Source organism: Acinetobacter sp. WC-743, from assembly GCF_000335555.1.
GTDB lineage: Bacteria > Pseudomonadota > Gammaproteobacteria > Pseudomonadales > Moraxellaceae > Acinetobacter > Acinetobacter bereziniae.
Map to the genome: position 1 here is coordinate 57,672 of NZ_AMFQ01000013.1, position 109,172 is coordinate 166,843.

The following is a 109,172-nucleotide window of genomic DNA, read 5'->3' on the forward strand; positions in this document are numbered from 1 at the left end:
GAATGACACGCTTCCCAAGTTTTCTTCGGTTGTCAGTGATTCAGTCGCAATACCAATATCTGCCAAACCTAAAAGTAACATTTCTGAAATTTCAACAGGACTGGCTTGTTGTAAAATCAAATGCACTTTCGGAAATGCTTTTTTAAATAAATTCACGATTGGGGGTAACACATAACGTGCTTGGGTATGTGTTGTTGCAATCGTCAATGTCCCTTCATCGACTTTATTAAAGTCATCTGCAAGACGTTTAATGTTGTCAGCATCAATCAACATACGTTCAACAATACTGAGCAAGGCTTGTCCTGGTTCTGTTAAGCCTAATAGGCGTTTGCCTTTACGAACAAACAGTTGCACACCTAATTCATCTTCTAAATCTTTGATGTGTTTACTGACACCTGATTGAGATGTGTAAAGTGCAGCTGAAGCTTCAGTTAAATTGTAGTTTTGACGAACCGTTTCTCGGATAATTCGTAATTGTTGAAAGTTCATGATGTTCCATACCTCAAATGTGGATGAGTAGGTGGGGAGTACTCATCCTGTCGACGATTACGCGACTTGATTTTCAAATAGGTGAAGTGTAGATGCACTTACCCAAACTGTTTGATTTGGTCTGTATTGATGTAATTTTGCTTCTTCTGGATTTAAAGCAATTTCAATCAGTTGTCCTTGGCGATCTTGTAACTCTGCCATGACTTTACCGGCAATCCATAATTCACGTAAGAAGGTTGCTTGAATTGCATTTTCAGTCGGTTGTGCGTGAATTCTCAATTCATTTGGTCGAGCAAAAGCAATCACTTTACCATCAGCCGTATTTTGCGTTGAAGGCAGTTGGATTCGATCATCACCAATTTGAATAATACCTTGATGGTTCTCACCTTCAAATCGATTCGCTTGACCTAAAAAGTCAAAGACAAATGGTGTTGCTGGTTTCTCATAAACTTCTCGTGGCGAGCCAATCTGTTCGATATCACCTTTATTCATCACCACGATTTGATCGGCGACTTCCAATGCTTCTTCTTGGTCATGGGTCACAAAAATAGAGGTGATATGCAATTCATCATGCAGGGTTCTGAGCCAACGACGCAATTCTTTACGGACCTTGGCATCAAGTGCACCGAATGGTTCATCCAGTAACAACACACGAGGTTCAACGGCTAAGGCACGTGCCAAAGCAATACGTTGACGTTGACCACCAGACAGTTGCGCAGGATAGCGATCTGCCAAGAAACCCAATTGAACCAGATCCAGCAAACGTGTAACACGTTTTTTAATTTCAGTTTCATTCGGGCGTGTTGATTTAGGACGAACACGTAAACCAAATGCGATATTGTCATACACAGTCATATGGCGAAATAAAGCATAGTGCTGAAATACAAAGCCCACCTGACGTTCACGTACGTGAATATTGGTTGCGTCTGTACCCTCAAGAATCACTTGACCTCGATCTGCTGATTCTAGACCGGCGATAATACGAAGTAGTGTGGTTTTACCACAACCTGAAGGTCCAAGTAAGGCAACCAGTTGACCTTCTGGAAAATCCAGAGAGATGTTTTTAAGTGCATGGAATGCACCAAAGTTTTTTTCAATATTTTTAACTTGAATACTCATGTGCAATTCCTTAAGAAACAGTAGATTCTTTACTTTCACGGTCTTGTTTTTCTTGGCGATATTCAACCCAGGTTTTTAAAATAAGGGTAATAATTGCCAAAAATGCTAACAAGGTCGAAACCGCAAAAGCAGCACTAATCGAATTTGGTTCGTTATATAAAATTTCAATATGTAAGGGTAAAGTATTGGTTTCACCACGGATATGCCCAGATACGACCGACACTGCACCAAACTCACCCATTGCACGGGCATTACACAAAATTACGCCGTAGATCAGCCCCCATTTAATGTTGGGAATGGTGATTTTCCAAAAGGTTTGCCAACCTGATGCGCCGAGTACAATTGCCGCTTCTTCTTCCTCTGTACCTTGAGCTTCCATGAGTGGAATTAATTCACGGGCAACAAATGGAACGGTAATAAATACGGTGGCAATGATGATTGCAGGTGTGGCATATAGAATTTTAATGTCATGTTCAATTAACCATGACCCAATCCAACCTTGCGAACCAAAGATCAATACCAGCATCATACCCGCAATCACTGGTGATACAGAAAATGGAGCATCAATAATCGTGGTGAGGATAGACTTGCCACGGAAATTAAATTTAGCGACACACCATGCGGCAGTAACACCAAAAATAACATTCAGTGGAACGGCAATTGCTGCGGTGAGTAAGGTGAGTTTCACGGCAGATAAAGTGTATGGATCGATCAATGATGCGAAATAAACCTGAACTCCTTGTTTCAATGCCTCAACAAAAATCAGCACTAAAGGAAGAACTAAGCAACTCAGGAAGAAGATTAACCCAATAATAAGTAGGGTATAACGCACCCATATTGGTTCACGGGTTGCATCACGAGATTGTAGCTTTTCAGCCAAGGCATTGCTGTTGGTATTTAAGCTCATCGAGCAGTTCTCCCTGTACGGCGACTTGCCCAAGCCTGAATCAAGTTAATCAGTAGTAAAATAAAGAAAGAAATAATAAGCATTACCACAGCAATGGTGGTTGCTCCAGCATAGTCATATTCTTCTAAACGGGTAATAATCATCAATGGTGCAATTTCAGTTTCGTAAGGAATATTCCCTGCGATGAAAATAACTGAACCATATTCACCAACGCCCCGTGCAAATGCTAAGGCAAAACCGGTTAACAATGCTGGGAAGAGAATAGGTAAAATGATTTTAGTCACGATTTGAAAACGATTAGCACCGAGTGCAGAAGCGGCTTCTTCCAGTTCTGTTTCAAGGTCGCTCAATACAGGTTGCACTGTGCGTACAACGAAAGGGATTCCGATAAAAATCAGGGCTAAGGTAATACCCAGAGATGTATAGGCGATTTTAATCCCTAATGGTTCAAGCAATTGTCCAATCCAGCCGGTTGAGGCATATAAAGAGGTCAGAGCAATACCTGCAACAGCGGTAGGTAGAGCAAAAGGTAAGTCGACTAGAGCATCGACTATACGTTTGCCTGGAAATGAATAACGGACTAAGCACCACGCCAATAAAAAACCAAAAATCACATTGATCAAGGCTGCAATGAGAGCGGTGGTAAAACTGAGCTGTAATGATTTTAAAATACGTTCAGAGCTCAAGATTTCCCATAAACCATCCCAACCTACGCCTAATGATTTTATGAATACGGCAGAAAGTGGTATCAGTACGATTAAAGATAGATACGCTAGGGTGAAGCCTAGTGAAAGACCAAAACCTGGCAGCACTCGGGATCGCTGCGACATGATGACTCCTCAAAAGAGAGAAAGCTTATTGAAATCAATAAGCAAATTTAAAACGATTTTTGCAAGCTTAAAAGGCAATGGTTAAATTGCAAATTTAAAAAACAACTTGGTATCATCAGTATTACTCATAAAGATTTTTTGTTGCTCTATGATTAAGTGATCATATATTTCTGGAAAATGTCCAAAACCTGAAGCAACATTGATATGACCGACTTGACCTAAATTTCTTGGCTTGATTTTCCAAGCACGCGCCAATTTTTGAGCATCTTCAAAGTCTAACCAAGGGTCATTTTCAGAAATAATCATTTCAGCTGGAACAGCAATATTTAAGGTTTGAAAATAATTTTCATAATTGCCAATACTGTTTCGAGCAAAACCAGCTTCACCAAAACGTGTAGGATTAGCTGGTGCAACTAAAATAACTTTTCTCACTTTAGTGGTAATTTCAGGATGTTGTGCCAAAGCTGCAACAGTCGTCAAGCAACCAAAACTATGTGCAACAATTTGAACAGGCTGAGGCGCATTCAATACAGTTCTGACAAATTCAGCAACCCAGTCTTTTAATATAGGTAAGTTCCAATCCTGTTGCTGTACACGAGAGCATGACATGAGTTCACGTTGTAATTTAGACTGCCAGTGATCGTAATCGCTTCCACCAACGCCCGGAACAATAATGGTGTGAATCATGTCGGTGCTCCTGTTTTTTAGTTTAAGTTGATTGAGATCAGTTATTTACTACTCGCATTGGCTTTAACAATTTGATCAAATACACCATTGTTGTCAAAGTGTTGTTTTTGAACTTTTGTCCAGCCACCAAACTCTTTATCAATTGTTACCAATTTCAATGGCTTGAATGTGGTTGAATATTTTTGCAATGTCGCAGCATTACGAGGACGATAGAAGTTTTTAGCGGCAATTTCCTGACCGGCAGGTGAATACAAATAGTTTAAATAAGCTTTCGCTAGATTTAAATTACCGTCTTTTTCAGCATTCTTTTCTACGATCGCCACTGGTGGTTCAGCCAAGATCGATAATGATGGGGTGATGATCTCAAACTTACCTGGCTGCTCACGGGTAGACAGATAAGCTTCGTTTTCCCAAGCCAATAACACATCACCGATGCCACGTTCGGCAAATGTGGTTGTTGCACCGCGCGCACCTGAGTCAAGCACTTTGGTTTGTTTATAAATTTGACGAACAAAATCTTGCGCTTTTGCATCTGAACCATATTTATGCTTTGCCCAAGCCCAAGCTGCTAAATAGTTCCAACGTGCACCACCCGATGTTTTCGGGTTTGGTGTAACGATTTCTACGCCCGGCTTAACCAAATCACCCCAGTCTTTGATTCCTTTTGGATTACCTTTACGCACCAAGAATACGATGGTAGATGTATATGGTGTTGAGTTCTGAGGAAATTTCTTTTGCCAGTCTTTTGGCAATAAATTGGTACTTTGTGCAATCGCATCAATATCTGCTGCTAAAGCAAGGGTAACCACATCAGCCTGTAAACCATCAATCACTGCTCGTGCTTGTTTGCCTGAACCACCATGAGATTGTTTAAACTGAATGTCTTGCCCTGTTTTAGACTTCCAGAATGTCGCGAATTGTTTGTTGAAGTTATCGTACAATTCTCGTGTTGGATCATAAGATACGTTTAAAAAATCTTTTGCTGCCACGCTGAAAGATGTGGTTGAAATCAGTGCTGCTGCTACAGCAAATTTAAGTTTAGAGAACTGCATTTTTTGCCCCATTTATTTCTGAAGTTCGGTAAGATGGTGTAAGCATAATGCGAGTCTTTATTCATAAAAAATAATAAAAAACGAATTTTATATGAATAAAAGAGAAATAGATGTTATGTATGTTTCAAAATGTAATTGGGTAAAGCCACAGGAAATTGTGTAATGATCTGTTTTAAAAATGCTCAACAAATTGATTCTATTCCACTTTTGGATCGAGCATTTCATTATGGTGATGGTTGCTTTACCACAGCCAGATTTCATCAAGGAAATTTTGAACTGGAGTCTTTGCATCGTGCACGAATAAAATTGGCGGCAGAACGACTTTATCTAAATTTTGATTTTGAGCTTTTGGATCAAAGCTTGGCGTTACTCAAGCAACAATTTAGTATTTTAAACGGGACGCTCAAACTTGTTTTGAGTCGAGGTGAGGGGGATCGTGGTTATGCGATGCCTGATCATGATGCTGATTTTTATTTGATGTTTTACCCAAAAGCGACCAGTCATTTTCAACCTGAATTTATTCAAAGTGGTGTTTTAAATCAGGCGATTGGTTTATTAATGCCCAATTTAGTGGGTTTGAAAACATTGAATCGTTTAGAACAGGTCATGCTAAAAAAAGAAGCACAACAAAATGGCTGGATAGAAGCACTGGTGACCGATGTGCAAGGTTCAATTGTCGAAGGGATCAGCAGTAATTGTTTTTTTCAAATAAACAATACATGGATTACCCCTGAACTTCGCTATAATGGTGTGCATGGGGTGATGCGTGCTGAAATATTGTCACGAATGCAACATGATGGTGTTTCCTGTGAACAACGTTTTATTGATATGGATGAAATTAAGTATATTCAGAGTTTATTTTTCTGTAATGCATTAAGTCCAATGAAAGCGGTGACAACATTGAATCATCTGAATTTAGACACTCAACCTTGTGTTGAGTTATTTAACACTTTAAATTTAAGTCAGTTTAATTCTCATGCCTAAAGCGAAATCTAAGCCCAAATCTAAAAAGAAGACTCAAGCCAAAGCAGGCACGAACATCTATAAAGGCATTGCAATTTTTGTGGTGGTTTTTTTAGTCATCATTGGCATTATTTTAAAAATGAGTCTTTTTAAAAGCTACCCAGTTTCTGGAGCGAAACAAAAGCTTTCCATTACAAACGGAGAAACCTATACAGGTTTTATTGATGATTTAGCCAAAGAAGATAAAGTCAATTTTCCAATTATTTTAAAGTTGTATCGTAAGATTTTCATTCACGATACCATGAAAGCTGGAGTCTATGAAGTCAGCAAAGGCATGAGTGTACGCCAAGTTTTAGAAATGGTGTCAAATATTGAAAATGCTCAAATGAGTCGACTTTTGGTCATTGAAGGTACAACGGCAAAGCAACTGATTCAATCTTTAAATAAAGATCCATTGATTGAAAAATCGGTGATTCAGCTTCCTCGTGGCGAGATGCTAAAAGTATTGGGTATTCCTTATGAGCATCCAGAAGGATTGTTTGCGCCAGACACCTATTTTTTTGATAAAGGGGCTACCGATAAGCAGATTTTGACAGATTTGTATCAGCGTCAAATGAAAATCTTAGATGATGCTTGGGAAAAACGCGCACCAAACTTACCTTATAAAACAAAATATGAAGCCTTGATTATGGCGTCGATCATAGAGAAAGAAACCAGTGTCGACAGTGAGCTTAGGCAAGTTTCTGGTGTATTTTGTCGCCGTTTGAAATTGGGAATGCGTTTACAAACGGATCCAACCGTAATTTATGGTATGGGGGATAAATATACAGGTAAGATTTCAAAACAAGATTTGCGTACGCCAACCGCCTATAATACCTACACGATAAATGGTTTACCGCCTACGCCGATTGCGCTACCAAGTAAAAAAGCGATTGAAGCGACAATGCATCCAGATGATTCTGAAAATATTTATTTTGTTGCAACTGGAAATGGTGGTCATAAATTTAGCTCAAATTTAAATGACCATAATCGTGCGGTACAACAATATATTGAAGTTATGCGATCTAAAGTTAAGGAATGAGTATGTTTATAAGTTTTGAAGGAACTGAAGGGGTAGGAAAAACCACACTCATCCAAAAATTGTATGAACATTTTCAACAGCAAGGTAAACAAGTTGTTTTAACGCGTGAACCTGGTGGCACACCTTTAGCTGAGCAAATCCGTTCATTGTTGCTGTCTGTAAATCATGAAGAGCAAATGAGCCATGATACTGAGTTATTGTTGATGTATGCAGCACGCGCGCAACATTTGGCAGCTGTGATATTACCTGCATTGGCACAAGGCAAAATTGTATTATGCGACCGTTTTGTCGATTCAAGTTTTGCCTATCAATGCGCTGGTCGTGGTTTAAGTCGGGAAAAGTTACAACTGTTAAATCAAAATTTTGTTTCTAAAATGCCAGATATTACTTTTTGGTTAGATGCACCGATTGAACTTGGGATGAATCGTGCACGAGCTCGAGGCGCTTTAGATCGTTTTGAACAAGAAAAAGTGGTGTTCTTTGAGTCTGTACGTAGTGGCTTTTCTGAAATTCACTTACGTGATGCGCAAAGAATGAAACGTTTAGATGCTACTCAAACACCAGAGCAAGTCTTTGCAGAAGCTTTGCGCTACCTAAAATAACTGTAATTGATTCATTTATTCTGATGTTTTCAATCTCAAAAGTCTTTATATTGTTTTAGGTCAAGGATATAAAGACGTGAATGATGAAAAGTACAAAAACTGAAATCGTTGAATTTTTACAGCAATTTTTTTCACCAAGCTTAGCGCGTTGTGAAATCGAAGAAGTGACTGAAAAAGGTGCTTCTTTGGTTTGGCATGTCAGTGATCAAGACATTCGCCCAGGTGGAACAGTATCAGGTCCAACCATGATGGCATTGGCTGATTTTGCCTTATATGTGGCGATTTTAGGAGAAATCGGATTAATTGGCTTGGCTGTAACGACCAATATGAATATCAATTTTCTACGTAAGCCTACTGGCGGTGTAGATATTCGTGGTGTTTGTAAATTAATGAAGGTCGGTAAAGCTCTAGTTGTCGGTGAGGTATGGATTTACTCTTTAGATTCAGATGATCCTGTTGCTCATGTCACTGGAACATATTCAATTCCTCCACAAAAATAAGCAACGTGTATAAAAAGCACAAATACTTCATTTATTAGGTGAAATATATCATTTAATCTAGCTGGAATTCGCTTTGAGATGCTATATTGAGTTATCTCGGGGATAATGCTAATTTATTCATAATAAATAGTTTATTTTTAAAAATTAAATCATTTTATAAAACGGAATAGAGAATATGTCATCAGATCATGAAGTCGTTCGTTTGTTTAAGGAAAATGTTTTTCCCTTATCAAATAAATTGACAGAGATGTTAAATGAACACTATTCGCATCAGACGGAACGCCGAGGTTGTGGATACACACAAGCAACTCGAGTCTTGGCTGAGTATATTAATTTTCCTCGTGACAACGTTGAAGCGACGGATTTAAAAATATTTCAAGACTATGACTTTAAAAGATTAAAGAAAATTATTGATCAAAAAAATATCTATGGTTTTGATATTGAGGATTGGCATAATCTAGATCAAAACCGCTCAATTGAAAACTTTCTCGCTGACCCGCAGCAACAAAAAAATGATGATTTTAGAGTCCTTGTTGAGCAAGAGGTTACGACCCAAGCAAGTTTAAGAAAATTATTTCAGCAGGCTGAACTTGAAGAAAGCCAAATCATTTGTTGTATGCTGGAAGATGTGATTTTACCGAAAACAGCCGAGAAAACAGGTTATGTTGAAATCCAAACATTAGCGGGAAAACCTAAAGTAGGTTCTTGTCCAATGGCTGAAAATTTTTTCCTGAAAATCGCGCACCGTTCAATGCTGAGACAAGGTTCAATCAATATTTTTATCGATGAACAAAACCGCCCATTATTGATTGAAAAAATGAATATGGGGGATGATCATTCCTGTATCAACTTACAACCTTTAATCATGAATGGTATTCGCATTCCAGTTGGTTCTTTATTTTCGGTAGAATATGATATTGAACAAATTGACAATAAAGTGCCTAATCAAGAATTCAAAGGTTATATCATTCCATATAAAGAAATTCAGGGTTTTTGGTTTTTACGATTGACTACTTTAGCGATCTCACCTGAGAATCGGAAAAGAGCATTCACCACCCATTTTGAACAACAAGTGAATAATGGGTTATTTAGTCCTGATACAACCTTAATTAAACAGCTGAATGACGTTGCATTGTCACAATTGAGAGTCGCTAGTCTCGGATAACTTTATGTTAAATGTTTGTTTTTCATCGCGCTATTTTGCTCAAACACATACCAATAGCATGGAAAAACTTGTTGCAGTTGCTGAGCAATTACAACAATTCAATCATTTTAAATTTCACGAACCCCAACCTATAGATCCAGAAATTTTAAAAGCCTTGCATTCCCCAAGATATGTTGAGGCATTTTTAACAGGACAACCGACTAAACTTGCAACTTTTGCTGGTTTTAAACCATGGAATGAACAATTACGAGATGCAGTTTTGTCCATCAATGGTGGGCAAATACTGGCGACGGAGCTGGCTTTTCAACATGGTATTGCAGCCAATATTGCACAAGGTTTTCATCACGCCAATTATGACTATGGCGGTTCATATTGTACCTTCAATGGCTTGGCACTGATTGCGCAGCATTTTGCGAATAAACGAATCTTTATTTTGGATTGTGATCAGCATGGTGGCGATGGAACTGCTGAATTTACCCGAAGATTAGAGAATTTATATAATTTTAGCATTTATGGTTTGGCATTTGGCTATCCAACGTATGAACGTGCCGAAAGTCGCCATGTACATACGAAGCATGGGAGTTTTGCGCAGTATACCATGGCGATACATGAGGCTTTTCAACGAGCCAATGAGTGGAAGGCTGATATAATTATTTACCAAGCAGGCATGGATTGCCATCAAGCAGATCCTTACGGTTCAGCGTGGTTGAGTACAGAGTTAATTCAAAAACGCGATGAAATGGTATTTAATCTTGCGAAGCGGGAAGGAATTCCACTGATGTTTGTGCTGGCAGGTGGATATCAGAAGCTTGAGGATTTGGTCAATTTACATGCTCAAACTTTTCATACAGCACATCAGATTTATTATAAAAAACCATAAAGATAAAATTCATAAAAATTTGGCTGGATTACCCTATTTTTTGGCTCAATTGGGTAATGTGTATTCATGTGAGCACAATAAAATGATAATTATTCTTATTTGAGGAGCCATGCCATGTTTATCCAAAATTTAGAAAATTTTCCAATCATCCCTGTGAGCTTCCGACCCGATGATGCCGTTTCAGTCAGTGAAACCATTGCCATATATGAATCATTACTTAGCCGAAAAGAAACATTTGTCTTTCTCAGTGAAGGCGCATTTCCTGCACAAAAGGCGGATCACGAGGCACGTAAACAGGTTGCTGCTTGGGTAAAGTCAAAACGTGAGATTTTGGCACAATACGTTAAAGCATTTATCCATATTGAGCCAGATGCAGATATTCGCTTGGAAACTCAAAAGTTTGCCAATAATTTTATTAAGTTCTCAGGTTATCCGATGTTTATTGTCGATAATCATCAACAAGCGAATAAAATAATTGATGCTGTGCTCAGGAGAAAAATGGGCGAATAATGATGCAAAATGAAACCTTCCATTCACAATTGGATCAGCATAATTTGCCCTTATTTGTATTAAAAATCGATCGGCAAGTTCCAGACTGGGAACTTGCTTCTCACCAACATGAGCAAAGTCAGTTATTGGCAACTACAAGCGGATTAATTACGGTTGAAACACCATCAGGAATTTGGGTAGTTCCAGCGCAGCATGCCTTATGGATTCCATCAAATACCTTACATAAAGTCAGTAGTTACGGTATTTCAACAGGTTATGTAGCATTTGTTAATACTGTGTTGCAGCATTTTTCAGCACACACATGTACCATGTTACAAATGACCCATTTAATGAATGCAATGTTAGAACGGGTTGAAACATTTTCTGAAACATCATTTGTAGAAAACAATCGACGTTTAATGGACTGTTTGCTAGATGAAATACAGTCTACTGCTCACCCAATATTTTATTTACCGATGCCAAAAGATTCGCGTATGTTACAGATCGCGCATGATTTATTAAAACAACCAGATCAAAATCTAAATTTGGCTGAATGGGCGAGTCGTTGCTGTATGAGCGAACGCAGTTTGACACGGATTTTTCATCACAATACTGGAATGAGTATTAATCAATGGCGGCGAAAATTACATGTGGTCATGGCACTGCAATGGTTGACTGATGGGGATTCAGTCCATCAAGTTGCAATGAAATTGGGCTATGACAGTGATAGTTCTTTTATCGTCATGTTTAAGAAAATTATGCATCTATCGCCAAAAAGCTATATGCGACAATCATGAGAAATAATCAATAAAACCCAAGTGCGTTATTATGCAAAAAATGAATAATAGCCAGAATTATCTGGCTATTTAACTGTCCTTTTTAAACTTCAGCATTCACTAAAGGGGTTTCGACCGTAAAGTTAGGAGGGGTCAAAACGGTTTTTCTTAACTCGTTAGAAAGCTCAGGATAGTCTAGTGTGTAATGTAGACCCCGTGACTCTTTACGTTGCATCGCACAGCGCACGATCATTTCTGAAACCATGACCAGATTCCGTAATTCAATCAAGTTCTTACTGACATGGTAGTCTTGATAATACTCAGTAATCTCTTTTTTAAGCATTTCAATACGGTGTAAGGCACGTTGCAAACGTTTCGTGGTACGAACAATACCAACATAGTTCCACATGGTTTGGCGTAGCTCATCCCAGTTTTGTAAGATGACCACATCCTCATCTGGATTTGTCGACTGTGATGCATCCCATTCAGGAACATTCGGGCTTTCAAATTGGTGGTCAAATTTGGCTTCAATATCTTTTGCCGCACTCATGCCATATACGAAACACTCCAGCAGAGAATTACTTGCCATACGGTTTGCACCATGTAAACCTGTATAGGATGTCTCGCCAATCGCATATAAACCTGCAATGTCTGTTTGGCTGTTTTCATCCACAACGACACCACCACAGGTATAGTGTGCAGCTGGTACGACTGGAATCATATCCTGAGTAATATCAATTCCCAACTCCAAGAGACGAGCATACAGGGTAGGGAAGTGCTCTTTGACAAATTCTTTAGGTTTATGACTAATGTCCAACCAGACATGCCGAATACCTAGACGTTTGATTTCATAGTCAATTGCACGGGCGACAATATCTCGTGGAGCAAGCTCAGCACGTTCGTCAAAGCGTAACATGAAACGTTCGCCATCAGGGAGACGTAAATACGCACCTTCGCCTCGCATCGCTTCAGTGATTAAGAAAGAGCGTGCTTGAGGGTGATATAAACAGGTTGGATGAAATTGATTAAATTCCATATTTGCAACACGACAACCTGCTCGATATGCCATGGCAATTCCATCACCAGTCGCAATATCAGGGTTCGAGGTGTACAAATAAGCTTTCATAGCGCCCCCACAAGCAAGTGCGGTAAATGGGGCTAAAAACGTATGTACTTTTTCGTTGCTTTCATCTAAGGCATAAAGACCCACTGCTCGGTTCTGTTGTTGTTTGTGCCCCAGCTTATGTGTAGTGATTAAATCAATCGCAATGTAGTTTTCAAAAATTTCGATATTTTTCTTTTCACGGGCTCTTTCAACTAAGGTGGTTGAAATCGCTTTTCCAGTGGCATCAGCTGAATGGATAATACGCCTTTGAGAATGCCCACCTTCACGGGTTAAGTGTAGTTGCTCATCTTCATCTAAGGTAAACTGAACACCGTGGTTTAACAGGAAATCGACTGAAGGTCGTCCACCTTCAACAGTATGCTTCACTGCATCAAGCTCACATAAATGCGCGCCTGCAATCATAGTGTCATCAATATGCTGTTGAATAGAATCAGTTTCATCAAGCACAGCAGCAACACCACCTTGAGCATAATAAGTGCTTGCATCTGTCAATGTAGATTTTGCTAAAACAGCAATATTGAAATGTTCAGGTAAGGATAAGGCTAAACTTAAGCCTGCACCGCCACTACCCACAATAATCACATCGAATTGATGAGTTGTGTTTAAATTAGGCATGTCCATCAGCTAATTTGAAAAATGTTTGCTAATAACACTCTTTTTTTTAACAAATTACAATAGTTAGATGCGTCAGATTTTAGTATAAATAGGCTATTCTCAGTCTCTTAATATGATTTTAAGTAAAGTATTGTTTTATAAAAAAATGTAAACATATTATTACGCAAAGACATCAAATAATATGTTACAAATATTTTTTAAGCACAATCATCAGATGTAGGTTCGTGATAAATGAGTAATGGTCTAATGCAAAAAGGAATGTATGCAGCAGTATTCACTGTCGCTGCGGCTACATCACAAGTACAAGCTTCAACACCTGTCGATTTCTCTAATTTGGTTGAACAGGTGAGTCCGGCAGTTGTTAGTGTAAACGTTGTGAAAAAACTGTCTCAGGAAGAATTGCTACAGCAGCAAGTGCCTGAAATTCTGAAACGTTTCTTTGGTAATCAGATCATTATTCCGCAACAGCGAGCGCCACAAGAAAAAACAGCTTATGGCAGTGCATTCTTTATCAGTAAAGATGGTTATCTACTCACCAACCATCACGTGGTTGAAGATGCTTCTAAAGTGACCATCATGCTCAATGACCGTCGCGAAATTGATGCTAAAGTGGTGGGGAGTGATGAACGTACAGATGTGGCTTTGCTTAAAGTTGAAGGAAATAATTTCCCATCATTGTCGGTAGGCAATGTCGATCAACTTAAAGTGGGGCAGCCTGTACTTGCGATTGGTTCACCATTTGGTTTTGACTATTCTGCATCAGCAGGTATTGTCAGTGCGAAATCGCGAAATATGATGGGCGAAACTTCTGTTCCATTTATTCAAACTGATGTTGCCTTAAACCCTGGTAACTCAGGTGGTCCATTGTTTAACCAACAAGGTCAAGTGGTTGGAGTAAATTCACGTATCTTTAGTGGTACGGGTGGATATATGGGCTTGTCATTCTCTATTCCAATCGATGTCGCGATGGATGTCGTGGACCAACTGAAGAAGAATGGTAAGGTGACACGCTCATATCTTGGTGTAATGTTACAAGATATCGATCGAAATCTTGCAGAAGCGTATAAGTTGGATAAACCCGAAGGTTCATTGATTACTCAAGTGGCACCAAATTCTCCAGCAGAAAAAGCGGGCTTTAAATCAGGCGATGTGATCCTAAAATATAATGGTTCACCAATTTCACGTACTTCAGAATTATTGAATTATTTGAATCGTACTCAACCAAATCAATCCGTGAAACTTGAAGTATTGCGTGATGATAAGCCGAGAGTGATTACAGCAACATTAACAGTTGCTCCTGATGATACTCCAGCAAAAGTTGATAATACGACAACGTCAGCTAAGCCTCACAAAGGTCCAGTGATTGGTGTTGCGATTCGTGCTTTGACTGAGCAAGAAAAGAATCGTTTAAATGTGAAAGGTGGTGTGTTAATTCAAGATGTAACACGAGGCGGTTTGGCTGCTCAATCTCGAATCTTGCCAGGTGATGTGATTACGCAAGTGAATAATAAGAAAATCAACACACCGAATGATTTCGTGGATGCTGTAGCAGAGTTGCAGAAAAATACCGTTGCACGTGTGGCAATTGTGCGTGAAGGGCAACATGCGATGATTGGATTACGTATTCAATAAATCGAATTGATGTGAATCAGCCACTCTAAGAGTGGCTTTTTTATGTCAAAATGCAGCAGATTTTTTAAATAGTGATCAAGAGAGAAGGAACGTTTACATGAGCTCAGTATTTGATTTGGTTCTTCAAGTTAAACCAGAACATATCGATGTTTTAGGTCATGTGAATAATGTTGTCTATGTGCAATGGATGCAGGATGTGGCTTCAGCACATATTGAAACTTTAGGTGTAGGCTTAGATCAATATTTGGAAATGAAGCATGCTATGGTGGCAGTAGAACATCATGTGCAGTACCGCAAAGCAGCGATGTTAGATGATAAGATCATTTTACGGACATGGCTCTATGATATTAACGCCTTGTATTCTTTCCGTCAGTATGCGTTTTTTAATGCCAAAGATCGGACTTTACTATTTACAGGCAATACCAAATGGGCGTGCATTGAAATTGCCACAGGTCGTCCAAAGCGTATGTCACCAACCTTTATACAGGCTTATCAACCGATAAATACAGACATAGATCCTTATGATTTAGACTCAATCGTAACAGTTTGAATCAAGACTCATGATTTGTTTTGAGTTTGATCATTAAAATAGTTTGGATTAATTCATCCAATAAAATATTACAGATTGAATATTGCTTTATAAGTTAAAGAAAAAGGTAAAATTCAAGTGCGAGTGAAAACTTTAAATTTAAGATTTATTTTTCTCAAAAGCAACAGTCTGTAGTTGAATTGACGTTGAACGTAATCGTGGGCGGTAGCTGTGATCAAAGACCAATTTAACCCGAAAATTTAGCTCGATTAGAATAAGGGTAATGTAGGTCAAAGCACAGACAGATAATAATTTTGCCAAACCTAAAGCAAGTGGATAACCACCATCAAAACGCCATAGAAAACCTGCACTGATTGCGGCTAAAGCATATAAAATATTGGCACTAAAACGAGTTCGACCAATTTGTTTGGTTTTTGAGGACAGTTTTAGGATGATTGTTGCGCTATACCATCCCCACAGCGCACCAATCACAATATCTAATGGCCAGTGAACACCAACCACCACACGGCTTAATGCGATCAACGTTGCCAATGAAATTACACAGAAAGTAAATGCTCTGTGATATCTAAAACTATTGAGCTTAATATATTTACTCAATACACCCGCCAGTACAAATGCTGTTGCGGCATGACCGGAAGGGAAGCTATGATATTTTAGTGTCTTTCCGATGATCTCAACATTGTCTATGCCTAGATAAGTAATCGGACGAACAATTTCAAGGAATTGTTTAACGACATGTACACCTAAGCCAGTAATGAGTACGGCAAGAAGACCTAACCAAAGTAGATGAGCGTTGTGACGACAGAAAAATATCAACAGGACATAAGCCGTTAAACCATCTCCCATAAAGGTTATATTTTGCCAAAACCAATCTGAGTGTGGTGGCATTCCATTGATCATTAAGAAAAGCGGCGTATTGATTGCATAATAGTGATGAATAAGTTCCCAAGCTAAAACGCAAAATATTGGAACAATAAAGAATAGAATCATCATGAACTTCCTTTCATTTTCGGAAGTTTGACTAAAATAACACCTCCTTTGTTGAATAGAACTTCTGCATTAGGAAAGGCTTGAAGATTTTCTAAACCTGTAAAAACCACCTCGCCAGATCTAGGTTCTCGTATAGGAACAACTTTTTGTAAGTAGATACTGAAACTGGGCATGTCATGACGCCACATCACAATGGGTTGCGTAATCTTCTGCGCAAATATTCCAGCTTGTTTGACAGGCTGCTGCTGAATAGATCCATAAGTAGGTATCACTACATGAATGATGGTTAAACTGAAAATGATGCTGGCTAAAACCTGACGTAGCCAAAGCACGTATTGACTACGGAATAAAATGATGAGTATGAGGAGGAGTGCGAAAAAAATAGAAAGCCGATATTGCAAATCCAGAAATGGTAATCCATCCCGGACCATTGCCACCACTTCAATTTTCTTTTCATGCGCAATAATGTACTGTCCAATTTCTGGAAGAAAAATCAGCAGCAGCATCAATAAAATGATGGGTAATGCGACTAAGTAGCGTGATCGCAGTTGATCGCGATATTTTGCCATCAGGATAAAAATTGGTGTTACACCATATAAAAGATAATGTGGAAGCTGGGTTTTAGAAAAGCTGAAGAATATCAGCACAAATAAAAACCAGCTCCAGCAAAAAATATCGAGTGAATCAAGACGCTTTAAAGCAAAAGAAGAAAAAAACAGCCGCAGATGACTTAATAACTGAAGAAAGAAACCTGTGACAGGCATAAAAACCAATAAACTTACAGGCAGGTAGTAAAGTAAATTCCCACCATGATTTTCCATCGTATTGGAAAATCGAGAAAGATTGTGCTTTAAGAAAAAGCCGTCAATAAATGCTTGCCCTTGTGCGAGATATTCAGCAATGTACCAAGGTAAGAAAACTGTAAGGCAAATTAACCATCCAAGTGGATTGATCAGCAAACCTTGCCAAGCTTTAAATTTTTTACTTAATAAGGCGTAAATTGTGATGCTGGCAATAGGGATTAAAATAGCAATCGGACCTTTGGTCAGCACACCTAAGCCGACCCACATATATGCACGTAAAGCATATTTGGATGAAGCCTGAGAGTGTGTATGCTGTTGGTTGAAATGACGATAAGCATCAAATAAAGCAAGACAGATCCATAAATTAAGCAAAGCATCAGCTGTGGCTGCGCGTGCGATAATTGAGATAATCAATGAACTCGCAAGCAGGATACAGGCTGTTGCTGCTTTTGAGGTATCTAAAAGCTGCCGACAAAACTCATAAATTGCCCAACACCACAGTGTGGCACATAATGCAGATGGAAGGCGTAATGAGAATTCATTTAATCCAAATAGAAAGACAGAAATGGCTTGCAACCAGTAGATCAAAATGGGCTTGTCAAAGCGCAATTCACCGCCCATATAGGTGGTGATATAATCGCCTCGAATTAACATTTCCATGGTCGCAGAACTAAAAGCACCTTCATCAAGATCAAATAAGGGTGAGCTTCCCAAACCTATTAAAAAATTCAAAGCGAGCAATAAAATTAACCAACGCGATTGAAAAAGTTTTTGGGTTGATTGAAAAAGCGGGGAGATTAATATTGATGTCTGACCTGTCATTGCCCCCTCCGATGCTGGTAAACACGACGGATCAGATAGCTTTTATGATTTTTACTGTCTAGATAAGTTCGAGTAATCAGTTCAGCGATAATACCAGTCATCAAAAATTGTAGTGACATCAACACGCACATCACGCCAATGAGCAGCATGGGACGTGTACCGATGGAGTGACCCAGAATATATTTATCAATTGCCAGATAGGTCAGCATCACACTACCGATACAGCCCAAGAGCAGTCCGATTGAACCAAATAAATGACCAGGACGCATGAGATAACGTTGAAAGAACATCACTGACATTAAATCTAATATCACGCGAATCGTTCGAGAAATACCATATTTGGATTGCCCGAATTGTCTGGAATGGTGACGTACTGGTACCTCTCCAATACGTGATACGGGAACGACACTGGCAACCCACAGAGGAATAAAACGATGCATTTCGCCGACTAAACGGATTTGTTTGATAATTTCGGCACGGTATATTTTTAGGCTGCATCCATAATCATGTAAGCGTAGACCTGATATTCGACCAATCAATCGATTGGCGAGTAAGGAAGGAATTTTTCTTAACAATAAGGCGTCTTGTCGGTTTTTACGCCACCCCACCAAGAGATCAAGATCCTGATCGATCAGTTGTTGCAACATGGCTGGAATATCATGTGGATCGTTCTGTAAGTCACCATCCATCGTCACAATATACTGCCCTTGAGACTCGTCAATTCCAGCCTGCATGGCTGCTGTTTGCCCATAGTTGCGGCTTAATTGAATCAGTCGTGCATTTAAAGGGCTTTGAAGTAATTTTTGCTGAATGGTGTTTACAGTAGCATCACAACTACCATCATCAACCACGATTAATTCCCAAGGTTGCTGTTGAGTGCCCAAAGCCCGTTGTATGGTGTCGATTAAAGCGACAACGGTTTCCTCTTCATTGTAAAGAGGAATAATCAGTGAGAAAAAAATAGATGAGTAAGAGGGCTTAAGTAGATATAGCTCTTCCTCAGGTTGTAATAAAAATGCGTTATGCATAGCTGATGTAATTGTTATTGATTCGTGTTTGAATTATATATTGTTAAATTTAACTGAAAGATTACGATTCCATGATTTTTTAATGACAATAACAAAAGGTAGCGCCTGTGTCTGAACAGAGAGATCCAAATATAAATAATCAAGTTGGCAGGCGACCCAAATATTTGCCACAACTGTTACTGATGATTGCCATCGTTTTGTATGGTACGGTGATTGAATGGTGGTTTGGTTGGTTACAAGTTTTTGAGGCTTGGGCACATGTGCCTATCCAATATTTGATTATGGCTTTGATCCTGATGCAGATGACTTATCTGATACGAGGTTGGCGAATTTATGATTTCTTTTTACCCATCACCCGTGGGCAGAGGATGACATGTTGCCGAATCATGCTGATTCATAATCTACTCAATAACTTATTGCCTTTTCGTTCTGGAGAAATCAGTTTTCCTATACTGATGCGACGTTATTTTACTGTAAGCCTTAGCTATGCGACTGCGGGATTATTACTGCTTAGAATACTTGATTTACAAGTGCTGCTTGGATTGGGTTTTTTTGCCCTTTTATTGTTAAAACACTCCAATAATGTAGGGTTGTGGGGGGGGATGGTTTTATGGTTCACGTCTCCATTAATAATATTACTTTTTACGCCGTGGCTAAAACGTTATTCAGAAAAGCTCAATACTCAGGGGCGATTGAAAAATTTACTTGAACAAGTTTTATTGGCAATGCCATTACATTTGAACAGTTTACTGCGGAGTTGGTTATTCACGCTCATCTGCTGGGGAAGCAAGATTATGGTTTTTGCAGCTGTTTTAGGCTGGTTCATTCCATTGCAATGGTGGGAAGCAGTGGGTGTGAGTATTGGAGGTGAGTTGAGTTCTGTATTACCTATTCATGCCCCAGCAGGACTTGGGACCTATGAAGCCGCAATTTTGGCAACTGGAAAACTGTTTAATCTCTCAGAAGCTAAAGCATTATTATTTGCCGCTGTACAATTGCATTTGCTGATAATCATCAGCACACTATTCGGCGGTTTAATCGCGTTATTTATCCCTGCTCATGTTCGGTTTACAACTAAAACTAAGGCAAATAAAAAGCAGGAAAAGATGAAATAGATTGAAAGGGAAACTTACATACACCCTATCGGAGAGATAGTTTTTCTCAAAGCCTTACTATATTTTTAACATTGATCTGCTTATACTGTGCAGCAATTGGGAAATTTCATTTTTTGCACGCCATAAGTACTTTTGATATTGAGTACATGATGGTGGACATATTTTTAGAGTAGTTTATGGCAGTAGCTAAGAAGTCTGTTAATATCAATAACATACGCAATTTTTCTATTATCGCTCACATCGACCACGGAAAGTCGACTCTTGCTGACCGATTTATCCAAATGTGTGGTGGATTACAAGATCGTGAAATGCAGGCTCAGGTTTTAGACTCTATGGAGCTTGAGCGTGAGCGTGGAATTACCATTAAAGCGGCTTCGGTAACATTGTATTACACACACCCAAATGGTCAAGAATACCAGTTAAACTTTATTGATACTCCGGGACACGTTGACTTCTCTTATGAAGTTTCTCGCTCATTGGCTGCCTGTGAGGGTGCTTTATTGGTGGTCGATGCTGCACAAGGTGTAGAAGCACAATCAGTTGCCAACTGTTATACCGCCATTGAACAAGGTTTAGAAGTACTGCCAATTTTGAATAAAATTGACTTGCCTCAAGCTGAACCTGAACGTGTAATCCATGAAATTGAAGAAATTATTGGAATTGAAGCAACACATGCACCGACTTGTTCAGCAAAAACAGGTTTAGGTGTTGAGTCAGTTTTAGAAACGTTGGTTGATATTATTCCTGCACCTCAAGGTGATCGTGATGCACCGCTCCAAGCACTGATTATTGACTCATGGTTTGATAACTATTTGGGCGTGGTTTCTTTGGTTCGAATCAAACAAGGTCGTGTGCGTAAAGGCGATAAGATGTTGATGAAATCAACAGGTCAGTCGCATATCATTACCTCAGTGGGTATTTTCAATCCAAAACATACAGAAACAGGCATTTTAGAGGCTGGTGAAGTTGGTTTTGTGATTGCGGGGATCAAAGATATTTTTGGTGCGCCAGTAGGTGATACGATTACACTTGCAACAACACCAGAAGTTGAAACTTTACCGGGCTTTAAAAAGGTCAAACCACAGGTCTATGCGGGCTTGTTCCCAATTGATGCCAGCGATTTCGAACCATTCCGTGAAGCCTTACACAAACTGCAAATCAATGACTCTGCATTATTCTTTGAACCTGAAAGTTCAGATGCGCTTGGTTTTGGTTTCCGCTGTGGCTTCTTAGGCATGTTGCACATGGAAATCGTACAGGAACGTTTAGAACGTGAGTATGATTTAGATCTGATCAGTTCTGCACCAACAGTGATCTATGAAGCATTGATGAAAAATGGTCAAACGATTTATATCGACAGCCCATCTAAAATGCCAGACGGTTCAACTGTAGAAGATTTACGTGAACCCATTGCAGAATGTCATATCCTTGTTCCTCAAGAATATTTGGGCAATGTAATGACGCTGTGCATTGAGCGTCGTGGTGTACAAAAAGATATGAAGTTCTTGGGTAATCAAGTATCGATTAGCTTTGAAATTCCGATGGCTGAAGTGGTCATGGATTTCTTTGATAAATTGAAATCATGCTCACGTGGGTTTGCCTCTTTAGATTATAACTTTGTCCGTTTTGAAAGTTCATCTCTGGTTAAGGTTGATGTATTAATTAATGGTGATAAGGTTGATGCTTTAGCAATGATTTGTCATCGTAATGATGCACGTCACCGCGGTATTGCTTTAGTTGAAAAAATGAAGGATTTGATTCCACGTCAAATGTTTGATGTTGCGATTCAAGCCGCAATTGGTGCGCAAATCATTGCGCGTTCAACGGTAAAAGCGATGCGTAAAAACGTATTGGCTAAATGTTATGGTGGTGACGTTTCTCGTAAGAAGAAATTGTTATCTAAACAAAAAGAAGGTAAGAAACGTATGAAGCAGGTGGGTAGTGTTGAAATCCCACAAGAAGCGTTCCTTGCTGTGTTAAAAGTAGAAAGATAAAAACTAGAGGTCTGATTGGTCATGGATTTTGATTTTAATTTAATTCTCGTTCCTGTAACGCTGGTATTTTTTGCGCTGTGGTTACTTGATAAGTTTGTACTGAAACAACGTGCAACAAAAGGAAAGGGGAATGAAAATGTCGTTATTTCATGGGCATATGATTTCTGGCCTGTTCTAGCGGTTGTTCTTGTTTTACGCTCTTTCTTCTTTGAGCCATTCAATATTCCTTCTGACTCTATGGTTCCGACCCTAGAGACAGGAGATTATATTTTGGTCAATAAGTTTCAGTATGGCGTACGTTTACCAATTACCAATACCAAGATTCTGGATATTGGTGAACCACAACGTGGTGATGTTGCTGTATTCCGTTATCCAGAAAATCCAAAAATTAGCTATATCAAGCGTATTATTGGATTACCGGGTGACCATATTGAATTTAATCAAGGTCAGTTGACGATTAATGGCAAAAATGTAGAGCAAGTTCCAGCTGAATTTAGTCGTGAAAAAGATATTTTAGATACCCCAAAATCGATTTACTACTATGAAACAATGGGTACCCATAAGCATTTAGTTCGTTTATTGGAAGGTCAAAACCCGCTTGTTGCTGCATTCAATTATGCACAGAACAAACAAGACTTACCTTATGTAGCGACTGCAAATGATCGCTTTGTGAAGTCAAATGGTCAAAGTTGGGAAGTGACTGTACCTAAAGGTCAATATTTTGCGATGGGCGATAACCGTGACCAAAGTGCCGACAGTCGTTTTTGGGGATTTGTACCTGAAGAGAATTTAACAGGACATGCAATTTATGTTTGGATGCATAAAGAGCCAGGTCTAAAAATTCCATCATTTAGCCGTAATGGAGCAATTCAATAAAACCGAGTTGCAGCAAGTGTTAGAAATAAAGAAAGGTCAATGTTTATTGACCTTTCTTTTTTATCTGTTAAAACTATGAAGTTATATTGATTTATAAGAAAAATAAAACAGAACAAATGATTTGAACTAGCAACTTGACGTCGTTTAAAGGATAATAGTGGCGATAAATTTTTTATCACAGTATTGTTTTCCAGTGTATAAGAAGTTTATAGCCAATTGAAAATGATGAATCTGCTTAAATCAAATGGTTTGATCTTGGCGTTTACTGATTTTTTAATTGTCATTAGGGATTATTTATTCTTACCTGTTGGATAAAAAAATGCGTAAAAATCAACAAGGCGCTTCATATATTGGAATTTTATTGGGGATAATTGCTTTAGCTTTTATGTTGAAAATCATAGTAGCTGTATGGCCATTATACTGGGATGATCGTGTGATTAACGGTCAAATTGTAGAGCAAATCAAAAATAGCTCTGCTGAAATCACACCATTGAAATTTGCAACAGAAGTTGACAAAAGGTTAGAAATGAACAATATCCGAGACACTAAATTCGAAGATATTGCGACTGTTTCAACTAAAGATGGTTTACAAGTGACTAAAAAATATGAAGTACGGAAAAATTTCATGCTGAATATTGATTTAGTCCTCACTTTCGAGAAGAGTTTTGATCAAAGGTCAGTTGAAAGTAAGTGATCTTCGCTTACAAAGTAGAATCGGTTACCAGTTTAAACAACCCGAGTTATTACAACTCGCGCTGACTCATCGTTCGGTGAGTCACAAACACAACTATGAGCGTCTAGAGTTTCTGGGTGACTCATTGTTGGGGATGATCATCGCAAATTACTTATATAATGCCTATCCGCATGAAAATGAAGGGCGTTTAACCCGTATGCGTGCAACTTTAGTGCGTCAAGAAGCGTTGGGTAAAATTGCCAATGACTTAAAATTAAGTCAAAGTTTAATTTTAAGTACAGGTGAATTGAAATCTGGCGGTCATCATCGTGAGTCAATATTGGCAGATACTGTTGAAGCGATCATTGGGGCGATTTATACAGAAAGTCAAGATTTACCTTTGTTGGAATCCATTGTTCTGAAATGGTATGAACCTTATTTGGATCATATCGAACCTACAGATCAGTTAAAAGACCCGAAGTCACGCTTACAAGAGTATTTACAAGCCCGTAAAAAACATCTCCCTGTTTATGAGGTGGTGGATATTCAAGGTGATGCACCCAATCAACATTTTAAAGTAGAATGTACTATAGATGGCTTACCTAAAATGATGGGTGAGGGATCGAGTCGCCGTTTTGCAGAACAGGCAGTCGCGGCGGATTTTTTAAAGCTATTGGAGCAGTAAACTGCATGAATACACATTCCGATCACAATGATGCTGATCACGAGTCGTCTGAAAACGGCAATGATTTAATTAATCAATTTTTTAGTTCACAAGGCACTGAAATTCCTTCGGATTATCGCAGTGGTTTTGTCGCAATCGTGGGACGTCCAAATGTGGGTAAATCCACTTTGATGAATCATTTATTGGGTCAAAAGTTATCGATTACTTCACGTAAACCGCAAACCACTCGCCATAAAATCATTGGTATTGATAGCCGTGAAAAGTCGCAGGCAGTTTTTGTGGATACTCCGGGTATGCATAAAAAAGAAGTGCGTGCCATCAATAAAATGATGAACAAAGCTGCACACTCTGCTTTACGTGATGTCAATCTGGTTTTATTTGTGCTTGATGCCCAAAAATGGACTCAGAACGATGAGTTGGTTTTAGAGAAACTTAAAAACGCAGAAATGCCAGTGGTTCTCATCATCAACAAGATTGATACCTTAGAAAATAAGCGCATGGTGTTGCCGTTGATTCAAGAACGTGCAAAGTTAATGAATTTTGCTGAAATTGTTCCAGTGTCTGCATTGCGCGGTGCAAACTTGGATCATTTGCGTGATGCGATTGAAAAATATCTACCTTTCCAACCGCCATTGTACTCATTGGATCAGTTGACTGACCGTTCTGAACGCTTTCTTGCGAGCGAAATTATTCGTGAGAAAATTATGCGTCAGTTAGGTGAAGAACTTCCTTATGATTTAACAGTTCAAATTGAATCCTTTAAAACAGAAGAAGCAACGATCAATGAAAAGACTGGTCGTCCTAAAGCTGCATGTACATACATTGATGCTACAATTTTTGTTGATCGCCCTGGTCAGAAAGCCATCGTGATTGGTGAAAAAGGTGCTAAGCTGAAAAAAATTGGTATGGATGCTCGTATCGACATGGAAAAAATGTTTGAGCAAAAAATCATGTTAACGCTTTGGGTCAAAGTTAAAGGTGGTTGGTCTGATGACGAACGTGCTTTAAAAAGTCTAGGCTATAGCGATATTTAAGTCATTTTGTTGGGAACTGTCATGATCCGAGTTATTTCCATTCTTGCATGCGTCATAATCCTACAAGGCTGTATTACTAAAATTGTGACGGTTCCAGTCAAAGTTGCTTATAAAACCACAAAAGGCGTAGTCAAAGGGACTGCGGCTGTTGTGGGGGCTGTTATTCCTGATGGGGATGACGATGAAGACAAGAAAAAAGAAAAGGATGATTAAGATAAAGCAAGATGCGCAATGAAATCTTGCATGGTTATTTAATCCATCATCGAAAATACCGCGAACGTAGTCATATTGTGCACTTGTTTACGCAAGAGCATGGTCGTGTCGATGGTATTCTTCGACAAACTCCACCTCCTCAATATCAACCGATTACCTTGCAAGCTTCAGGAAAATCTGAGCTTAAAAACTTTTCTAAACTGGAAATTTTAAATCAGCCGATTTTCTTTTATGGAGATGCCTTTTTTTCAGGTTTCTACCTCAATGAGATCATTCTTAGGCTTTGTCCACTTGAAGAAATGATGCCTGAAACTTTTCAGCAATATCATATGACATTGCAACATTTGCAGAAATTAGCTGAACATACACAGGCAGATTTATTTCTTCGACAAATTTTACGTCTGTTTGAACATGCGCTTCTGGAAGAGTTAGGTTTTCCATTGGATTATGAACATGATTCAAATCAGCAGATGATTATTCCCGCACAACGTTATCAGTTCCAATTATCAGAAGGCTTTACTCCTGTATCACATACTTCTTCAGCCACTTTGCTCGGACAACAAATTTTGAGTATGGCAAGCTATGAAAAAGGTAGGGATTTTAGTCCAGAACAGTTACAATTATTGTCCAAGCTCTACCGACAAATGATTACATCGCTTTTGGGTGATCGACCATTAAAAAGTCGTCAGCTTTGGGTTCAAAACGCTCAATCTAAATCTTTGAGCCGTTAATTTCACTTTATTGGTTAATTAGGAAAATGTTATGGCTGCATTGCTAGGTGTAAACATTGATCATGTTGCAACACTAAGACAAGCACGTGGAACAACTTATCCTGATCCTGTGAAAGCAGCATTGATCTGTGAACAAGCAGGGGCGGAAGGCATTACTTTACACTTGCGTGAAGATCGTCGTCATATTCAAGATGATGATGTACGCCGTATGCGACCAGTATTGAAAACCAGAATGAATTTAGAGATTGCTGTAACTGATGAAATGGTTGCATTTGCAACAGAGATCAAACCGCATCATGTTTGTTTTGTGCCTGAAAAGCGCCAAGAAGTGACCACTGAAGGTGGTTTGGATGTTGTTGGACATTTTGCAGATGTCAAAGCGGCAACACAAGCACTCACCGCAATTGGCTGTGATGTTTCATTATTTATTGATCCTGACTTTGCGCAAATTGATGCAGCTATTGCCTGTGGTGCGCCAACGATTGAGTTGCACACAGGTGCATATGCAGATGCTGAATCTGGTGCAGAACAACAAGCGGAGCTTGAGCGTATTGTGAAAGGTGCGGAATACGCAGCAGCTCAAGGTTTGGTGGTGAATGCGGGTCATGGTTTGAATTTGGACAATGTTGCTGCAATTGCTGCTATTCCACAGATTCATGAATTGAATATTGGGCATTCTATTATTGCCGAAAGTGTATTTGTCGGTTTGGCGCAAGCTGTAAAAGACATGAAAGCCGCTATTCAAGCTGCAGCTTAAGTTACCTTTTGATTTACCTTATTGAATTTTGATCATGTCGAATATGAATTATGATGAACTCATGCAACCTGTGATTGCTTTTTTGGGCTGTGAAACGCCAAAAGCTTGGTTGGATGAAGCATTAAACAATCTCCCATTGCTGATGCAAGATCATGCGAATTGTGAAAAGAAAGCAGCAGGAACAGCAATGAACTTGATGTTTCGCTACAGTTTTTTTACCGATTTACAAGTGAAACTGGCACAGCTTGTTCGTGAAGAAATGTTGCATTATGAGCAAGTCTTAGAATTTATGCAAAAACGTGGTCAAGCGTGGCAGGGATTAAGTGCCGGGCGTTATGCAGGTGGTTTACGTAAGGAAATCCGAACTTACGAGCCTGAAGCTTTAATTGATATTTTAGTCATCGGTGCTTTTGTTGAAGCTCGGTCGTGTGAGCGTTTTTACGCATTGGCACCGTTGGTGGATGATGAGCTTGGGCGTTATTACCGTTATTTGCTAAAATCAGAGTCACGCCACTATGAAGACTATTTGGCATTGGCTTTAGATGTTGCTCAAACTGCAAAATTAAAAGATCCTGAAGAAGATATTCAACAACGTATTGAATTGATTCGTGAAGTGGAAAAAGAGTTGATTTTAACTCCAGACAAAACTTTCCGCTTCCATAGTGGAGTACCCCTCAAGGGACGTGCTTAAGTCGAGATCTGTAGAAAAGACCAAAGTACTATTTTGGTCTTTTCGATTTTATAATCAAAAAAACGATAAAAACACTGATTTAAAATTTTTCTATTCCAGCCCAACCTGCTTGAGGATAGCGATCTCCTTGTATGTGCTCAGGGCTAAAGAGTTGATCTAGTTGCTGAATCTGTATATCACTCAACATGACCTGATTAGCTTTTAAGTCATCTTGTAAATAACGTGATTGTCGGGTTCCAAAAATAGGCGTGACATGAGTAAATTTACCCATTAACCATGCTAAAGCGACTTGGGCATTGCTATGTTTCCATGAAGCACATATTTGACTAAACTTTTCTAGCAAAAGCTGATTTTTATGGAATGAATCCCCTTGTAATCGAGGGAGGTTTTTTCTGAAATCTTGTGCATCCATTGTTGCTGGGTTTAATTCAGCCGTTAAAAATGCACGTCCTAATGGACTATAAGCAACAAACTCAATATTGAGTTCTAGGCAGGTTTGGAGTAATTCTTGCTCAGGCTCTCTTGACCAAAGTGAATATTCGCTCTGTACTGCTGTAACAGGTGCAACCGCATTTGCTCTTTTGAGCGATTGAGCAGAAATTTCGGAAAAACCAAAACTTTTGATTTTGCCTTGTCGAATTAAGTCTGATAGTGTCCCTGTCACATCCTCAATTGGGACTTCAGTTTGTCGACGATGACAATAATATAGATCAATCTGCTCAATGCCTAAACGTGTTAAAGATGCTTCACAAGCTTGGCGAATATAGTTTGGCGTGTTGTCGATACGTCGTTCATAGTGATTTTGATCACGTACAATTCCAAATTTAGTTGCAATCACTATCGCATCTCGTTGATTTCGATAATGTGCGATAAACTGTGCTAATAATTTTTCGTTGTGTCCATGTCCGTAAGTATCTGCGGTATCAAAAAAATTAATCCCAGAATCAAATGCTTCCTCTAAAATTCTAAGTGAATTTTGGTCATCTGTTTGACCATAAAATTCACTCATTCCCATACATCCTAAGCCCATTGCTGAAATTTCAAGTGATGTCTGATTTAAATTCTTCATTTTGCTTGACCTATATAAGAGGGTTCATCTTTCAACCATGAGTCGTGTAGCCATTTTTCTGTTTTGCGATGTCCAGGAAAGTTAATCCAAACAATATCTCTTTCAAAAATAATTGGATGTTGATTTTTTCCAACTATGACCCAAAACCAACGACCATCATTTAAATTGCGCATTTTGACTTTCATGCCTGAAATTTTTTGATTATTTCCATTGAGCTGTATAGTTTCATCATGCTGATCAACCCATTGAATTTTTCTATGTTGCAGTAAATCAGGTGCATAACGTTGTAAAAAATCATCAGCAATTTTTTGTGCCTGTACTTTGCTGGGTAAATTTCCATGAACCAGACTTGCATCTAAATAAGAAAATCCTTTCAAATTATGTGCCGCGTCTGATAAATAGCTAAAGTTTTCTTCACCTAATCTAAATGATGGTGATTTTTGAAAGCGTATCCATTGCACTTGTTGAGCATCAATCGGGACAGGTTGCTCATGTACTTTTTGATAATGTGTGGGCATAAATTCAGCCAAAAATTGAGATACTTTACTTTCCTGACTGGGGGTGTTTATCGGTGCTGTAACATTTGCAGAGCATGAAGCAGTAAATAAAGCACTGCCAAAAATTAAGGCGTATTTCATAGGGTGACTCCTAAATTGTTAAGTTAAGATTTGCGGGAATAACAGCAATAGCTTCTACTTCAACTAAAACATCAGGGTGAAATAATTGTGCAACTCCGATCAGACTACTTGCAGGTGGCAATTGCGGATCAATAAATTTGTCTCTAACTTTACGAATCATGAGCAACTGATCAGGCTTTAGATCACGGATATAAATAGTCAGTTTTACTAAGTGTTGAGTGCCGATACCTGCCTGATGTAGTGTTTTTTCAATATTTTGAAAGGCTAAATGAAGTTGTTCCTCAAGATCTGCCTGTAAAATTTCTCCTTGTTCAGTCATGGGTACATGACCTGACAAGTACATGAGTTGTCCTTGTTGCACGACGATTGCTTGTGAAACATTAGGAATATTCAAATGGATCGGATTGATTGCATGGAGGATTGAATTGCTTGAAGTCGTTGTTTGTTGGTACATATTTACCTCATGTGAATTGTTATTGTGTGCGTAACTTAAATTGCTGATAAAGAGCAAAACGAAGAAAAATGGAAAAGCAAAGTAGCGGTAACGCATATTAGTCAACCTATTTAAAAAGCTCATTTGATTGTGCTTCGATTTCATTTTTTATAGAATGATGATTATTAGTGGTTATAAATTCCAAAAATGAAATGTTAGATGATTTGAGTTTATTTATAGCGATAGTCAGAGCTGGAAGCTTGAATATGGCATCTGAACAACAAAATATTCCCGCTGCTACATTGACCCGTCGTTTAAAAAAATTAGAAGAAAGCTTGGGCTGTAAGTTATTACATCGAAACAGCCGAGGAATACAGTTAACTCAAGAAGGGCAACGTTATTACGAGCGTTGTCAGCCTTTACTGAGCGCGTTATTGCAAAATACACATGAAATAAAAGAAGAAACAACTCAAGTTAAGGGTCGTATTAAAATTTTGGCGCCGATGAATCTTGCGATTTTTCCTTTGCAAGAATTTTGGAATACTTTTCTAAAACGCTATCCAGAGATTGAACTTGAATTGCAATTAGACAATGTACTTGATGATTTAATGACTCAAGGCGCAGATTTAGCTTTGCGTGTCGGTAAAATGCCCAATAGTGTATATATTCAAAAACGATTAGCCAGTATTAAAACCTGTATCGTGGCTTCTCAAGACTATTTAAATCAGCATGATATTCAGACGCCAGAAGATTTAGCGCAACAAGACTGGTTATTGGCTTATCCTTTAGAACAAATTGAACTACGGTACCAACAACAAAATTATCAATTTAAAATTCAAACTAGTCGTTTAAAAGTGAATGAAATCAGTCTATGTGTCAGTCTTGCAGAACGTGGCTTGGGCTTATGCTATGTTCCATTTACCCAATGTGAAGATGCTTTGAAGACTGGAAGACTCAAACAGGTTTTACCTGAATGGCAATTGCCAATCAGAGATGTCTATGCTGTTTGGCATGCTCAAAAAGTCATGCCTGCAAGAGTCAAAGTTATCATTGAAGAGTTAGATATTTTTTTCCAGAAACAGACTTGGAATCATACATAATTCAAAATTTTATTCTTATAAAAACAATAAGCACTATTTTTGATGAAATTTACGTTATAGCACAAGTTTTATTGAACTTTAACATCATATAAAAATGATCTTTTTTAGCAGTTTATTGAGTTGCAAAGGAAGTATGTATTATCGTTTGCTAGATAAATTAAATTTTAAATATTTGATTGATAAATAAATTATTTTATATGAGGTATGTCGTATGATTCTAAGGAGTGAATCTATTAGAGTTTGTATTATATACTGCTATAACTTGTTGCTGATGAGGCAAAAGGGAACAATTTTGGGAAATATGCTTTTAATAGAATTACGATTATTCAAATATTTTAACCCAATATTTTTTTACTCTTTAACAACTGAATAAAATCAATAAGTTATATTGGTAAGTAAAAACTTGGGTCATTTGATGATTTTTAGGTTTAACTTACTGTTACCACTTTATTTTTTGATCTAAAATTATAGTTCACTACCGCATAGGTAGCTTAGAAAAGTACCGTGTGAATGCGAGTTTGAATTCTTTAGTTCACTACCGCATAGGTAGCTTAGAAATTTAGTTAAAAATAATTTAGATGAATTTTGAGGTTCACTACCGCATAGGTAGCTTAGAAATTTTTAAAAGGTTAAGATGTACGAAATTAACTTGTTCACTACCGCATAGGTAGCTTAGAAATTTATTCATTCCGTTCTCAGGTGTGAATTCGCGTTCACTACCGCATAGGTAGCTTAGAAAATCCAGCTCGATGTCGATTACAAATGTCGTGAGTTCACTACCGCATAGGTAGCTTAGAAAGAAACATGAAACGTGGGTATAACAATGAAACCGTTCACTACCGCATAGGTAGCTTAGAAATCTTAATTAATACGGCTTAATAAAATTTCCCAAGTTCACTACCGCATAGGTAGCTTAGAAAGCAGCGTGGACAGATGTCGGGGGTCAGTCTCCGTTCACTACCGCATAGGTAGCTTAGAAAAACCAATGAAAACCCCGAGACAAATAGCAACGGTTCACTACCGCATAGGTAGCTTAGAAAACAGTATGGTTGAACTCGTTGGCTACGGTGAAGTTCACTACCGCATAGGTAGCTTAGAAAGCTTGAAATCATCACCTCGCGAACGTTATCCGGTTCACTACCGCATAGGTAGCTTAGAAAAACCCCGATTAAACGCCCCCATTCGATTAACGGTTCACTACCGCATAGGTAGCTTAGAAAGTGACGGGTTAGAATCTTCGGTCTATCTGAGTGTTCACTACCGCATAGGTAGCTTAGAAAGCCCTGAGATCGTAAAGTTAAACTAATATCCTGTTCACTACCGCATAGGTAGCTTAGAAATTAGCTGTATTGGACCAGTTAATTCCTGTTTGGTTCACTACCGCATAGGTAGCTTAGAAATGAAGGGTTTGTTTTTGTGCCGAAAGAATTGAGTTCACTACCGCATAGGTAGCTTAGAAATCAACGCACCCATGCGGTGTGGTACGGTCGACGTTCACTACCGCATAGGTAGCTTAGAAATGTTTGTGTTCCAGTGTCAGGGTCAGTTTTATTGTTCACTACCGCATAGGTAGCTTAGAAAGACAGTCCAGTTAATAAGACGAATATCAGACAGTTCACTACCGCATAGGTAGCTTAGAAAATTGTGCGGGGGTGGACCTTGTACTTAATTGAGTTCACTACCGCATAGGTAGCTTAGAAATTGAACGGTATAGATCGCAATAAATCCAGATTGTTCACTACCGCATAGGTAGCTTAGAAATTGCCAGTCCCAACGAATTAGATAATTCCAATGTTCACTACCGCATAGGTAGCTTAGAAATCAACAGGTAGGCTAGAGATCGTTGCACTATCGTTCACTACCGCATAGGTAGCTTAGAAATACAACCAAGCATGTCGCTATCACATTGGCAAGTTCACTACCGCATAGGTAGCTTAGAAATGGAGCATGAGCCGAGAGAAATTGACACAGAAGTTCACTACCGCATAGGTAGCTTAGAAATATAGTATATAAAAAATTCTATTACCCCAAATGTTCACTACCGCATAGGTAGCCTAGAAAAATTGTTAAACCTCTCTGATGATTTTAAAAATTTATAGTGGTATAAATTGTTTATTTTATAGCAATAAAAAAGCCCACTTGAATCAAGTGGGCTTTTAGAATTTGGCTCTCCAACCTGGGCTCGAACCAGGGACCTGCGGATTAACAGTCCGTCGCTCTACCGACTGAGCTATTGGAGAATCTGCATGCGATTATAAGGATATATCACGAGTGGTCAAGCCTTTGATGTCATCTTTTCTTCATTTTTGACTTGTATGCTTTTTATTTAAACAAATAAGATCAAAATTAAAAAAATGGATTTGAGTGGTTGCAAAGCGAGAGCTGACTTGTTAGATTAAAAACATAAAGAGCGTTTAAGTTTGACTTAAACCGTGTGGATTTAACCAACTTGCCAGCACTAAAATGGCTAAATAGGAGACAGCGCGATGACGACGCTAACTATTTCTCAAATTTTTGAAAAATTTTCTTTTTATCAAGAAAACTACCTTTCTATCCTGCAAAATCCTGAACAATATCATATTGAAGTTGAGCAAGCATATTTAGATGTTTGGCCTTTTTCTGAGAAAAAACTGTACTTAGGCGATTTGTTACAACTGTGGTTTAGTGAAAAGTGGCTGATTAATTCAACATGCAGATTATTACTGAATTCATCGACATTAGATTCATCTGATTTAACTGCTGAACCCACTCAAAAACAGATCCAAAGAATACAGGATTTATATTTATTTCAATTAAGTGGCAGTACTTTATCAGGTTCAAACCATGCACAAGTCTGGTCTGTTTCTGAACAGAAAGTACTGTATGTCTCTTTAAACAGTATTTTTAAATATTACTGTTATTTTGAATCGATTGAACGTCCAAAAAATTATCCAAACCATCAATTTAAAACTTTTGGTCAAGCCATCTAATCCACAATTTGAGAAGCTTTTAAGTTGAGTATTTTAAATCTGCTTAAAAGCTTCAATTGCGCGGATGCGACTTTGTTTTAAATCAACAATAGGTTGAGGATAATTCAGTTGTATTTCTGAATTTTTGGCATAAGGTTCGTGAATGGTTTTTGCATCCAAATCAGCAAGTTCGGGTACCCATTTTCGGATATATTCACCTTCAGCATCAAACTTTTGTGATTGGCTGACTGGATTGAAAATACGGAAATAGGGAACTGAATCTGTGCCTGTTGAAGCGCACCATTGCCAACCACCATTATTTGCAGCCAAGTCGCCATCAATCAAATGTTGCATAAACCATTGTTCTCCTAATCGCCAATCAATCAAAAGATTTTTGCTCAGGAACATGGCAACAATCATTCGTACACGGTTATGCATCCAACCTGTTTGTAGTAATTGGCGCATCCCAGCATCAACAATCGGGATGCCTGTCTGCCCCATTTGCCAAGCGATTAGATCCTCAGGCGCATCACGCCATGCTAATTTTTCTGTTGTTTCTTTAAATGGTAAGTGCTTTGATACACGAGGAAAATCAAACAGTATATGTTGATAAAACTCTCGCCAAAGCAACTCGTCCATCCATGTTTGTTGACCTATATTTTCAATCGTAAATTGACCGTGTTGCGCTCTAAATAAAGCATTTAAACACTGTCGAATCGAAATGATGCCAATATTTAAATATGCGGAGAGTTGACTGGTGGCTTCAAGATTTGGAAAATCTCGATGTACTTGATAATTTTCAATATGATTGTCTAAAAATTCATCTAAAAGATGCCATGCATGTGCTTCGCCTACTTGCCATTGCGTTTTGGTATTTTTCTCTATGCATTCAAATCCGAGAGTTTTTATTGTTGGAAGCGGATTTAAATCATCTTTGTAAATACTCATATCCAAAGATTGAATTTCAGGGGCAGGATAACACTGAGGTACTGAAATACTCAGTTGTTCATAACAATATTTTTTAAATGCGCCAAAGACTTGATAGGGTTGATTTGATTTATTACGGATCGAGCCTACAGGAAACAATGTACGATCATGATATAAAATTAGATCATGTCCATTTTTATTTAAACGCCTTTGAACGTCAAAATCTCTATTTAACTCATTGACGCCACACTCAATATTGGCATGAATATTTTCAATATTTAATTTTTGACAGAGTTGAGTGACTTCTTTTGCTATATTTTCCCACAATGGAATGGTTTGAATGATCAGCGGAATATTTAGCTTCGTTAGGGCGTGTTGCAGTGCCTCAATTTGACGTAGATAGAAGTCGATTTTAATCGGTGCATCATTATGTTTTTGCCATTGTTGAGGTGAAAGTACAACCAGTGCGATCACCGTGCCTGACTGGCGAGCATGCCAAAGGGCGGCGTGGTCATGGATACGTAAATCTTGTCTAAACCAAATGAGTTGTTTTTGCATAAAATTTTCACAAATCGTTTTATTGATACATGATGCAAATCACTTTAACGCGATACATATAAAAAAGGCAAAGTAAAAACTTTGCCTTTTCAGATCAGATGAAACAGATCTTAGTGGTGATGACCACCTGCGCCATGTACATGACCGTGTTCTAATTCTTCAGGAGAAGCGTCACGTACTTCTACGATTTCTACTTCAAAAGTAAGATCTTGACCAGCCAATGGGAAGTTAGCATCAACGATTACGTTTTCGCCTTCAACTGCTTTAACTGTAACGATTTGAACGCCATCATCAGTTTGAGCTTGGAACTGCATACCCGCTTCAATGTTTTCAACGCCTTGGAACATTTGAGCAGGAACTTCTTGAACGAGGTCAGGATTGTATTCACCATAACCTTCAGCAGCAGGGATAGTTACTGTAAATTTGTCACCTACAGTTTTACCTTCTAAAGCTTTTTCTAAACCAGGAATGATGTTACCTGCGCCATGTAAATATGCAAGTGGTTCACCTTGAGATTTATCAAGAGTTTCACCCTCAGCGTTAGTTAACGTATAGTGGAAAGAAACCACGTTGTTATTTGCAATAGCAGTCATGTTATTGATCCATTCGGTAATCGATAATTTTAAGGCTACATCATAAAGTGAAAAGCAATTTTTGTAGACTAAATTTAATAAAAAATTGCATTTTCAGCTGTATTTTGACCATTTTTTCATAGATTGGGACTAAAAATTAGATTTCAATGCAATTTAATTTTAGGTGCAATTTTTCGTGTAACAAAATCTTTGGCTGTTAATAGACCTGCATGTGCATAACCATAAATGGTGGCTTGATGGATACGGTATAAAGAGACATACATTGATTTTGCAACAAAACCTTGCACATTGACTTGACCCAACAATTCACCCACAGCTTTATTTTCACTTAGAGAGACCAGTGAACCTTTGTCTGCAAATTGGAACATCGGCTGTTGGCGTCCTTTGATACGTGCATGCATAGCATCTACCAGAAAAGCGGCTTGTTGACTTGCTACTTGTGCACGTGGACCAAGCGGGGCTTCACGTGCATCTAAGATACAGTGTGCGCAATCTCCAAAAGCAAAGATATTTGGATCTGCTTGGGTTTGTAAGGTTGCATATACTTTCAAACGACCCATGCGGTCTTTTTCAAAACCTTCTAGGTTTGCAATTACTTTAGGTGTTTTGATACCCGCCGCCCAGACTTTTAATTGTGCTTCTACAGATGTACCATCATTGAAATAAACCGTTTCAGCATCGACTTTTTCAACACGCTTTCCAGTTAAGACATCAATTTTCATGCGTTTTAATTGCTGAGTTGCATGTTCAGCCATTTTTTCAGACAGTGCAGGCAAGATACGGTCAGCACCTTCAACCAAGGTGATTTTGACATTGTTAGGATTGATTTTATTCAAGCCGTATTTATAAAAGTTTTGTTTGGCTTGAACCAGCTCTGCGGAAAGTTCAACACCTGTTGCACCCGCACCAATGACAGCAATATGCAGTTCACGATCAATATTTTTATTTTGTGCGTCTAAGTACAAGTGGAGCAAGTCTTGTTGGAAAATTTCCGCTTGTTGTCGGCTATCCAAATAGTGACAAAACTCTTTAACGCCCGGTGTATTAAAATCATTGGAAACAGAACCAACAGCAAGAATCAAAGTATCATAACTGAGCACTATTTTTTCTTGGTTGGATTCATACTTGCTGATTTGCGTTTTACTTAGCTCAATGGTTTTATGCCCACGATCGAGCTGTTCAAACCGCCCTAAAACAAACTCATAATGATGTTTAGCGGCATGTGCATAGTAATTGGTTTCTTCATCGCTTGGATTCATGGTTCCTGCAGCGATTTCGTGGAGTAGCGGCTTCCAAATATGGGTAAGTTTTTGGTCGACAAGGGTGATTTTGGCTTTCTTACTTTTACCAAGCGTATCACCCAGTTGTGTCACCAGCTCTAAACCACCAGCACCACCACCAACAACCACAATATGATGTAGATTAGACATAAAAAACCTAAATAGTTGTTATAAAAAAGGATGGCTTAAATATGCCATCCTATTTAATTATTTAGGTTTTTTTTGTATTACAGGTTACATAATTACAATAAATCTAAGTAAATTAGTTGGTTTTATTAAATCCCAAAAATTGACTTGATCCACTCCATTAAACGTTCGAACCAAGAGGCTTGTTCAATATGAACCTCATCTTCAATGTCGAAGCTTTGGATAAGTTGATTGTCTTGATAAACATTCACTTTAGCCAAATGCATGATTTTTTCTAAAGGTGCGGTCAATGATGTTTCATTCAGTTGAACATTTAAACGCGTTTGTGTTGTTGTCAAAGGTTCCACAGCTGTTAATAATCCATTGCTATCAGTTTTCATGACACGGCTATTGACTACATCAAAGGTGTTTAGATCAATTGGATTTACATCGTTATAAAGTGAGGTGGTAACCAACTGAGGCTTTCTTGCCTCAACTTTAAACATTTTTAATGTGGACTTGACCACAGGGAGTTCAGCAATTAATTGTTTGTCTTTGATTGCTACTTCGTCTCGTGTATAGGCATAGCCCAAATTTAACAGCTTATGGGCAATTTCAGCACGTTTAACGGCACTTTTAGCACCCATGACCACAACAATTAAACGACGGTCAGGAGACTCAGCAATAGCAGAAGGGCGGTGTGCTGTTAAAGCCAAATTATAACCAGCAGCTTTGGTAAAACCTGTTTTTAAACCATCAACACTTGGGTCTGTTTTTAAAACAAGATTGGTTGCATGATGAAAATGTTGGTTATAACTGAAACTTGGCATGACTGAATAATGCATATATTCAGGAGTTTGTGAGGTTACAGCTTGACCCAAGATCGCCATGTCATGCGCAGAAGAAAAATGATCTGGCATGGTGATCCCTGGTGGATTGGCAAAATGAGTATCTTTCATTCCCAAAGCTTGTGCTTCTTGGTTCATACGCGCAACAAATGCGGGTACGCTACCAGAGATGCGCTCTGCCAAAGTCACTGCTGCATCATTGGCAGACATGACAATCAGTCCAGCAAGAAGTTGATCAATCGAGATCTGCTCACCTTGTTTCAGGTACATCTGAGATTCATCCCACTGTACGACTTGAACCACAGGTGTCGCGGTAATAATCTCTTCTTTTTTAAGATGACCTGCTTTTATTTCTTTTAAGGCAATATATGCCACCATCATCTTGGTCATGGATGCAGGTGCACGCTGAACATGACTATTATATTCCGCAATGGTCTGACCTGATTGCGTATCTAATATTGTCCAAGCTTCAGCTTCAACAGATTGCGGGTTAATATTTAAGAGAGTGGCATTAACAAACGTGGAACAAACCAAGCCCGTTATTGCAATAAAAGAAGCAAGAATTTTCAACAGATTTACCTTTAAGCCAATCCAATGGCAAGAGTAGACAAACTGTGCGAATGCTATGCCTTTTTTGCATTCTACGCTAGTAAGAATTGCAGACAATTTCGACTAAAATCGCCCGACTTTGTAAAAAAATGCTAATCTAATTGGTAATTTCTCACTGTCTATTTTCGAATATATATTTATGTTGCATTATCAGATTGAATTTGACGATTATCGTCAACACCTCATCCATGTCACATTGCGCTTTCTTGCGAATCCAACTCAAGTGTTGTCACTGCCGACATGGATTCCAGGAAGTTATTTAATTCGCGAATTTTCAAAGCATATCGAATCGGTTAAAGCTTATGATGAAGCTGGTCGTCAACTTAAAATAAATAAATTTGAAAAAAATAAATGGCGTTTATATAACACAGATCATGAACTGATTACGGTTGAGTACGATGTTTATGCCTATGATCTTTCAGTGCGAGGTGCATATGTTGATCAAAGCCGTTTGTATGTGAATCCAGCTTGTGTATGTTTAGGGCTTCAAGATCAACAAGATTCTGCGATTGAAGTTGAAGTGTTTTTACCCGAGGAGTTAAAGCATTTTCAACTTGCGACGGGTTTAGTATCGAAGAGTTTGGTGAAAGGTCGTTTTACCTTAAAAGCCGATCATTATGCTCAACTGATCGATGCACCATTTGAGTTGGCAGAACAAACAAGATTTAGCTTCGAGGCGAATGGAATTCCACATGAGTTTGTGGTTTCTGGTCAACATGCAATGAATGCTGAGCGTATGAAGCAAGATCTTGAAAAAATCTGTAGTACAGAAATTAGCATGTTTGGTTCAGCACCTTTCGAAGACTATACGTTCATGACCATGGCAACGGGCAATAGCTATGGCGGGTTAGAACACCCAAATAGCACGAGTCTGATTACTCCACGTAGTGACTTGCCAAAGTTGAACGAGCCTGAGGAACCATCGACAGATTATCAACGATTCTTGGGGCTTTGCAGTCATGAGTATTTTCACTCATGGTTAGTTAAATTTATTCGACCAGAAAACTTTGCCAATTATGATTTAGATCAGGAAGGTTACACCTCTTTATTGTGGATTTTCGAAGGTTTCACTTCATATTATGATGATTTGATTTTGTACCGCAGTGGCGTGATTTCTCAAGCGTCATATTTGAGTTTGCTGAAAGGACAAATTGATCGTTATTTGCAAAATCCGGGACGTTTTATTCAGTCTGTTTCTGAATCAAGTTTTGATGCTTGGATTAAATTTTATCGTCAAGATGAAAACTCAAACAATGCTGGAACCAGTTACTATAACAAAGGCTGTTTAGTAGCACTAAGTTTGGATTTGGGATTACGTTTACGTGGCTCTAGTCTAGATGCTTTGATGCGCCGTTTGTATGAAAATACTCAAAAAGGTATTCAAGTCAATGAGCGCACAATTGTTGAATTATGTAATGAATTGACAGGCAGCAATTGGATTGAACAAATTAATCATTTGATCAATACAACTGATGAATTGCCACTGGATCAATTGTTCCCTGAATTTGGTTTGAGTTATCTTTTAAAAAATGAAAAGGCATTGCCATTTGGACTGAAATTGGTGGATAAACCTGAAGGGGTGCTTATTCAACAGGCGAGACGTGAAGGTACCGGTGCGATTGCAGGACTTTCAGCCAATGATGTGATAGTTGCGATTGATGGGTTAAAAGCCTCAGAAAAACTTTTATCCCAATATTCCAAACAACAAGATAGATTTACCGTGTATGCCTTCCGCCGAGATGAATTTATGCAGTTCGAGCTTCAAGGTGGGGAAATTGATTTAACTACCGTTGAATTGACTGTTTTAGATCAAGACAAAGCAGAAAAATGGCTCAAGGTTTAAATTGGCTTGAACCGAAAACCGATGTTTGATACATCGGTTTTTTTAGGGCGGAATTTAAACTAGGGTTGATTATTTAAGTTTAATTACCACGATAAGTCGAATAACCATATGGGCTGATGAGTAACGGAATATGATAATGCTCAAGCGTACCATCGATTACAAAAACCACAGGGACTTCAGGAAAAAAGCTTCGTTGGTTCTTTTGTTTAAACCATTCACCTGTTTCAAAAGTAACTTTATAGACACCTTTGTCGAGCACTTTATTTTCAGGGTATAAGGCTAAAATTCTTCCATTGCTGTCAGTAGTGCCTTCATTAATTTTTATCCATTTATCTTTTTGCTGAGCTTCAAGAATGACTTTAACATTGCTTGATGGTAGACCACTTTCAAGATTTAGAACATGCACACTCAATGGATTTTGAGCAAAACAAAGCCCAGAAAAAAAAGTGGCGAACATTGATAAGGTGAGTTTTTTCATCATCATGTTTAGCTTAGATTAAAATCTCTATGTTAAAGTCAATGTACAATTGTGCCGCTAAAAAAATGTAAGATTATATTAACTGTTCAAATTTATTTTACTTAATTTCTTTTATATTATTTATTAAACAATGACTTAGTTTAAGTTTGTTCATTTATTTAAAACTGTTCTTTTATTCATTTGATCTGCTGATTCAAGGCAAAGTACGATATTTTCTCAATACAAAGCAAATTTTCTCCTGTGTCTAATCATTACTTGGTATCATTTAGATTTGATTTTGTATAGTAAAAAGAATGAGCAATTCGCTTTTTTGAATTTTCGATGATATATTTAAATTTTATTGTTTAGTTTTATAAAAATAATATATTAATTAAATTTTTAAATTTATATTGCGGCAACGAGTTGGACAATAAAAAGTTGTTTGCAATATTTGATTAAATCAGAAAACAAGGAAATACAAAATGGGACAATTTCAGATGTATATTTTACGTATCGTGCTGTGTTGCAGCCTTTTATTCACAGCATCAGTTACACGAGCAGATAATACCGGAAAACTACAGTTTTTATATACAGCATATTTGGATGTACCAGCACTCATTTCAAATGTACTCGAGTCTTGTGAGCAATTCGATCCCTCGACCAGAAAAGAGTTGCAGAATATGTATGATGAATGGAATCAAAAACATGGGCGCTATCAAAATGAGTTACAACAACTTTTATTTAAATTTCTCAGTCAGCAGATGGGAACGGAAAAAGCGCAGGAGTTGGTGACTTATCTCAAAGTACAAGTTCAAAAAGAGCTAGGAAGTTTGCATTTTCCTCAGAATCATACATGGAAAGACAATTGGTACTGTACTCAAGGATTACCTGATGACTTAAGAGGTAAAGGTTTAATGCTGGATTATGCAGACTACGTAAAAGAGCTTAAGCAAAATTTGGATCAACTTAAACAGGAAGTGGAATAAGTTATTTTATTGATTTCAAATTTTAACTGATTTTGTCTTGGTGGCAATTCAGTCTTATTCATAAAAATGTAAGCACAATTCAAATAAAAACAAATAAGTATTTTTGCTTACTTATGATTAATAAATGACAACATATTTGTCATTCAACCCCTAAATGACATATTTTAAGATCGATAAATAATAAATTTAATTTTTAAATTTAAAATGAATAATTCAAAGGGTTGTATCAATGAAAAAACTTTTCCTAAATACCATCATCATTTCATGTGGTTTAACGGCTGCGCAACTTGGATTTGCAGCAAATTGCACAGGTGCAATTAACAATAATGCGGTGTCGAATTTAACAGTACCCGCAGGTGCAACTTGTACCTTAAATAGTAGTTCTGTCGATGGTAATGTTAATGTACAAAATGGAGCCAGTTTGATTCTCAACAATTCTTCGGTGAGTGGTAGTGTCCAAGCCAATTCCGCCAAAGTGTTGAAGTTAGTCAACTCTTCAGTAGAGGGGGATGTGGATGCATCTCAAGTTTCAACGACATTGAGCTTAAATAAGTCGATGGTTTCGGGAAATTTACATTGTTCAACATTAACAAAATTACAAAGCAATATGAGCAGTATCGAAGGTAAAACAATTGGAAAATGCCGTTAACAACTGCTGATACTAAAAAAGCACGCTTTAGAGCGTGCTTTTTGGTATATGTTTGAATCAGTTTTAAGCTTCGATCGCTTGGACTGCAATTTTCTTGGCAGGATCTACTTTACGACGAACTTGTGGAACAGGCTCTCCATAATATTGACGATCAGCAAAATAACTTGAACGAACCATCGGTGCTGCCCAAATATTTCTAAAACCTAGTTTTTGCCCATGCGCAGTATAACGTTCAAACTCTTCTGGCGTTACAAAACGATCAATAGGAGCATGTTCTTTTGATGGCTGTAAATATTGTCCAATAGTGACATAGTCAACACCATGAGCATGCAAGTCATCTAATAATGCAATCACTTCGTCTTCAGTTTCTCCAATACCGACCATTAGACCGCATTTGGTAGGGATATCAGGACAGTATTCTTTAAACATTTTCAATAGATTTAAAGAGTGCTGATAATCTGAACCTGGACGCATCGCCTTATATAAACGAGGTACTGTTTCAATGTTGTGGTTAAAAACGTCAGGCGGACATTCAGTCATGATACGCAATGCAATGTCCATACGACCACGGAAGTCAGGCACTAAAATTTCCAGTAAAGTTTTTGGACTAAGCGCACGAGCTTCTTTAATACAGTCTACAAAATGCTGAGCTCCACCATCCAATAGATCATCACGGTCTACTGAAGTGATCACAGCATATTTCAAACCTAAGTTTGCAATCGTTTCAGCCATGTGACGTGGTTCATCTGGGTCAAGCGAATTTGGTCGACCATGTGCAACATCACAGAAAGGGCAACGACGAGTACAGATATCACCCATAATCATAAAGGTTGCAGTACCACCACCAAAACACTCAGGAAGGTTTGGACAAGCAGCTTCTTCACAGACCGTATGTAATTTTTGCGCACGTAATGTGGTTTTGATACGTTGAACTTCATCAGGTGCAGCCATTTTCACACGAATCCAATCCGGCTTTCGTGGTGCTTCAACCGTGGGAATAACTTTTACAGGTATACGAGCAACTTTTTCCGCGCCACGTAATTTGACACCCTGTTCTGGTTTACGGTTCTCTGACATATTCAACTTTTCCACTGTTTTCTACGGGGGAGATAAACCATTATAGCGGAAATGCAAAACGATAGGGCAAAAACACTATTCATATACTAAATGTCGTTATCACAGAATATATGCATGTGAAATACAGAAAATTGTTTCGGTTTAGTTCATAATATCGCATGAGAAAAGATATAGACTGAATTTACTATAAGGAGCTTTGAATGCCACGTAAGAAAGAAGTCGTTAGTGGGAATTTTGTGAAATACGATGCAGTCGTACTTGGCTCTGGTCCTGCTGGTGAAGGCGCGGCAATGAAGCTTGCTAAATCGGGTAAGCGTGTTGCAATTGTAGATATTCGTGAGCAACTGGGTGGTAACTGTACGCATGTCGGTACTATTCCAAGTAAAGCTTTGCGTCAAACAGTTTCAAGTATTATCCGTTACCAACGTGATCCAATGTTTAAAAAAGTGGGGGATTGGAAACAATTCACCATGAAACAAGTATTGCGTAATGCACATAAAGTGATTCAACAGCAAGTTGATACACATTCACGTTTTTATGACCGTAATAATATTGATGTTTTTCATGGTCGTGCATATATCCAAGATAAAAATACCGTCATTATTTTTAGTGAAGATGGCATCAAAGAAACTTTGGGCTTCAAGCAACTCGTTGTTGCGACTGGTAGCCGACCGTATCATCCACAAGGTTTAGACTTTAATCACCCACGTGTATTTGATTCGGATAAAATTTTAGATCTCGATTTCACTATTCATAAGATTATTATCTATGGTGCAGGTGTTATCGGTTGTGAATATGCGTCTATTTTCATTGGCTTGGACCATAAAGTTGATTTGATTAATACTCAACATCAACTCTTAAGCTATTTAGATGACGAAATTGCAGATGCATTGTCATATCACTTACGTGAACAAGGGGTGTTGATCCGCCATAATGAACAAATTGATCATTTAGAGACTTTTGATGATCATGTTGTGCTTTATTTACAAAGTGGTAAGAAGATTAAAGCAGATGCCATTCTTTGGTGTAATGGTCGTTCAGGAAATACGGATGGCATGGGACTTGAAAATGTCGGTCTTACGCCAAACAGTCGCGGTCAACTTGCAGTCAACGATCAATATCAAACAGAAGTTGAAAATGTGTATGCTGCGGGTGATGTGGTGGGTTGGCCATCGCTTGCTTCAGCTGCATATGACCAAGGTCGTTGCGCAGGATCGAACATGGCTGGTGAAAAAGATGTCAAGCCTGTAAAAGATATCCCAACAGGTATTTACACGATTCCAGAAATTTCTTTCTTTGGTAAAACTGAAAGTCAGTTGACTGAGGAAAAAATTCCATATGAAGTGGGTCAAGCATCTTTCCGTCATTTGGCTCGTGCGCAAATTACGGGTGACACAGTGGGTGAACTTAAAATTTTATTTCATCGTGATACCTTGGAATTGTTAGGTGTCCATTGTTTCGGTAACAATGCCGCTGAAATTATTCATATTGGGCAAGCTGTGATGCAAAGCGGTAACAACACCATTAAGTATTTTGTTGAAACCACCTTCAACTATCCGACCATGGCGGAAGCTTATCGTGTTGCGACCTTGAATGGTATGAACCGATTATTTTAGTCAAAGCGGTTCATGTAAGTAAGTACTAGCACGATCATCGAATAAAAACGAAAGCCTTTCTCTTGAATAAGGGAAAGGCTTGTTAGTTTCAATGACGCTGGTTTTTATTGCCAACCATAACGGCGGATGTACATTGTTTTAACCCACTGTGTCAGACACATATAGGCAATTAAAATAAATGGTAAGTAGAGGAAATAACTCAGCGGTAATGCTTCCAGTTTTAAATAACTCGCCAATGGCCCCATAGGTAAGAATATACCAATACACATAATGATTGCGGTCATGACCAATAAAGGCGTTGCGGCACGGCTTTGAAAGAATGGTACTTTGGCTGTGCGAATCATATGTACGATCAGTGTTTGAGTGAGTAGTCCCACCACGAACCAGCCTGATTGGAATAAGGTTTGTTGTGCTGGCGTATTTGCTGAAAAAACAAACCACATTAAGGCAAAGGTTAAAATATCAAAAATTGAGCTGATTGGTCCAAACACAATCATAAAACGACCAACTTCACCCGGCTGCCAACGTTGTGGTTGAGCAATTAATTCTTCATCCACATGGTCAAATGGAATAGCGATCTGAGAAATATCGTAAAGTAGATTTTGAATCAATAGGTGAATGGGCAACATTGGTAAGAAAGGAATAAAGGCACTGGCAACCAATACTGAAAATACATTACCAAAATTGGAGCTTGCGGTCATTTTGATATACTTCAGCATATTGGCAAAAGTTCTACGACCTTCAATCACGCCGTTTTCCAAGACCATTAAGCTTTTTTCAAGCAGAATTAAATCTGCGGATTCTTTGGCAATATCCACGGCTGTATCAACCGAAATCCCAATATCGGCAGCGCGAATTGCTGCCGCATCGTTGATTCCATCACCCAGGAAGCCAACCACATGCCCATTGGCTTTGAGTTGTTCAACAATACGTTCTTTATGAACGGGACTAAGTTTTGCGAAGATATCATAGTGCTCAACGGCTTCTTTCAATTGTTTATCCGACAGTGTTTCAATAATTCCACCAAGTAAGATACGTTCACACTGAATACCAATTTCACGACATACTTTCTGTGTGACAAATTCATTATCTCCAGTCAGTACTTTGACAGTGACGCCATGCGCATGCAGGCTTTTCACAGCAGCCGTGGCTGATTCTTTCGGCGGATCTAAAAAGGCAACATAACCAATTAAAATCAAATCACTTTCATCGGCAACAGAAAAAACTTCTTGGTCAATTGAAAATTCACGATAAGCCACAGCTACGACACGTAAACCATCTTGGTTATAACGTTGAGTCAGTGTTTCGATAGCCGTTTGCTTTTGTACGGTTAAGGCTTCTACTTTGCCATCAATTTCGACATAACGGCAAACTTTGAGCATTTCCTCAACTGCACCTTTGGTGATCATGCGGACTTTGTCTTGAGGGGTTTTGACTACCACTGACATGCGTCGACGATCAAAATCAAAAGGTACTTCATCTATTTTTTTATAACGTAACTTTTGTGTTTTGATCTCTGGGTCAACGGCGTCTAATACAGCAACATCAAGTAGATTTTTCAAACCAGTTTGATAATAACTGTTTAAAAATGCCTGCATTAAAACATAGTGTGAAGTTTGACCGTGTATATCGACATGTTGTGATAGAAAGATTTTGTCCTGAGTTAAGGTTCCTGTCTTATCCGTACATAACACATCCATTGCGCCAAAGTTCTGAATGGCGTCCAGACGTTTAACAATGACTTTCTTCTTAGATAAAAATACTGCACCTTTTGCTAAAGTTGAAGTGACAATCATCGGCAACATTTCAGGTGTTAAGCCAACTGCTACTGAAAGTGCGAATAAAAAAGCTTCTGTCCAATCGCCTTTAGTGAATCCATTGATAAATAGCACAACAGGTACCATGACTAGCATAAAGCGAATCAGTAACCAACTGACTTTGTTGACCCCCATTTGAAAAGCGGTTGTACCACGATCTGTTGCCGTTACACGATGAGCCAAAGCACCAAAATAAGTCTGTATTCCTGTGCTCACCACTATGGCATGTGCTGAACCTGAAACCACATTGGTTCCCATAAATACAATATTTTCTAGCTCCAAAGCATTGCTTTGCTCTAGATTTGACTGCACAGAGAATTTTTCTACAGGCATTGATTCGCCTGTCATGGCTGCTTGCGAGACAAATAGATCTTTAGCAGAGAGAATGCGGCAATCAGCAGGAATCATGTCTCCAGCGGAAAGTAGAATAATATCACCAGGAACCAGATATTGAATTGGCATTTCAAATTGGGAATTTTTTTGATGTTTAACATCAATTCCATAGCGTTGTTGCATCCGGACAAGATCATCATAACTCAGCTGATCTCTTAAAACTGTTGCGGTATTAGTCACCATCGCTTTTAAGGCATCGGCGGCTTGGTTGGATTTAGATTCCTGCCAGTAGCGAAGTAAGGTGGAAAGAATCACCATGACACTGATAATACATGTGCCTGTCAAATCATCGGTGAGAAATGCCACCAGCGCTAAAAGACTTAATAAAATATTGAAAGGATTGCGATAGCAATACCAAAGGTGTTGCCACCACATCAATGGCTTTTCATGGGAGACTTCATTTAAGCCAATAACCTTTTGTTGGGCATTTGCTTGTTGTTCGGTTAAGCCTGATTCTGAACTGTTAAATTTGTGGAGCAGTTGCGCAGAGTCAAGTTTCGCAGCCTTCACTAATCGGGTAGATAATGTTTTGCTGATTTCTTGTGCATAACTGGATTGATGCAATTCTTTAAAAGATTGGCTGCGCCCAAAGAAACGCATGAGATGAAATCTTTTGAGAAAAGTTGTAAATAGCTTGTGCCAGAGTTTCATATTGAAATCCTCTTTTTTTAGGCGTGCAAAGGCTCTGACCTTATTTCAAAAATAAAGCCGATTTTAAAAAAGTATTTATAAAAAGAAGTGGTGAATTAAGCTTGTAATTAAGGTGTGTAACTTAATCCGATTCCATACCATCGCTGTCGAAAGGCATTGAAACGATCACCGAAAGTAGCTTCGAGTGTTAAGGTATTTGGAATCAGGCGATAGTGCACAGCGGTCTGAAAGAAAGGCGCATCACGATCTTGATTATAGGTTTCTGCGCTTAATGCCCAACGATCGCTAAGCGAATAATGTGTAGCAATCCCCCAGCGAATTAAACGTAAATGATCAGGCGCATATTGATAACCCAAGTTTGTATCAAGCCCTAAGCGCGGAGTTAAATTAAAACTCATCGGTAGATTGAGAAACCAATCGAGATCAGAAGAATGCTGAGACTGTTCGTCTTGTGACAGCATCAGACTACTTGCAATTCCCCAGAACTGATTCATAGGTTTTAATACAGTTTTTGCTTGAGCTGAAAAACCATGGACATTATCAATATCTTTCGATGCATGATATCCTACTGAAATTTCTAGATTTTCAGAAAAGTTACATGCAGGAGTGACTTGGTATGACCATGTACCTGATGTACTATGTGAATAAGCACTTTCTAATTGGCAGCGGTGTGCTGCAGTAATGGATGCATCGTCAGTATTTAAAAGAGGATCAGCTTTACTCTTTTGAGCAAGCACAATAATCCCACAGAGTAAAAATACGCTGATTGCACAATACCATTGAATGAAAGCATGTAAAAACATCGGCTTCTCCCCATTTTTAGGTGAGAAACTAAACGGGTTGTAGTCAACACATTAAATTTTTGCTGATATGTAAAAATTTTATAGGGGGGATTAAAGTATAATTTTTTCAAGGCTATCTCATTGCAAGATAGCCGACCTAATAGGCTATATTGCTCAGTATTCGCTTTGATTTAAAAGATAATTAAACCCGAACCTCGAACAACTTCCCATTTAGGATCTCCATTGAATAAACTCAACGGCATTATAGTGCAAGTGCTTGGATTAACAAGTCCTATTTGATGAATTTTTTATTATAAATTTAAAATTAACAATCAACGCTTTGTAAATAAAGGACTTGGCTGAGTTTTTTATTTTATAAGTCCCTTAATAATTATGAGTCATCAGAATAATTCGATTTAATTATTTAGATAATATTTGCTTCTATCAAGACTTAAAAGTCTAAATAATGATATTGAATATGGCTGTTTGACTTAAGCGGCATACTTTTTAGAAAATTGATCTATGAACTACATAGTTTTAATAGGTTCAAAGGTTTATCATAGCGACAGCTTAATGTGTGGATAGTGTTATGAAAATTGTTGCAGATGAAAATCTAGCATTTACTGAATATTTCTTTTCAGAATTCGGGGAAATTCATCAAGCAGCAGGGCGCAATCTTAGCCATGACAATGTTAAAAATGCAGATGCTTTATTGATTCGATCGGTCACAAAGGTTAATCAACAGTTAATCGCAAATACTGCATTAAAATTTGTAGGAAGTGCGACGATTGGTACAGATCACTTAGATATTGAAGCTTTAGAAAATCATCAAATTACATGGTCGAATGCAGCAGGATGTAATGCACAAGCTGTTGCAGAATACGTCATCACCGCTTTATTACATCTTCATCCAGAATTCTTGGACGCAGGAAAACAGTTTACTTTAGGCATTGTGGGTTTAGGTAATGTGGGAACACGTTTAGCTTACATGGCGCAATTATTGGGCTGGAATGTGATCGGTCATGATCCTTTTGTGCAACATGGCAGCATTAGACAAGTTGAACTTGAAGAATTACTTAAAAATTCCAACGCAGTGACCCTACATGTACCTTTAACACACACAGGGCAACATCCAACACATCATTTAATCAACGCTGAAACATTAGCGATGATGCATCCAGAAACAATCCTCATTAATTCTGCACGTGGTGCAGTAAGTGAAGAAGCGGCATTGATTGCAGATATTTTAACAACACGACGTCAAGTGGTGCTCGATGTATTTGAACATGAGCCTGAAATTTCGCAACGCTTACTTGATTTAATTACTCTCGTAACACCCCATATCGCAGGCTATAGTTTAGAGGGCAAGGCGAGAGGGACACAGATGATCTACGAGGCATTTTGCAAACGATTTGATTACTCAGCACACAAGAAATTTGAATCACAATTGCCTGCTTGCGAACAATATTTCTATGGCAATAGTATTAAACAGACACTGAAAAACTATTTGACTGAAATCTATAATATTCAGCGTGATGATGATAATTTGCGCGATTGTCTAAAAGATGGAAAGGTGGATCAAAAAGCGTTTGATTATCTCCGTAAAAGCTATCCTTTACGCCGTGAATGGTCTGCTCATGGAGGTCCAAAAGCATGATGACTAACTTTAAACCGACTTGTGATCTTCGGGCACTGAAAGCACGTGCAAAATTGTATCAGCAAATTCGTCAGTTTTTTGAGCAACGGGATGTTTTGGAAGTTGAAACACCTATCTTGTCGCAAGCTGGTGTCACAGATGTTCATTTGGCTTCTATACAAGCTCAACGCCATCTACAAGGTAAAAAGCTGACGCATTATTTGCAGACTTCTCCTGAATTTGCGATGAAGCGTTTATTGGCAAGTGGCAGTGGGGCAATTTATCAAATTTGCAAAGTGTTTCGTGATGATGAGCATGGTCGCAAGCACAACAGTGAATTTACCATGTTGGAATGGTATCGTCCGCACTTTAGTTTAAAAGACTTGATGTTTGAAGTGACAGATCTATTAAATGTTGTTTTGGCTGAACGTTTTGGTGATGTTCGTCCAACAGTCTTGAGTTATAAACACGCATTTATTGATCGTTTAGATTTAAATCCGCTTAAGGCTACTTTGTCAGAACTTAAAGATGCAGCCCACCGAGTCGGGATAAATCTGGATTTGGGTGATGACCGTTTGGCATATATTGATTTGTTATTTTCACATATGGTTGAACCGAGTTTAGGCTTTGATACACCTGTATTTTTAACTGATTTCCCACCAGAATTGGCATCATTGGCGAAAACTAAAATTGATGAAGATGGTGAGTTAGTTGCTGCACGTTTTGAGCTTTATATCGAGGGACTTGAGCTTGCCAATGCCTATGATGAATTGATAGATGCAGCAGTTTTACGTAGTCGTTTTCAAGCGGATAATGCTGAGCGTGAAAAACTTGGTTTACATGTCATGCCTATCGATGAGTATTTATTGACGGCTTTGCCGAATATGTCGGAATGTGCAGGGATCGCCTTAGGAATCGATCGTTTATTGATGGTGGTCATGAACCAAATGAAGCTGGAAAAGGTGATTACATTTCCTGCGGATGTGTCTTAAAACATCATTTTCACCTATTATTCATATAGTCGGATAATAGGTGAATATATTAAATAAACATACTCGTTTTACGAGGAATAATAAGAATATGAATGATATAGAAATTTTATACAAATCCTTAAATGAGCGAAGACGACCAGAAGATATTGCTGAAATTATCAGAAAGTTGATTGGATCAGATTTAAATGCGCATGAACGTCAAATATTAGAAAGGGCGGCACGTTATGCACTCGTGCGTAAAAGTATTGCTTATACTTCAATGCCTGAACACTTTAGAGTTATCGTAGGCGCACAAAAGCAAGTCAATACGGCAAATACACTTTTTCATTTTCAGCCAATGGCTGAATTGGACTATTGTAAAACAGACGATATTAACCCTCTTTTACAGCAGATCGAAGCAACATTATTTAAAAAAGTCGGACACAATGATTTTGTTCAAGACAGGCTTAACAAAAATGAGCGCGATCATAGGCAGTTACAATTATCTAAGCGGCAATATAATAAAAAATGGCGTTTAGCTAAACGTATAGAAAAAAAGCAACAGACGATTCAAAAAGAACTGCAAAAGCTGGAATATGAGAAAATTGCTAAGCATGGTTTTGCACATCATTTAGGCTATAACGATTTTACTCAAGATCTCAATTCAGCATGTTTTATTGCATATTATACTGCTCGATGTAACTTACGTAGTGTTTTTACAAATACTTCACAAGAGCAACCATTTGATGAAATCTGTGAAATGCTTTTAACTCGCTGTAACGATTATCAAACTACCAATTGGTGGGCTATTGCTCAGGTATATATTACCCCTGAGGTGTTAGAAAAATTATCAGAAGTACAAAAAGGAAACTTGTTAGGGACGTGGACCAGTGCTTTAGAAAATATCGCTCACTTTTTACGAGTACTTTGGCAAAATAATGATATTGACCGGCAAACCATGATCGTAAAGCGAGGCAATGATTCTTCAACTTGGAATCACGCAGCAGGTGCTTGGAATAAAGCACGAGATCAATGGATGCAATTGATTTATGCACTTGGGTTGGACTCAATTTTGGATGAGATCTGTTTTGGTAAAGTATTACGCCTTATGGCAGCAGATGTTGCTGCATGGCATTTTCAATCAGGTGGAAAGCTTGACCCAAATACACTGGTTTGGTCTCAATTGCCCTTACCTTGGGAGGTTATACAAGGACAAGCAGTGTGTACCAAAACAAATGTGATCAAGCAATGTTTTGCAGTAAGTTTAGACCCCGAAAAATCGGGTTGGATTGCACCAAAGTTACATGGTATTGTAGCATTTAAGCCTACACCTGAATTGGTACATGGAGTAGCAATCAATCATCCTTTTTTAGCCAGTATTTTGAAAAGGTATAAATTTTTTTCTGGTAAATGGTAGGTTAGTTCAGTGGTAGAACGTTCGGCTCTAGGACCGAATGGACGCAGGTTCGAGCCCTGCACCTATCGTCCATTTTTAATGAATTGGTAATTAAATTACAGCATTTACTTATATAGATAGTAAATAATTTAAGTATATGAAAATTTAATAAATTTGATATTTTTCTAATATGCTCAATAAAAAATTATCTTCTTGTTTTAAAAAAAGCTGGTTTTCAAAGTTGAATGAATACGCGATTAAAATATGATTTAAAGCAGATAAAACATAGTTTAGGGTTAAGTATTTTGTTTGAGTTAATATTGAAAATGCATTTGAAATTTCATTTAAACTAAACGAGTATTCGTTTTGTCCCATTTCAATATGATCTTTGATTTTAGTTTCAATTAGATCAATGCTGAACAATGGATTTTGAATAAAGTATTCTAAATAATCTGCAACCTCCTCTAAGATATCAAAGGGATAATTACGTTGATAGCGAATTGCATATTGAATCAATGGTTTGCGTAAAACTTCAAAATTTTTTCGTTGTGATGATGTAAGCAATTGAGCAGTTTTTGTTTTAATAATTAAATTCTGCAAGATCAATCCTTTCTTCTTTCTATATTTAAATAACAATCAAAACCTCTCAAATTTCTGAGAGGTTTTTTGCTTAAACCGTATGATGATGACCTAATTGATCTTTTAAATGCGCAATCGCCTCGATGCGTTTTTGAATCAGCATCTCACCAATATCTGCACCTTGAACTTCTGATGGTAAGTCTGAGGCTTTGATGCTACGTACAGTTTTCATCACCTCTAAAAGGAAATGGGCTTGAGGGTATTCACGATCTTCTAAACCTAAACGACCTTTTGCATCACATTCACAGGCTTGAACAAACGCTTCAACACGCTCTGGACGGCGCAATACGTCTAAACGTTGTAGTAAGCGCCATAATGTGCCTGCTTTTAAAGTAAAGGCTTGGTGGCATTTTAAATGCTCTTTACATACAGCAAGGGCAAGTTGTTTGGTTTGAGTTGGTACACGCAAACGATCACACACCGCCGTAACAGGTTGAATACCACGTTCTTCATGCATGATATGCCGTGGCAACTCATCCTTCGGCGTAAGCGCTTTACCCAGATCATGTACCAGTACAGCAAAGCGCACATCCAAAGTATAATTGGCTTTACATGCTTGTTGCAGAGACATCAGGGTATGAATACCACAGTCAATTTCAGGATGATATTCAGGTCGTTGTGGTACACCAAACAGTGCATCAATTTCAGGGAATAAAACTTTTAAAGCACCACATTCACGTAATACTTCAAAATAAACATCAGCATGATCTTCCAATAATGCACGAGAAGTTTCTTTCCAAACTCGTTCTGGTGTTAAAGCTTGTAACTCACCAGACTCAGCCAATAGGCGCATTAAGCTGATGGTTTCATCAGCGATACTGAAACCATATTGAGCATATCGAGCAGCAAAACGTGCTACACGCAACACACGTAAAGGGTCTTCTGCAAAAGCACTAGAAACATGACGTAAAACTTTATGTTCAAGATCATGTTGTCCGTGATAAGGGTCATAAACTTGACCAGCATCATCCATTGCCATGGCATTGATGGTAAGATCACGTCGAATCAAATCTTCTTCTAAAGTGACATCTGGATCAGTAAAAAACTCAAAGCCATGATACCCATGTCCTGACTTACGTTCAGTACGTGCGAGCGCATATTCTTCTTTTGTTTCTGGATGTAAAAACACAGGGAAATCTTTTCCCACAGGTTGATAACCTTGGGCAAGAAGTTGTTCTGGTGTAGCACCAACCACAACATAATCTTTTTCGTGATAGGGATGACCGAGTAAATGATCTCTAACGGCACCGCCTACTAAATAAACTTGCATGAAAAAACCTCTATTCTTGATGCCATCATGCAACAGAATAGAGGTTTTCTCAAGTACAGAACTTGAGTTGCTTGACTAAAGTTCTGCAGTATTTATAGCTAAGCTGGGTTAGCCTTGAGCTTGTTGAATTTCAGCAACGGTTAAAGCAGTCATATTCACCAAACGACGTGTTGTTGCAGTTGGTGTTAAGATATGAACTGGCTTCGCAGCACCAAGCAAAATAGGACCAATCGTTACATTATTGCCTGATGTAGATTTTAACAAGTTGAATGAAATGTTTGCCGCATCAAGATTTGGCATGATCAACAAGTTTGCAGAACCTTTGAAGCGAGAATTTGGGAATGCAAAATGACGAATATTTTCGTCTAATGCCGCATCTGCATGCATTTCGCCTTCCACTTCCAACTCTGGTGCAATCTCAGTCAAGATTTCAAACACTTTACGCATTTTCTGTGCGCTTGGATCGTTTTGGTCTGAACCAAAGCTTGAATGCGACAATAAAGCAACACGTGGCGTCATACCGAAACGACGGACTTCTTCAGCAGCTAAAATTGTCATTTCAGCAAGCTGTTCAGCCGTTGGGTTAGTGTTTACATAAGTATCGGCAATGAAAATATTGCGATCTTCAAGCATCAATGCGTTTAGAGTAAAGAATGTGCTACGACCATCTTTCAGACCAATCACATTTTTAACAAAGTCTAAATGAATGTCATAACTTGCATAAGTACCACATAACATACCGTCTGCTAAACCATGACGAACCAACATTGCAGCAATCAGCGTAGAACGACGACGTGACTCACGTTGAGCATACTCAGGCGTTACGCCTTTGCGTTGCATCAAGTTGTAATAGTCATCTGCAAACTTATCGTAATCAGGGTTTTTCTCTTGATCAACGATCGTGATGTTTACACCATGTTCTAGACGTAAGCCCAATTTCTTAATGTTGGTTTCGATGACAGAAGTACGACCCACAAGAATAGGTTGTGCTAAACCTTCATCAACTGCAATTTGTACTGCACGTAATACACGAAGATCTTCACCTTCAGCATAAGCAATACGTTTAGGTGCAGTTTTTGCTTGCGCAAAAATAGGTTTCATCATCAATGCTGAGTTATAGACAAACTCAGATAAACGTTGACGATAAGCAGAGAAGTCAGCAATTGGGCGACTCGCTACACCTGAGTCCATCGCAGCTTGAGCGACAGCAGGTGCAATTTCCAAAATCAGACGTTGATCAAGTGGACGTGGAATTAAATAATCACGACCAAACGATGCAGATTTTTCACCATAAGATGCAGCATCTGCTTCAACATGTGCCATACGTGCGATTGCATGCACACAAGCAATTTTCATCTCTTCATTAATTGTTGTTGCACCCACGTCAAGCGCACCACGGAAGATATAAGGGAAGCACAGCGCATTGTTGACTTGGTTTGGATAGTCTGAACGACCTGTCGCCATAATCACATCTGGACGTACTTCATGTGCATGTTCAGGCAAAATTTCAGGATCTGGGTTGGCTAAGGCAAAGATGATAGGATCTGCTGCCATCACTTTAACCATTTCTTTGGTCAAGATACCTGCTGCTGAAAGACCTAAGAACATATCAGCATCTGCAATCACATCTGCGATTTGAGAGCCTTCAATATCTTGTACATAACGCTTTTTCGACTCATCTAAGCCTTCACGTTTTGTGGTTAATAGACCACGTGAGTCTGCCACAATGATGTTTTCTTTTTTCGCACCAATCGCGCAAAGTAAATCTAAACATGAAAGTGCCGCAGCACCAGCGCCAGAAGCGACAATTTTGATTTCATCAATTTTCTTACCGTTTAATTGCAAGGCATTGAGAAGTGCTGAACCAACAATGATAGAGGTACCGTGTTGATCATCATGGAACACAGGAATTTTCATGCGTTCACGAAGTTTTTGTTCAATATAGAAACATTCTGGTGCTTTGATGTCTTCGAGGTTGATTCCACCAAAAGTAGGTTCTAATGCTGCTACGATATCAACAATTTTATCAGGATCATTTTCAGCAATTTCGATATCGAAAACATCGACACCCGCGAATTTTTTAAATAATACGCCTTTACCTTCCATTACTGGCTTAGATGCCAATGGACCAATGTTACCCAGTCCTAAAACGGCTGTACCATTACTGACCACTGCGACCAAGTTACCACGCGCAGTATAAAGCGCAGCTTTAGAAGGGTCTTTTTCAATTTCTAAACAAGGTGCTGCGACGCCAGGAGAGTAGGCAAGTGCTAGATCATGTTGATTGACCAATTGCTTGCTTGGTGTAACGCTGATTTTTCCTGGTGTTGGAAATTCGTGATAGTAAAGGGCTTGCTGTTTTAAAGATTGATCATCCATCTGAATCTCGATTATTACATGTTCCAGCGAGGCTGGTGGTTTGACTAAATTTGATCGAATATAACATTTGTTGAACAATACCGACAGTCAAAAAGCAGTTATTTCCAACAAAGTTATAGATTTAAAGTCTAAAAAAATTAGCAAATCGTAATTAGCTTATGCTGTTCTAAATATTTTGTACTGTCTGCTGAAGAAAGTGCTTTAGAAAAATAGAATCCTTGTAAAATATAGCATCCATGTTTTTCTAAAAATAATGCCTGTTCTTTGGTTTCTACACCTTCAGCAACAAGCGTAATCCCTATGGCATTTCCCATGGCAATAATTGCATTCACAATCGCTTCGTCTTTTTCTTGACCAATTTTTGAAATAAAGGCTTTATCTATTTTTAAAATATCAAATGGATAACTGGTAAGATAGGCGAGGGAAGAATAACCTGTACCGAAATCATCTAAAGAAATTGAAATATGACGATCTTTCAGTTGTTTTAAAAGTAAATTGACTTGATCAGACTTTTCAAATAAAGAAGATTCGGTTAATTCAAGTTCAAGCATATCACCAGAAATATTATATTTTTTAAGTGCATAATCAATATCTTCAATCAACTGACCACGATAGATTTGTTGGGCAACAATATTGATGGATACTCTAAAGTGATCAAAGCCAAGAGATTGCCAATACTGAATCTGTTTGCAGGTTTCATGCAATACGATCAATCCAATATCAGAAATTAAACTGGTTTCTTCTGCGAGTGGAATAAAAATATCAGGCAAAATATAGCCCAGTGTAGGATGATGCCAACGCACTAAAGCTTCAAAACCATAAATACGTTGTGTTTTAACACAGATTTTAGGTTGATAGTGGACAGTCAACTCTTTATGTTTAATCGCTTTTCGAAGTTCGCTTTCTAAGTTTATACCTTGATTCAGTAAAGGTGTTTTCTTATCAGAATAAAAATAAACTGTATTGCCGCCTAAGCGTTTGGCTTCTCTCAAAGCAGATTCTGCGTGACCATTTAAACTATCCAGTTGCAGCCCATGTTCTGGGTACAGAGCAATCCCAATTGAAAGCGTAATGGTTTGTTCTTGTGCATTGATTTCAAATGGCTGTTTAAATGCATCTAAGATGTTTTGTGCATGCTGATGAATATTGATATTACTGTTTAAATTATATATCACAGCAAAATCATCATTGTTCAAATAGGCAATAAGCGAGGCATTGCTACAACATAATCTTAAACGATGTGCCACTCGTTTGAGTAATTCATCACCTTCTTTATGGCTCATGAACTCATTAAACAGTTTAAAACGATCAATGTTAATGCGTAAAACCGCAAAGTTTTTAAATGTACTCGAATAATGGGTTAAATAATGATGCAGGCGTTGCTTGAAATAAAAGCGATTAGGTAGATCGGTGAGGATATCGTAGTGTTCTAAATAAGAGAGTCGTTGTTCCTGCTTTTTGCGATCAGTTAAGTCCGTAATAATGCCCACATAGTTTGAAATTTTATTTTTTTCATCATAAATCGCATTAATATGTACCCAAAGCACCAACTTTTTCCCTGATGTGAAATCAATTTGTAATTCTGATTCAAATTCACCATGTTGGACTAAACTTTGGGTAATCACCGTATACATCTTTTGCGTACGTGCATTGTTGTTGAGTGTAATATCAAAGAGATGGCGACCAATCAAATCATTTTCGGTATATGCCAGAAGTTGTTCAAAATAGGGATTCACTTCTAAATAACACAAATTATAGTCTAAAATAAATACACCTTCAGCCACTTGTTCTAAAACATTCGCAGCCAGTTTTAATTTTTCTTGATCTGTTTTTTCTTTTTGAATATTGCGTTGAATACCCACCATTCTTAATGGTTTATTATTAAAGTTCTTTGAAACTACTTTACCAATATCCTGAATCCAGCACCATTGATCATCGCGCTTTACACGATAAATTGCTTCAAAACGTTCAGTCTTGCCTTTGAGATGTTGTTTAAGTAGCGTTTTATAATTTTCAATATCTTCAGGATGAATGAAATCATCTACACTGTTCTGTTTAAGATTTAATTGTCTAAATTCAGCATCACTCTTTGAGTCGGCTATTTCAAAGGTACGTTTCTCTATGTTCCAGACCCATGAATGGATTCCAGCGGTTTCATGTGCAAAGGTAAGATTGGCTTGATGATTCTCAAGACGATCATTCATTTGCTTAAAATCATATGTTCGCTCTTTAACTTTTTGTTCTAATAAATGATTATGCAGTTGCAACTCATTTTTCATGGTTTCAGTTTTGGAGATCTCATTTTTGAGTTGAAGCTGTAAACCTTTTGATTGTTCAAGTTGTTGCTGAGATTGTCTAATCAATACACGATTTTTCAGATTTAAAATTTCCGAATTCAAGTAAATTTTATGTGAGATATACGCACTGAAAAATAACAATGCGAACCAAACAATAAATACTGTGCTATACACTTCATTGGTATTTTGTGGAAATAGTAATGGAATGCTGAAAACAGGAATCGAAGACGGGACAAACAAAGCGGTGAAATAACTGAATCGTTGATTCAGAAAGTTCATCGCCATGACATAAGAAAAACTCAACAAAAAACTGGATAAAAGAAAAGAATAAAAAGGGTTAAGTGTATCGGGTAATCTGGTCAATTCTAAATTGATAATATAGATGCCAATACCAAAGAGACTGCCTAAAATTAGACTAAAAAATTGAAAAAATACATGCATATGCTTAAAAGATTTTTTTTTCTTTTGATACAGCATACAAGTTAGAAAAATACAGATCGACAGGATAAATAAAACAGTGGCAGCAAACCAAGATGTCAGTAAATCGGTATGTGTCTTAAACAAATAAAGATAAATAAAGGCATCACAAATGCACGTAAATAATACCCAAATAAAAAAAATTCGGATATTTTTAATAGTCTTTCTGATGTTCGATGAATTCACATCATATGAAAGAAGCTCTTCCTGAACATCATTCATTAGCTGTTGCACCTCTGCTATTTTTAGAATGCGTAGGTTTAAGGGGAGCAACTATTGAAAATTTGTTAATTAATAGTCTCTTTGCTACTAAAATACTGTGAAATCACCAAATTTGCAATTGCTTTGTGTGATAGAAGTCACTTTAATGGGAAATAATAATTCAAAATAGACAGGGCAACGATAGGTGCAGTCTCGGTTCTTAATACACGTTGACCAATACACCAATTTTTAAAGCCATATTGGTTCGCTGTCAAGATTTCTGCTTCACTGAGTCCACCTTCTGGACCAATCAACAGTGCAAGATTTGAGGATGCATTTGCTAGAACATCGGTTTGCTCTTTTTCAGGAGCAAGAACAAAACGAGTCTCTGGTAATTTACTTTCCAGCCAGCTTTGTAAGCTCAAAGGAGCAAGTATTTCAGGCACAATATTCATCCCACACTGTTCACAAGCAGCAATCGCAATACCTTGCCAATGATCAAGCTTTTTTTGGTCGCGGTCATATTTCAAACGCATTTCACAACGCTCAGAAGTCAGTAATTGAATTTTGGATACACCAAGTTCAACTGCTTTCTGTATGGCATAATCCATACGATCACCTTTACTCATGACTTGTCCTAGCAAAGCATTAAAAGCAGGCGTCCGATTATCGGGGTGAAATGATTGCACCGCAACAGAAGCTGACTTTTTAGCAACCTCTGTTAAGCGCACTTCATATTCTCCACCTTGTCCATTGAACAAAGTGGCTTGTTCACCGACTTGTGCACGTAATACCTTAACCCAATGATGAAATACGGTTTCAGTCAGTTCAACTGTCGTATCGACAGCCAAATCCGTTTCAATATAAAAGCGAGGCATTCAGTTTAACTCACAAGTAAGGAATTCAATTTTTTGATTTAAGCTAAGCCAAGATCAAGGATAAGTTGACGGTTCGGTTCAGTGTGGTTCATTGTATAGAAGTGCAAACTCGGTGCACCACCTGCAATGAGGCGTTCACACAGCTTAATCACAACCTCATGACCAAAGGCTTTAATGCTGGCAGAGTCATCACCATAAGTGGCAAGTTGCTTACGAATCCAGCGTGGGATTTCAGCGCCAGTACCATCAGCAAAGCGAATTAAATTACTGGCATTGGTAATTGGCATAATGCCTGGTGCAACAGGAATATCAATTCCTGCTTTTTGGATACGATCTACAAAATAGAAATAGGCATCTGGATTAAAGAAAAATTGAGTAATGGCTGCATTTGCTCCAGCATTTACTTTTTCAATAAAGTGTTGAATATCTGCATCATAGCTTTCCGCTTGAGGATGCATTTCTGGGTATGCTGCGACTTCAATTTTAAAGTGGTCACCCGTATGTTCACGAATAAAACGAACCAAATCGGTCGCATAAGGGAGTTCACCTAGCCCAACTTGACCTGATGGTAAATCACCACGTAATGCAACGATACGATCAATACCCTGTGCCTTATAAATATCTAATAATTCAGCAATGCGTGCCTTATCATCGCCAATACATGAAAGATGTGGGGCAACAGGTGTACCTTTACCATTAAAATCATTAATTGCGGCTAAAGTACGTTCACGGGTAGAACCACCAGCACCATAAGTAATCGAAAAAAACTCTGGATTGAATTGTTGCAATTCTTGATGAACGATTTTAAGTTTTTCCGCACCTGCATCGGTTTTGGTTGGGAAAAACTCAAACGAAATGGGAATACGTTTGCTCATGATTAAATCCTTTTTTATAAATGCTTTTTAATATCTTTCACTTTTACCCAATCCTCTCCCTAAAGAGAGGATATCCACTTTCAATATATAAACTTTGAAAGTGTAGGGTAGATAGGATGAAAACTTAGTATTTATAAGCTTCAGATTTAAACGGACCCTCAACTTGCACACCTAAGTAGTCTGCTTGTTCTTGAGTCAATTGTGTCAATACACCACCAAAACCAGCAACCATTGCAGCAGCAACTTCTTCATCCAGTTTTTTAGGAATTAATTCAACACGGATTTTTGCTGCTTTTTGATCTTCTGGAAGATCTGCAAATTTTTCAGCAAATAGATGCATTTGACCTAATACTTGGTTGGCAAAAGAACCATCCATTACACGAGAAGGGTGACCTGTTGCATTGCCTAAGTTAACCAAACGACCTTCAGATAAAAGGATCAAATAATCGTTTTCATTTTCTGTACGATAAACTTGGTGTACTTGTGGTTTAACTTCAACCCATTTGTAGCCACGTAAATAGTTGGTATCAATTTCAGTATCGAAGTGACCGATGTTACACACCACTGATCCTGCTTTTAACGTATCCAACATTGCTGAGTCACATACGTGGTAGTTACCCGTTGTGGTCACAATGAGATCAGTATTTTGAAGAAGATCTAAGTTAATATCTTCTTTCTTGCCTGTTTGAACACCATTTTTGTATGGAGAAACGACTTCATAACCGTCCATACATGCTTGCATTGCACAGATTGGGTCAATTTCAGTTACGCGAACAATCATGCCTTCTTGACGAAGAGATTGAGCAGAACCTTTACCCACATCACCATAACCAATTACGAGTGCACGACGTCCAGATAAAAGCATATCTGTACCACGTTTGATGGCATCATTCAGAGAATGGCGGCAACCGTATTTATTGTCATTTTTAGACTTTGTAATCGAGTCATTGACATTGATTGCTGGAACTTTCAATGTTCCATCACGGAACATTTCATGTAGACGTTGTACGCCTGTAGTTGTTTCTTCAGTGATACCATGAATTTTAGCGATGAGTTCAGGATATTTTTCATGAACAACAGCAGTTAAATCACCGCCATCATCTAAAATCATGTTGGCATCCCAAGGTTTGCCATTTACATTGATTTGCTGTTCAAGGCACCACATGTATTCTTCTTCAGTCTCACCTTTCCAAGCAAATACTGGAATACCAGAAGCAGCAATAGCCGCAGCAGCATGGTCTTGAGTCGAGAAGATGTTGCATGAAGTCCAACGTACTTCTGCCCCAAGTTCAACCAATGTTTCAATCAAAACAGCGGTTTGAATGGTCATATGGATACAACCAAGAATTTTTGCACCAGCAAGTGGTTTTGCTGCTGAGTAACGCTTACGTAAACCCATCAATGCTGGCATTTCTGCTTCAGCAAGTTTGATTTCTTTACGACCGTAATCGGCTAGGGAAATATCAGCAACTTTATAATCTGTAAATGAAGCATTAACCGCGTTCATCACGATCTCCTTTATAAATAACAAATATTGATCATTCAGTTCGCGGATGCCGTTGTTGACCAGCACGAATGTCTGACCGAATCGTCGAGCCTAGCGATTTCACATTTATGTGCCTGTGAAAAAGTCGCAGCATCCCTCGACTGGCGACTATTGTACCTAGATTTTAGTAGAGTTCAAATGTAGTTGGTTAATATTCAACTAAAAGATAGAATTAGTTTTTGGGCAAAATCTGTATGAAAAATAGTTCAGTATCAATAAAGCGATCAACATCATAATAAAGGCAAATAATGCATTCACATCAAATCAAACAATATTTAGGCGTTATATTTGTAGCTGTATTTGTGATTTTTGGCATATTTTTCTATTTTATTGCAGATGAAAATATTCACATTTTTCTCTATGTGTTCTTGTTCTATATCATTTTCTCTGTATTTCTAGGGCGCAAATTTTCTCTTTCCAAGCACAGCCATGTGCATGCTTTGGTGTTGATCTGTAGCTATTTTATTTTGCAGTGTGTTTATACCGCTTCACCACGTATACAATTTGAAGAATTTAAACTCTGGCATCCGACTTGGGAAAAAGTACAACACGTTCATATCATTGATTACTCTGCTGAACAGTATCGAATCGGGCGCAGTACCAGTTTTGCTTATATGAATGTGATCTATGAGTATCGTTATCAACAAAAGATGTATACAGTCGAACAACCTGATATTGCTCGGCAGTATTATCTGTGGGTTACAGATCAATCTGATACTTTAAAGCAATCCTCACAGCAAAAGTTTGAACATTCAATAAACAAGCATGAATTTGAGGTTTGGGTTAACCCAGCACAACCCCAAGACGCTTTTTTATTTTATTCTCAGAGGTGGTTTGATTTAAGAGGGTCGTGGCTCGCTAAAATCTTTTTTATTGCCCAGTATTTTTTTGTTTTTGCCGTGGCTATTGCCGGTTCGATGTATGTAGTGGGACGATTAAGAAAGCATTTGTCAGGTTTTAGCCAAGCACTGAATCGTCAACCCGCTTGGTTGAGATATGTGCTGATCAGTGTGATAGTTATTGTAAGTGTGATGACGTTACTTTTTCTTTGGATTGGTTTTATGGTTTTAAAAAGTCAGTATTGGGGCTGAAAAATGATAGATATCGTTAAAATTATTGATTTACATACTTTTGCACTCAAACAAGCGATTGAACAAGCCTCAATTGAACAACGTAAAAGTTTGGTCAAAGCCCTTTTTAGTTTTTATGAGAAATTACCTCATTTTTATGTTTCTATTGAAAAAAATTATCAAATTACCATCAATAAATCCCAACTATTTAATGATATTGATCATGAGCTTTTGATTCACTATCAACAAAAGATTCAGCGCTCTAATGCGGCAATTGATGAATATGTAGATGATTATGAGGAACTGGATGAAATTGAAGTGATTTGTTTAGATGCTTTTGCAATGATGGTTTCAAAACAAGATAAATCTCAAGCATTGGTGGCTTTATTAAGTGGGGTCATCGAGCTACTAGACTACTATCAAAACTTTTCAGATCAACCTAAGTATTGGAACGCCATATTAGAAAAAGAAGTCCTTTTTCAAGAACAGATCATGAATGATATTTCGACTTACATTACTTTTGATGTCGCTATTTACGCTCATCGTTATCAAAATATTGAATTTCCTGATTTGGATGGAATTTAATATTGTGATAAACAGAAATAGAATTATTCGTCAAAGTGGGTAGAACTGAGTGCTTAGATAGGGCAGATTATTTGTTTATAAACGATCCTTAATAGTTTTTTTTCATAAATAAAAAAATGATCATGTTGAACGAATCATATTAATATTGAAAGTTCGTTCTCCCAAAGGGATAAAACAAGGATGGGGAAGATTTTGAGTTAAATTATAATTTTTAAAATGCCTGATGCAAGAAACCTAATATCGATATGAGTAAAGATTAGTATTTTTAATGTAAATATGGGTTTAAAATTTATATATATTTTCTCCTATTTTATGAATATATTTTTTAACTTTTGATGTTTAAGTTTTTATAATTAATGACAAATATGCTGGTAATAAATGTATAAATTTATTTTATTGAGTGTGAGATGGTTTTATTTATAATAATTTTTTTATTTTAACTATATTGAGTGATTTTTTATAGTGGATGCTTTATTTGTCAATACAACCTAGGTCTAATATTATATTTTTTATATCCAATTAAATTGGAGCTGATTGTCTATTAAATGATCTTTATAGGTGAAATTCAATAATTATAATTTTATTGAGGCGCCAGCTTTATGGGAATCGAATGGTCAATCTGAAAATATAATTTTCCAAAAGGACGGTGATAATAATGGATATTAGTGCAACAAAAATATTGGGACAGTTGAATATACCTGTCAATCCGAAAACTCAAGCAGAATTAGAACAAAGATGGCAAGGAATAAAAGCGCTAAAAAAAACGGTTCAGACTCAAACTAAAAATGACCATGATATTTGTGTCACAAATACAGCTGGAGGCGATCATGTTAAATAAAGACCTCTTAAACCTTTCAGTTGTCGAGTTGGCTAAACGCATTCAAGATCGTAGTGTAAGTTCAGTAGATTTAACTCAACTCGTATTGCAACATGCTCAAGATTACAATGCAGAAATCAATGCATATATTTCATTTCGCGCAGATAAAGCCTTAGCAGAGGCTGCTCAAGCAGATGTAGAGATTGCGCAAGGAAACTATAAGGGCACATTCCACGGTATTCCAATGGGGATTAAGGACAATATTTATATTGGTGGTGAAGTGACCACTATGGCTTCTAAGATTCATGCCAATTTCATTTCTAGTGATGATGCAACTGTGATTTCCAAACTCAAGGCTGCGGGCGCAATCATTATCGGTAAGTTAAATATGCATGAGTATGCATGGGGCATTACCAATAACAGTCCACATTTCGGTCCGTGCCGTAATCCATGGAATCTTGATAAGATTCCTGGAGGGTCAAGCGGTGGTTCAGGTGCAGCTGTTGCTTCAGGAATGTCGACCATTACATTAGGAACTGACACAGCAGGTTCAATTCGTATCCCATCTTCAGCATGTGGTTTAGTTGGGTTAAAACCAACTCATGGTTTAGTTGCAAAGTATGGTTGTTTTCCATTGGCATGGACTTTAGATCATATTGGACCAATGGCTAAAACTGTTGCAGACGCTGCTGCTATGTTAAAAGTAATAGCAGGATTTGATGAGCGAGATCCGACCTCTAAACACGTTGAAATTCCAGATTATATTGCCTTGCTCAATAGTGATGTCAAAGGTAAAGTCATTGGTATTAACGAAGACTATTTCTTTCATCAAGTCGATGCGCCGATTGAAAAATTAGTTCGTGAACAAATTGCTCAGCTTGAGCAGCGTGGTGCTATCATTAAGAAGGTCACAATCCCAGCATTGAAAAATGCTGAATATGTAGAATTAGTGACGAGTCTGTCAGAAGCCGCTACGATTCACCATGATGATTTACAGCAGCGTCCAAATGATTTTGGCGATGATATTCGTCTATTATTTGAATTGGGTGAGTTGCCAACGGCAGTAGAATATTTACAAGCTCAACAATTAAGAAGGGAACTAAAACAACAGTTTGCCCAAGCCTTCAAAGAAATTGATGTTTTGATTGCACCAACATTACCTATTTTGCCACCTGATATAGGCAGTTCAGTTGCAAAACTTAATGGTGAGCGTGTCGATCTATTAAATCATATTATTCGTTTTACGGGTCCGAGTAATTTAACAGGTTTACCTGCCTTAACTATCCCATGTGGTTTAATTGATGGGCAACCAGTCGGATTGCAAATCATAGGTCCTGCTTTTCAAGAACCAAAGGTATTTAATATCGCCTTAGCTATTGAAGAACAGGTAAAGTTTAATTATCAACAGCCAGTTTTAGACCGCATTTAAATCTTTTAACGTTTAAGTGCTAAGACAGGATGATAGAAATATGAGTCAAGGCTTGTATTTCTATTGATTAAAATCATCATGTTGAGTTCAGTTTTTGCAATGACACCCGTATTTGCCAATGATTCAACTGGTTATGTGAGGACAGGTGGAATTGAATACCTTAAAAATAAAAATATTGCGGTGTACAGTGAAGATTTATGGATCAGTAAGAAGTTAATTAAAGAAACTCAGCATCAAGCCCATATTATTAGGCTTGATGCACTGCTTTATTTTTCAGTATCTTCAATCGTTTTGACTTTATCTGCCCAGAAGTCTGCTTTTTCATCATCAATATCAACACCTAAGCCATGCTCATAAATACAGACCAAATCACGCATGGCTTGAATTTCACCTAATTTCGCGGATTTTTCTAACAGTTCCACAGATTTGAGTAGATCTTTTTCAACCACATCACCACGACGATAAAAATTAGACAATTCTAATAATGCAGCAGGGTGTTGATGTTTTGCGGCTTGTTCTAACCAGCGATGTGCATGCTCGAAGTAGGTTTTGGATTCATCTGGATCTTCTTCTAAAATTTCTTTTGCATAATAAGTATAGCCTTCACCTAACCAGTACATGGCTTCTACATGCCCTAATTGTGCTGCTTTCAATGCCCATTCTTCGGCGAGTTGATTGTTATCTTCATCCTCACTTTGCATGTAAATTTCAGCAAGTTCAAATTGTGCAGCAGGATTTCCCATCGCAGCACGATTTAACAATTCTGAAGGGATTGAAAGTGGTTTAGACATAAAAATACCAATGTAAAGACAAAAGAGTTTTAACAAAAAAGCCAATCTAAGATTGGCTTAAGAGTATAACTGATTTTGACCAAACAATTTAGACCAGTAGGATGATACCTGTGATACAACTCACAATGAGGCAGATGATTGCTACAGTTTTTATTTTAGCGCTGTAATAGCTCAACAATGATCCTACGAATAATGCTGAAAAAGTGAGTATGCCTACCCATAGACTCAGCATACTACTCGGTTTTCCTGACATTAAGCAGATGATTAAAGAGATGAACAATAAGCCCCAACCTGATAGTGTCGCAAATAGGGTGGTTTTTTTTGCTAATTCATGACCATAAATTTGTTTTTGATGCTTTGACATAGCGCTGGCAAGTGCAATCATCGCTAAACTGGATATAGACCAAATCAATAAGAAGAAAATCATACAGCGATCTCCTTGGTTGCTGGTACATTTTTAGTTTTTTTGACTGGAAGCCCTTTATGTTTTTTGACTTTATAAAATGACAAGAAAAACAAAATTGCGATCGCCCATGTCATTAAATCAAAAGATGCAATCATCCATTGACCATTGGCAATACTGTTCCAAAGTGCTTGACCACCTGTCATAAAATTAATGAGTGGTAACAGGGCATAGGCAACTGTTGCTAGCATTAAAAGTTCTAACCAAGCCTGACGATGTGGTCGGATTGCTGCATAAATTAAAGTTGCGAGCCATGCGATAAAGAAGGCACGAATTTCCCAGTTTAGACGTGCTTCTACTTCAAAAGGAATAAAACGATTGGCATAGAAATAAGTCGCACAAGCAATCGGTAATCCAATCACTGCAGCAATATTCATGACCTCTACAAAGCGATAGCCAAAAGATTTATAACCTTGTTTTTGCTGTTGAGGTGCTCTTTTTACACACCACAAGATCAAGCCCGTAGCCACCATTAAAGTGCCAAGAACACCTGAAAAGAACAATAACCAGCGGAAAGTCAAATCTAGTCCACGTGCTTCATGTAAGACAGTCACAACGTTGTAGATACCCATTGGTACAGAAGTATTTCTGGCTTGTAGATCATCAGAGATGTTTTTCCCCGTAACACCATCAAACTTTAAAACAGGATATACACCACGTTGTATTACACTTTTTGCATAAAGTGCTCGAAGTTCAATACTTGCATTGGTGGTGTTTGGTGCAATGATCTGAATTGACGCAATTGGATTGTCTTTCCACTGGGTTTGTGCATTTGCAATAATTGGTGCTAAACCAGTGAGTGCTGCGGGCTGTCCATCTTCTTGTTGATGTTTAGCACGTCTTTCACCACGTGAACGTTGTTCATTGCCCGCAGTTTGTTGAGCTTGACCAGTTTGCCCCTGAGCTGTGTTTGCAGTTTCGTTACGATTTTCTGTTGTTCGATTACGTGTATTATTCTGTTGAACACCACCACGCATTTCCTGAAAAAACTCTTGTCGATCTTCATAAACTTGGTTGATCCCCCAAGGCATAAACATAAACATGAGCAATAACAGACCACTAAATGTGATCATGATATGAAATGGAAGTGCAAAAACCGCTGTAGCATTGTGTGCATCTAACCAAGAGCGTTGTCCTTTCCCAGAACGGAAAGTAAAGAAATCTTTAAAGATTTTTTTATGTGTAATGATGCCACTGATGATCGCAACAAACATTAACATGGTTGCTAGACCGACCAACCAGCGCGCCCAAATCCGATCTACGCCATAGAGTTCAAAGTGAAAGCGATAGAGAAAACCACCACCCCGAGTGTCTCGTGCTTCGATAACTTGACCTGTTGCACTGTCAATGGTGATGCGTTCACCACCACGGCGGGCTTGTAAATCTTCACCTTGTTTGCGGATGTTTAACTCAGTGGTGGTTTGTCTCGAATTTGGTAATTGGATGGTCCAACTGCCTGCATCGGGATAATTCTTCTGTAAATAATTTAAAGCAACTTGTGTTTGTTGTAATTGCGAAGAGCTTGGAACAGATTGGTGAGTTTCAGGTTTCATCCAAACAGAAATTTCTGACTGAAAAAAGCTCAATGTTCCTGTTAAAAAAATCGCATAGAGTAACCAACCCAAAATTAGACTTGCCCATGTATGTAGCCAAGACATCGATTGGCGTGGACCTTCAACTTTTGCATCTACACGCATGTTAGTTCCCCATCATTTTTAAAATGATCAATAAAATGATGCATGGAACAACGATCCCTAAACTGGCTTTGAAGGTTTTGTTGACCATAAATACCCAAATGAAAGCAGCACAATGAATACAGAAAGCAAGCAGGGTAGATGCCATCGCAGCTGAGGCTCGATAATCTGCAAAAGTTTTGGCGATCACCATAGCGGACAAAGAGGCAAGTAAATAGCCACCTAAAATTGCTAAAGCAAATCGATAAAAAATCATGAAGCGGTATTTTAACAGGGAGGGTGTGGATTTAGCTCGTGCAGAGACAGTCGGAGTTGAAATTGATGCACTCAGCGCATCGAGTTCAGTCTGGCTATTCATAGGCAATCAAATCAATAAAGGTTAAAAATTAAGTAAATAATAACAATTATCATTTACTTTTTAAACATAAAAGTTAAATTTCATTCAAATAAAGCAGTGGAATTATTTTAAATTTTATGAATTCATCGTATATAAACCGTTCAGACCTGTTGAAAAAAATGTGTAAATTAATCGATCTAGCGAGTTTAGCCTTGATTTGAATTTTAAAGATATCTTAGCTAACACAAACCACACAGCGTATTTTTACTTTTATTTATATCTTGTATTAATGTTAATAAAAATATGGAAATAAAAAATGTTCATACGTGCAGATGATGCAAAACAGCTGGCAGCAAACTCAAATCTCAATATTGAATTATACAAAATTCGCCTTGCTCAAATGATTGAGGAAAATGCAAAGCAGGGCAATACCGCAGTATTTACAGTTTTACCCAAGCATTTAGCTTTAGAAGATATACGAGCACTCTCCTCAGAGTTGACACAATTGGGTTATCACATTCGTTTTGAAGTCGATGAGTTTTTTTATACGTTCAATGTGTTTTGGAACTAATGATTCAATCGTAGATATATCTTGTAAATATCGACGATTGATCAAAAGCAAAGCTCTATAAAACTAAGACTGCTGGCTTTGATATTCGTTGATGACTTCAAGTGCAGCTCGAAAAGCTTCTTGAGTTGTCGGTGCGCCACAGTAAGGAAGGCTGTGTAAAAGAACTTCCTGTATTTCTTCTACGCTTGCACCATTGTTTAAAGCACCACGAATATGACCTTTAAGTTCAGTTGGACTTTTTTGTGCGACCAAAAATGCGATGGTGATCAATGAACGATATTTACGAGGCAATACACCTTCACGCTGCCAAGTTGAACCCCATGCGTGCTCATTAATCCAGTCTTGCAATGGTTCAGTAAATGACACGGTGTTGTCTTGAGCACGTTTGACAAAACTTTCACCCATCACTTCTGTACGGACTTTTAAGCCATTTTCATAATCTTGTTTTGACATCATCGTTTTTCCTGTGCTGTTGTATTTTTGACACTATACTGAAATAGTTTAATGCCCCCATTGGCAATAGGTCTAAGAAAAAGCAGTGAAAATGATTCACTGCTTTTGATAAAAGTTTATAGCATTGAGAATAGTGTATTCCCAAATATTTCTATGTTTGATGAAGATGGGGATTATCTAGTTCCAATACACGTTCCAGTTTTTCGTCAAAAATATCGGTGAGCATACTGTCATAGCGTAACGCATTGTATTCCGCCAACTTATTTGCAAGATCTTGCTGAATTGCCCCACGACTGACTGCATCAGCCAAACGTTCCTCAAATGTAAGACCTTGATATTCACCTTTAGATTCCGCCTTTTTAAAGTGATTCCACTCATTTTCTATTGTTGTCAGTAGATTAAAGGTTGCTTCCATTCGACCAAAGGCATCCTGAGGATTAACCGAATAATAGACTTGAGTTTTTAGATAATCACGGAATGGATTGTTCTGCATGATCAATTCAGCAGCTTCACTCTTTTGACGATCACTCGGTTTTTTGAGCGGTCTACCGAATGGGAAGCAAACAAACTTCACCAGACCTGAGGCGATTGGAATCGGGAAATTATCAAACAAGCCGAAAAATGCTTCTTGTGCCAGATAAAGCGTTTCATCTAAAGCAAGTTGGGCATGTAATTGTTCGGCTTCACTTCTTTGACCATGTTCATAAAATTTGAGAATCGCCGTTGCAATGAACATATGTGAATGAATATCGGCTAATCGCCCTGAAAGCATTTCTTTACGTTTAATATCTCCAGCTAAGAGCCCTAAGCACATATCTGCGGTCAGCGCAAAATCTGCACTGAAGCGATTGATGATTTTGTAATAAGGTTGAGTAAACTTGTCTGCGGAATTTGGTCGATGCTGGCTTGAACCAAACCAACCATATGTAAATGCTCGAGCAGCTCGGTTCAAGGTATAACCTAAATGCTGGTAGAGCATGGTATTAAAGGTTTCGAGAGCCACATTTTTATCCTCAGCTTGTAAAAGTTGTAGCTCTTCAAACAAATAGGGGTGACAGCGCATAGAACCTTGCCCAAAGATCATGAGGGAGCGACTTAAAATATTTGCACCCTCGACAGTAATTGAAATTGGAATAGCTTGGTACATGTTGGCAAGGAAGTTGCGTGGACCTTGTTGAATACCACGACCGCCTGTAATGTCCATACCATGATTGACCAGTTTACGCATGGTCTCAGTTGCATAGTATTTTGCCATTGCTGTCATCACAGCAGGTTTACCTCCTTGATTAAGCCCACAGGTGACTAAATAACGGAAAGCTTCAAGTTTATAAGTACCACTGACGATTTCACTGCTAACTTCTTGTACCCCTTCAAACTGACCTACCGAAAGCTTGAATTGTTGACGAATTTTTGCAAATGCACCGACAGATAAATAGGTCATTTCACTGGCTGCGGTAGATAGGGCAGGCAGTGAAATTCCACGTCCGACGGCAAGACATTCCATCAACATTCGCCAACCTTTACCTGCGTTTTCAGCACCACCAATGATCCAGTCGATTGGAATAAAAACATCTCGTCCCTCAACCGTACCATTCATAAAGGGTGAACCGCCCGGATGGTGGCGAGGTCCTACAACAACGCCTTCATGAGATGCAGGAATAAGCGCACAAGTGATGCCATATTCAGTTTTGCTTTTATCCCCCAATAGCCCTTCGGGATCATAAAGTTTAAAGGCTAAACCGACTACAGTGGCGACTGGTGCTAAGGTAATCCAGCGTTTGGAGAAATTCATCTTTAAACCGAGGGTTTGTTGTCCTTCAAAATCGCCATAACATACAACGCCTGTATCTGGAATTGCCCCAGCATCAGAACCAGCTTCTGGACTGGTCAAACCAAAGCATGGAATTTCTTCACCTTTGGCTAAGCCAGGAAGATAACGATTTTTTTGTTCGTCAGTTCCGTAGTTGAGCAATAACTCTCCAGGTCCCAATGAATTTGGCACCATACATGTCACTGCCGCAGTCAATGAGCGAGATGCAATTTTGCTCATAATTCGGCTTTGAGCAAATGAAGTGAATTCACGTCCACCATATTCTTTGGGGATGATCAGTCCAAAAAAGCCTTTTTCTTTAATGAATTGCCAAGTTTGTTCATTTAAGTCTTTATTTTGATGGATTTCCCACTCATTCAATAATTGACACAGTTGTTCAACTTCGTTATCTAAAAATGATTGCTCTTCTTTTGAAAGTGTTGGATAAGGGTAATCATTGAATTTTTCCCAATCGGGTGCACCCATAAACAATTCTTTTTCCCACCAACTGGTACCTGCATCAAGCGCTTCACGTTCAGTGGTGCTCATACTTGGCATCGCATTGGCAAGCGTATTGTAGGCAGGCTTGGTCAATACTTGCATCCGCAGAGGTTCTATGACTAACACCAGACTGATCAGAATCAGTGGAAGACCAATGATCAGAGACCATGGGCTGATCAATGCAGCTAAGATTGAAACCACTATGGTGATCACAGCCCCTATGTTTCGAGACAGCGCGAAAAAGAAAATAGCCCAAAGTGTGATAATTTGAATAAGTATCGTAATGAGTAACAGCATAAACATATTACCTCTAGAGTTTTAATATTAGTTTTGAGAAATACGAAGACCTGATGACATTAGATTTATTCTTTCATTAAAAAATAAGGTGAAAAAATAAACATATTATTTATTAATAACGATTTTTTATCTAAACATTAAGGTAAAAGTATTGTTGTTTTGTGAGTATAAGTTAATCAATCTTGGTCACGATCTTACTTAAAGTCCATATAAGTTTGATAAGCAGAGTTTATTGGGTATTTATTCTATGAATACTTTTCAATTTTTTAGCAGTCTCAGTTTTGAACTGATTGAGCGCAATCCAGCGTGGATCCTATATTTATTTTAAAAAATGAATCTGCTGATGTTATAAATTTGTGTTAATTTCCAGAATATTGATGATTTCTATTAAAAATGCTTATTTTTTGTGCAAATATTCGCTTTGATGGAATATTTGTGATGTACCATTTTTTTTCGAAATGTCGTTATCACAGATCTTGCGTTGACTCTCATAGCATGAAGGCTGATACTCTCAGGGTTAATTTTAAGCAAATCGGTTCGTAGGAGTCGGGTCACAAGCTCGGTTCTCAAAAACACAATCAACAGCAAGGGGCTATATATGGCTGGTGGAAAGTCAACAATCATTTACACACTGACTGACGAGGCGCCACTATTGGCGACTTATTCGCTACTGCCGATCATTGAGACCTTTACTAAGCCAGCTGGCGTAGAGATTGTCAAAACTGATATCTCTGTAGCTGCACGTGTCCTCGCTGAATTCGCGGACTATTTAAGCGATGAACAGAAGGTATCTGACAACCTTGCACAGTTAGGTCGTCTTACTCAAGATCCAGACACTAATATTATCAAACTCCCGAACATCAGTGCTTCTGTTGCTCAGTTAACAGCTTGCATTAAGGAACTTCAGTCTAAGGGTTATGCAATCCCTGATTATCCTGAAAATCCGACTACTGAAGAAGAAAAAGCAATCAAGACCCGTTATAGCAAATGTCTTGGTTCAGCAGTAAACCCAGTATTGCGTGAAGGTAACTCTGACCGCCGTGCGCCTGCTGCTGTTAAAAACTATGCGAAAAAACACCCGCACTCTATGGGTGAGTGGAAACAGTGGTCGCAAACTCATGTTTCTCACATGGATGAAGGTGATTTCTACCACGGTGAAAAGTCAATGACACTTGACCGTGCGCGCAATGTGAAAATGGAATTAATTACAACAACAGGCGAAACCATTGTACTTAAGCCAAAAGTTGCACTTCAAGATGGTGAAGTGATTGATTCAATGTTCATGAGCAAGAAAGCACTGTGTGATTTCTATGAAAAAGAACTTGAAGATTGCCGTGAAGCAGGGATTCTGTTCTCTTTACACGTAAAAGCAACCATGATGAAAGTTTCACATCCGATCGTATTCGGTCACTGTGTGAAAATTTATTACAAAGATGCTTTTGAAAAACACGGTAAATTGTTTGATGAGCTCGGCATCAACGTGAATAACGGTATGGCGGGTCTATACGAAAAAATCGCGACTTTACCAACATCTCTACGTGAAGAAATCATTGAAGATCTTCATGCTTGCCAAGAACACCGTCCTGCATTGGCAATGGTGGATTCTGCAAAGGGCATCACAAACTTCCATTCACCAAATGATGTCATTGTTGATGCGTCAATGCCTGCCATGATCCGTGGTGGTGGTAAAATGTGGGGTGCTGATGGCAAACCTTATGACTGTAAAGCAGTAATGCCTGAATCTACTTTTGCCCGTATTTACCAAGAAATGATTAATTTCTGCAAATGGAATGGTAATTTTGACCCACGTACGATGGGTACTGTGCCAAACGTTGGTTTGATGGCACAAAAAGCTGAAGAATATGGTTCTCATGACAAAACTTTCGAAGTTTCAGCTGCGGGTGTTGCAAACATCACTGACCTAGAAACAGGTGAAGTTTTAATGTCTCAAAACGTTGAGGAAGGCGATATCTGGCGTATGTGTCAGGTAAAAGATGCACCGATTCGTGACTGGGTAAAACTTGCCGTAACTCGTGCACGTAACTCTGGCATGCCGGCAATTTTCTGGCTTGACCCATACCGTCCACATGAAAACGAATTGATCAAGAAAGTACAAAAATACTTGAAAGAGCATGATACAACGGGTCTTGATATTCAAATCATGTCTCAAGTCCGTGCGATGCGTTATACACTTGAGCGTGTTGCGCGTGGTTTGGATACGATTTCTGTAACAGGTAACATCTTACGTGATTACCTCACAGACTTATTCCCAATTATGGAATTGGGTACTTCTGCGAAAATGTTGTCTATCGTTCCATTAATGGCGGGTGGTGGTATGTACGAAACAGGTGCGGGTGGTTCAGCGCCTAAACACGTACAACAACTTGTAGAAGAAAACCATTTGCGTTGGGATTCTCTTGGTGAGTTCTTGGCATTGGCTGTTTCTTTAGAAGAAATGGGTATTAAAGAAGACAATGCACGTGCGAAACTACTTGCGAAGACTTTAGACCAAGCGACTGGCAAGTTGCTCGACAATGACAAATCACCTTCACGTCGTACAGGTGAGTTGGATAATCGTGGTAGCCATTTCTACCTTGCGAAGTTCTGGGCTGAAGCTTTGACTGAACAAGAAGAAGATGCAGAATTAAAAGCAAAATTTGCACCTCTTGCACAAGCGTTAGCGGACAATGAGGAAAAAATCATTGCTGAACTTGCAGCAGTTCAAGGTAAACCAGCAGATATTGGCGGCTACTATGCTGTAGACACAGCCAAAGTTGAAGCTGTAATGCGCCCAAGTGCTACACTGAATGCAGTGCTAGAAAAAATCTAGTAAACCAATCAATTCATAGATAAAAAATCGGTGCTTAGGCACCGATTTTTTTATTTGAGTTTCTTCTTATCTTTATTTAATTTAAATTCAATGTTTTTCAATTAAATACTGCCCCCATACAATCATAAAAAAAGCCCACCAAGGTGAGCTTTAAGCATCATTAAATTTTAACGACCATTACGTCCACGACCACGTGGAGCTTTGGTATTTGGACGTGTAGTTCCATTGGTTTTGCGACGCGGTTTTTCGCTGTCATCCATCTGCCAAATACGTTTGGTTCCAGATTTTTTAGTAGAACCATCTTTGTTCTTACGTACCATCGGTTTTCCGCCAGTACCGCCTGGTTTTTTGACATAAGAACGCGAACGATACGGTTCTTCCGCAGGTACATTTTGAAAATCAGGATAAAGCAATGGTTCGATTTCTTTTGTTTCGCCCGGTTGTAAACCCATCTGAACTAAATCAATTGCACCGATTTTGGTGCGAATCAAACGTAAAGTTGGGAAACCAACAGCAGAGGTCATACGACGCACTTGACGATTACGCCCTTCACAAATCGAAATTTCTACCCATGAGGTAGGGATATTGGCACGGAAACGTACGGGTGGATCACGGTCCCACAACCATTCTGGTTGTTCCACTTTAGCGGCTTGAGCGGGTAAGGTTATACCGTCTTTTAACTCAACACCTTTGCGTAACTGCTCAAGTGCTTCTTCAGTAATATCACCATCGACTTGAACCAAATAGGTCTTAAACTTTTTATTGGTTGGATTGGTAATATACTGATTTAGACCACCATGATCAGTTAAAAAAACTAAACCTTCAGAGTCCATATCAAGACGACCAGCTATACGCAAGCTAGGATCGTCAACGAAGTCAGATATGGTCATATGTGCTTCGTCTTTACGAAATTGGGAGAGGACGTCATAGGGTTTGTTCAGAATGACAATTTTCACTTTAAGCCACTAATATATATAAATAAAATTTTTTGGGTTTGATTTGTTACCCGATTGAATACCCGTTTTGATAAAAATGGGGTGGTTTAGGTTGCAAAAAGCCCAGTTGATTGTGGGCTACTATAACAGATTCAGCTTTGTATTCTTCAACTTTATTTGTCATTCAGCAGGAGGAGTAAAAGAGCACCTGACTTTGATTTTAGATTTTTGAATATTTACAGGGGCGCTGGTTTTCCTTAAAAAATACTGTCTACAGTCATTTAATTGGTTTTTTAATGCATTAAGATTCAAATGAGAGGAGCGTTCTGTGATCTTTATTGATTTATTTTAAGGATCAAAATTTATTGATTTTGTAGAAATAAAAGAAAGCTATGATTTTTATAAAAAATACATTCTAGAAAAGCATTAAATCATGAAACAATGCGTTTTATTAAGTTGAGAAATGTTGTTATTCCTCGTATAAATCTCAAAAAATGATCGAATTCGATTACACTGATCTTGCTAAAAAAGTGGTCGCAAATATTGCTCATAGCGCAATTTTTTTGGATTTACTCACTATAAGAAAATGGAGATCCTGAACAATGGGTTATCAGAAGATCGTAGTACCTGCAGATGGTAGCAAAATTACTGTAAATGCAGATTTGTCACTGAATGTTCCAAACCATCCGATTATTCCTTTTATTGAAGGAGATGGTATTGGTGTGGATATTACACCTGCTATGAAGGCAGTGGTCGATGCCGCAATTCAAAAAGCTTATAGTGGCAAACGTTCGATCGAATGGATGGAAGTTTACTGTGGTGAAAAAGCCAATAAAATTTATGGCACTTATATGCCAGAAGAAACTTTTGAAGCACTCAGAGAATTTGTAGTTTCGATAAAAGGTCCACTCACAACGCCTGTAGGCGGTGGAATTCGCTCACTTAACGTTGCTCTACGTCAAGAATTAGATCTATATGTCTGTGTGCGACCTGTGCGTTGGTTTAAAGGTGTGCCATCACCTGTTCAACATCCCGAACAGACAGATATGGTAATTTTCCGAGAAAATTCAGAAGATATCTATGCAGGTATTGAATGGAAAGCTGACTCCCCAGAAGCAAAAAAAGTGATTAAATATCTTAAAGAAGAAATGGGTGTCACTAAAATCCGTTTTGAAGATAATTGTGGTATTGGGATTAAACCTGTTTCAAAAGAAGGTACCCAACGTTTGGTGCGCAAAGCGATTCAGTTTGCGATTGATAATGATAAGCCGAGTGTAACTTTAGTGCATAAAGGCAATATCATGAAATACACTGAAGGTGCTTTTAAAGAGTGGGGGTATGAACTTGCATTAGATCGCTTTGGTGGTGAACTGATTGATGGTGGACCTTGGGTCAAAATTAAAAATCCAAGAACAGGCAAAGACATTGTTATCAAAGACGTGATTGCCGATGCATTTTTACAGCAAATCTTAATGCGTCCTGCTGACTATTCCGTGATCGCTACTTTAAATTTAAACGGTGACTATATTTCTGACGCACTTGCAGCAGAAGTAGGTGGTATTGGTATTGCGCCGGGTGCAAATATTGGTGGCGCAATTTCTGTATATGAGGCAACACACGGAACAGCACCTAAATATGCAGGACAAGACAAGGTAAATCCGGGGTCTATTATTCTTTCAGCAGAGATGATGCTTCGAGATATGGGGTGGACTGAAGCTGCCGATTTAATTATCAAAGGCGTTTCAGGCGCGATTTCTGCAAAAACTGTTACTTACGATTTTGAGCGTTTAATGCCAGGAGCTACTCTACTTCGTTGTTCAGAGTTCGGGCAAGCGATCATTGAAAATATGGATAATTAATCTAAAGACAACATAATCTAAGGTCTGCCAAGTGCAGACCTTTTTTATCATGGTTCATTATTAACGATGCCCAGCTACAGCAAAATCAAAGCATGACTTTGTTTGTAATGTAAATATTGGCATTGTCTGAGAGGAACATTGCCTGTGTGAATCATTCGAAATTTTTTCAAAATATTAGGTAGTAGCAATAGCTTAATGAGGTAGATTTCCAAACAGGAGGTACGCTTTCTATCTCTTTAAAAAGCTGTACTTTTTTCAATATCTATTTATTTCAAATCGCATACTATAGATACCATATATATCACTATCATTAAATAATTTATATTCATCTTAGAATACAGTTATTTATTTGAAAAATTGCCCAATCATTCATGATTTTATTCAACTTTAGGCGGCTTGTGATTGTACTTCATTTGGATTGCTGTAGACTGAATTTAGATTCTATTCATACGTTAAATTATTATATTTAAAAAGGTTTAGTTCCATGAATACAGAAATAGATCCGTATGTATTGGTTGCACCTGTTCATCAGCTTAATTTTATTCATCAAGACCAACAATGTATTGATAAAAATATCACAGCATCACAAGCTTATCACCTAATGACCAGTACACCACCAAAATGGTTAAAGATTGCTTTTAAAATTCGAGACTTTTTCAGTCTGCATCTGGGTGGTGTACAGCCTATACAAGGTTTTAACTCTCAATCTATGGCACTTGAGCAGGGTGGAAAAGCAGATTTTTTTGATGTTATTCAAGTTTCAGATCATGAACTTTTTTTACAATCAAGCGATAAGCATTTAACTGTATGGGTGGTGCTACAAATTTTTCCCTATAATGAACATAAAAATCAACTTAAAATTTCTACCAGTGTTATTACTTATAATTTTTTTGGGAAAATTTATATGCTTCCCGTTTCTATGGTACATGGTGTGATTGTACGTCGCCTATTGAGAAATTTGAAATAGCATGAAATTTACCACAATGTGAACATGACAAAATGCTGTAAAGATTTGGCAAAAAAAGTCATATTTCCCCCTTTATTGTGACAAAAAAAGCAATAATTAAAAAAACTTCTGTGTAAATAGTAATTTAGCTTAAATGTTGATACTTTGTTAAAACTTAAATGGAGTGTGTGTTGTGAATAAAATCGTGTTGGTTGTTTTAGCTTTAGGGTTTTCTCATCACGTTTTAGCTAAAGAAGTACATAAGTGTGTGGTGAAGGGCTCAGTAACTTATCAGTCTCGACCATGTGCGGGAATGGCTGTACCAAATCCACAACAACAGCTTCAACAGAAGCTAACGCAGCGAACGGCTACACAAAACTCCCAACAAAACGTAAAGTCTCAACCTGAGATGCACAAATATTCTCAACAGCAGCATCTTCAGCGTCATTCGAGTAATGGTACGAGCAATGAAATCCCAGATACAGTTGAAGGAAAGAAGAAGAGTTTAGCAATTGCGCAAGCTGCTTATCAGTCTGCTAAAGATCGATGATTTCTTTGAATTTATGGTTCATGTTTTTTTATATAAGTATTTGATCTTTAAGGTAATGTTTAAAAAGAAAGCTAAACTTGTATCTTGAATAAGCCTTCATGATGAAGTGTTGGTTTTTCAAATTTCGATTTTTCATATATTGAATAAGTTTGTTCTGTTATATTATTACGCCTACTTAAATTTATTGAAAGATTTAAATGTATGTCACAGACAAGTTCGAAGAAGTTTCCTAAAATTTATTTGCTCGCTGCATTGGGATTATTATTTCCAGTTTTTTTAGTGGGGATGGCATTTTTAGCTGCAAAAAGTGATGCAGAAACTCAGCGAGAGTATGATCGAATTCGTCAAGAACATGCAGAACGGATTGAATTACAAAAACAACAGCAAAAATCGCAACAAGACACCACTCAAACAAACCAGAATTCTGCGGCAACATCTTAATTAGATCACAGCAAAAAGTCTTGACCAATAAAAACCGCCATTTGGCGGTTTTTATTTTTTTAACTGAATTATTTGTTTTTGTCTTTTAACTGAGGAACTGCAGAACCCGTACCTACAGCCAATAAGCCTGTATTTGTATAGATGCTGAGTTTTGCACGTGTATCGGTAATATCAAGATTACGCATGGTTAATTGACCAATACGATCAGCAGGGCTAAACATTGAATCACCTTTTTCCATCGTCAAACGCTCAGCTTCATAAGTGAGGTTTTCAGATTCAGTGTTCAAGATGGTGTAGTCATTACCACGACGTAACTCTAAAGTTACTGTACCTGTAATGGCTTTTGCTACCCAACGCTGTGCTGTTTCACGAAGCATTAATGCTTGAGAATCAAACCAACGACCTTGATACAATAAACGTCCTAAACGTAAGCCGTTAATACGATATTGTTCGATAGTGTCTTCATTGTGAATACCAGTAACAAGGCGTTCATATGCAATATGAAGAAGAGCCATCCCTGGAGCTTCGTAAATACCACGAGATTTTGCCTCAATGATACGGTTTTCGATTTGGTCAGACATACCTAGACCATGACGTCCACCAATACGGTTTGCTTCAAGAATAAATTCAACAGGGTCTTCGATACGTTTGCCATTTAATGCAACAGGGAAGCCTTCTTCGAAAGTTACAGAAACTTCTTCAGCTTCAACTTTTACGTCATCTTTCCAGAACGCAACGCCCATAATTGGATCAACGATTTTGATACCGGCATTGAGATATTCAAGATCTTTAGCTTCATGTGTCGCACCTAACATATTTGAATCTGTTGAATAGGCTTTCTCTTTCGACATTTTGTAATCAAAACCATTGTCGATTAAGAATTGTGACATTTCAGCACGACCACCCAACTCATCAATAAACTGTTGGTCTAACCACGGCTTATAGATTTTAAGTGCAGGATTAGTCAACAAACCATAACGGTAGAAACGTTCAATATCGTTCCCTTTGTAAGTTGATCCATCACCCCAAATATTTACGTCATCTTCTTTCATTGCGGTAACAAGCATTGTCCCTGTTACTGCACGACCTAAAGGTGTGGTGTTGAAGTAAGGAACACCACCAGTACTGATATGAAATGCGCCACACTGAATCGCAGCAATACCTTCTAATGCAAGTTGTAAGCGGCAGTCCACTAAGCGTGCTTTAACAGCGCCGTAGTTTTCAGCTTTACGCGGAATTGCATCGTAGTCATCTTCATCAGGTTGCCCTAAGTTTGCTGTATAAGCATAAGGTTCTGCGCCTTTTTGCTTCATCCACAATAAAGCTGCTGAAGTATCTAGACCACCAGAAAAAGCGATACCCACTTTTTTGCCTACTGGTACATTCTGCAAGATCGTTGCATTGTCAGTCATTGCTCGTCCTAACTATTTCGAAAGAGGCACCACATACACGGGTGGCCATTGAGAATTTTATAAACGCGGTATTGTAGCACTTTTTCGGTCAATGTTTTATGGGATTTAAATGTTATCATTGAAAAAAATAGCAATTTATGCAGTTAAAGTAATCTACTTAAATTCCGGTTCGTACCGCTTTTGAAATTATTGAGATAATTCAAAATTCAGATCAACTGGATTTTTAGATGTACTGTTTGCTTTGGCTTATATGGTTAATTTTTTGGAAAACTCATACAGTAAAATTAATTTTAATTAATTAATAAAATCAACAGAATATATCTATTTTTTTAATTTAACAAAAGTCAGAATCCATTCATGAAGCGAAAATAAGTCTGACTTATGATTTTTTAAAGCTGATCATTCAAGCCAATAAATTGCTTTTCAATTGGGGTAAAGACATGCTCACTTCGAGCAATTAAATAAAATCCTATATCTCGATATTGTTCAGGTGTTTCACGGTAATACTCAATATTAAATTTTTTGATCAGTGATTTTGCGATCATTGAAATTCCCATACCCAATTGAGTGAAATTCACTAGCGCTTCATGATCATAAATATGGGTGAGCTCACCCTTTGTTAAGTTGTAGTCCGTATAAATATGATCTAAGGTTGTGGCATAACAACATTCTTCTGAAGCCAACAGAATATTTTGGTGATTGAGACAATCCTCAAGATTCTCATGGTTAATAACACTTTTACCAATGATGACCAGTTGATCTTCTGCCTTTTGGATGTACTGTATGTTTTTCTGTTTGGGATGCCCAAGTACATAACCGATATCTAAATTGCCTGATAAAATTTCATCTTCGATGTAGCCTGTTGCACCGGTTTTCATCGTAATTGAAAGCTCTGGATAGGTTTCATAAAGTTGGCTAAAAGACGGGTAGAAGCGCATGCCTCCTAAGCTTGTATTGGTACCAAAACGAAGATATTTTTCTTGTTGATAAATTTTATTTTCTGTTTCTTCCCAAGTGAAGATCATCTTTTTGTATTGTTGATAGAGGTTCATACCAGACTCTGTCAGTTCAACCCCCTTAGGTTTACGGATAAATAACTGACGTTTGTAGTGGTTTTCAATTTTTTTAATTTTTGCGGTCATATTTGACTGCAAATAGTTAAGTTTGTGGGCAGCAGCAGAAATACTCTTCATTTCGGCAACCGTTACAAATGACTTAATATCTCCGATGTCGATATTCATGACAATTCCTCAAACCTATTTGCTTTTAATAACAATCTTAAATTTTCAGGTGTATTAAAAAAAATGATGGATATATTAAAACATAGCATTATTCATGATGTCATTTATTTTTTAAACTAAGTCTACTTTCCATCTGTATGAGTACAGCAAATGAATCTTAGAGTAATGGGTGCAATCGTTTTGTTGTGTCTCGTTTGGGGATCATTGTGGGGACTGGTCAAACATAGTTTGCAGGTTTTTCCTCCATTTTTATTTATTTCTACACGGTTGATTTTAGCTGCCTTGACTTTGATGTTGGTTCAACGTTTATTGCGTAAATCTATTTTTCCACAAAGAGGAGAATGGAAAAAACTGATGATTTCAAGCGTGATGATTTGTATTGGTTTTTATGCAACTCAAACTTTTGCCATGCAATTTGTAGATTCAGGCTTATCTGCGGTTTTGGTGTTTACTATGCCAATTTTTATTGGTGTGCTGGCACATTATGTACTCAAAGAACGTTTAAATACCCAGAAAATGCTTGGACTGATTTTAGGTACTTTGGGGCTAGTCGCAATTCTTTGGCCACAATTGCATGATTTACATTTCAACTTATCTTTGATTGGACAGGCTTTCTTGATTTTATCGGGCTTCTTCTGGGCACTGACAACCGTCTATATCAAACAGAATTTTGCCACTTATGATAAAATGAAACTGACCATTTGGCAGTTGTTAATCGGTGGTTTTGTAATTCTAATCGGTGCTGTTATTTTTGAGCCTATTGATGTGCATGTATGGATAAACCCACTCAATGACTCGATGTTGTTTTACATTGCTGTGGTTGGAACAGGGTTTGCTTTTGCGCTCTGGAATTGGATTGTGAGTCAGGTGGATACTTTTGTGGCATCAATTTCGATTATGTGTATTCCTATTTTAAGCTTATTTTTTGGCTATATGCTTTGGCATGAACCGATTACTTTGAATATCTTGATTGGTGCGGCATTTATTTGTACAGGTATTATGATGAGTTCTTTAAAGATTCAAATGAAAAAGAAGGTCGTTACACCTTTGAATTGTGAGCATCGCTAAAGTAGAGCAAAGGAATTTATATTCATAATAATTTCTGTATCGTATCAATCCACAAAATCAGTAAAACTTTACTGATTTTGTTTTTTATATGATCTATAACATGCATCAAAATTTTAAATTTTTAAAATGATCAGACCAATAATGAAAGTGTGTGATTAATATCGTAATAAAAATATGTTTTGATATTGGTTAAAATTTGCTTTTTAAATATCATTTTAGACTAAAGTCGTATAAAAATAATAAAGCATTGAAAAAAACTTTTAAAAACAAAACTTTTAAAAATCTGTTTGTCTAAGAAATGAGAAAATATGCAATTAAAATAATAAAAATACTCTTAAAATTGGTCATACCATTTTATGAATAATTGGGTAACTATTGATCTTTAAATCAGCAAAAATTACTATAAAGTAAAAATACGCGTTATTTTTTTTGTTTTTAACTTTATATTGGTCATACCAATTATTGAGAAATAAATGGGTGATTTTATCAAACTCGACGTTCTGGCAAGCATTTCAAGGAGATGACAATGCTTCAACATTGGCAACAGATTTATGATCCAATGGGTAATATCTGGGTATCCAGTGCCATTGCACTCATTCCAATTATATTTTTCTTTTTGGCCCTAGCTGTATTCCGCATGAAAGGAAGTGTTGCGGGGACAATTACAGTCATATTGGCATTATTGGTTTCTTTATTTGCTTATCAAATGCCTACCATGATGGCATTGGCATCTATGGTTTATGGCTTTTTCTATGGCTTGTGGCCAATTGCATGGATCATTATTGGCGCAGTATTCCTGTACAAAATTTCGGTTAAAACAGGGCAGTTCGATATTATTCGTTCTTCGATTCTATCGATTACAGAAGATCAGCGTTTACAAATGCTGTTTGTCGGTTTTGCTTTTGGCACTTTCTTAGAAGGGGCGGCTGGTTTTGGTGCACCTGTGGCAATTACCGCAGCATTGTTGGTCGGGCTTGGGTTTAAACCACTGTATGCTGCTGGTCTGTGTTTGATTGTAAACACGGCGCCTGTTGCATTTGGTGCTATGGGAATTCCAATTATTGTTGCTGGTCAAGTCTCAGGTGTTGAAACACATGAAATCAGTCAGATGGTCGGACGCCAGTTGCCATTTATGGTACCCATTGTACTGTTCTGGATTATGGCGATCATGGACGGATGGCGTGGTGTTAAAGAAACTTGGCCTGCGGTGATTGTTGGTGGTGGTGCATTTGCGATCGCTCAGTATTTAACGTCAAACTTTGTTGGTCCTGAATTGCCAGATATTACCGCATCTATTGCATCTTTGATTTCACTTACGATTTTATTGAAGTATTGGCAGCCTAAACATATCTTCCGCTTTGCCAATGAAGATGCCAGCATGAATGAAAATCTGGCTGAGCAAAAACAGCAAAAATATACCCTTGCTCAAATTGCGAAAGCTTGGTCGCCATTTGCCATTCTGACAGTCATGGTAACAATCTGGAGTGTAAAACCATTCAAAGACTTGTTTACCAAAGATGGTGCATTGCATGATTTGGTGATTTCAATCAAAGTGCCTTTCTTGCACCAAATGGTGCAAAAGATGCCGCCAGTGGTATCTGAAATCAAAGATTATGATGCGATTTATAAGTTTGATTGGTTTTCAGCAACAGGGACAGCCATTATTTTTGCTGCAATCATCACCATCATTTTCTTAAAAATGAAGCCTAAAGAAGCTGTAGTCACTTTTGGTGAAACAATTAATGAATTAAAAATTCCAATTTATTCGATTGGTATGGTATTGGCTTTTGCTTTTATCGCTAATTATTCAGGGATGTCTGCAACCTTGGCTTTGGCATTGGCACATACAGGGCAAGCATTTACTTTCTTCTCGCCATTCTTAGGCTGGTTAGGGGTGTTCCTGACGGGCTCGGATACTTCAGCCAACGCATTATTTGGTGCATTACAGGCAACCACGGCACAACAAATTGGAGTGCCAGAAGTATTGCTTGTCGCAGCGAATACCAGTGGTGGTGTGACCGGAAAAATGATCTCTCCTCAATCGATTGCAATTGCCTGCGCAGCGGTCGGGCTTGTTGGTAAAGAATCAGATCTGTTCCGTTTTACCGTGAAACACAGTATAACGTTTACAGTAATGATCGGTATTATTATTACCCTACAAGCTTATGTGTTCCCATGGATGATTCCATGATACTCAGCGACACTGAACCAATGCAATATTAAGGAAAGCAGATGAAAGTCTCCGACAAAGTGGTCCATAGCCTACGCATGTTAATCGCAGAAAAAAACATGCAAGTCGGAGAACGATTGCCTGCTGAACGAAAGTTGTGTGAACAACTCGGTGTATCCCGTTCTTCTTTAAGAGAAGCGATTTCGCAATTGACCAGTATGGGTATGCTGGTCAGTAAAGTAGGTGCGGGAACGTATTTGCAACAAATCCCTGTGAACTGGTCGCAAAACCAGATTGTTAGCCCGTTAAGTAATTTAATTGATCAAGACCCTGCCTATCGTTTTGATGTGCAAGAAGCACGAACAATTCTTGAGGGTGGCTCGGCTTGGTATGCAGCACAACGTGCAACAACAGAAGATCTGGCTTTGATCCGTAAATATTATGACCAGATTTCATACTTTCAGTCATTAGGGGATGATGAACAAGCTTCATTGGCAGATGCTAAATTTCATTTGGCGATTGCTGAGGCATCGCACAATTTAGTTTTGATTCAGATGATGCGGGGCGTGTTCGATTTGTTGCAATTTAACGTATTACTGGGCAGACGTAAGGTTTACTCAGAAACACATCGATTTGATCAATTGCATGATCAGCATTTTAGAGTGATGGATGCAATTGAACGTCATGATCCAGATGCTGCAAGAGATGCAGTATGTGGACATATAGAATTTGTAGTGCAGCAAGTACGGATGATTGATGAAGAAGAAGCTCGTCGTCAACGTGCAAGCCGATTAAACAGGATATGAACATGATTATTTCTTCTGCAAATGACTATCGTGAAGCAGCGAGACGTCGTTTACCTCCATTTTTATTTCATTACATTGATGGCGGTGCATATGCTGAATATACACTGAAGCGCAATGTAGAAGATTTATCAAAAATCGCTTTGAGACAGCGTGTTTTAAATGATATGTCTCAGTTAAGTCTAGAAACAAAGTTATTTGATGAAACTTTATCAATGCCCGTCGCATTATCTCCTGTCGGCTTAACGGGGATGTATGCACGCCGTGGTGAAGTGCAGGCTGCAGTTGCAGCAGATAAAAAAGGCATTCCATTTACTTTATCTACAGTTTCAGTCTGCCCAATTGAAGAAGTTGCCCCAGCAATTGGTCGTCCGATGTGGTTTCAGCTGTATGTTTTGCGTGACCGTGGCTTTATGAAAAATGCCTTGGAACGTGCTAAAGCAGCAGGTTGCTCAACTTTAGTGTTTACTGTCGATATGCCTGTACCGGGTGCACGTTATCGCGATGCACATTCAGGGATGAGTGGTCCGAATGCAGCAATGCGTCGTTATATGCAGTCTTGTTTCCATCCACATTGGGCTTGGAACGTGGGCTTACTGGGTCGTCCGCATGATTTGGGGAATATTTCCAAATATTTAGGCAAACCGACTGGACTCGAAGACTACATCGGTTGGCTGGGCAATAACTTTGATCCCTCTATTTCGTGGAAAGATTTAGAATGGATTCGTGAGTTTTGGGATGGTCCGATGGTGATTAAGGGCATCCTTGATCCAGAAGACGCTAAAGATGCAGTACGTTTCGGCGCAGATGGTATTGTGGTTTCTAATCATGGTGGTCGTCAACTCGATGGTGTGTTGTCATCAGCACGCGCCCTTCCTCCAATTGCGGATGCTGTGAAAGGCGATATTAAGATTCTGGCAGATTCGGGTATTCGTAATGGTTTAGATGTTGTGCGAATGCTCGCACTTGGCGCTGATACGTGTATGTTAGGACGTGCATTTGTCTATGCCTTAGGTGCCGCAGGTGGTGCTGGTGTATCAAACCTACTTGATTTAATTGATAAAGAAATGCGTGTTGCGATGACATTGACGGGTGCCAAAACCATTGCTGACATTACTTCTGATTGTTTAGTCAAACTAGATCAAGCACTGATTGATTAATATATTTTTGAGGTTGAGCAAATATCCATCAAGCTATCGAATTTGCTTGCCTAAATATTAGCTGTGAGCGTTGAAGCCAAACGTTTTGAGCAGTTGATATTTCTAAAAGATGAAACTAAAAAATATTGACCAAGTTTTGCGGATGACTTTGGTTTGATCTATCTTTTTAAATTGAGATACATTAAATCGAAAGCTTTCCATAGTCGCAATTACATTGAAATAATGTCGCTGCAATGAATGCTGAACTTATTTGTTGAGTCAGCATTCATAGATAGGATAGGGAAAATGCAATCGAATTTTGATTCACAGCAAACCATTCAGCAATTGATTCAAATTGTTGGTCAACAGCATGTTTTGACCCAAGATCATGAGACACGCCTCTACCGTCAAGGGCGTCGATACGGTTCAGGCAAAGTACTTGCTGTTGTTGTTCCAGGAACTTTATTCGAACAATGGCAAGTGTTACAAGCTGCTGTCAATGCCGATTGCATCGTGATTATGCAAGCTGCCAATACTGGATTGACTGGTGGTTCAACGCCATTTGGTGATGATTATGATCGTCCCGTGGTTTTAATGAGTACGCGCCGTTTGGCTGGCATTCAGGTCATTAATCAAGGTCAACAAGTCATTTGTTTGCCAGGGGCAACATTAGATCGTTTGGAAAAAGAATTAGCTCCATTTAATCGTGAACCACACTCTGTGATTGGTTCATCATGTATCGGAGCATCAGTTTTAGGCGGGATCTGTAATAACTCTGGCGGTGCACTTGTTCGTCGTGGACCTGCCTATACCGAGTTAGCACTCTATGCGCGTGTCAATGATTCAGGTGAGTTGGAGTTGGTCAATCACTTGGGAGTTCATTTGGGTGAAACTCCAGAGGAAATTTTAACCAAGCTCGAAAGTAAAAATTATCAAATCAATGACATTGTAAATAATCCGAGTTGTTGTGCCTCTGATCATCGTTATGCGCATGATGTGAAACAGGTTGATGAAGCTACGCCTGCACGATTTAATGCGGACCCATCACGTTTGTTCGAAGCTTCAGGTTCAGCAGGTAAAGTCTGTGTATTTGCAGTACGACTAGACACCTTTGAGAAAATACCAAGTCAGGTCTTTTATGTTGGGACAAACTCACATGATGATCTCACCGAAATTCGTCGTTTTTTACTGAAAGATTTACCTAGACTGCCGATTGCTGGTGAGTATATTCATCGTGTTGCCTATGATATTGGTGCTGAATACGGCAAAGATACGTTTATGTTTATCGAAAAATTAGGTACAGCAAAAGTACCTGCAGCATTTGCGATGAAGGATAAAGTCGATGGTTATCTGGAGAAAATTGGTTTACGTAATTTGTCCGATAAAATTTTGCAAATAGTGACCAAACTCTTACCGAATCATTTGCCTAAGCGCATGAATGAGTTTCGTGATTTATATGAACATCATTTGATGATTCGTATCGAAAATCAAGACGTCGAGCAAGTTGAAGCTTTTTTACATGACTACTTTCAACAGCATTCTTTAGGTAGCTTCTTCCGTTGTACGGAGGAAGAAGGGCGCAAAGCATTTCTACACCGTTTTGCCGTTGCAGGTGCGGCAATTCGCTATCGAGATACACACCGTTCAGAAGTGGAGGATATTGTTGCTTTAGACATTGCACTACGTCGTAATGATCGGGAGTGGGTGGAAACCTTACCCAAAGCGATGGATGATTTAATCATTCATAAGTTGTATTACGGACATTTTCTCTGTCATGTATTTCATCAAGACTATATTGTAAAAAAAGGTGTTGATCCTTTGGCAATGGAACATCAAATGTGGCATTTGTTGGATGATCGTGGAGCTGAATATCCCGCAGAACATAATGTAGGGCATCTCTATGTGGCTAAACCAAGTTTAAAAAATCATTATCAAAAACTTGATCCAACCAATAGTTTTAATGTGGGTATTGGGCAAACCAGTAAATTGAAATATTGGAAATAAAATTGGGAAATTAATTTTACAATTCGCAATAGATTAAAATTTTTTCAAAAAAAGTTGTTTAAAAACCATGAGTAATACTGATCGCATTGCTCATGGTTTTTTGTGGCTCATATGTCAACCTGTTCTACTTTGTTTCTCCAATTTTTGAAGAAATGAATCCCAATACAAAAGCACTGATGATAAAAATAAGTACGCTATACAAAATCGAAGAAGTAGAAAACCAAACACCGAGTGTTAATAAGGCAACAATTGCTGTGCAGATCCAAATCGCCAATCCTGATGCTGTTGTTGATGGTGGTTTAGTGTCTAACATCGATGATGGGGACTGTTCTAGGGAATCTGATGCTATACTGCTACTGAGTACATCTGCACCGTAAAAGAAATAAGCCTGATCATCGAAACGTGCAAGATCACGACGTTGCACAGTGAAAAAATCAATATTTTCGGTATCACCCATTTGCGCATTTTCTATGTGTGTTAAGGGTTGAGTTAGAAAGTTTGCATCATTTAAGTCTAAAGGTAATCCATTGGTTCGTAACAATATAAAGTGAGGATAATATTGTAAGATATAAGATTTAAACTCTTCAAAATGAGGAATATTTTCTTCACCAAAAATAGCTATAAATAAGGGCTTCCGTTGCTCTAAATTATTTAAAGCCTGTTGCTGCTCGATCACTAAATAGGCATAGCAGTTTTCTGCAAAATCTTGTTGATATTCTTCCAAATCACCCTGATTTCTTTGGTCGTTGTGATCCAATTCATCGATATATTTAGCCCAATGCAGATTGTCCTGTTTAAACAGCATTAACCATAAAATCGGAATAAATGCATTGGCTTCCAGTTCAAAAGAAGCTGTTTGAAAAAAATCTGCCCATTGATTTTCTTGACCGATCGGCATATGGCTAAACGTGGTACTGGTTAAAAATACAGGATGACTCATTGTTAAAATGCCTTTTCTTATTTGCTTTTATTCCAAAGTAATAGTGCAAAATAACCAAAATCGCTGCTTTACAGTATTATAGAACTGTATTTTATTGATTAATTAAAATAGATCAGGATGAAGTTTTTTAATAAAAAATAAATACAGTAAATTGACACTATCTACCAAGAAATTATCAAAATAAGCCATCCAAAAAATTTTAAAACTCGATAAAGTAGTATGCAACAAGTTGCAAAGCCAAATTAAAAAGGATTCACCATGACAACTAGCTATGCACATATTTTAAAACCGCTTCATTTGGGATTTACAACGATTAAAAATCGTGTGGTAATGGGCTCAATGCACACAGGATTGGAAGATCGTTTTTATCATTATCCCAAACTTGCCGCATATTTTGGCGAGCGAGCTAAAGGTGGCGTTGGGCTGATTATTACAGGAGGGATCTCTCCTAACCGTCAAGGTTGGTTGTTGCCAGCAGGCGGAACGATGAATACTTTGGGTGATATTGCACCACATCGTTTAGTTACCCATGCTGTACATAAACATGGTGCAAAAATTCTTATGCAAATATTGCACTCTGGTCGTTATGGTTATCAGCCTTTTGTCGTTTCAGCGAGCCCGATTAAATCTCCAATTTCGATGTTTAAACCACGTCAAATGAGTGACAAACTCATTCTTGAAACGATTCAAGATTATGCAGAAACTGCAAGCTTGGCAAAAAAGGCGGGTTATGATGGTGTGGAAATTATGGGTTCAGAAGGATATTTGCTGAATCAATTTTTAAGTCGTCATGTCAATCAGCGTACAGATCGTTGGGGCGGTCCGATTGAAAACCGGATGCGTTTTGCTGTAGAAATTGTCAAAGCGATTCGTGCTAAAGTGGGTGAAAAGTTTATTATTTGCTTCCGTTTGTCGATGTTGGATTTAGTCCATGATGGCAATACGATGGATGAAGTCATCACTGTCGCACAAGCATTGGAAAAAGCAGGCATTACTTTATTGAATACAGGGATTGGCTGGCATGAAGCACGTATCCCAACTATTGTGACCTCCGTTCCTCGAGCAGCCTTTGTTGATTATACAGCTGAAGTAAAAAAACATGTTTCAGTTCCAGTTATTGCATCAAACCGAATCAATATGCCAGATACTGCTGAAGAAATTTTAGCAGCAGGTAAAGCGGACATGGTGCAAATGGCACGTCCATTATTGGCGGATGCTTTTTGGGTCAGTAAAACTGCAACTAATCGTGTTGATGAAATTAATACTTGTATTGCCTGTAACCAAGCGTGTTTAGACCATAGTTTTCAAAATAAACGTGCAAGTTGTTTGGTTAACCCACGTGCTGCGCATGAGACAGAATTGGTTTATCTCAAAACCAAGAAACCAAAGAAAGTTGCTGTTGTTGGTGGTGGTGTTGCAGGTATGTCTGCTGCGACAATTGCTGCAAGTCGTGGGCATCAAGTGACTTTATTTGAAGCTTCTACAGAAGTTGGTGGTCAATTTAATCTTGCCAAAGTCGTACCGGGTAAAGAAGAGTTTCATGAAACCATTCGATATTTTAAAGTACAAATCGAAAAAACCGGTGTGGACTTACGTTTAAATACCAAAGTCAATCGTGAGCAATTAGAACGTGAAGGTTTTGATGATGTTGTGATTGCTACGGGTGTTATTCCTCGTGGTTTAAAGATTGATGGCAGTGATTCACCACAAGTTTTGTCCTATGCAGAAGTGTTGCGAGGTGCACCAGTGGGGTATCGGGTGGCGGTGATTGGAGCGGGTGGTATTGGTTTCGACGTCTCAGAATTTTTATTGAAACCTGAACATCAGCCACAACCACAGCCTTTGGCAGAGTGGCAACGTGAATGGGGCATCGACCCAAATCCAAACTATATGACCGAAGGAGGCTTTGTTCCTGCTGAAGTCGAACCACCGATTCGTCAAATTTATTTGATGCAACGGAAAACAACACCTTTAGGGATTGGTCTAGGTAAAACTTCGGGTTGGGTTCATCGTGCACAATTGAAAAAACATGCGGTAAAAATGTTGCGTGGCGTGCAATATAAAGCTGTGACCAATGAAGGATTGTGGATTGAAAGCAATGGTCATGATCAATTGTTGCGTGTAGATACCATCGTGGTATGTGCTGGACAAGAGTCTGTTAAGGATTTGATGCCAAAAGAGGGTGAATCTACTTTAGCCAATTATCATATTATTGGTGGTGCTAAATTGGCAGGTGAACTTGATGCCAAGCGTGCAATTCGTGAAGGTGCTGAAATAGCAGCTAAACTTTGATCAAAATCAGTAGTTTTGATGAAACAATATGCATTTGAATGCTTTAAGCCTATTTTTTTCTTGTCATCGTTAGAAAAGCTTAGTATTCTTGCGCACATGGAAGCGTGGCAGAGCGGTTTAATGCACCGGTCTTGAAAACCGACGAGGGTGTGAGTCCTCCGTGAGTTCGAATCTCACCGCTTCCGCCAAATATTAATGACACAGCCCCGATTATCGGGGCTTTGTTGTTTCTGGGGGGGTGGCGTAAGCATAAAATAATTTCAATGGGTTTATTTAGTAATCCCATTTTCTAATATATTATTGAGCATGTATTTATTAATTTATCTTTGATATTAAACTTTCATCATTAGAATTATTGGAGAATAATCTAGATGGCAGAAGCATTTCACTATCCACCCGAGATACTCAGCCTACTAGTCGATACCATTCCATTGCTATGTCGTAGTAAGAAAGATGTTGTTTTGTTTTTTCGTGGTGCTGGAGTAGCTCAGGATGATCTTGGTGAAGTTGAGCGGTTAGTTGCCGTTAATAAATTCTCAATAACAAAGTATGAGATCGCTAGAAATATTCTTACAAAAGTCAATGCTCGTGGTGATAGTGCGCTTGGCACACGCCGTGAAATTATTAAGAGAGTTGTTGAGTTTGAAAGTTTTGAAACGTGTTGGGAAGGTGATCAATATAAAGCTAAAGGCTTAGTTACAACTATTCGGGAAGCTGTGGGTAAAAAAGATACATTCACTCGTATAAAACAAGAACGAGATGTTGAACGAGAAGAGCGTATGGCAAAGTCACGTGCAGAACGTGCCATAGCTACAAAAAAATCAGAGGATATTGATGCTATTAACCGCCGTCTTTCGGCATTATTCGGCTTGGATGAGAAGCCACATGAAAGAGGTAAGCTTTTAGAAAGCATATTAAACGATTTATTTAAAGTTTATGGGATACTAGTTAGAGAAGATTTTCGCCGTAGAGATCCAGATACATCTATAGTAGTTGAGCAAATAGATGGAGTGATTGAATTAAATGGTCAGATTTATCTTGTCGAAATGAAGTGGCTTAATGCACCAGTTGGCATAGGCGAATTTTCACCACATCTAAGTCGCTTGTTTCTTCGTCAAAATGCTAATGGAATTTTTATTTCAGCAAATGGTTATGCCTCATCGGTAGAGTCTGTATGTAGAGATGCTCTTAGTCAAAAAACAATTTTTTTATGTTCATTACGTGAAATTGTTATGTTGTTACAACGCCAAGGCGATCTTGTGGATTTCCTCAGTAAGAAGTCAAATGCTGCAATTATTGATAAAAATCCATTTTTGGAGATTCTTTCATAAATTAGATTTAGTCTAATCATATCTAGTTTTCTCAACTAACTGTTGTTGAGGCATAGCAATAGCTTCCAACTCATCATAAGAAAGAATGGGTGGGAAAGCATCTACAGATAGTGCTGTAAATGTTTTATTCTTTCTGACTTCCCCAATACAATCCAATCGTTTAAGAAATTCTTTAGAAACTTTAGCTATATCAAGAGTTACCACATTCAAGATCTTGCCTAGATGTCTAAGGGTATTATTAAACATATTTTAAATCCTTAGAGGTCTAATCGACTCATTGTTGTTGTCAAAAGTATGTAATTGTTAATCATAATATACGTTATAAGTCAAAGTGATTTGAGAAAAAATAATGAATTTGAGTATTTACAAAATGTCATAATTTAGAAATAATTAAATGTGAAATACATCACAATTACTATTGACATGAAAAATTTAAAATTAAACCAAATTTCTTTGGGTGTTTGTTTAATACTTTTGGGAACACTAACTAACGCTGCAGAGTTAAATAATTTTGACGCGGACCAACAAATTAGACAACAGCAACGAGATCAGGCGCTCGAAAAGCAATTACAACCTGAACCTGTGGTACAGACGGGATTAGAAAAACAATTAATCACACAACCACAGCTACAATATTTACAGTCACATAGTGAAAAACTATGTTTTGACATTAAAAAGTTTGTGTTGATTGGGGATGATGCCCGCCAATTTACTTTCGCGATGCGTCCCGTGATTCAAGGTGAGCATAATTTGATTGGTCGCTGTATCGGGGTACAAGGTTTAAATCAAGCATTGGATTTGATTCAAAACCGTATTATTAGTCATGGCTATGTGACAACGCGTATGCTGTTGCCCCAACAAAATATCGCATCAGGTGAAATTAAGCTTCAAGTCATCGCTGGTAAAGTCGATCAAATTCAATTTGTTCAAGGAACATCTAAGCGCGCACACAAATTTAATGCGTTGCCTGTGCGAACTGGCGATATTTTAAATATTCGAGATATTGAACAGGGGTTGGAAAACTTTAAACGTGTACCTACTGTTGAAGCTGATTTTAAGATTAAACCTTCAGAACAGCGTAAAGAACCAGGCTATAGTGACTTGGAACTGGCATGGCAACAATCAAAACCTTACCGCATTCATTTAGGGATTGATGATGCAGGTTCAGATTCAACAGGTAAATATCAAGGAACTGCGACTTTATCTTTAGATCATCTGTTTACCGCAAATGATTTATTTTATGGCAGTTATAACCATGATTTAGGTGGTGGGGATTCTGGAAAGCGTGGGACAGATGGCTATTATTTAAGTTATAGCATTCCGCTGAAATACTGGATGTTGAGTACCAGTTATAGTCAATCTGACTATAACCAGACGGTTGCAGGCGCCAGTGAAAGTTATAGCTATAGTGGGAAAAGCAAGCTCATTGGCGCTGATTTATCGCGTGTACTTTATCGAGATGCAAAACGCAAAACCACGGCCAGTGTTGGTGGTTGGTATAGAGAGTCACAAAACTTCATCAATGATGTAGAAATTGAAGTTCAGCGCAGAAAAACGGCTGGCTGGAAAGCCAGCTTAGATCATACAGAATATTTAGCCAATGCAACCTTAAACGGAAATTTAACCTATAAACGTGGAACAGGTGCATTTAATGCAATGCGTGCACCTGAAGAGGAATTTGGCGAGGCTTATACCCATGTTGGAATTTTACAAGCCAATGCCAGCCTGCAAGTTCCATTTAAGGTGGGCAATCAATCATTACAATATCTTGCTGAATGGCGAACCCAACATAGTCAAAAACCATTGACACCTCAAGACCGTTTTTCGATTGGGAACCGTTATACCGTGCGCGGTTTTGATGGTGAGCAGACTTTATTGGCAGATAATGGCTTCTTAGTCCGCAATGAAATCAGTGGCTCGATGTTTAGACTTCCAATGCAATGGTATACCGGCATTGATTTTGGTGAGGTCGGTGGAAAAACTGCGCACGAACCTAATCCATTGTTGGGTACAAGTTTAATGGGGGCTGCCTTTGGATTGCGAGGTCAAATTTTAAAATCCGTCAGTTATGACGTTTTTGTTGGCACGCCATTGAAGAAACCAGCGCACTACAGAACAGACAATGTGACAACAGGGTTTAGTTTGAACTGGATGTATTAATCCATTACATCAAGATCTATACACAACTTTCGATATTGAAAAAACATTAAAAAATTAGGTCAGACATTATGAATAAGAACCGTTATAGAGTTATTTATAGCCAAGCACGTGGAATGTTTATTGCAGTTGGTGAGATTGTAAAAAGCCGAAAAAAAACAGCAGGGCAATCACATGCTGTAGGTGAAATCGAAATAGAAGATATTACTGGCGCATCTTCAATTACCTATAAAAAGCTAAATCCAGTCAATTTTGCAGTGGTCAGTCTCTTAGGGGCAGCAATTTACACCTTGCCTATGGCGACGATCGCTGAAAGTCATATTGTGGCTGATAAGTCTGCACCAAACTCACAACAAGCGACCATACTTAATACCAGTAATGGATTGACTCAAGTCAATATTCAAACCCCAAGCGCTGGCGGTGTATCACGCAATACTTATACTCAATTTGATGTAGGGCAAGAGGGTGCAATCCTCAATAATGCCCGAAACAATACCCAAACCCAATTGGGCGGTTGGGTACAAGGTAATCCATGGCTCGCCAAAGGTGAAGCCAAGGTTATTCTGAATGAGGTGAACAGCAGTAATCCAAGTCAGCTCAAAGGCTATTTGGAGGTCGCTGGTAAACAAGCTCAAGTGGTCATTGCCAATCCATCAGGTTTGGTCTGTGATGGCTGTGGCGTAATTAATGCAGACCGCTTTACTTTAACCACTGGTCAAGCGGTGATGCATCAAGGCTATCTTGATTCATTCCGAGTACGTGAAGGGCAAGTCACCATTGAAGGAAAAGGTTTAAATGGAAGCTTAACGCCATATACAGATATTTATGCGCGCGCTTTAAATGTCAATGCAGGCTTATATGCCAATGAATTAAAAACGGTATTGGGTCAAAATGACATCAATATTCAAGACCCATCTGTAACTCAAATTGCCAAAGCCACGAGTGGTGTTAATACAACATCTCAGCCTAACTTTGCCCTTGATGTTGGTCAATTGGGTGGTATGTATGCTGGAAAAATCTATTTGGTGGGAACTGAAAATGGTTTAGGTGTACGTAATGCAGGTTCAATCAATGCGACTACAAGTCAACTGAGTTTGAATGCCAATGGTGATTTGATCAATACGGGTAATATGATTGCTAACAAAGATCAAATTATTGTTGAAGCTCAACAGGTTAAGAATAGTGGCAATATCAGCAGTACCCAGCATCAGATCCAAATTCAAGCTGAAAATATTCAGAACAGCGGTTTGATTGCGACCAATGATGAAATTAAACTCAAAGCGCAAGCCAAGATTGACAATAATGAGGGTGTCATCAATGCTGGGCGTATTGATTTTACTGCACAAAACTTAAGCAATAATGCAGGTAAAATTGAGCAAACAGGTCAGCAACATCTGAATATTCATGCGAAAACTTTAGACAATACTCAAGGTTTGGTTGGACAGGCGACGAAAGAGAGTAGCGGAACAGGTGGAACATCAGGCGGAACAACAACGCCGAGTGTGACGGATCCAGAGCAACAGTCTTCCGCACAAGATTCGAGTAAAGTTGAAGTTGCGCCAATAGATTTAACACCAAAAACTTTCGAAGCAGGCAATATTCAGATTGCGCAAGACATGAGTAATATTGAGGGTGCAATTGTTAACAATGCCGACATTAGCTTAAATGTACGAGACAGTATTAAAAATAATAGCGGTGAAATTCAACTGCCTGAATTGCAATTTAATGGACAAAATTTCGAAAACCAACAAGGTAAATTGACGGCTAAAGTGATAAATATCACGGCACAGCAGGTGGATAACCAAAAAGGCTTGATTGATGCCAATCAAAGCTTTGATCTCAATGCAGTTCAGCTGAATAATACACAGGGACGTGTGCAAAGTGCTAAGGCTTTCAATTTAAATTCAACAGAGATTAATAACAACCAAGGTCAAATCCTTGCAGTAGATAGATTAAGTTTAAACTCTAAGACCACCAATAATTCACAAGGTGTTATTGGTTCAGTCAACGCGGATGCTGAACTTTCTATTCAAACTTTAGATAATCGTCAGGGAGAGATTTCTGCGCAAAATGTTCAACTCAATGGACAAAGTCTAAATAATCAGCAAGGCACAATTCAAGCGAAAAAGGCAGATCTAACGATCAATGTTGATCAAATTGATAATGGTACGACGCAAGATTCAGCAGGTCATTTGATTGCTGGGCAAAATCTCAAATTGAATGCCTTGCAGTTACAAAGTACGGGACAAATTTATGCTGGCAATAGTGCTGATTTAACAGTGAATCAGTTGCAACAATATGGTCAGCTTGCGGCACTAAATAAAATCAATGTTCAAGCAAATACGGTCACCAGTGATAAAAATGCGGTATGGGTTGCTGGATTGGATTCAGAAGGGAAACTGAGCAATGCTGATGCCACATTGACTCTTGATGCACAAAATGTACAGATTGCAGGCAAGATTTTATCAGGCAAACAAATTCAAATTAAAGCAGTTCAAAGCACGGACTTAAGTCAAAGTGAAAGCCAAGCGCAGAATATCAATATTGCAACCACTGAATTGAAGACCAACAATGCCAAAATCATTGTAAATCAACAATTGGATATAATTGCAACACAAAATATTGACAATGAAAAAGGGCAATATAGCGCAGAACAGATCAATCTCAATACAGCACAACTCAATAACGACCAAGGTTTAATTCAACACACTGGTAAAAATGATTTTATTCTGGATGTGGCAAATCGGATTGATAACAATGCAGGTCAGATCATTAGTAATGCCGACAATACTGAAATTAAAACCAACACTTTAAATTCCAAAGCGGGTGAAATTTTACATGCGGGTGATCAACAGTTAAAAATCACTGCAAAAAACCTACAAGGACAACAGGGTAAGATCCAAAGTAATAGCCGTCTAAAACTTGATCTAGGCATTACCAATTTAGATCAAGCGCTTACTGCCGCACAAAATATTGATTTAAAAGCAACTGAGCTGAGTCATCAACAAGGGCAACTAATTCAAAGTGATGCCAATCGGCAATTGAATGTGAATGTTGCGCAAACATTGAATAATACCTCTGGTGTGATCAGTGCTGCTGGTGATGCTCAGCTCAATATATCGAAGCTGAATAATCAGCAAGGTGTGATTCAAACACTTGCTGACAAAGACCTAAAACTGGTGACACAACAACTCGATAACCAGTCAGGTAAAATTATTGCAGGACGTGATGCAGTTATAGCAACAGCTCAATTGAATAATGACATAGGTACTGTCTACGCAGCAGGAAAATTTGGACTGCATGCAACACAAGATGTGTCTAACCAACAGGGTTTAATTGCTGCAAAACAGCACCTTATACTAGATGCAAAAAATCTAAATAATCACAAAGGTCAGATTCAGACTGAATCTGGTGATGCGAATCTAACCATTGCTCAGACTTTAAACAACCAATCTGGAAGTATTCAAAGTGCAAATGCACTTAATATCATGGCTGCCCAAGTTGAAAACCAAGCTGGGCAACTGCTTTCAGGTACCGATACACAACTCGAAGTCACAGATTTGAATAATCAATCTGGGACAATTTACGCTAAGAAACAACTGGATCTCAATGTCTCAGGTACAACTGACAACAGTGCAGGTACCCTTGCAGCAGAACAAAATCTAAACCTAAATACACAGCACTTATTGAATCATGTAGGACAAATCCGTTCAGAAAATGCCGATTCCAATTTAAGTATTGTTCAAGATATTCAGAACAATCGTGGCTTAATCTCAGCAGCAAAAAATCTGAATCTAAAAGCGCAGAACGTTACATCACAAAAAGGTAAAATTCAGTCGGGTGCAAGTGCCGATATTCAACTGAACAACTTAGATAATACTGAGGGTGTGGTTTACGCTGGTGAACAATTACAACTTTCGGCAACAACTGAGCTAAACAATACTCAAGGTGTTGTTGCTGCTGAGCAATTGACTGATCTCATAGCTAGTTCTGTCATCAATAATGCAGGACAAATTCGTTCACAACAAGATCAACTTAAACTGAATGTGCAAAAGGATATCAGTAACCAAGCGGGAGAAATTTCGGCAGGTAAATCTATTGATCTGAATGCACAAAATCTCAGCAACCAAAAAGGTAAAGTGATTGCAGGACAGTCGCTTAATGCAACGGTAAAACAAGTTGATAATACTGATGGTACTGTTTACGCCAAAGATCAATTACATCTCAATGTAGCAGATCAACTCAACAACCAATCTGGTACTATTGCAGCCAATCAACACGTGCAAATACAAGCCAATAGTATTCTCAATACGGTAGGTAAAATCCGCTCAGAACAAAATAAACTCACTTTACAGGTTCAACAGGATTTAGATAATCAAAAGGGAGAAATCTTTGCGGGCACAAATGCTGATATTCAGGCGAGTAAAATCAATAACCAAACAGGCACGATTTATAGCAAAAATCAGTTGGGTTTAAACGCCAAGCAACTGAACAATCAGCAAGGGCAGATCTACTCAGAGGATCAAGCGCAAATTGATGTGCAAGGGGATATTCAAAATAATAATGGCTTATTGCTTGCTGGAAAAAATTTAGATATTCAAAGCCGCCTTTTAGATAATACTGAAGGTACGATCAGATCAGAAAAATCAGATCTTTACATTGCAGCACAAGGACAGTTGCTTAATCAAAAAGGGGATATTTATGCAGCACAAAATGCAAGTTTACATAGTCTTGGTTTAGATAATACAGCTGGGCAGATTGCGGCACAGAATCAGCTCAGTATTGATACCCAAAAACAGCAGCTCAGTAATCAAAACGGTAAAATCATTGCCAAAACTGTAGATTTAAAAACAGGCAAATTGGATAACCAAACAGGTTTAATTCAGGCTGAACAGTCAGTTAAGATTGATACACAACAAAATGCCTTGCTGAATAATAATTCAGGTAACAATGCTGGAATACTCAGCCAAGGTAGTCTTGATCTGCTCAATATTACTCAGCTTGAAAATACTCGTGGTTATATTGCGGCAATTGGTTCAGCCAACATTGCTGCGCAGAATATCAATAACAATAGCGGTCAAATCAATAGCCAAGCAGACTTAAACATTCATCAGCAAACATCGGGTGGGCGTATTGATAACCTTGCTGGGCAAATTCAGGCACAGCAAAATGTCAGTTTAAATTCGGATACGATCAATAACAGTGGTGTAGGCAGTCATATTGTTGCAGGTGAAAAACTGACCGCAACGGCTAATCAATTCATCAATGCACAGACCAAAGATAGCACTGTACTAGGTGGGCTTGATGCTAAAAATATTGAAATCAATGCACTAACTCTCGATAACCAAGCTGGTGTGATTCGCGCCAGCGACAATGCAATATTGAATATCAACAACCAATTGAGCAACCAATTGGGTTCAATCATTAGTTTGAATACACTTAGCATTGGTACAGCGAATAAGACGCTGAATTTAAATAATACAGATGGTGAGTTACTCGCAAAAAATCAACTCAATCTGAAAGCCAATGAATTGATCAATAAAGGTAAGATCGTCAGTGAGGGTAATGTCGATATCGACTTAAAGCAAAGCTATACCCATACCCAAGCAGATCAAATTTCTGCGAATGGCACACTGAAACTCAGTACAGAACAGGATTTAATCAATCAGTCTGAATTGACAGCAGGGCAAAAAGTTGAACTCAATGCAAAAAATATTCAAAACCAAACAGGTGCGAGTATTTCATCGAATGAGACGCATCTGATTGCACAAGATACCCTACACAACCAAGGCTTAATCAATGGTGAGCTCACCCATATTCAAGCCAATCGTGTTTGGAATGATGGTGCACGAATTTATGGTACACATGTTGCGATTCAAGCCAATACTCTGGATAACAAGTCCAACTCTTCCGGTACAGGCGCTGTGATCGCATCACGCGGTGATATGGATTTAGGGATTCAAATCTTAAATAATCAGTCAGGTGGCGTTGTTAAAGAAAGTGCTAGAGACAATGCTTGGATTTTTAGTGCAGGTGATTTAAATATTGGGGGAAGTTTAGATGTCGATCTAAAAGCCCAAGGACAAGCACATACTGTCAATAATTTAAGTGCACGTATCGAGTCATTGGGAGATATGACCCTTATTGCAAAAAATATTAATAATATTAATCAAAATTTTGAAACAAAACTCGTTCAAATTGGTGGTGTAACTGACAAAATTTATATCTAGCCTAAAGACAAAACGACAAAGATCCCAGTAGAAAATTTATATTGGAAAAATTGGAGTCGTGCAGGGCTATATCGTTATGATACGACGCCAAATGTGTTGCCTGAAAATATTAAACTTGGTGAAACGCCGATCCCGAATGTTGAATCAGTCAACTGTGTTGGAACTGGAGATGAGCAAAGTTGTAATGTTAATTACAAAAAGTCAGATCCTGTATGGGCATATTTTAATATTATACCACCATCAATAGATGCACCTGAAGCGCCAACCTTAGTTCAACCTGTTCCCCCAACAGGACAGTCAAGTTGTGAAGTTGGTGTAGGTTATGATGCTGTTGCATGTGCAGCATATCAAACAGCGTATACGCAATACCAAAAAGATCAGCAGACTTATGATCAAGCGCAAGCCCAATATAAAAAGGATTTAGATGCATGGAGTTCGAGTGACGAAACTGCTTATCAACAATTAGATGAGGCAATTCAAGCCTACAATTTAAAATTTGATAATACGGAAATAAAAGCATGGACACAGTACGAAGTTAAAGAAACCAAGTTTGAAAGTCAGGTTGTGACTTCTGCTCCAGCAGAAATTATTGCTGGTGGTGATCTCAATATTTATGCTGATGCTTTTAAAAATGATAAGAGTTATGTACTTGCTGGTGGAAAACTCAATGCTGAGCTTGCACAGGCTGTAAATAATATTGATGGTAAAGGTCAGCAAATACTCAAACAATCTGGGATCAGTACATATACTTATTCGAATTGGCGTGGCGGTTTTAAACGCTATCACGAACGTAAGTGGAATAAGTCACAAACCTATAATCCTGCAGATGAAATTAAAGAAATTGATTTGCCTGTGAATCAATGGTTGGGGAATGTTAAAAATCATACCTCAAATCAGAATATTTCAGCGGTGAGTACAGGCAATCATGCAACTATCACCACAGATACTGTTAATACCCCAGAGCAATTGGTAGATCGTCAACAACAAAGTCAACAGGTCGATATAAATGTAAATGCTGGGCAATCCGTTACTGCAAATGGTCAAGAAACAAATACACCCAATACACCTGATCAATTAGATGTGAACTCTGGAGAAAAAGCGCAGGTCAACTCACAAGCGCAAAATCTTCAATCTGTGGATTCTGCTGAAAAATTACAAGCAAATGCAGCGCAAACAACAGGGGTCAAAGGTCAAGGTGATCTTGAAATCCGTAGTGTATCTATGGACTTCATGAGCTTGCCAAGCAATGCACTTTTTAGTACGAATACAGAGAGCCAATCAAAATATTTAGTAGAAACCGATCCAGCATTTATCAACTATAAACAATGGTTGTCTTCGGACTATATGTTAGATGCGATGGATCTTGACCCAGCATTGAAACAAAAACGCTTGGGAGATGGCTATTACGAACAACGATTGGTTCAAGATCAAATTGCGCAATTGACAGGATTTAGATTTTTACAAGGTTATGCAAATGATGAAGCCCAATATAAGGCTTTAATGAATAATGGTCTAACCTTTGCTAAAAATTATAATTTACGTCCTGGGATTGCATTGACGGCTGCACAAATTGCACAACTGACCACTGATATTGTGTGGTTAGAAGAAAAAACCATTAAACTTGCGGACGGTACAACGACCAAGGCACTGGTACCACAAGTCTATGTAAAAGCCCGTGCAAGTGATTTAAAGGGTGATGGTACCTTAGTCAGTGCAAATCAGGTGCGATTGAATGTACAAGGCGATGTACTCAATAGTGCGACAATTGCTGGACGTGAAGCATTACAAATCTCAGCAGATAGCATCAATCAACTCGGTGGGCGGATGCAGGCGAACCGTGTTGAACTCAATACCACTAAAGATTTAAATAATATTGGTGGAACGATTAAGGCAATTGATTCAGCAAAACTTAATATTGGCGGTGATTTTAACCAACATAGTACAACTCAGAGCACCGTGAATAATCTCGGTGCAAGCGTATTTACGCGTGAGGGCTTTGACCGTCAAGCTGGGCTTTATGTTGGTTCGTCTTTAAATTTAGCAGATTACAAGACAGATCCGTTAAGTACTACTTTGGTGATTAATGTTGGTGGCAATACTTCATTAAAAGGCACTGAAATTATTAACCTTAATGGTTCGAGTCTGCTTAAGACGCAAGGAAATCTCAACATAGAAGGTGTAAATACTTCTGTGAATAATCGTGGTTATACCAATAAGGATAACTATAACTATGATAAAAAACAGCAAGATATTGGTTCATTCATTCAGAGTGCTGGCGATACACGTTTTCAAGCTGAAAATATATCAGTGAAAGGTTCACAAATTTCTAGTGAACAAGGTTCAACGATACTTTCAGCACAACAGAAGATCGATATTTCTGAGGGTCGAAAACTTTCAGATGCAGAGACTGCCTATAAAACCAAAGACAAGAGTACATTTAGCACGACTACAGAGAAAGGTCGTGTACGAAACATGAGTGATGAAGCAATTGCTAGCACAATTGATGGTAAAAATGTCATTCTTGATGCCAACAATATCAATATTCGTGGCAGTAATATTATTTCAGATGAACTCACGCAGATTCAGGCGAAAGAGAATGTCAGTATTACGGGTGCTGAAAATAAATATTTAGATTATTCAGAGTCGAGCGTTAAAAAATCTGGGTTGATGTCGAGTGGTGGGATTGGTTTTAGTGTAGGTTCAAAGAAAGAGCTGACAGAACAACAAAATACCCAATCGACCAACACAGGTTCAATGGTTGGCAGTTTAAATGGAAATACCAATATCATTGCAGGCAAAACTTACCAACAGACGGGAAGTACGGTTTCCTCACAAAATGGCGATGTAAATATATTGGCACAACAAGTCAATATTGAAGCTGCAAAAGAACAAAGTACCCGTGATTATAAATATGAAATGGAGCAAAAGGGCTTAACCCTTGCTGTGAATGTTCCAGTGGTCAGTGCAGTGCAATCCGTAGTGGATTCAAGCAAGCAAGTGGGTCAGAGTAAGAATGATCGTGTCAATGCCATGGCAGCAGCCAATGCTGGTTTTGATGCTTATAAAGCGGGACAGGCTTTAGGCAAATTACAAGGTGCACTGTCGGATGCAAGTAAGCTGAATGGAAATGTCGAAGTCAGCGTAAGTCTGACTTACGGAGAGCAGAAAAATACTCAATTTAGTCAGACACAAAGTAGTACAGCCAGCCAAAGTCAAGTTTATGCAGGTGGAAAAACCAATATTGTTGCCACAGGCGCAGGTGAAAAATCCAATATCAATATCATTGGTTCGGATGTTGTGGGTATGCAAGGGACTCATTTGGCAGCCGATCATGATGTGAACATAAAAGCGGCTGAACAAAAAACCATTGAAGCGTCTGGCAACAAGAGTGCAGGTTGGAATGCAGGGGTTTCAGTCAGTAACCAAACAGGGTTTGGGGTCACTGCTGGAGGAAATCTTGGAAAAGGCAAAGGCAATGGTACAGACACCAGTTATGTGAACAGTCATGTTGGTTCTAAAGACAGTTCAACCACGATCAGTAGTGGAAATGCAACCAATATTATTGGTGCTCAGGTACAAGGTAAAGGTGTACAGATTGATGCCAATGAACTAAATATCGAAAGCTTACAAGACAAAGCAACCTATCAAAGCAAGCAACAAAATATCTCAGGGCAAGTTAGTGTCGGAACCAATGGTGCTAATGCATCAGGCAGTTTTAGTAAGTCGAATGTAAATGCCAATTATGCATCGGTAAACGAACAGTCAGGAGTTTTCGCTGGAGATGATGGTTATCAGATCAAGGTGAAGAATAATACTGATTTGAAAGGAGCGATCATTACTTCGACACAGACTGCTGAAAACTTAAAGAAAAATAGTTTAGATACAGGCACATTGACGCATTCAGATATTCGTAATGTCAGTGAGTATGATGCCAAAGGTATTAGCTTGAGTGCAGGGTTTAATGCAGGCAAAAGTGATGAAAAAGGTGGCAAAACGCCTGATACTGTACTTTCTACACCAAACAAAATTGATCAACATGCATCCACGACTACAGGTGTAAGTAAGTCGATCGGTTTTGGTTTAGACAGTGATAAAGACAGTAGTGTGACCAAGAGCGGTATCAATACGTCAAATATCACCATTCGAGATGAACAAGGTCAGCAAGC

General features: G+C 38.3%; 86 protein-coding genes, 2 tRNA genes, 2 pseudogenes and 1 CRISPR repeat array (1 of these 91 only partly in view). Of the genes and pseudogenes, 50 read left to right on the forward strand and 40 right to left on the reverse strand.

The genetic code is table 11. From position 1 onward, the window contains the following. The 6 genes from ACINWC743_RS01985 to ACINWC743_RS02010 all read right to left on the reverse strand — a co-directional run. A protein-coding gene (locus ACINWC743_RS01985; RefSeq protein WP_004829323.1) for a CysB family HTH-type transcriptional regulator crosses the window boundary here: on the reverse strand, window positions 1-489 show its 5' portion. Its footprint begins 441 nt before the window's first position; the window shows 489 of its 930 coding nt (coding positions 1-489); its start codon is at window positions 487-489; its stop codon lies off the left edge, out of view. A 57-nt stretch (window positions 490-546) separates the two neighbouring features. Next, window positions 547-1,608 (reverse strand): sulfate/molybdate ABC transporter ATP-binding protein, encoded by a 1,062-nt coding sequence (locus tag ACINWC743_RS01990; RefSeq protein ID WP_004829320.1) that lies wholly within the window; start codon window positions 1,606-1,608, stop codon window positions 547-549. A 10-nt stretch (window positions 1,609-1,618) separates the two neighbouring features. Further along, complete coding sequence (cysW, locus tag ACINWC743_RS01995; protein WP_009584164.1) at window positions 1,619-2,515, reverse strand: sulfate ABC transporter permease subunit CysW; 897 nt, start codon at window positions 2,513-2,515, stop codon at window positions 1,619-1,621. Next, window positions 2,512-3,345 (reverse strand): sulfate ABC transporter permease subunit CysT, encoded by an 834-nt coding sequence (gene cysT, locus ACINWC743_RS02000; protein ID WP_035300041.1) that lies wholly within the window; start codon window positions 3,343-3,345, stop codon window positions 2,512-2,514. Before cysT ends, cysW begins: the two co-directional genes overlap by 4 nt. An 81-nt stretch (window positions 3,346-3,426) precedes the next feature. Next, entirely contained in the window at window positions 3,427-4,032 is a 606-nt protein-coding gene (locus ACINWC743_RS02005) for an RBBP9/YdeN family alpha/beta hydrolase (RefSeq protein WP_009584152.1), read from the reverse strand. Window positions 4,033-4,073: 41 nt separating this feature from the next. Further along, entirely contained in the window at window positions 4,074-5,084 is a 1,011-nt protein-coding gene (locus ACINWC743_RS02010) for a sulfate ABC transporter substrate-binding protein (protein ID WP_035300052.1), read from the reverse strand. A gap of 162 nt (window positions 5,085-5,246) precedes the next feature. Here ACINWC743_RS02010 and pabC point away from each other — a divergent pair, with 162 nt between their 5' ends. The 8 genes from pabC to ACINWC743_RS02050 all read left to right on the forward strand — a co-directional run bounded on the left by pabC (window position 5,247) and on the right by ACINWC743_RS02050 (window position 11,561). Continuing rightward, window positions 5,247-6,068, forward strand: coding sequence for an aminodeoxychorismate lyase (gene pabC / locus ACINWC743_RS02015; RefSeq protein ID WP_009584155.1), 822 nt, complete (start codon window positions 5,247-5,249; stop codon window positions 6,066-6,068). After that, window positions 6,061-7,128 carry an endolytic transglycosylase MltG gene (gene mltG, locus ACINWC743_RS02020; protein WP_009584171.1) on the forward strand — a complete coding sequence of 356 codons (1,068 nt, stop codon included), beginning with the start codon at window positions 6,061-6,063 and terminating at the stop codon, window positions 7,126-7,128. The genes pabC and mltG overlap by 8 nt, the downstream gene beginning before the upstream one ends. Before the next feature lie 2 nt (window positions 7,129-7,130). Next, window positions 7,131-7,730: a dTMP kinase gene (tmk, locus tag ACINWC743_RS02025; protein WP_004829305.1), complete on the forward strand. Its 600-nt coding sequence runs from the start codon at window positions 7,131-7,133 to the stop codon at window positions 7,728-7,730. 83 nt (window positions 7,731-7,813) lie between these two features. Then, entirely contained in the window at window positions 7,814-8,230 is a 417-nt protein-coding gene (locus ACINWC743_RS02030) for a PaaI family thioesterase (protein WP_010591279.1), read from the forward strand. A 175-nt stretch (window positions 8,231-8,405) separates the two neighbouring features. After that, window positions 8,406-9,395 carry a hypothetical protein gene (locus tag ACINWC743_RS02035; protein ID WP_009584197.1) on the forward strand — a complete coding sequence of 330 codons (990 nt, stop codon included), beginning with the start codon at window positions 8,406-8,408 and terminating at the stop codon, window positions 9,393-9,395. A 4-nt stretch (window positions 9,396-9,399) separates the two neighbouring features. Continuing rightward, a complete protein-coding gene (locus tag ACINWC743_RS02040) occupies window positions 9,400-10,275 on the forward strand; it encodes a histone deacetylase (protein ID WP_009584138.1) in 876 nt (291 codons plus the stop codon). 114 nt (window positions 10,276-10,389) lie between these two features. Next, a complete protein-coding gene (locus tag ACINWC743_RS02045; RefSeq protein ID WP_009584173.1) occupies window positions 10,390-10,785 on the forward strand; it encodes a hypothetical protein in 396 nt (131 codons plus the stop codon). After that, a complete protein-coding gene (locus ACINWC743_RS02050; RefSeq protein ID WP_009584217.1) occupies window positions 10,785-11,561 on the forward strand; it encodes a helix-turn-helix domain-containing protein in 777 nt (258 codons plus the stop codon). The genes ACINWC743_RS02045 and ACINWC743_RS02050 overlap by 1 nt, the downstream gene beginning before the upstream one ends. A gap of 82 nt (window positions 11,562-11,643) precedes the next feature. Here ACINWC743_RS02050 and nadB read toward each other — a convergent pair whose 3' ends face one another. After that, complete coding sequence (nadB, locus tag ACINWC743_RS02055) at window positions 11,644-13,287, reverse strand: L-aspartate oxidase (protein WP_009584216.1); 1,644 nt, start codon at window positions 13,285-13,287, stop codon at window positions 11,644-11,646. Window positions 13,288-13,512: 225 nt separating this feature from the next. Between nadB and ACINWC743_RS02060 the strand changes: the two genes are divergently transcribed. Continuing rightward, window positions 13,513-14,913 (forward strand): Do family serine endopeptidase, encoded by a 1,401-nt coding sequence (locus ACINWC743_RS02060; protein ID WP_004829291.1) that lies wholly within the window; start codon window positions 13,513-13,515, stop codon window positions 14,911-14,913. Window positions 14,914-15,010: 97 nt separating this feature from the next. Beyond that, window positions 15,011-15,463: an acyl-CoA thioesterase gene (locus ACINWC743_RS02065; RefSeq protein ID WP_009584175.1), complete on the forward strand. Its 453-nt coding sequence runs from the start codon at window positions 15,011-15,013 to the stop codon at window positions 15,461-15,463. Window positions 15,464-15,601: 138 nt separating this feature from the next. On the opposite strand, the gene ACINWC743_RS02070 is transcribed toward ACINWC743_RS02065, so the two are convergent. The 3 genes from ACINWC743_RS02070 to ACINWC743_RS02080 are packed head-to-tail and all read right to left on the reverse strand — an operon-like array spanning window position 15,602 to window position 19,106. Further along, complete coding sequence (locus tag ACINWC743_RS02070) at window positions 15,602-16,456, reverse strand: phosphatase PAP2 family protein (protein ID WP_035300042.1); 855 nt, start codon at window positions 16,454-16,456, stop codon at window positions 15,602-15,604. Next, on the reverse strand, window positions 16,453-18,078 hold the full coding sequence (locus tag ACINWC743_RS02075; protein WP_009584165.1) for an ArnT family glycosyltransferase: 1,626 nt from the start codon (window positions 18,076-18,078) through the stop codon (window positions 16,453-16,455). Before ACINWC743_RS02075 ends, ACINWC743_RS02070 begins: the two co-directional genes overlap by 4 nt. Continuing rightward, window positions 18,075-19,106: a glycosyltransferase family 2 protein gene (locus ACINWC743_RS02080; RefSeq protein WP_009584212.1), complete on the reverse strand. Its 1,032-nt coding sequence runs from the start codon at window positions 19,104-19,106 to the stop codon at window positions 18,075-18,077. Before ACINWC743_RS02080 ends, ACINWC743_RS02075 begins: the two co-directional genes overlap by 4 nt. Window positions 19,107-19,213: 107 nt before the next feature. Here ACINWC743_RS02080 and ACINWC743_RS02085 point away from each other — a divergent pair, with 107 nt between their 5' ends. The 10 genes from ACINWC743_RS02085 (at window position 19,214) to ACINWC743_RS02130 (ending at window position 27,875) form a co-directional block, all read left to right on the forward strand. Then, on the forward strand, window positions 19,214-20,221 hold the full coding sequence (locus ACINWC743_RS02085) for a lysylphosphatidylglycerol synthase domain-containing protein (RefSeq protein ID WP_151776109.1): 1,008 nt from the start codon (window positions 19,214-19,216) through the stop codon (window positions 20,219-20,221). Window positions 20,222-20,397: 176 nt separating this feature from the next. Continuing rightward, window positions 20,398-22,215: a translation elongation factor 4 gene (gene lepA, locus ACINWC743_RS02090; RefSeq protein ID WP_004829275.1), complete on the forward strand. Its 1,818-nt coding sequence runs from the start codon at window positions 20,398-20,400 to the stop codon at window positions 22,213-22,215. A 21-nt stretch (window positions 22,216-22,236) separates the two neighbouring features. After that, complete coding sequence (lepB, locus tag ACINWC743_RS02095; RefSeq protein WP_009584153.1) at window positions 22,237-23,091, forward strand: signal peptidase I; 855 nt, start codon at window positions 22,237-22,239, stop codon at window positions 23,089-23,091. Window positions 23,092-23,410: 319 nt separating this feature from the next. Continuing rightward, window positions 23,411-23,785: a DUF4845 domain-containing protein gene (locus tag ACINWC743_RS02100; protein ID WP_004829270.1), complete on the forward strand. Its 375-nt coding sequence runs from the start codon at window positions 23,411-23,413 to the stop codon at window positions 23,783-23,785. Next, complete coding sequence (gene rnc, locus ACINWC743_RS02105) at window positions 23,757-24,449, forward strand: ribonuclease III (protein WP_004829269.1); 693 nt, start codon at window positions 23,757-23,759, stop codon at window positions 24,447-24,449. The genes ACINWC743_RS02100 and rnc overlap by 29 nt, the downstream gene beginning before the upstream one ends. A gap of 5 nt (window positions 24,450-24,454) precedes the next feature. Beyond that, window positions 24,455-25,483, forward strand: a complete 1,029-nt coding sequence (gene era / locus ACINWC743_RS02110) for a GTPase Era (protein WP_004829267.1) — start codon at window positions 24,455-24,457, stop codon at window positions 25,481-25,483. A gap of 21 nt (window positions 25,484-25,504) precedes the next feature. Then, window positions 25,505-25,696, forward strand: a complete 192-nt coding sequence (locus ACINWC743_RS02115) for an NF038104 family lipoprotein (RefSeq protein ID WP_035300043.1) — start codon at window positions 25,505-25,507, stop codon at window positions 25,694-25,696. A gap of 11 nt (window positions 25,697-25,707) precedes the next feature. Next, on the forward strand, window positions 25,708-26,427 hold the full coding sequence (gene recO / locus ACINWC743_RS02120) for a DNA repair protein RecO (protein ID WP_004829264.1): 720 nt from the start codon (window positions 25,708-25,710) through the stop codon (window positions 26,425-26,427). Window positions 26,428-26,458: 31 nt separating this feature from the next. After that, window positions 26,459-27,184, forward strand: coding sequence for a pyridoxine 5'-phosphate synthase (gene pdxJ / locus ACINWC743_RS02125; RefSeq protein WP_009584148.1), 726 nt, complete (start codon window positions 26,459-26,461; stop codon window positions 27,182-27,184). A 34-nt stretch (window positions 27,185-27,218) separates the two neighbouring features. Continuing rightward, window positions 27,219-27,875, forward strand: coding sequence for a tRNA-(ms[2]io[6]A)-hydroxylase (locus ACINWC743_RS02130; RefSeq protein ID WP_009584207.1), 657 nt, complete (start codon window positions 27,219-27,221; stop codon window positions 27,873-27,875). A 79-nt stretch (window positions 27,876-27,954) separates the two neighbouring features. Here the strand turns inward: ACINWC743_RS02130 and ACINWC743_RS02135 are convergent, their stop codons facing one another. The 3 genes from ACINWC743_RS02135 to ACINWC743_RS02145 are packed head-to-tail and all read right to left on the reverse strand — an operon-like array spanning window position 27,955 to window position 30,036. Then, entirely contained in the window at window positions 27,955-28,944 is a 990-nt protein-coding gene (locus ACINWC743_RS02135) for an aldo/keto reductase (protein WP_009584122.1), read from the reverse strand. Then, a complete protein-coding gene (locus tag ACINWC743_RS02140; protein WP_009584229.1) occupies window positions 28,941-29,582 on the reverse strand; it encodes a hypothetical protein in 642 nt (213 codons plus the stop codon). The genes ACINWC743_RS02135 and ACINWC743_RS02140 overlap by 4 nt, the downstream gene beginning before the upstream one ends. A 10-nt stretch (window positions 29,583-29,592) precedes the next feature. Beyond that, on the reverse strand, window positions 29,593-30,036 hold the full coding sequence (locus tag ACINWC743_RS02145; RefSeq protein ID WP_009584161.1) for a RidA family protein: 444 nt from the start codon (window positions 30,034-30,036) through the stop codon (window positions 29,593-29,595). Window positions 30,037-30,227: 191 nt separating this feature from the next. On the opposite strand from ACINWC743_RS02145, the gene ACINWC743_RS02150 reads away from it, so the two are divergent. Continuing rightward, on the forward strand, window positions 30,228-31,115 hold the full coding sequence (locus ACINWC743_RS02150; RefSeq protein WP_080971986.1) for a LysR family transcriptional regulator: 888 nt from the start codon (window positions 30,228-30,230) through the stop codon (window positions 31,113-31,115). A gap of 470 nt (window positions 31,116-31,585) precedes the next feature. Beyond that, window positions 31,586-33,176: a CRISPR direct-repeat array (repeat unit 28 nt; unit sequence GTTCACTACCGCATAGGTAGCTTAGAAA). 103 nt (window positions 33,177-33,279) lie between these two features. Here the strand turns inward: ACINWC743_RS02150 and ACINWC743_RS02155 are convergent. Further along, window positions 33,280-33,355 (reverse strand) — tRNA-Asn (locus ACINWC743_RS02155). A gap of 246 nt (window positions 33,356-33,601) precedes the next feature. On the opposite strand from ACINWC743_RS02155, the gene ACINWC743_RS02160 reads away from it, so the two are divergent. Beyond that, complete coding sequence (locus tag ACINWC743_RS02160) at window positions 33,602-34,084, forward strand: hypothetical protein (RefSeq protein ID WP_009584186.1); 483 nt, start codon at window positions 33,602-33,604, stop codon at window positions 34,082-34,084. A 33-nt stretch (window positions 34,085-34,117) separates the two neighbouring features. Here the strand turns inward: ACINWC743_RS02160 and phrB are convergent, their stop codons facing one another. The 4 genes from phrB to ACINWC743_RS02180 form a co-directional block, all read right to left on the reverse strand. Continuing rightward, the gene (gene phrB / locus ACINWC743_RS02165; protein WP_009584231.1) at window positions 34,118-35,548 is read right to left on the reverse strand and encodes a deoxyribodipyrimidine photo-lyase; all 1,431 of its coding nucleotides are present in this window, start codon (window positions 35,546-35,548) and stop codon (window positions 34,118-34,120) included. A gap of 110 nt (window positions 35,549-35,658) precedes the next feature. Beyond that, window positions 35,659-36,141 (reverse strand): FKBP-type peptidyl-prolyl cis-trans isomerase, encoded by a 483-nt coding sequence (locus ACINWC743_RS02170; RefSeq protein ID WP_004829245.1) that lies wholly within the window; start codon window positions 36,139-36,141, stop codon window positions 35,659-35,661. A gap of 143 nt (window positions 36,142-36,284) precedes the next feature. Continuing rightward, entirely contained in the window at window positions 36,285-37,571 is a 1,287-nt protein-coding gene (locus tag ACINWC743_RS02175; protein WP_009584158.1) for an NAD(P)/FAD-dependent oxidoreductase, read from the reverse strand. Window positions 37,572-37,696: 125 nt separating this feature from the next. Further along, on the reverse strand, window positions 37,697-38,965 hold the full coding sequence (locus ACINWC743_RS02180; RefSeq protein ID WP_009584140.1) for a D-alanyl-D-alanine carboxypeptidase PBP6B: 1,269 nt from the start codon (window positions 38,963-38,965) through the stop codon (window positions 37,697-37,699). A gap of 178 nt (window positions 38,966-39,143) precedes the next feature. On the opposite strand from ACINWC743_RS02180, the gene ACINWC743_RS02185 reads away from it, so the two are divergent. Next, window positions 39,144-40,847 carry a M61 family metallopeptidase gene (locus ACINWC743_RS02185; protein WP_009584181.1) on the forward strand — a complete coding sequence of 568 codons (1,704 nt, stop codon included), beginning with the start codon at window positions 39,144-39,146 and terminating at the stop codon, window positions 40,845-40,847. Window positions 40,848-40,926: 79 nt separating this feature from the next. On the opposite strand, the gene uraH is transcribed toward ACINWC743_RS02185, so the two are convergent. Next, window positions 40,927-41,328, reverse strand: coding sequence for a hydroxyisourate hydrolase (gene uraH, locus ACINWC743_RS02190; protein WP_100885649.1), 402 nt, complete (start codon window positions 41,326-41,328; stop codon window positions 40,927-40,929). A 458-nt stretch (window positions 41,329-41,786) separates the two neighbouring features. Between uraH and ACINWC743_RS02195 the strand changes: the two genes are divergently transcribed. Further along, window positions 41,787-42,290, forward strand: coding sequence for a hypothetical protein (locus tag ACINWC743_RS02195; protein WP_009584204.1), 504 nt, complete (start codon window positions 41,787-41,789; stop codon window positions 42,288-42,290). A gap of 229 nt (window positions 42,291-42,519) precedes the next feature. Further along, window positions 42,520-42,939 (forward strand): hypothetical protein, encoded by a 420-nt coding sequence (locus ACINWC743_RS02200; RefSeq protein WP_009584230.1) that lies wholly within the window; start codon window positions 42,520-42,522, stop codon window positions 42,937-42,939. 63 nt (window positions 42,940-43,002) lie between these two features. On the opposite strand, the gene lipA is transcribed toward ACINWC743_RS02200, so the two are convergent. Next, window positions 43,003-44,016, reverse strand: coding sequence for a lipoyl synthase (gene lipA, locus ACINWC743_RS02205; RefSeq protein WP_009584182.1), 1,014 nt, complete (start codon window positions 44,014-44,016; stop codon window positions 43,003-43,005). A 200-nt stretch (window positions 44,017-44,216) separates the two neighbouring features. Here lipA and sthA point away from each other — a divergent pair, with 200 nt between their 5' ends. Next, window positions 44,217-45,632 carry a Si-specific NAD(P)(+) transhydrogenase gene (gene sthA / locus ACINWC743_RS02210; protein WP_004829228.1) on the forward strand — a complete coding sequence of 472 codons (1,416 nt, stop codon included), beginning with the start codon at window positions 44,217-44,219 and terminating at the stop codon, window positions 45,630-45,632. 104 nt (window positions 45,633-45,736) lie between these two features. Here the strand turns inward: sthA and mgtA are convergent, their stop codons facing one another. Then, complete coding sequence (gene mgtA, locus ACINWC743_RS02215; RefSeq protein WP_035300044.1) at window positions 45,737-48,493, reverse strand: magnesium-translocating P-type ATPase; 2,757 nt, start codon at window positions 48,491-48,493, stop codon at window positions 45,737-45,739. Between the two features lie 107 nt (window positions 48,494-48,600). Further along, on the reverse strand, window positions 48,601-49,296 hold the full coding sequence (locus tag ACINWC743_RS02220) for a hypothetical protein (protein WP_009584169.1): 696 nt from the start codon (window positions 49,294-49,296) through the stop codon (window positions 48,601-48,603). A 568-nt stretch (window positions 49,297-49,864) separates the two neighbouring features. Between ACINWC743_RS02220 and ACINWC743_RS02225 the strand changes: the two genes are divergently transcribed. From ACINWC743_RS02225 to ACINWC743_RS02235, 3 genes are all read left to right on the forward strand, one after another. Further along, a complete protein-coding gene (locus tag ACINWC743_RS02225; protein WP_009584222.1) occupies window positions 49,865-50,932 on the forward strand; it encodes a 4-phosphoerythronate dehydrogenase in 1,068 nt (355 codons plus the stop codon). Further along, a complete protein-coding gene (gene epmA / locus ACINWC743_RS02230; protein ID WP_009584201.1) occupies window positions 50,929-51,903 on the forward strand; it encodes an EF-P lysine aminoacylase EpmA in 975 nt (324 codons plus the stop codon). The genes ACINWC743_RS02225 and epmA overlap by 4 nt, the downstream gene beginning before the upstream one ends. A gap of 88 nt (window positions 51,904-51,991) precedes the next feature. Further along, window positions 51,992-53,299, forward strand: coding sequence for a hypothetical protein (locus ACINWC743_RS02235; RefSeq protein ID WP_009584193.1), 1,308 nt, complete (start codon window positions 51,992-51,994; stop codon window positions 53,297-53,299). Between the two features lie 144 nt (window positions 53,300-53,443). On the opposite strand, the gene ACINWC743_RS02245 is transcribed toward ACINWC743_RS02235, so the two are convergent. From ACINWC743_RS02245 to ahcY, 7 genes are all read right to left on the reverse strand, one after another. Beyond that, window positions 53,444-53,878, reverse strand: coding sequence for a hypothetical protein (locus tag ACINWC743_RS02245; RefSeq protein ID WP_009584146.1), 435 nt, complete (start codon window positions 53,876-53,878; stop codon window positions 53,444-53,446). A gap of 70 nt (window positions 53,879-53,948) precedes the next feature. Beyond that, the gene (locus ACINWC743_RS02250) at window positions 53,949-55,187 is read right to left on the reverse strand and encodes a multifunctional CCA addition/repair protein (protein ID WP_009584128.1); all 1,239 of its coding nucleotides are present in this window, start codon (window positions 55,185-55,187) and stop codon (window positions 53,949-53,951) included. Between the two features lie 108 nt (window positions 55,188-55,295). Next, complete coding sequence (locus ACINWC743_RS02255) at window positions 55,296-57,566, reverse strand: NADP-dependent malic enzyme (protein ID WP_009584199.1); 2,271 nt, start codon at window positions 57,564-57,566, stop codon at window positions 55,296-55,298. A 137-nt stretch (window positions 57,567-57,703) separates the two neighbouring features. Then, window positions 57,704-60,148, reverse strand: coding sequence for an EAL domain-containing protein (locus tag ACINWC743_RS02260; protein ID WP_228129097.1), 2,445 nt, complete (start codon window positions 60,146-60,148; stop codon window positions 57,704-57,706). A 551-nt stretch (window positions 60,149-60,699) separates the two neighbouring features. Beyond that, window positions 60,700-61,419, reverse strand: coding sequence for a 16S rRNA (uracil(1498)-N(3))-methyltransferase (locus tag ACINWC743_RS02265; protein WP_009584191.1), 720 nt, complete (start codon window positions 61,417-61,419; stop codon window positions 60,700-60,702). 38 nt (window positions 61,420-61,457) lie between these two features. After that, a complete protein-coding gene (gene metF / locus ACINWC743_RS02270; protein ID WP_004829206.1) occupies window positions 61,458-62,294 on the reverse strand; it encodes a methylenetetrahydrofolate reductase [NAD(P)H] in 837 nt (278 codons plus the stop codon). A gap of 124 nt (window positions 62,295-62,418) precedes the next feature. After that, the gene (gene ahcY, locus ACINWC743_RS02275) at window positions 62,419-63,801 is read right to left on the reverse strand and encodes an adenosylhomocysteinase (protein ID WP_004829204.1); all 1,383 of its coding nucleotides are present in this window, start codon (window positions 63,799-63,801) and stop codon (window positions 62,419-62,421) included. Between the two features lie 287 nt (window positions 63,802-64,088). On the opposite strand from ahcY, the gene ACINWC743_RS02280 reads away from it, so the two are divergent. The 5 genes and pseudogenes from ACINWC743_RS02280 to ACINWC743_RS24675 all read left to right on the forward strand — a co-directional run. Further along, window positions 64,089-64,931, forward strand: coding sequence for a hypothetical protein (locus tag ACINWC743_RS02280; protein ID WP_009584205.1), 843 nt, complete (start codon window positions 64,089-64,091; stop codon window positions 64,929-64,931). A 3-nt stretch (window positions 64,932-64,934) separates the two neighbouring features. Continuing rightward, entirely contained in the window at window positions 64,935-65,495 is a 561-nt protein-coding gene (locus ACINWC743_RS02285) for a hypothetical protein (protein ID WP_009584178.1), read from the forward strand. Window positions 65,496-66,150: 655 nt separating this feature from the next. After that, window positions 66,151-66,333 carry a hypothetical protein gene (locus ACINWC743_RS02290; RefSeq protein ID WP_005032729.1) on the forward strand — a complete coding sequence of 61 codons (183 nt, stop codon included), beginning with the start codon at window positions 66,151-66,153 and terminating at the stop codon, window positions 66,331-66,333. Then, window positions 66,323-67,741 (forward strand): amidase, encoded by a 1,419-nt coding sequence (locus ACINWC743_RS02295; RefSeq protein ID WP_009584132.1) that lies wholly within the window; start codon window positions 66,323-66,325, stop codon window positions 67,739-67,741. Before ACINWC743_RS02290 ends, ACINWC743_RS02295 begins: the two co-directional genes overlap by 11 nt. 78 nt (window positions 67,742-67,819) lie before the next feature. After that, window positions 67,820-67,963, forward strand: a pseudogene (locus ACINWC743_RS24675) (DUF4424 family protein); the annotation flags it as partial. Between the two features lie 44 nt (window positions 67,964-68,007). Here the strand turns inward: ACINWC743_RS24675 and ACINWC743_RS02300 are convergent. From ACINWC743_RS02300 to ACINWC743_RS02315, 4 genes are all read right to left on the reverse strand, one after another. Next, window positions 68,008-68,532 carry a tetratricopeptide repeat protein gene (locus tag ACINWC743_RS02300; RefSeq protein ID WP_009584163.1) on the reverse strand — a complete coding sequence of 175 codons (525 nt, stop codon included), beginning with the start codon at window positions 68,530-68,532 and terminating at the stop codon, window positions 68,008-68,010. A gap of 88 nt (window positions 68,533-68,620) precedes the next feature. Continuing rightward, complete coding sequence (locus ACINWC743_RS02305; protein ID WP_004829193.1) at window positions 68,621-68,959, reverse strand: DUF3325 domain-containing protein; 339 nt, start codon at window positions 68,957-68,959, stop codon at window positions 68,621-68,623. Continuing rightward, window positions 68,956-70,692, reverse strand: a complete 1,737-nt coding sequence (locus ACINWC743_RS02310) for a PepSY-associated TM helix domain-containing protein (protein ID WP_009584179.1) — start codon at window positions 70,690-70,692, stop codon at window positions 68,956-68,958. Before ACINWC743_RS02310 ends, ACINWC743_RS02305 begins: the two co-directional genes overlap by 4 nt. A gap of 1 nt (window position 70,693) precedes the next feature. Then, window positions 70,694-71,047, reverse strand: coding sequence for a hypothetical protein (locus ACINWC743_RS02315; RefSeq protein ID WP_009584123.1), 354 nt, complete (start codon window positions 71,045-71,047; stop codon window positions 70,694-70,696). Window positions 71,048-71,342: 295 nt separating this feature from the next. Between ACINWC743_RS02315 and ACINWC743_RS02320 the strand changes: the two genes are divergently transcribed. Next, complete coding sequence (locus tag ACINWC743_RS02320; protein ID WP_009584126.1) at window positions 71,343-71,597, forward strand: hypothetical protein; 255 nt, start codon at window positions 71,343-71,345, stop codon at window positions 71,595-71,597. 63 nt (window positions 71,598-71,660) lie between these two features. Here ACINWC743_RS02320 and ACINWC743_RS02325 read toward each other — a convergent pair whose 3' ends face one another. Beyond that, on the reverse strand, window positions 71,661-72,050 hold the full coding sequence (locus tag ACINWC743_RS02325; protein ID WP_035300046.1) for a carboxymuconolactone decarboxylase family protein: 390 nt from the start codon (window positions 72,048-72,050) through the stop codon (window positions 71,661-71,663). Window positions 72,051-72,201: 151 nt separating this feature from the next. Next, on the reverse strand, window positions 72,202-74,658 hold the full coding sequence (locus tag ACINWC743_RS02330) for an acyl-CoA dehydrogenase (protein ID WP_009584228.1): 2,457 nt from the start codon (window positions 74,656-74,658) through the stop codon (window positions 72,202-72,204). Window positions 74,659-75,256: 598 nt separating this feature from the next. Here ACINWC743_RS02330 and ACINWC743_RS02335 point away from each other — a divergent pair. Beyond that, entirely contained in the window at window positions 75,257-77,488 is a 2,232-nt protein-coding gene (locus ACINWC743_RS02335; protein WP_004829177.1) for an NADP-dependent isocitrate dehydrogenase, read from the forward strand. Between the two features lie 167 nt (window positions 77,489-77,655). Here ACINWC743_RS02335 and ACINWC743_RS02340 read toward each other — a convergent pair whose 3' ends face one another. Beyond that, the gene (locus tag ACINWC743_RS02340; protein WP_004829176.1) at window positions 77,656-78,444 is read right to left on the reverse strand and encodes an rRNA large subunit pseudouridine synthase E; all 789 of its coding nucleotides are present in this window, start codon (window positions 78,442-78,444) and stop codon (window positions 77,656-77,658) included. A gap of 581 nt (window positions 78,445-79,025) precedes the next feature. Between ACINWC743_RS02340 and icd the strand changes: the two genes are divergently transcribed. From icd to ACINWC743_RS02360, 4 genes are all read left to right on the forward strand, one after another. Further along, entirely contained in the window at window positions 79,026-80,282 is a 1,257-nt protein-coding gene (gene icd / locus ACINWC743_RS02345) for an NADP-dependent isocitrate dehydrogenase (protein ID WP_009584203.1), read from the forward strand. Window positions 80,283-80,766: 484 nt separating this feature from the next. Further along, on the forward strand, window positions 80,767-81,249 hold the full coding sequence (locus ACINWC743_RS02350; RefSeq protein ID WP_009584176.1) for a DUF2867 domain-containing protein: 483 nt from the start codon (window positions 80,767-80,769) through the stop codon (window positions 81,247-81,249). Between the two features lie 172 nt (window positions 81,250-81,421). Continuing rightward, complete coding sequence (locus ACINWC743_RS02355; protein ID WP_009584184.1) at window positions 81,422-81,778, forward strand: hypothetical protein; 357 nt, start codon at window positions 81,422-81,424, stop codon at window positions 81,776-81,778. Window positions 81,779-81,979: 201 nt separating this feature from the next. Beyond that, a complete protein-coding gene (locus ACINWC743_RS02360; RefSeq protein ID WP_009584119.1) occupies window positions 81,980-82,219 on the forward strand; it encodes a hypothetical protein in 240 nt (79 codons plus the stop codon). A gap of 68 nt (window positions 82,220-82,287) precedes the next feature. Here ACINWC743_RS02360 and argG read toward each other — a convergent pair whose 3' ends face one another. Both argG and ACINWC743_RS02370 read right to left on the reverse strand, forming a co-directional pair. Continuing rightward, window positions 82,288-83,631, reverse strand: a complete 1,344-nt coding sequence (gene argG, locus ACINWC743_RS02365) for an argininosuccinate synthase (RefSeq protein ID WP_005032700.1) — start codon at window positions 83,629-83,631, stop codon at window positions 82,288-82,290. Window positions 83,632-84,020: 389 nt separating this feature from the next. Next, complete coding sequence (locus ACINWC743_RS02370; protein ID WP_004829163.1) at window positions 84,021-84,872, reverse strand: LysR family transcriptional regulator; 852 nt, start codon at window positions 84,870-84,872, stop codon at window positions 84,021-84,023. 150 nt (window positions 84,873-85,022) lie between these two features. On the opposite strand from ACINWC743_RS02370, the gene ACINWC743_RS02375 reads away from it, so the two are divergent. The 5 genes from ACINWC743_RS02375 (at window position 85,023) to dld (ending at window position 92,056) form a co-directional block, all read left to right on the forward strand. Then, window positions 85,023-85,940: a DMT family transporter gene (locus ACINWC743_RS02375; RefSeq protein ID WP_035300047.1), complete on the forward strand. Its 918-nt coding sequence runs from the start codon at window positions 85,023-85,025 to the stop codon at window positions 85,938-85,940. A 520-nt stretch (window positions 85,941-86,460) separates the two neighbouring features. Next, the gene (lldP, locus tag ACINWC743_RS02380) at window positions 86,461-88,131 is read left to right on the forward strand and encodes an L-lactate permease (protein WP_171064853.1); all 1,671 of its coding nucleotides are present in this window, start codon (window positions 86,461-86,463) and stop codon (window positions 88,129-88,131) included. Between the two features lie 41 nt (window positions 88,132-88,172). Beyond that, a complete protein-coding gene (gene lldR / locus ACINWC743_RS02385) occupies window positions 88,173-88,916 on the forward strand; it encodes a transcriptional regulator LldR (protein ID WP_004829158.1) in 744 nt (247 codons plus the stop codon). Window positions 88,917-88,918: 2 nt separating this feature from the next. After that, a complete protein-coding gene (lldD, locus tag ACINWC743_RS02390) occupies window positions 88,919-90,073 on the forward strand; it encodes an FMN-dependent L-lactate dehydrogenase LldD (protein ID WP_009584209.1) in 1,155 nt (384 codons plus the stop codon). A gap of 285 nt (window positions 90,074-90,358) precedes the next feature. Then, complete coding sequence (gene dld, locus ACINWC743_RS02395) at window positions 90,359-92,056, forward strand: D-lactate dehydrogenase (protein ID WP_009584218.1); 1,698 nt, start codon at window positions 90,359-90,361, stop codon at window positions 92,054-92,056. Window positions 92,057-92,180: 124 nt separating this feature from the next. On the opposite strand, the gene ACINWC743_RS02400 is transcribed toward dld, so the two are convergent. Further along, window positions 92,181-92,996, reverse strand: coding sequence for a hypothetical protein (locus ACINWC743_RS02400; protein ID WP_009584159.1), 816 nt, complete (start codon window positions 92,994-92,996; stop codon window positions 92,181-92,183). Window positions 92,997-93,254: 258 nt separating this feature from the next. Here ACINWC743_RS02400 and ACINWC743_RS02405 point away from each other — a divergent pair, with 258 nt between their 5' ends. From ACINWC743_RS02405 to ACINWC743_RS02415, 3 genes are all read left to right on the forward strand, one after another. Further along, the gene (locus ACINWC743_RS02405; protein ID WP_009584220.1) at window positions 93,255-95,288 is read left to right on the forward strand and encodes an NADPH-dependent 2,4-dienoyl-CoA reductase; all 2,034 of its coding nucleotides are present in this window, start codon (window positions 93,255-93,257) and stop codon (window positions 95,286-95,288) included. Between the two features lie 98 nt (window positions 95,289-95,386). Continuing rightward, window positions 95,387-95,476 (forward strand) — tRNA-Ser (locus ACINWC743_RS02410). A gap of 183 nt (window positions 95,477-95,659) precedes the next feature. After that, on the forward strand, window positions 95,660-96,619 hold the full coding sequence (locus ACINWC743_RS02415) for a hypothetical protein (RefSeq protein ID WP_009584227.1): 960 nt from the start codon (window positions 95,660-95,662) through the stop codon (window positions 96,617-96,619). Between the two features lie 12 nt (window positions 96,620-96,631). On the opposite strand, the gene ACINWC743_RS02420 is transcribed toward ACINWC743_RS02415, so the two are convergent. Then, complete coding sequence (locus ACINWC743_RS02420; RefSeq protein WP_009584134.1) at window positions 96,632-96,865, reverse strand: hypothetical protein; 234 nt, start codon at window positions 96,863-96,865, stop codon at window positions 96,632-96,634. A gap of 177 nt (window positions 96,866-97,042) precedes the next feature. Here ACINWC743_RS02420 and ACINWC743_RS02425 point away from each other — a divergent pair, with 177 nt between their 5' ends. Both ACINWC743_RS02425 and ACINWC743_RS25165 read left to right on the forward strand, forming a co-directional pair. Then, window positions 97,043-98,779 carry a ShlB/FhaC/HecB family hemolysin secretion/activation protein gene (locus ACINWC743_RS02425; RefSeq protein WP_009584226.1) on the forward strand — a complete coding sequence of 579 codons (1,737 nt, stop codon included), beginning with the start codon at window positions 97,043-97,045 and terminating at the stop codon, window positions 98,777-98,779. 68 nt (window positions 98,780-98,847) lie between these two features. Beyond that, window positions 98,848-109,172 (forward strand): annotated as a pseudogene (locus ACINWC743_RS25165) (hemagglutinin repeat-containing protein); the annotation flags it as partial.

Coding starts and splice junctions, on each gene's coding strand:
- cysT (WP_035300041.1), bottom strand. CDS start 3,345: ATGTCGCAGCGATCCCGAGTGCTGCCAGGTTTTGGTCTTTCACTAGGC.
- ACINWC743_RS02080 (WP_009584212.1), bottom strand. CDS start 19,106: ATGCATAACGCATTTTTATTACAACCTGAGGAAGAGCTATATCTACTT.
- ACINWC743_RS02130 (WP_009584207.1), top strand. CDS start 27,219: ATGTCGAATATGAATTATGATGAACTCATGCAACCTGTGATTGCTTTT.
- ACINWC743_RS02250 (WP_009584128.1), bottom strand. CDS start 55,187: ATGCAAGTTTATTTAGTAGGCGGTGCCGTTAGAGATCATTTACTCGGT.
- pabC (WP_009584155.1), top strand. CDS start 5,247: ATGATCTGTTTTAAAAATGCTCAACAAATTGATTCTATTCCACTTTTG.
- ACINWC743_RS02265 (WP_009584191.1), bottom strand. CDS start 61,419: ATGCCTCGCTTTTATATTGAAACGGATTTGGCTGTCGATACGACAGTT.
- ACINWC743_RS02285 (WP_009584178.1), top strand. CDS start 64,935: ATGATAGATATCGTTAAAATTATTGATTTACATACTTTTGCACTCAAA.
- ACINWC743_RS02225 (WP_009584222.1), top strand. CDS start 49,865: ATGAAAATTGTTGCAGATGAAAATCTAGCATTTACTGAATATTTCTTT.
- dld (WP_009584218.1), top strand. CDS start 90,359: ATGCAATCGAATTTTGATTCACAGCAAACCATTCAGCAATTGATTCAA.
- ACINWC743_RS02405 (WP_009584220.1), top strand. CDS start 93,255: ATGACAACTAGCTATGCACATATTTTAAAACCGCTTCATTTGGGATTT.
- lipA (WP_009584182.1), bottom strand. CDS start 44,016: ATGTCAGAGAACCGTAAACCAGAACAGGGTGTCAAATTACGTGGCGCG.
- ACINWC743_RS02260 (WP_228129097.1), bottom strand. CDS start 60,148: ATGGCGATGAACTTTCTGAATCAACGATTCAGTTATTTCACCGCTTTG.
- ACINWC743_RS02150 (WP_080971986.1), top strand. CDS start 30,228: ATGTTAGATGATTTGAGTTTATTTATAGCGATAGTCAGAGCTGGAAGC.
- cysW (WP_009584164.1), bottom strand. CDS start 2,515: ATGAGCTTAAATACCAACAGCAATGCCTTGGCTGAAAAGCTACAATCT.
- ACINWC743_RS02420 (WP_009584134.1), bottom strand. CDS start 96,865: ATGTTTAATAATACCCTTAGACATCTAGGCAAGATCTTGAATGTGGTA.
- lepA (WP_004829275.1), top strand. CDS start 20,398: ATGGCAGTAGCTAAGAAGTCTGTTAATATCAATAACATACGCAATTTT.
- phrB (WP_009584231.1), bottom strand. CDS start 35,548: ATGCAAAAACAACTCATTTGGTTTAGACAAGATTTACGTATCCATGAC.
- pdxJ (WP_009584148.1), top strand. CDS start 26,459: ATGGCTGCATTGCTAGGTGTAAACATTGATCATGTTGCAACACTAAGA.
- ACINWC743_RS02060 (WP_004829291.1), top strand. CDS start 13,513: ATGAGTAATGGTCTAATGCAAAAAGGAATGTATGCAGCAGTATTCACT.
- recO (WP_004829264.1), top strand. CDS start 25,708: ATGCGCAATGAAATCTTGCATGGTTATTTAATCCATCATCGAAAATAC.
- ACINWC743_RS02220 (WP_009584169.1), bottom strand. CDS start 49,296: ATGTTTTTACATGCTTTCATTCAATGGTATTGTGCAATCAGCGTATTT.
- ACINWC743_RS02305 (WP_004829193.1), bottom strand. CDS start 68,959: ATGATTTTCTTCTTATTGATTTGGTCTATATCCAGTTTAGCGATGATT.
- ACINWC743_RS02325 (WP_035300046.1), bottom strand. CDS start 72,050: ATGTCAAAACAAGATTATGAAAATGGCTTAAAAGTCCGTACAGAAGTG.
- sthA (WP_004829228.1), top strand. CDS start 44,217: ATGCCACGTAAGAAAGAAGTCGTTAGTGGGAATTTTGTGAAATACGAT.
- nadB (WP_009584216.1), bottom strand. CDS start 13,287: ATGGACATGCCTAATTTAAACACAACTCATCAATTCGATGTGATTATT.
- ACINWC743_RS02400 (WP_009584159.1), bottom strand. CDS start 92,996: ATGAGTCATCCTGTATTTTTAACCAGTACCACGTTTAGCCATATGCCG.
- lldR (WP_004829158.1), top strand. CDS start 88,173: ATGAAAGTCTCCGACAAAGTGGTCCATAGCCTACGCATGTTAATCGCA.
- ACINWC743_RS02425 (WP_009584226.1), top strand. CDS start 97,043: ATGAAAAATTTAAAATTAAACCAAATTTCTTTGGGTGTTTGTTTAATA.
- ACINWC743_RS02175 (WP_009584158.1), bottom strand. CDS start 37,571: ATGTCTAATCTACATCATATTGTGGTTGTTGGTGGTGGTGCTGGTGGT.
- ACINWC743_RS02320 (WP_009584126.1), top strand. CDS start 71,343: ATGTTCATACGTGCAGATGATGCAAAACAGCTGGCAGCAAACTCAAAT.
- era (WP_004829267.1), top strand. CDS start 24,455: ATGAATACACATTCCGATCACAATGATGCTGATCACGAGTCGTCTGAA.
- ACINWC743_RS02145 (WP_009584161.1), bottom strand. CDS start 30,036: ATGTACCAACAAACAACGACTTCAAGCAATTCAATCCTCCATGCAATC.
- ACINWC743_RS02255 (WP_009584199.1), bottom strand. CDS start 57,566: ATGGATGATCAATCTTTAAAACAGCAAGCCCTTTACTATCACGAATTT.
- ACINWC743_RS02030 (WP_010591279.1), top strand. CDS start 7,814: ATGAAAAGTACAAAAACTGAAATCGTTGAATTTTTACAGCAATTTTTT.
- ACINWC743_RS02295 (WP_009584132.1), top strand. CDS start 66,323: ATGTTAAATAAAGACCTCTTAAACCTTTCAGTTGTCGAGTTGGCTAAA.
- ACINWC743_RS02200 (WP_009584230.1), top strand. CDS start 42,520: ATGAAAAAACTTTTCCTAAATACCATCATCATTTCATGTGGTTTAACG.
- ACINWC743_RS02185 (WP_009584181.1), top strand. CDS start 39,144: ATGTTGCATTATCAGATTGAATTTGACGATTATCGTCAACACCTCATC.
- ACINWC743_RS02100 (WP_004829270.1), top strand. CDS start 23,411: ATGCGTAAAAATCAACAAGGCGCTTCATATATTGGAATTTTATTGGGG.
- epmA (WP_009584201.1), top strand. CDS start 50,929: ATGATGACTAACTTTAAACCGACTTGTGATCTTCGGGCACTGAAAGCA.
- ACINWC743_RS02290 (WP_005032729.1), top strand. CDS start 66,151: ATGGATATTAGTGCAACAAAAATATTGGGACAGTTGAATATACCTGTC.
- uraH (WP_100885649.1), bottom strand. CDS start 41,328: ATGATGAAAAAACTCACCTTATCAATGTTCGCCACTTTTTTTTCTGGG.
- ACINWC743_RS02005 (WP_009584152.1), bottom strand. CDS start 4,032: ATGATTCACACCATTATTGTTCCGGGCGTTGGTGGAAGCGATTACGAT.
- ACINWC743_RS02075 (WP_009584165.1), bottom strand. CDS start 18,078: ATGACAGGTCAGACATCAATATTAATCTCCCCGCTTTTTCAATCAACC.
- ACINWC743_RS02375 (WP_035300047.1), top strand. CDS start 85,023: ATGAATCTTAGAGTAATGGGTGCAATCGTTTTGTTGTGTCTCGTTTGG.
- ACINWC743_RS02160 (WP_009584186.1), top strand. CDS start 33,602: ATGACGACGCTAACTATTTCTCAAATTTTTGAAAAATTTTCTTTTTAT.
- ACINWC743_RS02300 (WP_009584163.1), bottom strand. CDS start 68,532: ATGTCTAAACCACTTTCAATCCCTTCAGAATTGTTAAATCGTGCTGCG.
- ACINWC743_RS02315 (WP_009584123.1), bottom strand. CDS start 71,047: ATGAATAGCCAGACTGAACTCGATGCGCTGAGTGCATCAATTTCAACT.
- ACINWC743_RS02135 (WP_009584122.1), bottom strand. CDS start 28,944: ATGAAGAATTTAAATCAGACATCACTTGAAATTTCAGCAATGGGCTTA.
- lldD (WP_009584209.1), top strand. CDS start 88,919: ATGATTATTTCTTCTGCAAATGACTATCGTGAAGCAGCGAGACGTCGT.
- ACINWC743_RS02235 (WP_009584193.1), top strand. CDS start 51,992: ATGAATGATATAGAAATTTTATACAAATCCTTAAATGAGCGAAGACGA.
- ACINWC743_RS02045 (WP_009584173.1), top strand. CDS start 10,390: ATGTTTATCCAAAATTTAGAAAATTTTCCAATCATCCCTGTGAGCTTC.
- argG (WP_005032700.1), bottom strand. CDS start 83,631: ATGACTGACAATGCAACGATCTTGCAGAATGTACCAGTAGGCAAAAAA.
- ACINWC743_RS02065 (WP_009584175.1), top strand. CDS start 15,011: ATGAGCTCAGTATTTGATTTGGTTCTTCAAGTTAAACCAGAACATATC.
- ACINWC743_RS02370 (WP_004829163.1), bottom strand. CDS start 84,872: ATGAATATCGACATCGGAGATATTAAGTCATTTGTAACGGTTGCCGAA.
- mgtA (WP_035300044.1), bottom strand. CDS start 48,493: ATGAAACTCTGGCACAAGCTATTTACAACTTTTCTCAAAAGATTTCAT.
- metF (WP_004829206.1), bottom strand. CDS start 62,294: ATGAGCAAACGTATTCCCATTTCGTTTGAGTTTTTCCCAACCAAAACC.
- ACINWC743_RS02330 (WP_009584228.1), bottom strand. CDS start 74,658: ATGCTGTTACTCATTACGATACTTATTCAAATTATCACACTTTGGGCT.
- ACINWC743_RS02040 (WP_009584138.1), top strand. CDS start 9,400: ATGTTAAATGTTTGTTTTTCATCGCGCTATTTTGCTCAAACACATACC.
- ACINWC743_RS02035 (WP_009584197.1), top strand. CDS start 8,406: ATGTCATCAGATCATGAAGTCGTTCGTTTGTTTAAGGAAAATGTTTTT.
- ACINWC743_RS01990 (WP_004829320.1), bottom strand. CDS start 1,608: ATGAGTATTCAAGTTAAAAATATTGAAAAAAACTTTGGTGCATTCCAT.
- ahcY (WP_004829204.1), bottom strand. CDS start 63,801: ATGAACGCGGTTAATGCTTCATTTACAGATTATAAAGTTGCTGATATT.
- ACINWC743_RS02140 (WP_009584229.1), bottom strand. CDS start 29,582: ATGAAATACGCCTTAATTTTTGGCAGTGCTTTATTTACTGCTTCATGC.
- ACINWC743_RS02280 (WP_009584205.1), top strand. CDS start 64,089: ATGCATTCACATCAAATCAAACAATATTTAGGCGTTATATTTGTAGCT.
- lepB (WP_009584153.1), top strand. CDS start 22,237: ATGGATTTTGATTTTAATTTAATTCTCGTTCCTGTAACGCTGGTATTT.
- ACINWC743_RS02070 (WP_035300042.1), bottom strand. CDS start 16,456: ATGATGATTCTATTCTTTATTGTTCCAATATTTTGCGTTTTAGCTTGG.
- ACINWC743_RS02170 (WP_004829245.1), bottom strand. CDS start 36,141: ATGACTGCTATTGCAAATAACAACGTGGTTTCTTTCCACTATACGTTA.
- ACINWC743_RS02350 (WP_009584176.1), top strand. CDS start 80,767: ATGAATACAGAAATAGATCCGTATGTATTGGTTGCACCTGTTCATCAG.
- ACINWC743_RS02335 (WP_004829177.1), top strand. CDS start 75,257: ATGGCTGGTGGAAAGTCAACAATCATTTACACACTGACTGACGAGGCG.
- ACINWC743_RS02010 (WP_035300052.1), bottom strand. CDS start 5,084: ATGCAGTTCTCTAAACTTAAATTTGCTGTAGCAGCAGCACTGATTTCA.
- ACINWC743_RS02310 (WP_009584179.1), bottom strand. CDS start 70,692: ATGCGTGTAGATGCAAAAGTTGAAGGTCCACGCCAATCGATGTCTTGG.
- mltG (WP_009584171.1), top strand. CDS start 6,061: ATGCCTAAAGCGAAATCTAAGCCCAAATCTAAAAAGAAGACTCAAGCC.
- ACINWC743_RS02050 (WP_009584217.1), top strand. CDS start 10,785: ATGATGCAAAATGAAACCTTCCATTCACAATTGGATCAGCATAATTTG.
- ACINWC743_RS02360 (WP_009584119.1), top strand. CDS start 81,980: ATGTCACAGACAAGTTCGAAGAAGTTTCCTAAAATTTATTTGCTCGCT.
- ACINWC743_RS02115 (WP_035300043.1), top strand. CDS start 25,505: ATGATCCGAGTTATTTCCATTCTTGCATGCGTCATAATCCTACAAGGC.
- ACINWC743_RS02415 (WP_009584227.1), top strand. CDS start 95,660: ATGGCAGAAGCATTTCACTATCCACCCGAGATACTCAGCCTACTAGTC.
- lldP (WP_171064853.1), top strand. CDS start 86,461: ATGACAATGCTTCAACATTGGCAACAGATTTATGATCCAATGGGTAAT.
- icd (WP_009584203.1), top strand. CDS start 79,026: ATGGGTTATCAGAAGATCGTAGTACCTGCAGATGGTAGCAAAATTACT.
- ACINWC743_RS02195 (WP_009584204.1), top strand. CDS start 41,787: ATGGGACAATTTCAGATGTATATTTTACGTATCGTGCTGTGTTGCAGC.
- tmk (WP_004829305.1), top strand. CDS start 7,131: ATGTTTATAAGTTTTGAAGGAACTGAAGGGGTAGGAAAAACCACACTC.